The sequence below is a fragment of the Bacillus cereus group sp. MYBKT111-2 genome (assembly GCF_051915205.1).
Lineage (GTDB): Bacteria > Bacillota > Bacilli > Bacillales > Bacillaceae_G > Bacillus_A > Bacillus_A paranthracis.
Genome location: NZ_JBQAEG010000008.1, coordinates 57672 through 171876, shown reverse-complemented (window position 1 = coordinate 171876; position 114205 = coordinate 57672). Strand labels below are relative to the sequence as shown.

Genomic DNA, 114205 nt, shown 5'->3' with positions numbered 1-114205 from the left:
GCGAAGAAGAAAGAATTGATCTATCTCGTTGAAAAGTACGGATTCACTCATCATAAAGTAATTTCTTTCAGCCAAGAATTAGATCGTTTACTTAACTTATTAATAGAAATCAAGACGAAGAAAAAACGTTGCTCTTTATAACCGTTACCTTCTCTTTTTTGATACGATAGAACTAGAATCAGAAAGGAGCCATCTATGTTTATATTAAAAGACGTTACATATAAAGATATACTGCACATTCCTTATTTACAGATTCAAAAAGAAAAAATCACATGTATTATCGGCGAGAGTGGGAGCGGAAAAAGCACATTGCTCCGTATGTTAAATGATCTACAATCTCCAACATCTGGAACAATTGAATATAACGGAAAGCTAATTTCTGATTATCCCCCTATTCAATTACGACGTGACGTAGTCATGCTTGGGCAAACGCCACCTATTTTCGATGGAACCATTAAAGACAATCTATTAATGGGACTTCGTCTTTCTGAAAAGCCATTTCCAAATGATGCTGCCTTGCGAAGTGCATTAACGACTGTTAGCTTGGAAAAAAATTTAGAAGACAACGCTGATTCCTTATCAGGCGGAGAAAAACAACGACTTGCTTTTGCACGTATCGTACTTATGGATCCACCTGTCTATTTATTAGATGAACCAACTTCGGCGTTAGATAGCGATACAGAACGACGCGTTATGAAGCAATTCACTATGCTAGCAAAAGAAAAGAAAAAAACAGTCATCTTCATCACACACTCACAACAGCTTCCAGAAGAAATTGCAGACGATATTATTGAGATTAGTAAAGCAAACGGTGCAACTAGAAAGGAAGTGCTCTCAGTTGAAGGGCGTGATTGAACTCCAAATTTGGCAACTTGCCGCTGCATATATTTTCATTCTTATTTTAATTGGGCTTGTGAAGTTAAAAGGAATACCTCGCGAAAAACAAATCGCGCTCGCAACATTCCGTATGACGATTCAGCTCGTACTTGTTGCCTATGTCCTTACATACGTATTTGAAAACAGTAATCCATTTTATACAATTGCTCTCATTACTTCTATTACTACTTTTGCAATTTTTAATATTTATAAACGAGTGAATATCCCAATGTCTAAAGAATTAAAACGAGTAGCCGCTCTTTCTATGGTAGCCGGATCAATTGGGCCACTTCTACTATTTATCTTTGTTATTATCGGACATGATCCGTGGTATGCGCCGCAATATATCGTTCCGATTACAGGAATGTTAGTTGGGAATGCAATGACTGGTGTTTCTCTCGGTGCAAATACATTCTTAAACAATATGAAATCGCAAAGAGGTCAAATTGAAGGAGCACTTATGCTCGGTGCCACACCGAAAGAAGCAGCTGCTCCGCTCATACGCGACGCTTTTGACTCGGCTATTTTACCAACGATCAATTCTATGGTCGGAATGGGAATTATAAGCTTACCGGGCATGATGACTGGTCAAATCTTATCTGGTGTATCACCATTTACAGCTATTCAATATCAAATCGCAATTATACTCGGTATTTCAGGAAGTACCGCTTTTGCTGTCATTATCTTTTTACAGCTTGGATATAAAACATTCTTTAATAAGAGGTGTCAGTTGAAGGATATTGACTATGGCGGACGGTAATCTAGCTTTTTGCTCGGTAAATGATGCACCTTTCTCGGTGAGTGAAATTATATCGACGATTTTTCGAATATATCTATCATAACTCAAAATATATCAACGATTTTTGAAATATATCGACGATTCGACAAGGAATATCGACTTACCGACAAAAAATGACACAATAAAAAGAAGAGGCCTATACGCCTCCTCTTTTTATTTACTTACGCCTTCTTCACGAATTGTGATTTTAACTTCATAGCTCCGAAACCGTCGATTTTGCAATCAATATCGTGATCGCCATCAACTAGACGGATACTTTTTACTTTCGTACCGATCTTCACAACTGAAGAAGTTCCTTTTACTTTTAAATCTTTAATGACAGTAACAGCATCGCCGTCTTGAAGAACGTTTCCGTTCGCATCTTTTACAACTTTTGCACCATCATTATTTTCAGCTTCTGCTTCTTGGCCCCACTCATGAGCACACTCAGGACATACGAAAAGAACGCCATCCTCATACGTATATTCTGAATTACATTTTGGACAATTTGGTAAAGTAGCCATAAATTCATTTCCTCCGTTCATTATTTATACGTAAAAATCAAAATTGATGTTTACATCTCGATAAATAAAATTTGTATAGCATTTCTATATAGTGCCATAGTCTCACGTTATTGACAAGCCTACCTCAAATTCTCATTTTTTATTGTATTTTACAAAATTTCAATTCGTATGGTGTTTTACAATAAAAAAGAAGAACCTTCACAAGATTCCCCTTTTCAAAATGAACGAGTTCTCACTAGAACCCCCAACCATTTTCTTCAATGTAAAATTGATATTCTTCTAACTCTTCTTCACTTAACTTCTTATTATTTTCATGTACTTCTTGCCATTCAAAATAGTCTTCACTAAAATAAACAGCAAATTTAATTTTCACGTTTTTCTTCTCTGTATAATCATAACCAGTAAATTCTACTACATCATAATCTTGTTCTTTCTTCACAAACTTCCAAGTTGGATTATCCGTCATAATCTCTAAAGTCACACCTTCACTACTTGAACGAACGACATTTTTAATATTCGGCTCAGTTGGTAAAAGTGAGAGTCCGAACATAGCTCCACCAAACATGATTCCAACTATAACCTGGAAACCAACCATACCAGCAAAACTAGCGCCACCCTTTGATTGTAAGTAATACGCCTTCTCATGATCTGGCATATCTTCTCCCTTATGTAATACACGAACAGCATGCTTATAATATAAACGGTTTCCTTGCCATCCAGTAAATATCATCGTTCCTAACTGAAGAACTAAACTACATGTTAAATAAATCCCATCTGGAATATCTATAAAAGGAGTTACAACAATACTAGGTACAGCCAATAACGTAAGTATAATAAACAACTTATACATTTTACGATAAGCTAACCAAAAAGTTGGGAAGAAAAAGGCTACCCAATTCCACGTATTCCCTTGCGCTGGATTTTCTACTTTGCCCCATTTAAAGTCATAATAAGCTGTATTCTTTTGAACAACTTTATGTAACTGTTGCGGAGAAATTTTTTCTTGTAAAACAGTGTCCTTCACGTACATCATCCTTTTCTCATATCTACATACGTGTATTTTATAGAAATAAAAAGAAGGAATCTAACAAAAAGGACATATATTTCATAAAAATGAACAGAAATCGAATATATTCCGACAATTTACCGTTTATTATTCCATTTTTCTTTTTAATATATTAGAATACTTATGAATGATAGGTTTAATACACTAAGTTAATTATTTTATATATTCACTAAAAAGGATGCATCAAAATCATTTTATACATCTTTTTTAGTGAGTATATACTACTATTTTAAAACAAACATCTCGATTTAAGAGAACTCACAAATTAGCTTTCTACTATTTCAAACATATTTCCACTTACGCAGCTAATGAATAATGCATTATTAACTTCCTCAATTGATACAATAAAATCTATTGCTACGACATTTTTAGGCAGTTTAATTATATCTTTTACCTCGCCACATGCAGCATCAAGTATTATCAATTCTAAATTTGAAGTTGCAATATAAATTTCTCGATCTTTATATAACAGAACCTCTGTAATATCATGTAGAATCGTATTGTTCCAAATCACTTTACCTGTTTGAATATTAATACCACAAATTCTGCCTTCTCCTAAGGACAATACCATCATCTCTCCGATAAGAAATGGAGGCAATTCAATTTCAAAAGGCATATTTATTTCATATAACTTTTGAGCGCTCTTATGGTCATAACATTGTATTTGTTTACTTACCTCTTCATAATCATACTCAGTTCTTGTTAATAATATTTTTGATCCCTGTGATGCAATGTAAGAGTACTGTACCTCATCAAAGGCTTTTTCAAAAATTAAGTTACAACCTTCTTTTCCATATTCCCACTTTTGTAATGAATCTATTGCTACACATATAAAATGTTCATTAGTTAAAGTAACTGGTTCATTTGGATTACAATCTTCCATCATTTGTTTCCATCGTGTAGAAGCATCTAATAATTGAATGGCAATTGCAACGTTACTATATGCATCAACTTCCGCATCTTCATCCAAAGGATTTCCTGCTAACACATAGTAATCTGAGCCAAAATGACACTGCAACTTCTCTCCTCCAACTCGGACATTCTTTTCCCATACTTTCACTCCGCTTTCAAGCTCTAATAAAACATTGTAGCCTTCCTGTGTCATAACTAATAAACGTGGTAATTCTTCCCTCGTAGTTTTTACGTCTTGTATAATATGCCCTTCTATTTCTAAATTCCATAGAAACTCCCCAGAACTTGATGAAATAGCGTACAATTTCGCAATATTTTCTCCAAATCTATTCGCATGCCAAATAATTGTGACATCATTCACAGTTATGCAATTACAATCTTCTACTAGTGGAAGATGACACTGCCAAACCTCTTCTTTCGTTTCACTATCGAGTTTACGAATTTCGTGGCTGTTTTCCTCCACATAAAAGATACTCTTCTCATTATGAGATAGTACCGGAGTAAATATCGGTTCAACCTCTACCCCCTTTAAATAATTCCAATTTAATTCATACTTACCACTTGTAGAATGATATGTTCGGTACATAATTGCGTTATTTCTATTTACAAGTTCAGAAAGAAATGGCTCAATTTCTAAAATTCTATGATACGCATCTTTTATTCGGAAAGAATCAACTCCACTTATGTAAATCTGCTCTATCTCCTTTTTAAGAAACGAAAAGATTACTCGTAAAAATTGCTCGCTATCAACACTAGCTAACTTTTTTCCTCTCTGATTAATAATGAGAAAGTTCCCATCCTTCTTCTTAAACTCTACCTTTTTTTCATATCTATCTAAAAAAATCACAGCACCATCATCTTTAAAACATTCACCCCATGCGTCAAACAACTGACAAATCGGGTCGATTATGTCTGTTGTTTCTTGCAACACAATTCTCTCATCTATACTAATTACTATTTCTCCGGCATTTTCTGTCGGCAGTTTATTTAGTTCGATTTGAAACTTTTTCATTATTTCCTCCCTCTATTGCTCGTTATTCAAACTAACTATAATATATGACATAAGATTCTTAAAACTATTATTTGAGGTGACCCAATATGAAGACTACAATTTGGACAGAAGATGATTATTTAAAACTAGCACCCATTAACGACGAACTAATCAAAAAAGCAGAAGAAGTACTGAACGTAAAGCTTCCGGAATCATACATAAACCTTCTAAAAGAACAAAATGGAGGAACACTGCGCCTTGATGCTCATCCTACTTCAGAGCCGAATTCTTGGGCAGACGATCACGTTAATGTTTCTGGCTTATATGGCATTTCTTTTGATGAAAATGAATCTAGTATTTTAGAGAGTCATTATTTCATTCAGGAATGGGAAATGCCTGAGAATCTCGTACTTTTATCTGGGGACGGACATACATGGATTGCATTAGACTATCGAAATGTAGCTGAAAATCCTCCAGTTATATTTATTGATAATGAAGTTGAGCAAATAATTGAATTAGCACCTAACTTTGAAAGTTTCTTACAAAACTTAACTACATATGAATATGACGAAGAGTAAACCTTATTCTAAAGCGGTACAAAATTCCATTGCAAATTTACATGCTGCTTTAAAACTGCTTGGATTTAAGAAAAAAAGACATACATTTTGCAAAGCTGAAAACGGATTTTATAAACTCATTAACATACAAAAAAGTCAATTGGGAGATGACTTCTATATACATATAGGAGTTCATCCTATCGGTCTCCCGCAGCTTATCACGGACCAATTACTAATTAAAGAAAACATCTCAATATTCGATTGCATTCTGCGAACGAGAATAGAGCCTATACATATGAAACAGAACCATTTATTGCATAATGTTTCACATGAAACTATCGACATTCCGAATTATCTTTCTACTATTTTCGACTGGTTTCAAGTGTGGGCATCTTATGAGAATTTAGTAAAAATAAATATACATTCCGTTACTCCAGTACTAGCCGTCGTTCCAATATTACAGGAAAAAGCGTTTTTGCTTCTTACTTGTTTCTCTTTCTACAATTTAAAACAGTACGAGCAAGCTAATCACTACTTACAGCAATATTTGCAATGTGCTGTACATCTGAATACCGAGGAAAAAGAGCCCGTATTCTTTCACGAAGTTGACATGTATATGAAAAAACTAGTAGAAAACGCAATGTAACTTCACATTGTGCTTTCTGCTAGTGCTTTATCACACTTTTATATCCTTCTCCTACAACTCCCAAGTAATATTCATCTCTTTAAAAGATACTTTACTAACTTCTAACCCTTCACTATCATCCGTTCCAATCATTGCTACCTCATCTTTAGACAATATAATTTCCTCATTTTCACTTTGGATTTTTCTCTCATACACGATTTGTAAAAGCTCTATTTGTTCCTCTGTTAGCTCATACTCTTCTTCCAATCTTTCCATCGCTGATTCCTTATCAAGTAATGGCGTTTCTAATAAGAATCCGCCGTGCTCTTCCATCTCTTCAAATGAATCAATTGAATACGCACCGCTATCCTCAATCCAAAATGCAGTTGTAATAAAAGGAACTGTTTCACCTTCTACTTCTTCTAATACGTATTGAAGAGCTTCTTCTTTCGCAATATCTATCACTTCCGAAGGTGCTCCTTCAAAATAATTTGCCGCATCAATCCACTCATCAATTCTCTCACTATTCACATCTTGAAGACATACGATCGTATAATCCGGATGAAACGTAATTGTCCCTCTTCCGCCTTGACTATCTTGCATACTATAGTTACATCCATCCCATGAACTTTCATGTAAAAAGTCCGGAGCATGCGCTACATTAATAGCATGAGCAATCGAATTTAAAACGCACCCTTTCCATAACTGTTCTCTATCTATATGTAATTTATATTTACTCATCGTCTTCCTCCACACACATATTTTTTCTATTATCTTTCCTCTACATAATACTTGTAAAGCCTTTCCCACCTACTACATAATACGAAAGACGCCCTTTCAAAAAGGCGTCTTTTTTACAGTTGAAAATTTACTAATAAATAAAATGAATTGTTTAATACATGAATTCCAATTGGAACGAGTAAATTGTTTGTTTTCTTATAGGTGTAGGCTAAACATATACCGCCACCCAAAATATATAAAACACTCCCTAAAGTAAGTGGATGTCCTAAAGTAAATATAAAAGCACTTATAAACATGCTACTGAACGTAGAAAAGCGCTGAGATAATTTCGTGAAAAACATCCCCCGGAATAGAAGTTCTTCCCAAACTGGTGCAAAAACTGTGAGCACTACTACGTATATAAGGATTTCACTTTTAGTAGGCTCGATTACTCTATTAGGTTCATCCAAACTGACTCCCGTTGGTAGAATTAAATTTAATACCGCAAGATATATAAGCAGTACAATCATCGTCATTACTATCGATACATAATGTTTAAAATTGTTAAATTGCATTGATTTTAATAACTGTACACAGTAATTTCTTGCTGGTGAATATATTAAAATAATAGTAAGAAATGTTAAAGGCGGAATAAGATAATCTACATACCAAGGATATAATGAGAAGTCATATAAAAAGTTCAAAAAACTAATTCCATACATGATCCCAAAAATAATTATTATCATGCTGATTACTTCTAACATACTCATTTTCACATTCTTTTCTTTATATGTAACTAATTCCGTTTCCACCATATCCCCTCCAGTATAATTAAACCTTTTAAACCATTATATACCAAATTAAACATAAAAAAAGACAATACACTCAACTGTATTGTCCATTTTCTTCCCTACCATTTCTCTCTACATGTTTCAATCAAATGCAGTAAGTACCTCTTCGTCATATCTGCCCTTCTCCACCTTGAGAGCATTCGCTTTTCTTTTGGATTTTGCCGTATTCTCGCTACTTCTTTTAATAAAAGCTCCCACTCTTCCGCTGAATGTTCTAATAAGTATTGCAATCCTCTATCTTTTGAAACGATTGTTTTATAATTTAGTGTATATAAAATGCGCCCCATCGTAACGACCGCTGATTCTACCCATTCTTCTATAAAGAATAAATATGGCTGCTTCGCCTTCCCACTCCAGTACTGTTCTACGTTGTATTTCATCGTATTTACTACATCATCCCACCTTATTTGGAACGAAAGGTCTTCTGCTTCTTTCCCGTTCACTGTAATACCTTGATTTTTCAATGTCCACCATGTGACTGCATTAATATCCCAATGTCCTATATTCGCCTTACCATCTGCACAATACACGTACTCATTCATTTCATCATTGTATTTTCCTAAATCAGCAAGCGGAATATACATACCATCCATTCTTTTCCCTAACGTACTACCACTAAGTTTCTTATGAAGCTCTACAAGTTGCTGTTTTTCAGCTTCATTCACGGGATCACTTATTACCGTAACAAAATCAACATCGCTCGTTTCTGCATGAAATGCACCGAGTGCGATGGATCCGTAAATATACACCCCGACTATTTTTTCATCTAAAAAAATTTCTTTCAGTCCTACTATGTACTGCTCCATCAACTGCTCTACTTCTTTCGGTAACGCATGCTTTACTACATTCTCCACATCTATCCCTCCAATAAAAAAAGCCTTTGCAAATTCGCAAAGGCTTCCTGCTTTATAAATATTTCTCGATTTCTTCGTAAACATCCTTCAAACGAGGATTTCCTTCTCCAACAATTTCTCCATTTACAAGAACGACCGGATAAAATAAATCTTCCTCTACTACGCGCTCCGCGAATGCTTTTTTATCTTCATCTTCTTGTTCTTCTTGAAAATCAATATACTCGAAATTAAATTTATTTTCTTGTCCTTCATATTTACGACCAATCGCCGCTTGTAACCACTCAAACGTTTCTGTTGAAGATGGCATTCCAACGCAGCTCGCACAAATTACTTTCGTCCCATACACTTGCACATTAACCATTTCTTCTCCCCCACTTCTTGTTCTAACAGTATATTCAGATGCCTTAGCACATAAGCACATCATTTTACAAACTTATTCCATACCCCTATACTGAAAAAACACGTTGTAAACATGATAAAAAATTTCGGCAATAAAACAAGAACAGAAAAAATAGATTTTCCCCTCTATCTTGATTATAATAAAACTGATGAAAGGAGTCGATAAAAATGGAAAACCCACATATGCAAGAACAAGTACTAGAAGTATTAGATAAATTACGTCCATTCTTACTTCGCGATGGCGGAGACGTTGAATTAGTAGACATTGAAGAAGGTATCGTAAAATTACGCCTTATGGGTGCATGCGGAAGCTGCCCAAGTTCTACAATCACACTAAAAGCTGGTATCGAGCGCGCGTTACTTGAAGAAGTACCAGGCGTTATCGAAGTAGAACAAGTATTTTAATCTAAAAGCGGAAGCGGCTCGTTCAAAGCCACTTGCTAAAAGGAGACCAAATTTGGTCTCCTTTTTTTATACAAATCACATTTATCCGTTAACATCATAAAACAAAATTGGAAATCCTTCTCAAAAAATGCGATAATTGATACTATATAGTGAATCGTTCACACATATAAAGTAAAAAACATAGGGGGACGACACATGCCAAAAATGGGGAACACTTTTTTAACAATGCAAGAACTAGAAAAGAAAAAAGAGTATTTATTAGACCTTTCATCCGTTATACCGACATGGAATGCGAGCTATCAATTTTTATTTAAAGAAATCCAGCAAGAATTATTGAGTAAAGTAAATGAAAAAATCGAACAACATCAATTCATTTTAAATATATGTGCAGATCAACAGGTAGGGGCATAATGTATTACATACAATTGTGGTATATAAAAAAGAGACCTCAATCGGTCTCTTTTTTATATTTTTAAGACAGCCAATCTAATTTTCTAATCCCAAGCTTATCAACTGGTAAACGGAGTGAGCCATAAAAATGCTTCATAAATTGCTCAGAGCGGTTCACATCGTGTAGAATGGCTTCTAAGCGATCTCTATATATGCTTTTTTGTTCTTCGTTTCCTGTTTGGTAGTACCGTTCGACTGTTTCAAAATAGTGAAGTGGGAACAGCAGTCTTGCAAATAATAGGCGCCATCCAAATGAGGATAGCGAATAATTCCGTTCATAATCTGTAACAAATTGAATGATTGTTTGCTCCCAGTCTTTCTTTTTTTCAATCATCATATAGCGGATTAATTCTGCTATATCTCGAGTCGGGTGATCATACACCCAGTCAAAAGGAAGTTTGAGACGCTTCGTTTGATGCCATAATAAAGGTGTGAATCGTTCTTGGCAAATGGTTGCTGCATCCGTTAGTTGCGGTGTGTCATCCATTTCTGTATCAACAACATATTGAATGGCATTTTCCGCAACTCCTAAGTAATACGGGAAGGATTCAATAAACAATTGATCGAATACGTCTGTAGGGTGGTTCATCACTTGTGATTGCCAAAACTTTTCTAATTGATCGAGCCTTTTTTCCCATAATGCTTTCCATTCACCAATGCGGCTTAGTTGCTCAATTTCTTCTGGAAAGAATGCACCTCGTTTATGGAATATAGAAAGCTCACTTCCTAATGACATAGCATGTCGTTCTAACGCGCGCATACCTTTTAATAAGCAGTAATTTTGTTCTTCTATCTCACTTACATAGTAGCCGTGTATAGTCGGAACGAAAGTCGCTACAGTTATATCCCCTTGCTGGTTCATATAGTCACTGAGCTTTTTCATCTCTACAAGTACTTCTTCCTCCATTTCTCCAATTGGAACAAGTACATAAATTTTGTTGCGAATCCAAAAGCTTTTATAGGGGCCAAGGGGGATTAATTCTTTAACATGCATGTGATAATGCTCATAAATATGCTGAATCATCGCAGTCGCCACCTATGGTTTTTCTTTATATATATGAGCTTGTGCTCGCCTTTCATTCCTATGCACATGATAAAGCAACGAAACGTATACAAATACTAAAAAGAAAAAAAGGTGATAAACATGAAAGAATCAAATCAACTACAAGAAAGAGCATTACAACTATTACAAGAACGTGGTGTAACAATTGACGATATTGCTGAACTTGTTCATTTTCTTCAAAAAAAATATCATCCAAATTTAGAGATGTCAGAATGCCGTTATAACGTTGAGCGTGTATTATCAAAACGTGAAGTACAAAACGCACTGATTACAGGTATCGAACTCGATGTCCTTGCTGAAAAAGGAATGTTAAGTGAGCCGTTACAAGATATCGTAAAACGTGATGAAGGCTTATACGGAATTGATGAAGTTATCGCACTTTCTATCGTAAACGTGTACGGCTCTATCGGTTTCACGAACTTTGGATATATTGATAAATTAAAACCTGGTATTTTAGAATACTTAAATGATAAATCAACTGGAAAGGTGCATACATTCCTTGATGATATCGTTGGTGGAATCGCTGCCGCTGCTTCAAGCCGTTTAGCGCACCGAGCTGAGCACTCAGAATAATAATGTTTTCTAGGCCGTCAGTTTCATACTGACGGTCTTTCATATTCCATGAGCATAAATTCTCTTCCGCGGCTCAAAAAAATGGGCCCTTGCTGAAAACCTATGTTTTTATATAGCGTAATCGCTCTTGTATTAAATGTCGCTACACTAAGTCGTAACGTTTTCGGCTTACATTCTTTAACCGCAAACGCTATCCCAGCTTGAAAAAACATTTTCCCTAGCCCTTTCCCCGTTAACTCCGGCTTCATGCCAAGTCCGATATCCATTACATCTTCTCCACCATATAAATGAGCATCTCTTCCCCCTGGCACTTGTGCATTTTCCCCAAAACAAAAATAGCCGATAAACTCTCCCTTATCATCACAACAACCATAATACGTCCCATCTAATAATTCTTCTATTACTTCTTCCTCGCCTGAAAAACTGTATAAATTATAAGGTTCTTCGTACGTCCACGTATTTATCTCATTCGCTTCTTTTACCGTTAACTTATGTATATTCATCCTGCTCTCCCCTTATCAAATATTCTATATATACTCATTCATTTTTCGTGCCTCATTTCCCTCTAATTGAAATATGTACAATTGCATACGCACGCCCACGGAACAAATGGTACAATTCATTTGAATCGCTGTTGCTACACTTCTTGATCAAAGAAAAGGCGTTAAAACGGATATTAGCGCCTTATCAAACTCAAGCAATTGGCACATTTTGTCATCTTGAAAGACACTCGAAAGAGTGTCTTTTTTTCTATCCCTCACAAGGACTTACTCATTTCAAAGCATCAATACATAAACTAATGTAACTCTTTACATGCACGAATCCTTTTCTCAAAGTTTTGAAGTAGACTCAAAATAAAAAAGCACTCTTGGCTAGAGTGCTTTTTACTTTCAAATTAGGAGGTTACATAATATGGATAGTACTCTCGTATTTAACTTCGGCATTGGTATTGTCATTATTTTATTTGTTTTCTTTGTTCTTTGTATGAGTGGTGTGTAGAAAGACGATTTGAGGCGTCTTTTTATACATATGTATTACTTGACTTTCGCAAAAGAAGTAACAATAATGGTTACAGAGAAACCATTCACATATCACAAATAGGAGGAAGAACAATGAAACATGTAATCGTTTATGCACACCCAAATACAGAAAGCTTCAACCATGCGATTTTAGAAACGGTAAAAAGTGAATTAGAAGAAAAAGGTCATGAAGTACGCGTTCGCGATCTATATGAATTAAACTTCAATCCAGTATTAGGCGCTTCCGATTTCATCTCATTTTCTCAAGGAAACACACCAGCAGATATTAAAGAAGAGCAAGAGCATATCTCTTGGGCTGATAGCATTACATTTATTTATCCAGTTTGGTGGGCGGGACTTCCTGCTATTTTAAAAGGATACGTTGAACGTGTATTTAGCCACGGCTTCGCTTATGCTTACGGTGAAAATGGCATCGAGAAGTTATTAAGCGGTAAAAAAGGATTATTATTATCTACAATGGGAAATACGAAAGAGGCATACCTAGCCGGCGGTATGTTTGACGCAATGAAAAAAACAGCTGATGTTGGTATTTTTGAATTTACAGGTATTGAAACAATTGAGCATACATTCTATACGAGTGTTCCTTCTGTGGATGACAGTGTGCGTAAACAATATCTTGAAGAGGTTAAAGATGTTGTGAATCGTGCATTTTAAATAAAATTATATCAGCGATTTTTTTAATATATCAGCACAACTCAGATTATATCGGCGATTTTCTAATTATATCAGCGCAACTTAAATTATATCGGCGATTTTCTAATTATATCAGCGCAACTTAAATTATATCGGCGATTTTCTAATTATATCAGCGCAACTTAAATTATATCGGCGATTTTCTAATTATATCGACTTACAGACAAAAACCGACACTATTCACAACTGAATATTAGCCCGCAAATATTAGAAAAAAAGCTGCTCCAAAGTTTGGAACAGCTTTCTTCATTACATCTTCTCAATCCACTCCGTTAAGTTATGCACAACTTGCGTCGGTTGAACTTCATATTCTGTTAACTTCTCCACAGTTGTTACTCCAGTGTGGACAAGAAGCGTATGCATGCCAGCATTTATTCCTGCTAAAATGTCTGTGTCGTAGTTATCCCCAACCATTAAGGCTTCATTCTTCTCTATGCCAAGCACTTTCAAAGCTTGTTCCATAATGATTGATTCTGGTTTTCCGATAAAGATTGGATCCACACCTGTTGATACTGCTACAACTGATGTTAATGAACCGTTACCTGGTAATAACCCGCGCTCAGTCGGAATGGCAATGTCTCCATTTGTAGAAATAAACGTTGCGCCGTTACGCACAGCAAGACAAGCTTTTGCTAACTTTTCATATGTGATGTCACGATCTAAACCAACAACAACGAAATCAGGATTTTCATCCACAAGTTCAAATCCTTTTTCCACAAGCGCATCATGTAAGCCTTCTTCACCAATCATATATACAGTTGCGTCTTGTTTACGTTCGTAAATGAAGTTTGCTGTTGCCATACTCGTTGTGAATACTTGCTCTGCTTTCGCTGGAATATCGAAACGAACAAGTTTTTCTGCCACTTGTTCTGGTTTACGAGTTGAGTTATTCGTAACGAATAAATATGGAATGCCGCGCTCTCCTAATGCTTTTACGAAGTCGCTCGCTTCTTCAATTTGTTCTTCTCCGCGATACATTGTACCGTCTAAGTCAATTAAGTAACCTTTATACATCGATTATGTCTCTCCTTCTATGCTAACGTTCTCACCTTATCATACCACTCTTATATTACCCGCTTTTCCAAAAGAAAAAAACGCTTTACCTTAAAGCGCCCCATAACGTTCATTTTTTCTCTTTTATTTGGTAAGAACAACTACAATCGCCCTCGCACATATTTGCTAGCGTTTTCACATCTGCGTTCGCAAATAAACGATTATACATCTCTTTTTCATCTTCACATACTTGCGGGAATCTCTCAGCGATTTCCTTTAACGGACAGTTTTGTTTTTCAATTATGAAAGAGTTCTCTCCATCTCTCTTAATTTGAACCATATAACCATTTTTCTCTTGCATAGCTGCTATCTCTTGCACTTTATATGCTAAATTCTTTTGATTACTCACGCGCTTTTGTAACTGTTCTTCCATGCGCTTCGTTCTTTCTTTTAAAACGTAACGAAGTATTTTTTCATCGCCCATTCGCGCTAAATCTTCTAGCATATCAATTGCAAATTGCTTATACTCTTTCGGGAATGTATCTTCTCCCTTTTCGCTTAATCCATACAAATAAGTTGGTCTTCCGACATGTTGCCTTACCATCTTGGAATAGATGAAACCATCCTTCTCAAGATTACTTAAATGTCTTCGAATCGCCATTTCTGTAATCTCTAAAACTTCAGCTAGTTCTGCTACCGTGTGCTCTCCCTTTACTTTCAACAACTGCACAATTTCATCTTTCGTCGTACGTGCTTCCCCCATGCTTCACCCTTCTCCCTCACATACAATATAAGACCCCCAAAAGGCATTCTTTGGGGATCTTATAAGCATAATTATTCTGGTACAAATGCAGATACAGGCCCTAATTCCTTTTCTAAATAACCGCGAATATTTGCTGGGTATTTCTCTACCACTGCAATATGTTTTTGAATCGTCTTATATAATTCATCATGATTCATTTGAATATAATCTTGCGTAAGCATTTTTCGAAGAAGGATAATTTCTTTCATCCCTTGTCCTTCTTCTGCACTTATCACTCGCTCGTCCATCAAAATGTCGACAATATCTTCATAACTTCCTGGATCGCGCATAATAAATCCATCAATCATCGCATTCCCTACATCTAATACACAATCAATAATTAGATGTGCTATGCGTTCTAATGCGTAAAATTCAAACTCGGTTTCATATATCTTTTTCTCTTGAAATGTACTTGTTGCTCGTTCTAAACATACTAGCATTTGTTCTATTTTCTTTCTGTCTACAAAATACATGAATGTCACCTACCTGGAAATTAAAGCATTTACATTTTAATTGTAACGCTTTCTTCTGAAAAAATCGACAATTTTTCGAATTCACCTTTTCTCCGTTATTTGTTATAGTTATATTTGTATGATTTTTGAAATTGGAGGAATGGAATCTTGGAACGTGAACTCGCACTAGAAATTGTCCGTGTAACAGAAGCAGCAGCATTAGCATCCGCACAGTGGATGGGCCGCGGAAAGAAAAATGAAGCAGATGATGCAGCAACTACAGCAATGCGTGATATGTTCGATTCAGTAAACATGGCAGGTACAGTTGTAATTGGTGAAGGAGAACTTGATGAAGCACCGATGTTATATATTGGTGAAGAACTAGGAACAGGTAACGGTCCAGAAGTAGATATCGCCGTTGACCCATTAGAAGGTACAAACATCGTTGCAAAAGGTCTTGCAAATGCAATGGCAGTTATCGCAATCGCAGATAAAGGAAACCTTCTTCATGCTCCTGATATGTACATGGAAAAAATAGCGGTTGGTCCAAAAGCAGCTGGTAAAATTAGCTTAGATGATCCAATTGAAAAAACAATTGAAATTGTAGCGGAAGCTAACAATAAAAAGATTCGCGATCTAACAGTTATCGTTCAAGAACGTGAACGTCATCAAGATATTATCGATCGTGTTCGTGCAAAAGGTGCACGCGTAAAATTATTTGGTGACGGTGATGTTGGTGCGTCAATCGCAACAGCACTACCTGGAACTGGTATCGACTTATTCGTAGGTATTGGCGGAGCTCCAGAAGGCGTTATTTCTGCAGCAGCATTAAAATGCCTTGAAGGTGAAATGCAAGCTCGCTTAGTTCCAATGAACGAAGAAGAAGAAGCTCGTTGTCGTGAAATGGGATTAGAAGACCCTCGTCAACTTCTAATGCTAGAAGACTTAGTATCTGGTGATGATGCAATCTTCTCAGCAACTGGTGTATCTGCTGGTGAGTTATTAGACGGCGTGAAATTCCTAGGCGGAGATTTAGCTGAAACATACTCTATCGTAATGCGTTACAAAACAAGAACAGTACGATTCATTAAAACGCATCACCATTTAGATCATAAGCCACACTTAAACTTAGATATTTAATAAAAGGAGCCATGTATATGGAAGAACGTTTCTTTCTGTACGACGACACTGTCGCTACAAAAACTCGTTTCGTTAGCTTTATGGGAGAAAATGAGCGTCATGATTTAGCGCTACTATACTCCGATCGTCATTACGGTAAAACAATTGTCCTTGATATGCAGCGTAATAAATTTGCAATCATCGGCGCCGACGATTTAAACGAACCAGGCTACTTAGAGCACGCATTTTCTATGACTGAAGAAATTGCAGAAGAACTACGCTCATTTTTATTTGAACTTATATAATTCATCTCAAACACCAGCTTTTTAGCTGGTGTTTTTTCGTCACAAGAGTTTCGAATTTTCAAACCTCTATGTTATAATGAAAAATGAATCTATTTGGATAGAAAGGACGTTATCTACGTATGCCAACATTTACTTTGTAATGGACCAGCAATTGGATAGCATTACTCTCAAAAAAGCACCACGCTTTTTCAAGGGAGTAGTCTGCCCATTCCCATTACAAAGGAGCGTAACTCATCTGTAGTATGATGTTTACGGAGGTTCCTCTTTGGGGAACCTCCTTTTATTTTTGTCTTTTCCTCATGTCTTCATACTACAAGACATCCAAATAGCTGTATTACGTTTCTTTGCCACTACTATAAGAGGTGAAGGAAAATGCAGAAAGTACAACTTTCTTGGAGTTTATATGAAAACGAGCAAAACACAATCGAAAAGTATTGTAAAAATTGCAGACGCACTACCCTATTTACCGACACAAATATTCGTAGGCATAACGCCAACGGAAAAAATATATATCGTTTTGCTATTTATAAATGCCCGAAAGATCATACGTGGAATCAAAAACTTCGTATTTATAAATCATTTACTGATCATGTGGAAACAGTCGATATGCCTCAGCAAGATCAAACGGAAACAACTACTACCATTTCCATTACACAGCATAAAGAAAGTGGCATAGCCGAAATCACAATTGTATTAGACCTCGTTTTCGGTTCCCACCGGATGGATAAAGCTTTATCCACATATATTTCCGACTGGAGCCGTACACTCATTGTGGATAAAATTAAAAACGGGGATATTCAATTGAACGGACAACAAATGAAACCAAATACAATACTTTCTGAAGGCGATCATATCTCGATTTGTTTATGAATGAGAATATGCAAAAAATCCTCTTACAATTGTAAGAGGATTTTTTTATTTCTTCACTTTTCGTAATACGAAGTGTGCACAACCGAAGTTACAGTACTCGTATAAATACTCCGTTAACGTACTAATTTTCGTATCATATGTCGCACGCTGGTTACTGTCATCAAAGAATCCGCGCAATCTAAGTTGCTCATAACCCCAGTCCCCAACGATGTAATCATATTTATTTAAAATTTCTGCATAGCGCTCTTTAAATGCTTCTTCACTAAAACCGTCACGAAAGTTTTTAATTACTTCGTACTGCACATTATTAATGCTCACCGTAGCATGAATCTCCTGCTTTTGCTCCATCATTAACTTCCTCTCTAAGCATTCTTCTTTTTATCGTATCACAAAGCATACCAACCAACAATTTCAAATACAAAAAATTGAAAATTAGTGCATGCTATGGAGAAGGAGGTGATACATCGTGAAAAAACAAATTATACTTTCTCTTCTCACTCTTTCCTTATTTGCAGGCTGCCAATCAACGAATAAAGCCGAAATGGAACGTGAAGAAGGAAGTCGTGTTCTTGTTTCCAACAAAAACGACATGTATCATACGGAAAATACAAATACACGATTAACGAGAGTCGGCTATTCATCTAAACAAAAGCATGAAGTGTCTAATAAACAAGTAGGAGCCATTAACCGTGAGAAAGTTGCTGAAATGATTACAAGTATGACAGTCAAACTTCCTGACGTTACAAACGCTGCTACGCTCGTTACAGACGATGAAGTATTTGTTGTATACCGTGCAAACACAACGGATCCGAAACTCGTAGCGGATCAAGTATATAGAGCTGCTTTGTCCATCGTCCCTCGCTATTATAAAGCATATGTATCAACAGACCAAAAGTTGATTTCTCAAATTCAAGGGCTTCAATCTGGCGCATTAAATGATACAGAATATACGCAAAGCCTCGATATGTTAAAACGTGAAATGAGTAAAAATCCTCATTTGAACAATACGGGGGATCAGACTTTAAATGATATGATAAAAAAATAAAGAAGGCGGAGAAAACCTCCACCTTCTTTATTTTTTACTATTTATTACGATCCGCATAAACCTCCATCGCATCACACATAAACTGTGCTAACCCTTCACCAAACTTATCGATATTTTTCGTGAAGCGCTCATCAGCGACGTACATTTGGCCAAGTCCTTTAAAAGCATCTAATGAATATTCACCGAAGTTTTGCAAGTAATCGTACCACACTCCAATTGCTTCTTGTGCCTCTTTAGAATCTGGTGCTCCGTGTCTAAGCGCCGCTAAGTTTCTGTAAATTGTATTAAACTCTTCTTGGTTTTCTTTAGACATACCTTTCGCATATTCATTCGCTTTATCTACAGCTGCGTCTCCCCATCTTTCACGTGCTTCTTCTTCGTACGGATTATGGCTGAAATCGAATCCTTCAAATTTCTCTTTGTTCGTCATTTCAATCTCTCCTTTTGTATGCTGAATTGTTTTATCAATCGTCGCAATCACTTTATCTAACCTAGCACGCTTTTCAAGAAGCATTTTCTTATGAAGCTGCAATGCCTCTTTCCGGTCAAATGATGGACTCATGATAATTTCTTTAATTTTTTTCAAAGGGAAGCCTAGTTCTTTAAAAAATAAAATTTGCTGCAGCGTCTCTAAATTTCCATTGGAATACAGACGATATCCAGACTCTGTCGTCTCATCTGGGGTCAACAACCCAATTTCATCGTAATGATGCAGTGTGCGCACACTAATTCCAACTAAATTAGCTACTTCTTTTACCTTCATTGCCATGTGTATCTCCCCCTTAGTACATACGATAAAGTATGACGCAACGTTAGAGTCAATAAGTAAATTCATTTTCTTTATAAAATATTTCATGCATAATAGATATGTACATATATTAGAAAGCGGTGAAAGTATGGTTTCAAATACTGTAATTGCCAGCATCATCTTTCAACTCATTGTCTCGATTCTGGTCCCAATTATTGTACTCTTTTATTTCCGTAAAAAATATAATATAAATTGGAAAGTAGTCGGCATTGGTGTTCTTATCTTTATCGGATTTACCCAAATTCTCGAAACACCATTCCACCTATTTATGCGCGGTAATCCAGCAATCGCTCCAATTTTAGAAAATCCATTTGTCTTCGCACTTTATGGCGGACTAACTGCTGGTATTTTTGAAGAATTAGGACGCTTCGTTGCCTTCTTCTTCCTACTAAAAAAATATCAAGAATATAAAGATGGCTTCGCTTACGGAATTGGTCACGGCGGGATAGAATCCATTTTAGTGGGCGGATTCTCTGCATTCCAAGCACTTATATTTGCGAATTCAATTAACAACGGTAGCTTCGCTCAAATGGTCGAAAAAATGCCGGAACTAAGCCGCCTACAGGACATGTTAATTCAGCAACCTGCCTACTTATACTTCCTTGGTAGCTTAGAAAGAATTATGGCACTCGTGCTGCAAATCGCCTTTACAATGCTTGTTTTATACGCAGTAAAACAGAAGAAGTATATCTTCCTTGTGTACGCTATACTATTCCACGCACTTGTAGACTTCTTCGCGGCACTTTACCAAACGAAAACAATTAACATCTTTGTTGCAGAAGGAATCACCCTTCTCTTCACAATTGGCGCTATCATTCTTATTCGTAAAATGAAAGAGAAATTAATGAGTGTGCCAAAGTAAAAATAACCCACCAATTGGTGGGTTATTTTTTATATGGATTATCATAGTGATGATAACTTTTGCCGCTTTGCAGCTCCTTCTTTGTTTCTGCATCTATAACGATGTACTTATGAAACTCTTCTACTTCATTTTGAGAAAAGGAAGCGAAAAAATAAACTTGGCGATCAGGGTGAATAAAAGAATCTTGAAGCACTACTTCCCCCCGACAACCCGCGGCTGTTTTTTGTAAAAAGGAAAATTCTTCGTCGGGTACTTCTTTAAATAAAATCTTTTTTCGAACACTATACGCTGCATTATTGTATTCTTTATACATTTTCTTATCTAACTGTTCGTAAAACACATCTTCGCTCACAAATGACTTATTTCGATTACTTGGATAATCTAACTTTTGATTGGATTGTGCATATGTTGTGGACAGTTGTGAGAGAAAACAAATCACAAATACAATACATAGCATTTTTTTCATCATTGCACCTCGATTTTCTATTATCCACGTTACTTTTCCACATGATCAGATCATTATGTCCTTTCCAATAAAAAGGAATATTTTCCACATTTGTCGAAGTATATAGCGTCAACTTGAAAGATGGGGATGAATTATGAAGAAAATCATTGTAATACGACATTGTTCAGCAACTGGCCAAGAACGTGATGCCGAATTAACGACCGATGGAAAAAAACAAGCAAATACCCTTGCTACATTCCTTTTAGAAAACCAACTACAAATAGACCATATTATTTCAAGCCCATTTGTGCGAGCTATCGATTCTATTCGGCCCTATGCACTCCAAGCTAATTTGTCTATCCAAGAAGATGAACGATTAGCTGAACGCATATTAAGCGACGTTTCAATGGACGATTGGATGCAAAAACTAGAATCTACTTTTACAAATATAGATATTGCCTTTTCAGGCGGAGAGTCAACAAAATAAGCAACGGACCGTGCTATATCGCTTATCGAAGACGTTTTAAAATTAAACCATACTACAATATTACTCGTTACACATGGAAACTTACTTACTCTCATTTTAAAGCACTTTGATCATACGATCGGCTTTCATGAATGGAGAGCTTTAACGAATCCTGATATGTACGAAATTACAATTGATGAACAATGTAGCCTAAAACGATTATGGAAAGCACCGTCCAAGTAATATCTCTTTCCAACACATTCAGTTGACGCCACGAGAAGAAACTGTACCAATAATAGAAAGGGGTATCACTCCATATGTACGAAGATGTACTTGCTTTACTACATAAAACAAATGTTTCTTATGAAAAATTCGAACACGAACCGGTACTCGATTATGAGACAGATCGGATCGTACGCGAGAGGCTTGGCCTACAAGGTACTCCAAGTAAAAGCTTATTTTTAAAATCAAAGGCTGGAGATTATTACGTATTTTTCACGTTAGAGGGCACAAGGCTTAACCGCGGAGAGATGAAAGAACTAACAGGAGAACGCTTATCTCTCTGTTCCGCTGATGAACTGCGAGACAAAACTGGTTGTACGCCAGGATGTGTAGCTCCTTTCGGGTATTCACACGATGTAACAATTATTGTGGATAACGCTATTTATACGTACGATAAAATTTTAATTACACCTGGTGTACCTGAATTTACAATTGAATTATCCACAGAAGAATTAAAAAAGATTTTATTAACATGTTCAAATACTGTTTTAGAGTACAAACAAAAAGAGAGCTAATCATTAGCTCCCTTTTTTCATTATTTTGCTTCTGCTGTGTTTTCTTTTGCAGAACGAACTTGCTCGTCCGCATGGTAAGAAGAACGCACAAGTGGGCCAGCTTCACAGTGGCTAAAGCCTTTGCTAAGTGCAATTTCTTTTAGCTCTGCAAATTCTGCTGGTGGGTAATATTTAAGAACTGGTAAATGCTTTTTAGATGGTTGTAAGTATTGTCCAAGAGTTAAAATATCCACATTGTTTGCACGTAAGTCATCCATTGCTTCAATTAAATCTTCTCTCGTTTCACCTAAGCCCACCATAATGCTCGATTTAGTTGGAATATCAGGCTGCATTTCTTTCGCTCGACGTAAAAACTCTAATGAACGTTCATATTTTGCTCTAGCGCGAACTCGGTCAGATAATCGACGTACTGTTTCAATGTTATGGTTTAAAATATCTGGTTTTGCATCCATTAACATTTTTAAGTTTTCTTCTACTCCACCCATATCAGATGGTAATACTTCAATTGACGTAAATGGATTTTTGCGACGAACAGCGCGTACTGTTTCAGCAAAAACAGCTGCTCCCCCGTCTTTTAAATCATCACGTGCAACCGCTGTTATAACAACGTGCTTTAAGCCCATTTGTACTACAGAATCTGCTACGCGTTCTGGCTCTTGTAAATCAAGCTCTGTTGGTAAGCCTGTTTTAACCGCACAAAAACGACAAGCACGTGTACAAACCGCACCTAAAATCATAAATGTTGCTGTTTTTCTTACAGCCCAGCATTCATGAATATTCGGACATTTTGCTTCCTCACAAACTGTATGAAGATTTTTAGAACGCATCATTTTCTTTAAGCCTGTATAGTTTTCATTCGTGTTTAACTTAATTTTCAACCATTCGGGCTTGCGCTTATATTCTGTTTGTTTTGTCATGGTTATCAACTCCGCACAATATGAAATAGTTTACCGTGTTCGCTTCTTTCAATGTAACATATCTATTCTAACGTATGAAAGCGATTTGCTCAAATGAAGATTCTAAGATTTTTTCCAATCGTTCCCTATAATGAAATACTCCGTATATCCCACACTAAAAAGAGTGATGATGTGAAAGGAGTCTATTTCATGCTTCGAAAAATTTCTCTTTTGCTTTCGATTTGCTTCCTTCTCCACCAAAACATCGCTTACGGTGAAGATAATCAGCAAAGCATATACGAAAAGCGCATGGCACTATATAAAGAAACCGAGCAATCTTCAGGCATTCCGTGGTATTACTTAGCTGCAATGGATCAATACGAAAGAAATATACGGAGCGTAAGAAAAGATATTCCGAAAAAACCAGATGCCATCATTTCCCTTTATTTCAAACGAGAAATATGGGCTGGACCTGTTAATGGTAACGACACTCTCCCCCATACAATTGCTCTATTTGGCGGGTTAGGTTTAGATGGTGACAAAGATGGATTTGCAAATGCAAATAACGACCGTGATCTTTTGCATACAGCAGCAACGATTTTAAAGAAACAAGGAACGTCAGAAGAACGCATTAAAATCATGCTCTGGGAATATTATAGACGTGCAAAAACAGTTGATTTAATTACCGAATACGCCCAAATTTATAAACATTACGGACGTATTAATTTAGAAGGAAATGCGTTCCCTCTTCCGATTCGCAGTGACCATAGCTACCGTAGTACTTTTGGCGCTGGAAGAAGTTTTGGGGGAAGAAGGGTTCATGAAGGAACCGATATATTCGCAGGCTATGGCGTACCAGTAAGATCCACTTGCTATGGCATTATTGAAACAAAAGGCTGGAACCGCCTTGGCGGATGGCGCATCGGTATTCGTGACCTTCATAACAATTATCATTATTACGCTCACTTAGGCGGATTCTCAAAAGAAATACAGCTTGGACAAATTGTCGAGCCTGGAAAAGTAATCGGATTTGTTGGTAGCACCGGTTACGGCCCTCCCGGCACAGCTGGAAAATTCCCGCCCCACCTACATTTCGGCATGTATAAAGACAATGGTTATACAGAATGGGCTTTCGACCCCTACATGCACTTAAGTCTTTGGGAGCGAAAAGAACGCGCAAATACAAAACGATAACCGTAGCACATTGCTACGGTTATTTTTTATTTATGGCTAACTATCCGTTTTCTTTTTATCAGGTACAACAACACTTCCGCTTCCATAATACGTAGGCACTTCCCCTTGAACGATGCGCGTCGCAATTGGAACATTTTGTTTTACTTTTATTTCTTTCGTATGAAATGGAATAATGACTTGCAACGTAACTTCCATCTCCATAATAATTTGAATCGCTGTCGTATTAATCCCGTGTGGTTCAATTTTTTGTTTAATATCCGTATTTACATGACCAATCGTCGTGAAATCAATTGGAATATCGGGTCCGATATTTCCAAGAAGCGCATTATTTGTTACACGACCAAAAGGAACTGCCATCGTTGCCCCGTTTTTTTCAGAAATACCTATCCCATTCAAATTACCTTCTTCTACTTGCTGTAAATATTTTTCTATGTATGTGGTCGTTGACGTTACGATTTCATTTACTTGCTTCGTATTTAAGTTAATTGTGGATACTTTTCCGTTTTTATCATTTTGTACTTTCATTAATGAATCGACATCGAATCCCTCATCAATTCTATCTTTTACCGCCTTCGTCATAACCGCTGTCGCCATTTTATATGTCTCTACTTCTCCATATTTCATTAATGTCGGCTGAATGCTGCTATTCACAATCCATAATCCTTGCACGAGTAATATGACAAAAAGAATAAACGACATAAGCAGTATGTGCCGAAAGGAAATAGGTCCCCTTCGAAACCGCGAATTTTTCGAACGAAATATACTCATAAAAAACCCTCCTTCTTATATCATTTCTATGCAAGAAGGAGGGACGATATATGCTTATCTCATTTTTAATAATGCTTCTTTTCCGATTGTACCAGCCGTAATACCTAAAGCTTCGGCTTCAATCGTTACTGATTCTAGCGGTGCTTCAAGAAGTTGTTCAATCGTTCTTACACCAACCGCACGACCAGCAATAATACCACGATCTCCTAACTTCTCATTTAAAAGACCTACATCTAATGCACCGCACATAATATATCCTCTATCGCTCATTACAGCTAGCAAATTTGTCTTTGGAAGTTTGACGCTAACCGCAATAAACGTATAATTATCGATTATAATCGGCTCTACATTAACCATAGTTCACACTCCTCTCTTTCTTATCTGTATGACAAGAGAAAAATGAGTGTTACAAGTTAACTAGCCTATAGTTTGACAGAAGATGTATAAGTTATTAACATGTCTGTTAACACATCTCTAAGTAGTTCTGGCATATAATATTGTTTGTCAGAAAGTGTGGATAGCTCTGGGTATAAGTAGCCAAATGTAAACATATCAATCGTTCCTACCGTATATATACGTTCTAATTCCAGCGATTCCCCGTTAATTAATACATCTTCCAGTAAAATTTTATTCCCGGGTATCGTATCTGGAATGACTTCTACACCAGCATAAATCATTTTCCCCATCACTTTCCCGCGGAATCCGAATCCTTTTACCTCAAGGTTCTCCATATTCGGGCGACGTGCTTTCAAGATCACTTCTCGTAACGTTTTCCCCGGCACTTTTAATAAACATGGATTAATTGGATGTGGACAAATTCTGTGAATATCTCCGCGCGTCACAACGCCTTCTTCTAATCCTTCAAGAAGTACACCGGCGTTCACCATACCAATTTCTGCATCGCACCACGTCTTCAGCGCATTTGCTAACATGTGCGAAAATGCTGTCTCATGAAACCAATCAACCGGTAATGATTCCTTTAAATGAACCACAGGCTCTTCCATAATATGTTCACTTTCTTCCTGCAGCGCTTCAATTGTGGATAGCGGTTTACTATAAGCACCTAAACGGTCTGTCTTAATCGCTCTACCGTCCTTTTTCAACAGCTTCTTCGTCTCTTTATCCACAGTAAGCTGAACGTGCCCAACGTAACGTCCCCACTTTTCACAACAACAAAGTAACGTATTATTCATAAGAACACCGCGCTCAAATAAATGATGCGTATGTGCCCCTAAAATAACATCTATATCATAATGTTCCGCCATATACTCATCCATACTTTTTCCAAGGTGAGAAAGGACAACCGTTATATGAGCCTCATCTCTCACTTCTTCTAAAATAGACTCTAAATGCTCAATTGAATCTTCAATATGCCAATCTAACATTTGATAAAACTCTGGATACGCAACCGTTAATCCGATAAAAGCAATTGTAATCCCATCTGTCGTTGTATGTAATTTATAAGGCTTTGCCCACTCTGGACGTACCCCTTCTTTTTCAAATAAATTCGCGACAAGCACCTCAAATCCAGCATCATCATATAGACGATTCAAATGCTCCTTCGCTAACGTAATTCCTTCATTATTTCCGATCGTTACATAATCATATAACGCCTCATTTAAAAGCTTCGTATTGCCAAGCCCATTCGTCGCTTCCGAAATACTATGAAAACGATCCACATGATCGCCGATATCTACAGTCAAAACAGTCTCTCCCGCTTCCTGTCTTCGCTTTTTCTCTCCTTGTACAAACCGAGAAATTTGCGGCCAATTTTCAAAATGACTATGTATATCGTTTGTATGATAAAGGTGGATGATTGTTTCTTTATTTATATTCAGAGAAAAAACCTCCTCTCAGTTCCTTACTGCCATTTACGCTATGCGCACGCAATAATCCTGTAAATACTTTTCGTCTTTTCTTGCTATTTTACATTGTACTCGCATTGTGAGAAAAAGCAAAAGATTGTCCTTTTTATATGAGAAACTTTACTTTTTCCAGTCTGGGGATTAGTTGGTAGAGCGGGGATTTGTCAGAAAGTTCAACAGGAGATTCGCAGGTCTTTTTTCAATTGGATTCACCAGTGGATTTGTCAGTATCTTTGCCTTACTTCCAGTCGGTCCCCTTTCATATAAAATGTTGCAGGGTATATGAAGAATTTCTTTTGTCGTAATTTGTTGATAAGTCGATATCCCTTGTCGAATCGTCGATATATTGAAATAATCGCCGATATATTCCGAGTTGTGATCGATATATTTGAAAAATCGCTGATATATTTAGCCAGAAACCCACCTGGGTATCTCGGCTAACCCCACCCCAAGCCCAGCTCACACAATAAAAAAGCGCCCTGCACAGCAGGGCGCTTTCTTCATACATATATTAACCAATAGAACCTTCCATCTCAAACTTGATTAGGCGGTTCATTTCAACTGCGTATTCCATTGGAAGTTCGCGAGTGAATGGCTCGATGAAGCCCATTACGATCATTTCTGTAGCTTCTTGCTCAGAAATACCGCGGCTCATTAGGTAGAATAATTGTTCTTCTGATACTTTCGACACTTTCGCTTCGTGCTCAAGTGAAACGTAATCGTTTTTGATTTCGTTGTAAGGAATTGTATCAGATGTAGATTGGTTATCCATGATTAACGTGTCACACTCGATGTTAGAGCGAGAGTTTTTCGCTTTTGGTCCGAAGTGTACGATACCACGGTAAGTTACTTTACCACCATGCTTCGCAATCGATTTAGAAACGATTGTTGAAGACGTGTTTGGTGCTAAGTGAATCATTTTCGCACCAGCATCTTGGTGTTGGCCTTTACCAGCAATCGCGATAGATAATGTTAAACCACGAGCGCCTTCGCCTTTTAAGATAACTGCTGGGTATTTCATCGTTAATTTAGATCCGATGTTACCGTCAATCCATTCCATCGTTGCGTTTTCTTCACAAACCGCACGTTTTGTAACTAGGTTGTATACGTTGTTCGCCCAGTTTTGGATTGTTGTATAACGGCAATATGCATCTTTCTTAATGATGATTTCTACTACCGCACTGTGAAGTGAGTTAGTCGTGTAAACAGGTGCTGTACAACCTTCTACGTAGTGTACGTGTGCGCCTTCGTCTACGATGATAAGCGTACGCTCGAATTGTCCCATATTTTCAGAGTTAATACGGAAATACGCTTGAAGTGGTGTATCAACTTTAACACCTTTTGGAACGTAGATGAATGATCCACCAGACCAAACTGCAGAGTTTAATGCAGAGAATTTGTTGTCTGTTGGTGGAATTACTTTTCCGAAATGCTCACGGAAAATATCTTCGTTCTCTTTTAATGCGCTATCTGTATCTTTGAAGACGATTCCTAGAGCTTCTAGGTCTTCTTTCATGTTGTGGTATACAACTTCAGATTCGTACTGTGCAGATACACCAGCTAAATACTTTTGCTCAGCTTCTGGAATACCTAATTTATCAAATGTAGCTTTAATTTCATCAGGTACTTCATCCCAAGACTTCTCAGATTTCTCAGATGGTTTTACGTAGTACGTAATTTCATCGAAATCTAAGTCGTTTAAGTCGCCGCCCCATTGTGGCATTGGCATTTCATAGAACTTATCCAGTGATTTTAAACGGAAGTCTAACATCCACTGTGGTTCTTCTTTCATACGTGAAATCTCTTCAACGATCTCTTTTGTTAAACCGCGTCCAGCACGGAAAATCGAAACGTCTTTGTCTTTGAAACCATATTTATAATCGCCGATATCTGGCAGTTGCTTCGCCATGTTGGTGTGTCCCTCCTTAGATAACCTCGTTTTTAGGAACCTTTAACATTACTTATCTTCGTTTAAGCCCTTTTCTAACGCTTTCCACGCTAATGTTGCACATTTAATACGTGCAGGGAACTTGCATACGCCTTGTAATGCTTCAATATCTCCTAAATCGATGCTGTCATCGTACTCTTTTCCTAGCATCATGTCAGAGAAAATTTTAGAAAGCTGAAGTGCCTCTTCAATTTTCTTACCTTTTACTGCTTGTGTCATCATTGAAGCTGAAGACATTGAGATAGAACATCCTTCTCCTTCAAACTTCGCTTCTTGCACAATACCTTCTTCTACTTTCATCGTAAGTTGAATACGATCACCACAAGTTGGATTGTTCAAGTTAACTGTAACACTATCTTCTAACACGCCATGGTTACGAGGATTTTTGTAATGATCCATAATAACTTGGCGATATAACGTATCTAAATTATTAAATGACATTTGTGAAATACTCCTTTGTCTTGATTAGCGATTCAACAAATGTATCAATTTCTTCTTTTGTATTATATAAATAGAAGCTTGCACGTGCTGTTGAAGAAGCTTTCAGCCACTTCATAAGCGGTTGTGCACAGTGGTGTCCTGCGCGAACCGCAATACCTTCTACATCTAATACTGTCGCTACATCGTGAGGATGTACGTCTTCAATATTAAATGTAACAAGACCAGCGCGATGCTTTGGACCATAAATTGTAACGCCATCTACTTCTGATAGTCTTTCTAAAGCGTATTGCGCTAATTCATGCTCATGCTTTTCAATATTATGAAGACCGATTTCTTCTAGGAAATCAATTGCCGCACCAAGTCCGATTGCATTACCGATAATCGGTGTACCCGCTTCGAACTTCCACGGAAGCTCTTTCCAAGTAGATTCTTGTAAATCTACGAAATCAATCATTTCACCGCCAAATTCAATTGGCTCCATATTGTTTAGCAATTCTTTTTTACCATATAATACGCCGATACCTGTAGGTCCACACATCTTATGAGCAGATAGTGCGTAGAAATCACAATTTAAATCTTGTACATCCACTTTCATGTGAGGTGTACTTTGTGCACCGTCAACGATCATAATTGCGCCATTTTCGTGTGCGATTGCTCCGATTTCTTTTACAGGGTTAATCGTTCCAAGTACATTTGATACTTGCATAATAGAAACGATTTTTGTATTCGGTGTAACTGTTTGACGAACATCTTCTAAAGAAATTGTACCGTCTGGTTGAAGCGGAAGATATTTTAAAGTTGCACCAGTTTTCTTCGCAACTTGCTGCCACGGAATGATGTTACTATGGTGCTCCATGTAAGAAATAACGATTTCATCGCCTTCTTTTACATTTTCAAGACCATAGCTAGCCGCTACTGTATTTAATGCAGTTGTCGTTCCGCGCGTGAAAATAATCTCTTCCATTGATTTCGCATTAATAAACTTGCGAACTTTCTCGCGTGCACCTTCATACGCGTCGGTAGCTTTCGTACCGAGCGTATGAACACCGCGATGCACGTTAGAGTTATATTCTTTATAGTAACGTTCTAACGTTTCAATGACTTGAATTGGTTTTTGAGAAGTTGCTGCACTATCGAAATAAACAAGTTGTTTGCCGTTCACTTTTTGATCAAGAATTGGAAACTGTTTGCGTATTTCATGAATATTCATTAGCGAACTTTCCTTTCAATTACCTCAACAAGCTGTGCTTTTACTCCTTCAATTGGAAGCTCATTAACTACAGGTGCTAAGAATCCATGGATGACTAAACGTTCTGCTTCGCGTTTTGGAATACCACGGCTCATTAGGTAGTATAGTTGGACTGGATCTACGCGACCTACTGAAGCTGCGTGACCTGCCATTACATCATCTTCGTCGATTAAAAGAATTGGGTTTGCATCTCCGCGTGCTTTCTCATCTAACATAAGAACGCGAGAAGATTGTTGTGCATTTGATTTAGATGCACCGTGTTCAATCTTACCAATTCCGTTAAAGATAGATGTTGCACTATCTTTTTGTACACCGTGTTTTAAAATCCAACCTTCAGAGTGTTTACCGAAGTGAACAACTTTAGTTGTAAAGTTTTGTGTTTGGTTACCACGGCCAATTGTTACTGTTTTCGTATCAGCATATGAACCGTCGCCCATTAAGTTCGTAACGTTCTCTGAAATTGTGTTTCCGTCATTCATAAGGCCTAGAGCCCAATCAATGCGGCCGTCGCGTCCTACAACGCCGCGGCGGTTAACGTAAGTTGTTACGTCTTTCGCTAATAGATCAACCGCACCGAATTTCACTTGTGCGCCTTGTTCCACGATTACTTCTGCTACGATATTTGCAATACCTTTAGCATTTTCATTTGCAACATAGTTCTCTACATAAGTTGCAGTACTGTTCGCATCAGCTACGAATAATACGTGGTTATATACGTTAGCTTCTTCGCCGTCTACTAAGAATACAGCTTGAAGTGGAGTTTCAAGAACAACGTTTTTCGGAACATATACGAATGCACCGCCGTTGATTAATGCAGCATGAAGTGCAGTTAGACGATGCTCGTCTACCTTCACGCCATCTTTCATTAAGTACTTTTGTACTAGTTCAGCATGCTCAGTCGCAGCTGTTACGATATCTGTAAAAATAACACCTTTTTCTTTTGCTTCGTCTGCTAAAGAAACGAATGCAGTTGTACCAGTACGTTGCACTAATACGCTGTTATTTTCATCGATTAAGTTTTTCACTGCTTCTGGAAGCTCTGTTAAAGAACTTACAGGCTCTTGCTTAGCAGCGTCGCCTTTTCCGATAAAGTCCCATTTTTCAATTTTCGTTTTATCAGGCGTTGGCATTGGAAGTTCAGTTGCTTGTGCAAGAGCTTGTAAGCGGAACTCAGTCAACCAAGCTGCTTCGTTTACTTCGCTTGCGCGTTGACGGATTGTTTCTTGATCGAAAGGTAATGTACCGATTGTCATGTTTATGCTCCTCTCTTACGCTTCTTGCTCTGTTGTTTCGTCTTCAATACCTAATTCTTTTTTAATCCAGTCGTAACCTTCAGCTTCTAGACGTTGTGCAAGCTCAGGGCCACCAGATTTAACGATACGACCGTTCATCATAACGTGAACGAAGTCTGGAGTGATGTAGTTTAATAAACGTTGGTAATGCGTAATCATTAGGCAACCGAATTCTTCGCCACGCATTTCGTTAATACCTTTAGATACAACTTTTAACGCATCGATATCAAGACCTGAGTCGATTTCGTCTAAGATTGCGATTTTTGGCTCGATCATCATTAATTGAAGAATTTCGTTACGTTTTTTCTCTCCACCAGAGAAACCTTCGTTTAAGTAACGTTGTGCCATTTCTGGATCCATTTCTAAGAATTCCATGTTTTTATCTAATGTACGGATAAATTTCATAAGAGAAATTTCATCGCCTTCTTCACGACGTGCGTTAATTGCAGAACGTAAGAAGTCAGCGTTTGTTACTCCGCTAATTTCACTTGGATATTGCATTGCTAGGAATAGACCTGCTTGCGCGCGCTCGTCTACTTCCATTTCTAATACATCTTCACCGTCGATGATGATGCTACCTTCTGTTACTTCATACTTTGGGTGACCCATAATTGCAGAAGATAAAGTTGATTTACCTGTTCCGTTAGGTCCCATAATTGCGTGGATTTCTCCACCTTTTACTTCAAGGTTTACACCTTTTAAAATTTCTTTGCCATCAATTGATACGTGTAAGTCTTTAACCGTTAATGTAGAACCAGCCATCTCAATACCTCCATTAATCCTATATATACATTTTAAAAATTCCTAAAACGTTCATATTCTCATTTTATTCTCATTCTAATTTTATATCAAATAAAATGATATCGCAAACGACGAAAAAAAGTAACAATTTTTTCACAAATGTATATAAGTATTTCCTTTTCACCTTTCTATGATACACCTTTCTTCTTATTTATATAAAGAAAAAAGGACTGGAAAATTACCAGTCCTTTCCTTCATATTTATTCACTTACTGGCAGTACAGCACCCTTATATTCTTTATTAATAAAATCTTGAATTTCTTTTGAATGCAGTACTTCTACTAGCTCTTTAATTTCTTTTTTCTTCTCGTCACCTTTACGAACTGCAATAATATTTGCGTATGAAGAGTCTGATCCTTCAATCGCAATTGCATCCTTTGTTGGATTTAATTTCGCGTCAATTGCATAGTTTGAATTAATAAATAATGCATCACCTTCATTATTTTCATATAACTTCGGTGAAAGACCAGGCTCTACATCTGTTTTAAACTTTAAGTTTTTCGGATTTTCTACAACATCTTTTACTGTTGCTTTAACAACATCTACTCCATCTTTTAATTTAATAACGCCGCCTTTTTGTAACAATGCTAGCATACGGCCACGCTCCGCTACGTTATTACTCATAATCACTGTCCCGCCATCTGGTAAGTCTTTTAAGCTTTTATATTTCTTAGAATAAATACCCATTGGCTCTAAATGGATTTTTCCCGCGTTTACAATTTTATATCCTTTTTCTTGAATTTCTTTATCTAAATAAGGAATGTGTTGGAAATAGTTCGCATCAATTTCCTTATCCGCTAACGCTTTATTTGGCAGCACATAATCTTGGAATTTTTTAATTTCTAATTTAATACCCTTTTTCTCTAATATTGGCTGTGCCTTTTCTAAAATAACAGCGTGCGGCACGTTAGAAGCTCCCACAACAAGCTTATTCTCCTCTTTCCCTCCGCAAGCAGCTAATGTAAATACAGACAGCGCTGTAACAACTGACAATAGAATCTTTTTCATATGATGTCCCCTTCTCCCGTATAATTATGTAGTTATAAAAAGGGCCGGCATACACCAGCCCTTCCCCAGCAATTATTCTTTTACAGGAACAACTGCCCCTTTATATTCTTTGTTAATGAAGTCTTCAATTTCTTTAGAATGTAATACTTCTACAAGAGCTTTAATTTCTTTTTTATCTTTATCGCCTTTACGAACAGCTACTACGTTTGCGTATGGTGAATCATTACTTTCAATTGCAATTGCATCTTTTTCTGGATTTAACTTCGCATCGATTGCATAGTTTGAGTTAATTAGAACAGCATCGCCTTCTTTATTGTTATACACTTGTGGTAATAAACCAGGCTCAATATCCGTTTTGAATTTTAAGTTTTTCGGATTATCCGCGATATCTTTTGGAGTTGCTTTAACTGGATCTACCCCATCTTTAATTTTTAAAATACCTTCTTTTTGTAAAATTGCTAAACCACGTCCATGGTCAGCAACTGAATTACTCATAATAATTGTCGCTCCGTCTGGAAGCTCTTTTAAGCTTTTATATTTTTGAGAATATACACCAATTGGCTCTAAATGAATTTTTCCTGCTACTTCAAAATCATATTTTTTATCTTTAATTTCTTTTTCTAAATACGGAATGTGTTGGAAATAGTTTGCGTCTAAATCCTTATCTGCTAACGATTTATTTGGCAACACGTAATCTTGGAATTTTTTTACTTCTAATTCAATTCCTTTTTTCTCAAGTAACGGTTTTGCCTTTTCTAAAATTTCAGCGTGCGGTACGTTAGAAGCACCAACAACAAGTTTCTTTTCATCTTTATCTTTGCCGCCACAAGCAGCTAACCCAAAAATAGAAGTTGAAATAAGTGCTGTAAGTAATAATTTTTTCATTTGAAACATCCTCCCGTTTTTTATTATCGTTTATCTATTCGAGTCGTTACACGATCACCAATCCATTGAATGAAAAATACAACTAGTAATACACAAATTGTCGCAACGATTGTTACGTCGTTATTTCCTCGTTGGAATCCTTCTAAATAAGCAAGTGTTCCAAGGCCACCAGCACCAACAACTCCCGCCATTGCTGTATAGCCTACTAAAGCAATTGTCGTAACCGTAATACCAGATACTAACGCTGGTAACGATTCTGGAATTAACACCTTCAAAATAATTGTGCTTGTTTTTGCTCCCATCGCTTTTGAAGCTTCAATTACACCTTTATCAATTTCACGAAGGGCGATTTCAACCATTCTCGCGTAAAACGGTGCCGCTCCAATAATTAAAGCTGGAAGTGCAGCGCTCGCTCCAAGAATTGTTCCAAGCAGAATCTTTGTGAATGGGATTAATAAAATGATTAAAATAATGAACGGTATCGAGCGGAAAATGTTTACGAACGCTCCAATCGCCGTGTTAACCGCTTTGTTTTCCCATAAATTATCTTTCGCTGTCATAAAGAGTAACAATCCTAAAATGAGTCCTAAAATAAATGTGGCAAGAGCTGCGATTGCCGTCATATATAACGTTTCACCAGTTGCTTCTAACATTTGATTCCAATCAACATTTGTGAGTAATTTATCCATGTGCAATCACCTCCAGCTCTACTTGATCTTGATGTATTCCCTCTATTGCTTGCTGAATCGCTGTTTCCTCACCATTTAAATGAACAACTAAACTACCGTAAGAGCCGTTATTCGTTTGTGCAATATTTCCTTGCAAAATGCTAACTTCTATATCACTGCGTTGCATTAATCTTTGAAGTACTGGTCTTTCTACCGCTTCACCGATAAACTGCAAACGAATTACTTTTCCATCTGGATATTTTTCAATTAAACTTTCAATCGTTTCATTTGTATCTTCAGAATCCGTTAACTGCTGTACAAATCGTTTCGTAATGTCCTGCTTTGGATTACGGAACACATCAAGTACTGGACCTGTTTCTACAATCTTTCCTTTCTCCATTACCGCAACGCGATTACAAATCTTTCGAATTACGTGCATCTCATGTGTAATAAGTACAATTGTTAAGCCGAGACGCTTATTAATATCTAATAGTAAATCTAAAATTTGATCTGTCGTTTCTGGATCAAGAGCTGACGTTGCTTCATCACATAAAAGTACTTGTGGGTTGTTAGCTAATGCTCTTGCAATCCCAACGCGTTGCTTTTGCCCTCCGCTCAGCTGAGATGGATACGCGTCTCCTCTTCCTTCTAATCCAACAAGATGAATTAGCTCATCAACGCGTTTTCTTCTCTTTGCCTTATCAACACCTGCAATTTCAAGTGGGAACTCAATATTTTCACGTACAGTTCGTGACCAAAGTAAGTTGAAGTGCTGAAAAATCATTCCGATTTCTTGCCTTGCCTTACGAAGTTCGCTTCCTGTAATTGCTGAAATGACGCGATTTGCAATTGTAATTTGGCCAGAAGTTGGTTTCTCCAACTGATTGAATAATCGAATTAAAGAACTTTTTCCAGCGCCACTATATCCGATAACACCAAATATTTCACCTTTCTCTATTTTTAAATTGGCATTATCTACAGCAGTGACATCACCGCTTTTTGCTTTATATATTTTCTTTACATTCTCTAATAGAATCATGGTGTATCACCCCTTTTTTTAATAAAAAGCGTAAGCGGCTCGCTTAGAACAAGAGGGCGCCCAAATCCCAGACGTAGAGGCGCTTTTTGCCTCATAGGAAGGGATGAAACGACCGACTGTTCTAGCCGCTGGAGCTAGATTTTTGATCGACTCCGCAATTTTTTATTTTTGATGCGTATAGCCCACCGTTATCATTACTTTTATTATTTGAATGTCCTCCACATTCAAACAACAAAAAAACCTTTCCGCTTTAGAGAAGCAGAAAGGTTTTTATGCGTATATAACAACATTATCCCTCTCTCTCATCTCTCAAAGCATTTGCTTTGCAGGAATTGGCACCATTTCAACATAAGTTGACGGTTGCCGGGCTTCACAGGGCACAGTCCCTCCACCTCTCTTGATAAGAGAAATCAGATTACATTTTCGTCTGATTTGTAATTTATGAAATTGTCTATATTTTATGAATTGAATTGTATCAATATCCACACACCATGTCAACAGAAATTTTCGTAAAAAACGAAACTTCAGAATTTTAAGCGCCCACTGACATCGGTTTACATATATGAAACATCGATTCAATTAATAACATCGTTCGATACGTTCCCGAATATTGTATACGTCCATCGTCCATTAACGTTTGCAATCGTACATTGCCATTCACCAATTGTTTTACATCTTCTTCATCTACACAAACAATTTGCTCTGTTCCTCTTTCTTCTTTCAACAGCTCTATATAATCTCTTGAAATTTGTAACGAACAACTTTCATCTCCAAAGCGGAAATTAACAGTTTTTTCTCCTTGTCTTAAAAGCGGTTCTAAATGATATTGACCATTAGCGTAATTTACAAATGATTGAAGCAAAGAATATAATTCCACTCTAAATCACATCCTTCATATCACTTTCTATTACATACCATTCCCTCTCACTAAAGAGCAATCCTGTTACTTTCGCTCGACAAATACTGTAACCACCCTGCATCTCGACATATTTCCCAAGAAATATGTCGAGGCGGCAAAAACTTTGCCGCCTACTTTAATTCCGTATATAAATATTCAACCGAATGAAATGCATATATCTTCTTCATGAGTGTCCCATTTTCAAAAACAAGTAAACACGGTACACTTTCAATTCCATACTCTTTCGCGAAATGCGGAGCATAATTTAAATCTAACATTCCAATTTTGAGGTCTTCAATTGTCATCTCAACGACTGTTAACATCTTTTTTGCTAATTGGCATGTTCCACACATTGGAGTATATACATATAACACTGTTTTTTCTTCATTCTCTATTAGGGCTGTAGCTTCGGCTCCTGTCCAGTCAATCACTTCTATCATTCCTTACCGTAAATATTCTGTATAAACGTCAATGTCAGCTCCCCATAATACATTTGCTAAGTGTGAAGATGGCGCTGTTGCCACTTCCCGGTACGAGCGATCAATATAAATATGCTCTGCTTGCGGAAATTCTTTTCGAAACTGTTTCCTTAACTTTTCTCCAGCATCATCAGCATCCACTAGCACATACACTTCCTTATCAAAAAACTGATCAACGAGCTCATCCATTTTCGACAAACCAATTGTACCATTTGTACAAACAATTTCCACCGGTTCCCGAATAATAGATTCAATCTTTCTTCTATCTGATGTACCTTCTACAATAATGACTTTTTCTACATAAATCATATGTCATCACCCGATCACCATATACTATACAACCTTTAACTTAGTATATAGTATATTCGTTATTTTCATGTTGTTTCCTGTTTATTTTTGCAAAAGAAAAGCGCAAGCGGCTCGTTCAGATTGTGAGGGGGATGGAGCTTCTGACGTAAAGGCGCTTTTTGCCTTGCAGGAAGAAGCGAAGCCACCGAACAATCTAGCCGCTGGAGCTGGACAATAAAGAAAAGCGGAACCGACTGCTTAGCCCTGTTGGCTAAGGTTCTTTCGCACAGAAGACGCTTTTTGTCTTCTCGTGCGGAAGGTTCTTAGACATGAAGGGCTAGGAGGTGGAGCTAGAAAATGAAAAGCGCAAGCGGCTCGTTCAGAACAGGAGGGCATTGGAACTCCTGAACTAGAGGCGCCTTTTGCCTCAAGTGAAGGAGTGAAATGACCGACTGTTCTAGCCGCTGGAGCTGGATCATAATAAAAAGCGCAAGCGGCTCGTTCAGATTGTGAGGGGGATGGAGCTTCTGACGTAAAGGCGCCTTTTGCCTTGCAGGAAGAAGCGCAGCCACCGAACAATCTAGCCACTGGAGCTAGACAATAAAAAAACAAAATTTTTTTCAAAAAACGTTCTCCCACACGATAATTAGTATATGATTCTACGTTCATTATTTTACATAAAATAAAAAAGGACAGCACAAAGGCTGTCCTTCAGTCGACTATAATTAGTCTTGGTTTGTCATTTCTGCATATTTTTCAGCAGTTAATAACTTTTCAACTTGGCTTGCATCAGAAAGTTCAACTTTAACCATCCATGCACCCTCGTATGGAGATTCGTTAACAAGTTCTGGTTGGTCACTTAATTCTTCGTTTACTGCTACAACTTTACCGCTTACAGGTGCGTATAACTCAGAAACTGTTTTAACAGATTCTACGCTTCCGAATGGCTCGTCAGCTTCGATTGTTGCACCTACTTCAGGAAGTTCAACGAATACGATATCGCCTAGCTCACCTTGTGCAAAGTGAGTAATACCGATAACAACTTCATTACCTTCAGTTTTTACCCATTCGTGTTCTTCAGAGTAACGTAAATTATTTGGAATGCTCATGACTGTACCTCCAGTGAATGTATTAATTATGTAAAAATACCTTATTGGTACTTTTTCCACACACTTTCAAACTGCTCTTCGTTAAAACCAAGTGTTACCTTCGTTCCATCTGTTACAATTGGACGTTTAATCAACATGCCATCAGATGCTAAAAGCTCGTACATTTCGTCTTCGCTTGCATCTTTCAACTTATCTTTCAGACCAAGTTCACGGTAACGCATTCCACTTGTATTAAAGAATTTTTTTAATGGTAATTCACTTTTTTCATGTAAATTACGTAAATCTTCTTTTGATGGTGGATTTTCAACAATATGAATCATCTCATATGCTACATCGTTTGCCTCAAACCATTTCTTTGCTTTTTGACATGTGCCACACTTTGGATATGAATAAAATGTTACTGTCATAAATTCACCTACTTTTTTACTAACCTTTACCTTTATCATATAGAAAACGTTTTATTATTTCAAACCATTATTCGCTAAACTTTTACTTATTTCGTGATAATTTTTAATAATCCTGCGAATTTTTCTTATTTTTCCGCCATTTGTTAAGAAAAAATAAATATATAAATTTTTTAGATCCTTTCCCAATTCCTCGCCGAACATATATCTTAAACAAACGTTTGATTAACTCACTATTTTTCTTTGTTCACCCTTGAGCTGCATCGTTTTCTTCCTACCGAACATACATCTTAAACAAACGTTTGATTAATTCCCTTTTTTCTTTATTAACCCTTGAGCTGCATCGTTTTCTTCCTGCCGAACATACATCTTAAACAAACGTTTATTTAACCAGTTCAGCCTATAATCACAAAAACCGGAAACACTTTACATGACAAAGGCGTACAGATGAAAGGAACTAACGATTTTGACCGTAGTAGTGAGCCCATAAAAAAGTTATTAAGCCTATCATCAATAAAGCAAAAGTAACTGCTCCTGAGAATATGAAATTCAAATTACTGACTGAAATATAAAAAGAAGTGCCCTTGCTTAGAAACAGGGTACTTCTTTTTTATCATCAATCTAAAGGTAAACGTATCCTTCATTAAAGTAAAAATGTATAGTACTCTACTTTTTCGTAAGTTATTCAAAATCTTTGCGGAACCGCCACTAGCTCATTTACATCATTATCGTTAGCTAAGGTTAATTATATTTTTCTACGTACTACATAAAAAACTAAGGAACCCATAATAATAGGTGCAACTAAACTAGAAGCATATGCACTAGTAATAGTAAAAAGAGAGAGTATAAATATATAGATAAGAGCTAGTCCAATAAATACAGGAATTCCAAATCGAAACTTCCTACATTGTTTTATGTTCCTGTATAACACTTCTCCAATTAGACAAGCTACAAGATCTAATACACTACCAAATATGATGAGAATTACAATAAATCCAACTATATTAGGTAAACCATTCTCGTTAGAATAACTAGGATCAGAAATATACGGTATTAAGAACCATATGATAGTAAAAGTAAGGAGGCTTGCAGCATAACTAATTAAAAATTTCCTCAACGTAATCATCCCTATAAATTTCCAATATTATCTTCATTGTATGGCATAATGCTCTATCATTGATAGCAAGACTACCATCCACGAAATTGCTAATTGCATGAAATAAAAAAGACGCATTTAAATAGATGCGTCTTTTGGCGATGTTTCTTTTGTGAAATCATATAAAGCAATTGCGCCTAAAATAACCAATATACTTTCAGGGGCATCTAACAAAATAGTTCTCCAAGTTTCTGATATTACCCATTTAATACCTGCCGATTCAAGATATGCTTGAAAATAACTGATTGTAAAATCAATTACAAATAAACATACAAGTAATGTTAGACCAAACCGAATTAATTTCTTGTTTTTAAACATGTAACACCTCTCAAAATTCATTGGATATTTCTGTTTTCAGTTCTTTATATACAAAAATCCCTATATTTAATTTTAACATACAAAATATCCAAATAAATACAATATGCACATTTGCATATTTCGTGTATATTGAGGAATTACTGTTAATAAAAAAGCCCTACTAGTGTAGGAAAAAAATTGCTTTAACAATCCCAGCCCTTGAAATAAGGTGAAATCCCTGTTCTTGTCTACTTACCATAATGAATAGCCCGCCGCATAACACTACAACAGATGCGATAGAACCAACAGGTAAGAAATTACTACAAACAAAAAGCCATGAATAAACATGACTTTCATAGCATAATCACTTCTATATTCATTACCAATTAAAGCGAATTATATTTCTTTACTTTTAAAGGAATAGATATTACATATAAATCTATAGCACAAGTAATAATCCAAATCTCTTTTCCTTCATCATCGACTTAAATAATCTGCAATTGTTTGAAATACTATGATATACATATTATGAATATTTTGATCCGAAACAGTATCATTATATAATCCCATACCCCAATATTGTCCCTCAGGATTCCCCATATTTACAAATCCTTGTGTATACATCATAGCTTTGTCCCTTGGGGCATTGTCATAATCTAAATCTTTTTCAGTAAAAATCAAATACGGTCTATCTTGTAAGCCAATAAAAAATACCGGCTTCTTTAATGATAAAAATAAGTCCGTATACTGCTCCTTTGATGCTTCTTGAAAGTATTCTTTCATGACAAGAAAACCATCAACTTTTGCTTCTTTCTCCTTCATCTCTTCTAACTTCACATTTTCAAACTTCACATTCCTAAACGTATCTTTCGGTTTTTCTCCAACAACTCCAATTACGAGTGCTCTTCCGTTATATTCTAATTTCTCTCCTTCTTTATCCTTTGCACACCCAGCACTCGCTAGGCATATCAATATAAAAACTAAGAAATACGATAAACGCTTCATTTAGCACCCTCCCCTTCTTTTCAGTCAAGTGACAAAAACGTAAGGTGAATTCAAGAAAATGTAAGCAAAATCGATAGCCCAAATTGCGTTTCTATATTATAATCAATTGAATTTACTTACATTACTAAACATAGGAGATTATTATGAAGAAATTTAAACTTTCATCTTTTCTTCCGTTAAGTTATATACTTCTACTCGTACTCGTAAGTCCCCTTTACGATGTATTAAATAAATCGGCTGTACACGCAGTAGATGTCACAACTGTAGTAGATGATTGGATTCCATTTGTGAAAGCATTTATTATCCCTTATTTACTTTGGTTTCCTTACTTATACGGCGCACTTATTTATTACTGCTTTGCAGATCGAAAGCAATATTATGTCACTTTAAGTAGTATCATTCTTGGAAAACTTGCTTGTTTTTCCATTTATTATTTTTGGCAGACAACTGTACCACGTCCAACCGTTGTTGGATCAGACGTGTTTTCCGAACTAGTCCGCTATATTTATAGTATCGATCAACCAGTAAATTGTTTCCCAAGCATTCACGTTCTGACTACATTTGTCATTATGCTAGCTGCCTTTAAACGTAGAGAACAACATGCTTTTGAATATTACATCCTTACCTTCTTCGGTACGCTTATTATTTTATCAACGCTATTTACGAAGCAACATGCATTTGTAGACGCCATTTCTGGAATGACTCTTGCAAGCATACTCTACTTCGGCGTTCAGCTTTTATTAGCAAAAGAAACCGTACGTGTTCCAGTAAAACAAAATCATAAAATGTAAAAAGCAGACTGTGGCTTCTCAGTCTGCTTTTCTCTATATAAAAGGAGATTTTCAAGTTAAGATTGCGGTACAGTCATATCACCAGAGTGAATACGACCTGCTTTTTTAAGAGCAATGTAAAGTATATAAGAAACAGCTACTGGAATGACGATATAAGTGATTACCATCGCTGGGACAACTTCCCATCCTTCGCTGGAAATTAAATTAATTGGTGCGATAAGAGAACTTAATCCAAGACCTGCAATTTCTTTTCCTGCTTCCAGTTGGAAAATTAATGCAGATACTGGACCCACTATTGCACTGGCGACGACAGTTGGGACGAGAATCATTGGATTTTTAGTGATATTTGGCAACTGTACTTTCGGAGTACAAAGAGCTTGAGCTAATATACCACCTAAATTATTTTCTTTCGCTGAGATGACAGAGAATCCGATAAACTGAGCAACGCAGCCTGCAAGAGCAGCACCACCTGCAACACCGTCTAAGCTAAGTGCGATCGCTAACGCAGCTGATGAAGCTGGCGAGATAAGTAATAGTCCCCAAACGACTGCAATGACGATAGAAGCGATGAACGGGCTACCAGCTGAACTATCTTTAATGAATGCTCCAACTGCATTTAAAACAGGAGTAATATTATGAGATAACCAAATGCCGACTAAACCAGAACCTAATATTGCCGCAAATGGAACGAGCATCATATCTAACGCAGTTTTTCCACTTAAACGTTTACCAATATATACAGCTAAAGTCGCTGTTAATAATGCACCGATTGGCTCACCTGTTTTAATAATTAAACCTGCTTCAGTAATTGAAATGGATCCGGCACCAATTGCTCCAGCTACCATAGCTGAGAAGATTACAAGTCCATTTGCACCGAGCATAAAAGCAATTCCAGCACCAATGGCTGGTGCCATAAGTGATTTTGCAACAACTCCGATTGTAATAAGCAACGGAATATCAACAATTCTTCCTATATTTTCGATTAGTAAACCAATTCCAAGGGATACGAAAATACCTTGTGCGATTCCAGCTGATGCTTTAAATACACGAGACATTATATATTCCTTCATTTGTTTCACCTTCTTCTATAAGTTAGTAACCAATTGTTTTCATATAATCACGTAAAATGTCGTTTGATTTTGCGAATCGAGATTCTTCATCCTCTGTTAAATTTAGTTCTACAATTTCTCTTATACCATCTCTAGTAATAATAGCTGGCACTCCTGTACAAATATCATATTCACCATACTCACCATCTAAAATAGCTGATACAGCAATGACACGATGATCATCGTTAAAGATTGAGTTTGCAATATATGCTAGAGAGTTTCCGATTCCGTAATAAGTAGTACCTTTTCGTTTATAAATTTCCCATCCGGCTTTCGCAGTCTTCTCAACGATTTCATCTAAATCTATTTCACCAAATCGTTCTTTTTGTTCTTCTAAAATTTGCAGAATTGGTTTTCCACCAACAGTTACGTGTGACCAAGCAACCATTTGAGAATCACCATGTTCCCCTAATGAATACCCGTGAATACTGCGAGGATCTACATGTAACATTTCAGATAAAATTGTTCTTAAGCGAGAAGAATCTAGTGATGTACCAGTACCGATTACACGATTTCTAGGTAATCCAGATAATTTCCAAACTTGATATGTAATAATATCAACTGGGTTCGATGCAAGTAAGAAAATACCATCAAATCCACTTTCCATTACGCCGCCAACAACACTTTCCATAATCTTTGCGCTTGCTCCTAAAGTATCTAAGCGACTTTGCCCTGGTTTTGGCGCTGGTCCTGCTGTAATAATAACAATGTCCATATCTTTGCAGTCTTCATAACTTCCTGCATATACTTTTGTTCTTGTATTTGTAAAGTTAATGCAGTGTGATAAATCCATTGCTTCCCCAACTGCACGTTCATGATTTATATCAATTAATAATAGCTCTTCGCAAATGCCTTGATTGACAATGGAATATGCACAACTTGATCCAACTAATCCAGTACCGATAATTGCAATTTTTCTTGTATGTCTTTTCATAGCAATCTCTCCTAATTGATCATATAATCTATTTCTTTTGTTCTTTACACCCCTAATTATAGAGATTCCCACGATAGAAACCATGGATACTTTGTGAAATGTTGAACAAAGTTTTTGTCCTTTTTGTGAATTGTCATATTCCATTTTCGTCATATTTGTTACAACTGGAAAAATATTTATTATGTATTTATTGACATATACAAAAAGAAAACGAGCGAATAGATTCGCTCGTTTTCTTTTCCCTGTTATTCCGCACTTAATTGGCTTTTTAATTGTTGTACAATCATCGGATTTGCAGGTGCTGCCGGCTTGTAATAACTCTTTTGCTTTGCGTACTCATACATATTACGTTGGCGCATTTCATCTTGATTACGAATTTGAATTAACGTTTGGTGTAACTGTTCATTATCAGACTGAGCAATATAATTTGCATAACTTGTTAAACTTGCATTTAATCCTGCTAAATAATCATTTACCATATCTTTTTCATTCATGTTCTGCTTCCTCCTATCCTAGAAAAGTCATTAATTGTTGCTTCGTATTTCGTGCATCTTGCGCATCTTTTTGTAGCATTTGTTTCAGTTGTGGATCTGTACACGTCTGTGCATACTGCTCCAACTTGTTAATAATTGTTGCGTGTCCACCAATTAAATGACGTAAGTTTTCTACTTCAAGCTCTGTTAAATTTTGCATGGAATACTCCTACCTTTCTTCTTTCATTCTTCTTTAGTATTCTGTTCTTTTTAAATCGTATTCATGAAAAAGCCTTCTTACATTTCACATCTATTTATAAATACAAAAAAATGTTATAATTACATAAAAATACAAATTTTCAAAAAGTCACCTTACACTAACGATAGTATCTCAAAACAAACCATAGTAGGTTGGTGTGCTTATGCAAAAATATTTTAAAATTATCTTCTTAATGGTTTATGCAATTCTGTATATAAAATTGTTGATTGATACATTAACTTTAAAGCCATTACTCACTTCTATTCCTTTACATATGTTATTTCTCATTTGTTTTTTATTCATTGCGCTTAACAACTATAAAAACCGTAATACTACATTTTTCTTAGTATTTATTAGTGCAACTCTATTAGTAAGTATTAGTTTCATTAAACGTATTCTTATATAAAGGAGCAATAAAACATGAAAACACATGACTTCCTTACAGAAATCCAGAAGGGCTCTGAGCCTAGTCCATATCAAGATCCTATCGTATTCAGTTTCGTTTGCTTTTTCTTAGCCATATACACATTTTTCAAACCTGCAAAATAATATCATTTAACAAAAAAGAGCCTCTAAACCACTAGAGGCTCTTTCTCATCTAATATCTTCTTTTCAAAACTACGATAGTTAAAGCATAAGAACAAAGTACTCCTGCTAATAAACATGCATTTGCTAATTTATACTGTTCGCCGGTTAACGAATATAGATTCCCAATTAAAAATCACTTCTAAGGTTTTTGGTTGCCTCGCTTCCTATTCACTCTCTCATTCCACGTAATCCTTTAATAAACGTTTCCAACAATACATGTAAACTTGTATCCAGATCTAACGGCAAACCAAATCCGCCTTGCTGTTCAATCGACGCAAACCCATGACAAATACTTCTAAATCCACGTGTCGCATGAAGTGCATTCTCTCCTTCTAAATCGTACTGTTGTAAGACCTGAAGACAAAGCCTTACAATTCCGTCACCTGCTTTTCTTACTTCTTCATCTCGTAAAAAAGTTGCTTCATACAGTCCAGGATGTTTCCGTACGAATGCTACATACGCTTCTCCTAAAGCATGAATTGCTTCATCCATATGTTTATCCTCGGCCGCTTCTTCCAGCTTGTTATGCAGCTGTCGTATTCCGTAAATACCAAGATGTTTCCGTACATCTTGTAACCCTTTTACATAATTATATAGTGAGGGAGAACGTATCCCTAACCTTTGCGCTAATGAAGCTAACGTTACTTCTTGTATTCCATTTGCATCTGCTATTTCTGCTGCTGTTTCTACAATTTTCGGTAATGTAAGTCCGATTCTCGGTGACATAAATTAACCCTCTTTCCTACTTTCTATATTCCGCTTCGCTTCTTTAATAGCAAGCTCTATGAAAGCCACTGGATCGTTTATCATTTTTCCATGCCCTGCCGCAAGCAAGGAAGGCTCATATTCTCTTAACTTCTCTGCACTTTGTAATGATATTTCTTTACTCCACGTTGCCATCGCAGGAAACGGAAACCAAAATTTCATTTGTCCCGAAACAGCCGTACCTCCTCTTGTTTGAAATGCATCCCCAACAATAAGAGCTTTATTTCTTACATCAAGAAACGACATGGAGCCTGGTGTATGTCCCGGTGTCATAATCGCAAGAAGCGATCCAACTCGGTCGCCATCTTCTAATAAAACATCAGGTACCGTTTTTATCTTTTTAGGTACACCGCCTTTTATTGGCGTATTTGGTTCATCCTTTTGTAACGTCGTATCTCCTTCTAATAGCTTTGCGTCTCGCTTAGAAATGTAGACTGGAACATGAGGAAGTACTTCCTTTAATGCGTCTAATGCACCGATGTGATCATCATGCGCATGTGTTAATACAATATTCGTAATTGGTTTCCCTATTTTCTCAGCCGCCTGTAAAATACCTTTTGCGCTATATGGCAAAGCCGCATCAATTAAAGTTAAACCATCTTCTTCCTCCACAAAGTAACAATTTACAGGAAACACTCTTGGCAAAAATGACAATTGATATACCGTTTTTTCATGTATCATTCTCATATTTCCATCTCCCTTTTCACGAAAACTAACGCTATTAGTTTTATTATACTAATGTCATTAGTTTTATGTCACTAAAAATTTCTTTTTTTCAAAAAAAAAAGAACAGTAGTCGTATAAACGACTACTGTTCTTTAAAGATATTAAACTGTGTAACGCTCATCTTCTAAAATTTTCGCAGCGATTTCACGTTTCTTCGGAATTACGTTAAGTGGTGTGTGGCGAGTTAATTTACGTAATGATGATAACATCATGCGTAGCATGTCGCCGTTTTCAACTGCGATAAGTGTTTCTTTCGCATCTGCTTCGATTTCGTTAAATGCTTCTTGGCAGAATACTTCAGTGTATAACACTTTTTGTTTATTCTTTTCAAGACCAGTTGTTTTGATTGCTTTTTCTGTACGAAGAACAGCTGATTCCATTGCGTATAGATTGCTTACGATGTCAGCGATATTGACAAGAATTTCTTGCTCTTTGTCTAATGCTTTACCGTATTTTTGAGCAGCTAATCCAGCTACCATTAAGCCAATTTTCTTCGCGTTATTTACTAAATATTTTTGAAGTGCTAATGGCTCATCGCCTACTTCTTCTGGCATCATCATCATTAACTCTTCTTGTAATTTTTGTGCTTTTTGAAGAAGTGGTAATTCACCTTTCATCGCTTTACGTAAGAACGTACCTGGTACGATTAGGCGGTTAATTTCGTTCGTCCCTTCAAAAATACGGTTAATACGAGAATCACGATACATTCTTTCAATCTCGTACTCTGCCATAAATCCGTAACCACCGTGAATTTGAACACCTTCATCTACTGTATAGTCTAACACTTCAGAACCGAATACTTTATTTAAAGAGCACTCGATTGCATATTCAGCGATAGAAGCTGCTACTGCTTTACCATCTTTTACTTCTTCTTCAGATAATGTGCTCATGCGGCTTTCGAATAAGCCTACTGTACGATATACAGAACTTTCAGCTGCATATGTTTTTGCTGCCATATTCGCAAGTTTCTCTTGAATTAATGGGAAGCGAGCAATTGGTTGTTTGAACTGTTGACGTTGGTTTGCATATTGTGCTGAAATTTCTACTGCACGTTTCGCAGATCCAACTGTACCAACACCTAATTTATAACGACCGATATTTAAAATGTTAAATGCGATAATATGCCCTTTACCGATTTCACCAAGTAAGTTTTCTTTCGGTACTAACGCATCTTCCAAAATTAACGTACGAGTTGAAGAACATTTAATACCCATTTTCTTTTCTTCTGGGCTTGTAGATACGCCAGCGTAGTCTTTCTCTACGATAAATGCTGAGAAGTGCTCTCCATCGATTTTTGCATATACAATAAATACGTCAGCGAATGCAGAGTTTGTAATCCACTGTTTTTCACCGTTTAATACGTAATGTGTACCTTCTGCATTTAAACGTGCAGTTGTTTTTGCGCCTAATGCATCAGATCCTGAACCCGGCTCTGTTAATGCGTATGCAGCTAATTTTTCACCAGTTGCAAGTAATGGTAAATACTTTTTCTTTTGCTCTTCGTTACCGAATAACACGATTGGTAAAGATCCGATACCTACGTGAGCACCGTGAGTAATTGCAAAGCCACCAGCGCGAGAGAATTTCTCTGCGATTAACGCTGAGCTTACTTTATCAAGACCAATTCCGCCGTACTCTTCTGGTACGTCAGCGCCTAATAAACCAAGTTCCCCAGCTTCTTTTAAAAGACGAACAGAACGATCAAACTCATGTTGCTCTAAATATTCAAGCTCTGGAAGAACTTCATTTACGATAAAGTCCTCTGTCGTTTTTGCAATCATTTTATGCTCAGATGAAAAATCTTCTGGCGTAAACACTTGATCAATCGTAATCTCATCTACTAAAAAGCTACCGCCTTTAACCGCATTTCCTACTGTTTTTTCCATGAAAATTTCCTCCTTCATATTTTCATAAGCCGCTTCTTTCATTTCGAAAGAAGCTGGCTCTCCCGTTTATTTTTTATAAACCTTTGTTGCTTCCATTCTTTGCATTGTCGGCGTCTCGTTTTGAACGAGCCGCTTCCACTTTTTTATATAATCCAGTTCCAGTGGCTAGAACAGTCGGTCGTTTCACCCCTTCCTGTGAGGCAAAAAGCGCCTCTTCGTCAGGGCTTCCAACGCCCTCCTGTTCTGAACGAGCCACCTGCACTTTTTTTATAGTAATTCAAACACTCCCGCAGCTCCCATTCCGCCGCCGATACACATTGTTACGATACCGAATTGTTCGTTGCGGCGTTTCATTTCGTGAATAAGAGATAGTGTTAGTTTTGCTCCTGTACAGCCAAGTGGATGTCCAAGTGCAATTGCACCGCCGTTTACGTTTACTTTTTCTTCATCTAAACCAAGTTCACGAATAACTTGGATCGATTGAGAAGCGAATGCTTCATTTAGTTCGAATAAGCCAATATCGGATAGCTCTAAGCCAGCTAGTTTTAACGCTTTTGGAATTGCTGCGATTGGGCCGATCCCCATTACTTCTGGTGGTACACCCGCTACTGCAAATGAACGGAATTTCGCAAGTGGCTTCATGCCATCGCTCACTGCTTTTTCACGATCCATCAATAGTACAGATGCTGCACCGTCACTCATTTGTGAAGAGTTACCAGCTGTTACAGAACCGCGAACGTTAAATGCTGGACGTAATTTACCTAAAATGTCTAGCGTCGTTTCTGCTCTTACACCTTCGTCTTGTGCGAAAATGATTGTTTCTTCTTGCAGTTTGTTATTTGATCCAACAGTACGTAACGTTACATCTACAGATACTGTTTCATCAGCAAAGTTTCCTGCAGCTAATGCTTTCGCAGCACGTTGATGGCTTCTTACTGCAAATGCATCTTGCTCTTCACGAGAAATTCCATATTTCACAGCAACTTGCTCTGCTGTATGTCCCATACCCATATAATATTCTGGCGCCGCTTCTACAAGGCGACTATTCGGACGAACGACGTGTCCCATCATTGGAACTAAACTCATTGATTCCGCTCCACCTGATAATACTGCTTCCGAGTGACCAAGCATAATGCGCTCTGCTCCGTAAGCGATACTTTGTAAACCTGAAGAACAGTAACGGTTAATTGTAATAGCTGGAACATCGTAAGAAAGTCCTGCTAATCCGCCGATATTACGAGCCATATTTAAACCTTGCTCTGCTTCTGGCATCGCACAACCGAAAATTAAATCATCGATTGGTCCTTCATAATTCGCACGCTTTAACGTTTCCTTTACTACTAACGCCCCTAAATCGTCAGGACGAACTGTTTTTAATGAACCCCTCTTTGCTTTTCCAATTGGTGTTCTTGCTCCCGCAACAATGACAGCTTCTCTCATGAACGATATCTCCCCTCGTTATTAGTTACGTAATGGCTTTCCTTTTACAAGCATGTGCTGCATTCTTGCTTGTGATTTCATCTCACTTACTAAGCTAATAAATGCTTCACGTTCTACATCTAATAAATACTGCTCATCAACTTCTGTTCCATACGGCACTTTTCCGCCCGCAATGACATATGCAAGTTTCTTCGCAATGTGAAGATCGTACTCTGAAATGTAACCAGATAAATGCATTGCTTCTGCACCAAGTGCAAGTGTTGCATATCCTGTTTCACCAACAACCGGTATCTTTTTACGAATCGGTGCTTTATAACCAGCTTCATATAAAGCAAGTGCTTTCTGTTTCGCATCGTATAGTAAGTGATCACCATTCACACTAATACCATCTTTATCACCTAAGAAGTTATGAGAAATCGCTTCTTGTCCTGAAGTTGAAACTTTCGCCATTGCGACTGTTTCAAACACTTTATTTGCAACTTTTTGTAGATCGAACTCTACGCCATTTGCCATTTTATTTAAGTGTTTAATGTATAGCTCTTTATTACCGCCTCCGCCAGGGATTAAGCCAACACCAACTTCTACTAAGCCCATATACGTTTCACTAGAAGCTTGAATGCTCGCTGCTGGTAAGCAAACTTCTGTACCTCCGCCAAGCGTCATACCATATGGCGCTGCTACAACTGGCTTAGAAGAGTACTTAATTTTCGTCATTGCATCTTGGAAGTTTTTCACAACCCACTCAATTTCAAAGTAGTTGTCGTCTTGTGCTTCCATTAAGATCATTGCTAAGTTCGCACCAACGCAGAAGTTCTTCGATTGGTTACCGATAACAAGACCTTTATAATTCTTTTCTACTTCATCAACAGCGTAGTTAATCATTTGCGTAATATCCATACCGATTGCATTGCTCTTCGAATGGAATTCTAAACAAAGGATGCCGTCGCCTAAATCGATTAAGCTCGCTCCGCTATTTTTCTTTAATACGCCATTTTTCGCTTTTAATTGCTTAAGAGAAATTGCCTTTTTATTACGTTCGATTAGCTTATATTCGCCATTATCGTAATAGTAGCTATCTCCGTTATCATGTTTGTAGAAAGTAGTGAAACCTTTCTCTAACATTTCTTTCACCCAAGTCGGAACAACTACGCCGTTTTCTTCCATCTTTTGAACGGACTTTTCAACGCCAATTGCATCCCAAACTTCAAACGGTCCTTGCTCCCAGCCGAAGCCCCACTTCATCGCTTGGTCAATTGCAACGATATCGTCAGCAATTTCTTTATGAAGTTTTGCAGAGTATAAAAGAGTTGGTGTAATGATGTTCCATAACAACTCTCCTGCGCGGTCTTTCGCGTATACAAGCGCTTTCAATTTATTCGATAAACCTTTTTCTTGTTTACTTAACTCGATCGATGCAGCTTTTAATTTTTTGCGAGCTTCGTACTCCATTGTTGCTGGATTTAATTCTAAAATTTCTTTTCCTTGTTTTAAGAAGAAGCCTTGACCTGTTTTGCTTCCAAGCCATTTTTTATCAAGCATGTCATGCATGAAAGCTGGTACTTTAAATACATCGCGCTCTTCTTCTTGTACGTTTTCATATACGTTATTTGCAACGTGTACAAATGTATCTAAACCGACAACATCTAATGTACGGAACGTTGCACTCTTCGGACGACCAATAAGTGGGCCTGTTACAGAATCAACTTCCCCAATGCTATAGCCGCGTTTTACCATCTCTTGAAGAGTTACTAATAAACCGTACGTACCAATGCGGTTTCCAATAAAGTTTGGTGTGTCTTTCGCGATAACAACGCCTTTTCCAAGAACGTCTTCGCCAAATAATTTCATGAAGCTTAATACTTGTGGATCAGTTTCTTTCGTCGGTATTACCTCTAGAAGTTTTAAATATCGTGGTGGGTTAAAAAAGTGTGTGCCTAAGAAGTGTTTCTGGAAGTCGTCTGAACGACCTTCTGCCATTTTTTCAACTGAAATGCCTGACGTATTCGAGCTTACGATAGAACCCGGTTTACGAACAGCATCTACTTTTTCAAATAGTTTCTTTTTAATATCTAAGTTTTCAACTACTACTTCAATAATCCAATCTACATCAGCTAGACGCTCAAGGTCATCTTCTAAGTTACCTGCTTCAATCAGTGCTAAATTTCCTTTCACTGTCAGAGGAGCTGGTTTTTGCTTTAATAGTTTTTGTAGTGCCGTATTACTAAAACGATTTCTCACACTTTTATGTTCTAATGTAAGTCCCTTCGCTTCTTCTTCTTTCGTAAGCGCAGGTGGTACAATATCAAGCAATAATGTCGGAATACCAATATTAGCTAAGTGTGCCGCAATTCCTGAACCCATTACGCCTGACCCTAGAACAGCAGCCTTTTTAATTTGGAACATCCAATTCTCCCCCTATTCTTGAATGAATGCTCATTCAATTTTTCGACATAAGTCGCAATCAATGAGTGAGCCTCTACTAATAAATATATGATACTGTTTAAATTTTCGCAATATATTTATTGATAAAATTTTCTGAAATAAATATTTTTCTTTTATTTGCCCATGCTATATATGTATTTTCTTCACTAAAATACACTTTCCCTTTTTATAATCTGACGAAACTGGAGGAATATATATGGCAAAACTTAAGAAGAACCCTTCAAAGGCTGGAATTAGCGCAGCGAGTGTGACAGGAAACGCTGGACCAACTGATCGAGGCGTGGAAAAAGGACGTCAAGGTAATAACCAACAATATAAGAAGCATAATATGGGCGAAAAATAACGCTATATTTTTGGGCAGAGAACGTGGCATAATGGGTAATGGCTGCTTTTTCTGCCCAATTTATTTGTAACAAATGAGGGAATTATAATGAAACGAACAATAGTTATGATTGTAATGATTGCCACACTATTTACAGGGATGATTTTCTTCTCTTACGCACAAAGACAACAAGCTGTAAGAGCCAATCAACCTAGCATCACTGGGCAATACGGGATTACAATCGATGCAGACACAGGTGAAATTTTGTATGGAAAACGAGAAGACGAACGCTCTTATCCGGCTAGTATAGCCAAAATGATGACAACCCTTCTTTTACTAGAGAATGTAAAAGAGGATGAGGAAATTACAGTTACAGAAAACGCAATTAAAACAGAAAGTCAAAGTAAGAAAATTAAACTTCGTGCTGGGGAAAAGTTAAAACGTGATGAAGCATTAAAACTGATGCTTATCATTAGTGCAGATCCAATAGCTGAATCCATCGCAGAACATATCGCAGGATCAAAAAATGAATTTGTAAAAATGATGAATGCTAGAGCGAAGGAACTTGGTACAAAGCATGCGACTTTCAAAAACGCAAGTGGTGCTGATGCACTAGGAAACAAAGTATCACCATATGACATTGCTATGATTACGAAAGAAGCATTAAAGTACCCAGTTGTTTTAGAATATATGAATTCAACGCGTACAACTCTACATACTTCAGAACGCTCTCCAAACATCGCAAACTATGGACGAGAAGAACTATATGACGATCCATATGCAATTGGGAGTAAAAGCGGTCTATCAGCACTCGGAAAATATACAGTCGTAACAGTGGATGAGAAAGACGGTAAACGCGTCATTACTGTTGTATTATCTTCTACTCGCAAGCAACTGTATCCTGATACGAAGAAAATGGCACATTACGCATTTCAGCAATTAAAATAACCAAGGAGTATTTACTCCTTGGTTATTTTTTAACCATACCTTTTAATACGAACGCAACGTTTGCTGGACGCTCTGCTAGACGACGCATGAAGTAGCCATACCAGTCGTTTCCATAAGGTACGTAAACACGCATTTTGTAACCTTCTTTTACTAGCTCAAGTTGACGCTCATTACGAATACCATATAGCATCTGGAATTCAAATTGATCCCTTGGAATGTTGTGTTCTTCGGCAAGTTTTTTCGTATATTCAATAATCGCTTCGTCATGTGAAGCAATTGCAGTATAATTTCCATTTAATAAGTGCATTTTAATAATCTTTTTATAATTGTCATCTACATCTTTCTTGTCCGGGAACGCCACTTCTTCAGGTTCTTTATAAGCCCCTTTTACAAGACGTAAATTAGGATTATAAGCATTTAAGTCTTCAATATCTTTTTCTGTACGATATAGGTAAGCTTGAATAACAGTACCGATATTATCGTACTCAGACTTTAACTGTTTAAAGATATCAATTGTCTTTCCGCAGCGTGTATAATCTTCCATATCAATTGTAACGAACACACCATTTTCTTTTGCCGCTTCTAAAATGCGGCGCATATTGTTCATTACGATTTCATCAGAGATATCTAATCCCATAGAAGTCATCTTTAAAGAAAGTTGCGAATCAAGACCTTCTCTTCCAATTGCACGGATTGCTTCAATCGATTGGTTAGCCATTTCATTTGCTTCCGCTTCATTATCAACGAATTCTCCTAAATAATCGATTGTTACGCAAAGTCCTTGCTTGTTCAATTGTTTAATAGCTGCTGTCGCTAATTCAATTGTCTCCCCTGCGACAAAGCGACCTGCACCAAAGCGTAAACCGTACTTCTTAGCCAGTTTTGTTAGCGCTTTATTTTTAGATAAGAAAAGAAACGAATTTCGCATTAATTGTTCCATGTAATTCACCCCTATGACTTAATTTATCTGTTTTTTACCCCTCTTCGAAATTATATCATTGTTTAAAATTATTGGATACAAATAATTATTTAGATAATTTATAAAATACTATAAAAACATTTAAAAACCTATATTCTCGCTTATAAATATGCCTGAAATATTTTTCGACATTTAGAAAAATAGAGTTTAATAGGCACAAAATAAGCATGCCGAAAATATTCGACATGCTTATAAAATCCTTTATATTCCATGTAAATTATATGAGGATATTAATACAGAAAACTTGAGATTATATTTATCCCAAGTTTTTTTTATTGTTCATTTCTCTTTTCTTCATTCAGCCTTTTAATATCAGTAATTAACTGCACCATCTCTTCTTTCGCATCGGGATAAGTCTCATTCCAGTGCTTCACTAAAGCTGGCATCGTCTTCGCTATGTAAGAATACAGTGCCCACTTCTGTACCTGTTCTTTTCTCTCTTCATTGCTCTCTCCAAGTAATAGTTCCGTGTATTTCTCTAACAACCCGTCAAACTGTTCGTTAAACTTTTCGCTCATCTTATTACCTCCTATATGAAAAAAGCAGCGAAAATCGCTGCTTTTCTTTATAATTTTGATCGAACAGAGTTTAATTTTTTCTCCATTGTGCTTACTTTATCACGACGATCATCGATACGAATTGTTGTTGCAACGCGCTGTGCACCTTTCGTATATGGAACTTCATGCATTTGTTGAATTACTTCTAGAATGACAGGAAGATCTCCTTCAATAATTGTATTCATTGGTGTTAATTGATACTTCACGCGATCTGCATTTTTCTCTAGCACCTTTTGTACTTCTGCTACATATTCACTAACACTTGGATTACCTGTTCCTACTGGAATAATCGATACGTCAACAATTGCCATAGTAGTCTTCCTCCTATAATTGCTTCTTATATATCCATTATCTATTTTACCGAAATACGCATCATTTTACTAATTTGTTATTCCTCTATTTTAAATTGCTCAACCAATCTTTCCAAGTCTCTCATATGCTCCGTCAAGCTTTCCATCGTATGAGCTACCTTTTCTAGATGATTCACTTGTGATTCAGTTGCAGCATTTACTTCTTCCGAAACAGCTGCACTTTCTTGACTCGTACCAGCAATTGTATGCATGACCGCTGTAATTTCTCCTTGTTCATGACCAATGTTATGTACCTCTTCTACAATTTGTTCCACTGAAGTACTAATTGTATTTACAACTGACATAATGGTACGGAATTCCGCCTCTGCTTCTGTCGTAACATTATTTTGTATATCCGCAATGTCTTTCAATTTACTTACAACTTCTACAACTCGTCTTACCTCTACTTGTACATCACCAATCATCGTCGCAATTTCTACTGTCGCTTCTTTTGATTGTTCCGCTAATTTTCGAACCTCTTCCGCAACAACAGCAAAGCCTTTACCTTGTTCACCCGCACGTGCCGCCTCGATTGAAGCATTTAAAGCAAGTAAATTCGTTTGATCCGAAATACCTTTTATAAGCTCTACAACATTTTGAATCGATCCAACCCTTTGCTCTAGCTTTCCAGATGCTTTCTCTGTATGAACAACAATTGAAGAGGATTGTTCTCTCGTACGAACTAAATTACGCATCGTATGTAATCCTTGCTTAGATGCCTCTTCAGCTTTGCCAGCTACACCTTTTATTTCACCAACAGAGTTATTCATTTGTTCCACTGACTGCGCCATATTCTCGAGCTGCTCTGAAACTTCATCTACACTATTAGCGAGCGTAGAAGCTCCTCCGCTCACGTCATCCATTGCACCTGACACTTCTTTACTAGCTGCTACAGTTTCATTCGTTAAATAATGTAGATTATTTGTTGATTGTTGCACGGTTGATACACTATTTTTAATTTTGCTTACCATTTCATTCATTTGTTCAACCATATGATTAAAATGGTTCGTCAGTTCTCCAACTTCATCCTTACTTGTCACTTTCATTTGCAACGTTAAATCACCTTCTGCTACTTTTTGAACGTGATTCGTTAATAATTGCAGTGGTCTTGCTAATCTTCGTGAAAACAAGTATGAAGCTACGATTCCAACGAATAAGCTAATACATGCCATTATAATGACTGTATTTCTCGTACTATGTAATAGCCCATCAATTGTTTCTTTCGGATAAAAAATTCCTATCTTCCATTTCATCAAATCAAATGACTGACTATATGCAACTACCTCTTCACCTTTTAATGTAGTGACAGCATATTTTGTTACATCTTTATTTAAACTCTGCACAAGTGGCTCTTTCGAAACATCTTTCCCTATCTTTTCCGGGTAAACAAGAGCCATATTTTTATCATTTATAATAAACATTTCTCCGCCGTTATTGTATTGAATATTATGAAGTAATTTCTGAATTGTTCCAAGCGATACATCCATCGCCACAACACCTAATACAGATCCATCTTGAGCTGTAATTGCTTTAGAAACTCCCACGCTTAACTTACCTGTTGCAATTTCATACATAGGTTGTCCCCAGTGAACCGTTTTCACATCAGCTTCTGAGTCTTTATACCAAGGTCTTGTCGTTGGATCATATCCCTCTGGCACTTTTCCACCTTCAGCAAGATTAGCACTTAATGTTTTTTTATCTTTCGTACCAATATATAAGTCTAAAATGCCTGGATGATTCTTTTTATACTCCGAAAACTCTTTCGTCAAAAATGCTTCCTCTTCTGGAGTAACTCCGTCTTGAAGCATATTACGAATCATCTCACTGTTCGCATAATACCCCATATCTTCATCCGTTCTTTGAACAAATGTCGTAAGTTGCTCTGTCACAAGATCCATCGTATTTTGAGAATACTGGTCTAAGGAGCGCACTTCCTTCTCTTTCTGTAATTCATACATAGCTGTACCTAATATTACGAACATCATAGAAATAAGTACCGAAAATACTACCGCAATTTTTAAACGTAAACTTCTTAACATCTTTCCCCAAACATCCCCTTCGCATTGAATTCAAAACTTATTAATCATTATATTAAGTATAATAGATAAAATTAAAAAATTGAAATTAATTCTCACCTTAATACAATTAGAAAACTGACTACCACTTGTGCAAAAACAAATAGTTCATTATCCTTAAACTATAATCTCATTCGTTCGGAGGGAACTATGTTACAAAAATTCGGTTTCTCACAATATGAAAGCCAAGCTTACGAAGTTGTCGTATCAAGCAACGAACCATTAGATGCTACAACGATTGTGAAGCATTCTGGCGTGCCAAAAGCAAAAATATATGAAGTGCTTGCACGTCTAATCGATAAAGGAATGGTAATGGATTCTGTTTCGGAGAAGAAAAAGATGTATACAGCATTACCACTCAAGCTAGCAATTGAAAAATTAACGACAGAATTTCAATCCAATATTAAAGAATTAGAGACAACTATATCGAAAAAATCATTTACAGATGATCGTGTATGGAGCTTAAAAATGCAATCTTCTATTCGTGTTCAAAGTAAAGAACTCATCGAAAATGCAAAAGAATCAATTCGCATTTCAGCTTGGAACGATACTCTTTTAGAATATCTTCCGTTATTAGAAGAAAAAGCAAAACAAGGCGTCAAAACCGAAGCCCTTATAGTTGGAAAAGTAAAAACAGACTTAAAAAACATGCATTTTCTAATCCCAGCCGAAGAGCCTAACGCGCTAGAGCGATACTTACTGCTCATCGTGGACGACCGTGAAATTTTATTTGCTGGTGTAGAGCAAGAGTCATGGCAAGCGATGAAAACAATGTCACAACCTTTCGTAAAGTTCTTTACAGAATTTTTCTATCACGACGTTGCACTTGCAAAGATTACCCAGAAACACCATGACCTCTTTATGGAAGATGAGGAAATTAAGAGTTTGTTGATGAAGTTGAGATATTAATTGCATACAAAAAAGGAGTCTAGCTGTTCACCTAGACTCCTTTTCATTTTGTTCCTTTATCTCCATCAACAGCTCAATAATTTTCTCATTTTGCTCCACTTGTTTCTCTGAATTTTGATAGATGAAACGAACCCATCTAAAAATAAACGCGACCACAAATATTGGTATAAGGCTAAGTATCACTCCGACTAAATCATATGCCATTTTCTATCACCTCACTACATACAACTTTCTCCATACACCTACTAAAACCTGCAATTTTTTACAAATAAAAAAGAACCTATCAAACGATAGATTCTTCCTTCGCAAACTGAGTAGAACGTCCTCTCGTAATCGAGAAAATCGCACAAAGCAACGCTAATATAATAAAGCCGCCGCCTACCCAAGCATTATATATAACAGATGATTTTTCAATAACAACTCCGCCTACTGTTGAACCGAGCGCAATCCCTAAGTGAAGGGCAGAGTTATTTAAACTTTGCTGAATACCAGCTGATTCTGGTGCAATTTCAATTAAATAGTTTTGTTGTGCTGGCGAAATAGCCCAGCTCAGCATACTCCAAATTCCCATCATAATAATGAACAGTGGGAATGAGAATGTCATCATCGGCAATAGGAAAATCGCACACGCAAATACGATAATAATTGAAATAATACTTTTCTTCGATCCCCATTTATCAGCAAGCCAGCCTCCTAAGCCGCCTCCAAGTACCGCTGCGATTCCGAAAATGAAGTAAAATACACTAATCCAATTCGCTTCCACATGCATAACATCTTTTAAAAATGGTGTTAAATATGCATATAGTGTTAAATGACCCGTTAAAAATAAGAATGACGTTAACTGTGCACTGACGATTTTTTTATCTTTTAACGTAGCAATTTGCTCTCTTATTGATAATACCGATGTCGGTGGTACTTTCGTTAAAAATAGAGAAATACAAGCGATTGCCATAACTGTTAAGATTGAAATGAGTACAAATGGTGCACGCCATCCGTATGCATTTCCGAGTACAAGACCAAGCGGTACTCCAAGTACAAGTGATCCACTAATCCCCATGAAAATGATTCCAATTGCACGCGCACGAAAATGCGGTTCTACAACGCTAGAAGCAAGTGTTACTGACAGTGCAATAATAAGCGAACCACTCGCCGCACAAATCACCCTTGAGAACATTAACATCCCGTAATTCACACTAAATGCTGAAATAATATTTCCGATTAAGAAAATTGATAATGCCCCAACATACAATGTTTTTCTCTCAAATTTCCCTGTTAAAGCTAATAAAACAGGACCTGATAAAGCAAATACTACTGAAAATATTGTGATAAGCTGACCAGCTGCACTAATAGATACACCTAAATCGTTGGCAACTAAATCGAGCGTTCCTCCTATAATTAGCTCAACCGTTCCGACTACGAAAGCCGCGATAGCTAAAATATACACACGAAAATTCAAGTCTTTCCCCACGCTTTCTATTTTGGTTACTACGATTATAGTAACCAAAATAGAAGTTGAACACAAGTACAATTTTTTTACAGTAAAAAAGGTAGGCGCATTATACGCCTACCCTTCAGTCATGACACTTCATTTTTATTCTTCTTATTTAAATACCAATATACCGGCAGTCCCGTAAAGACAATTCCAATTGATAAGAAACAACTTAGTGGATCGTTAATAATCGCACTACCGATTACAAAGAGTGAGCCCAAAATCGCAACGATTGGGACGATTGGGAATAACGGTACACTGTATGCACGCTCTTTATTTTTATTACGTTTTCTTAAAATGAAGACACCGATAAACGTCATTACGTAGAAAATATAAATAATGAATACGGAAATCTCAGATAGCTTATTCGGATCACTAATAATCATTAAAATAATTCCTAAAATGATTTCAACAGTAATCGCATTTGCTGGTGTTTTAAATCTTGGGCTTTCCTTCGCAATAAACTTAGCAAATGGAAGTTGTCCACGTTCTGCCATCGACATCGGGATACGTGGGAACGTTAAAATCTTTCCATTTAAACAACCGAAAATAGAAACGATAATACCGATACTAATAATTTTCCCGCCATATTCTCCAAGTAGCATTCCTGCAGCTGTCGCTGTTGCATTTTCTCCAAGTTCTACAATTTGCGTTGCTGGTAATACATTCAATAACGCCAAATTAATTAATACGTAAGCAGCTGTTACAATTAAAATCCCAACTGTCATAGCTTTCGGTAATAACTTTGTTGGATTCTTCATTTCTCCACCAATCGAAGCAAGTAAAATCCAACCGTCATAAGCAAATAACGTTGCTAAGATCGCCATCCCGATACTTTGATTTTCTGATATCGGCACAACTACGTTAAAGATATCGCTATTCCCTTTCCAAAAACCTAACACAACAATTAATACGATTGGAATCATCTTCCCGATTGTCGTGATCGTTTGGACGATACCTCCGTATTTTGTTCCCATACTATTTACAACGCCAAGGAACACAACTGTTCCAATTGCGATTGGTAAATTCCATACTTTATCTAAATAGAAAAAATTAATCATTAAAGAACTAAAGTATAACCCTAATGTTCCAATAATAGCTGGCCCATACACAATCGTTTGCATCCAGCCTGATAAATATCCCCAAAAACTTCCATAAATCTCCTCTAAATACGTATACAACCCACCATTTTTCGGGATTTGCGCTCCAATTTCAGCTACTGTTAAACCACTTGCTAACGTCAACAGACCACCAATTATCCAAGCAAGAATCGCCATATTAGAACTCCCCGAGTAATCTAATACGCTCCCTGGTTTCATAAACACACCAGACCCAATAATTGTTCCTACTACGATAGAAAGTGCTACCGTTAAACCAATTTTGTTCTTCTCATCATGATGCATGCTGCGTATCCTCCTTCCAATTCTAGTGTGATGCAAAAATGAAATAAAAAAACACTCCTCCCTAAAAAAGGGACGAGTGTTATATTCGTGGTTCCACCCTTGTTTCAATTCGCAAAGTAACACACTTCACCAATTTCTCAAGTCTAAAATAACGGTTTTTGCCGGCAAGCAATTACTAAATGTTCGTTCACTGCTGCAGTTCAGAGGTGGTAATCCATTTTTCCGTATTAGGAAGCTCACAGCCAAAGGCTTCCCTCTCTGAGAATCGTAAAAAATTGATCGTGTCCTCATCATCACTTCTTGATGTCGAATTTTGTAGTTATTGTTCATTATATTGAATTGTTAGAAAAAATCAATATTTTTTTTATATAACATACGAAATTTTTCTCTTCTTATATTATAACAGAATTTACGACACTTCTCTAATTCCCTAAAAATGGTATAATTCATATAGGAGGTGCACCAATAATGATTGCTGTTTTTTGTATCATCGCTACGTTTCTCTCTGTTCTATTCGCTATCATGCATCGGCACAAGTATCCTGGTTATAGCATTTTAGCGGTAGCTATTATACCAGCTGTTTCCTTCTACGTATTGGGTAAATATCAATATACAGAAGTATTTATCGGTTTTGCAATCTTCTACTGCGTCTTTGGATACATACTAACTATGAAAAAAATTTTATTAAATCATTAAAAGGGACCGATTTCTGCTGACAGAAATCGGTCCTCGCACGTACCTTCCGGTTGCCCACACGAAAGATACATAATTCGATTATTTATTTTCTTTGTTCATAAAAAACTTATGGTGCGGTAAATCAACATTCAATGCCTCTAATTGTTTCTTTTCATTGTCTAAAATCTCTTTTGCCTTTGTTTTTGTTGCCTCATCTAATCCCGCAAAGATATCTTCATGCTTCTCTTTCTCTGGGAGTTTCACGCCTAACTTCGTTAATTCTTCTTTTGCTTGTTCACGTGTTAATTTGCCGGACTTTTCTTGTTCAAAAATTGACTTCACTTTTTCTTTCGCCTGTTCATCTAAGTTAGCAAGCATGTCTTTACGCTTACCCTTCTCCGGCATTTTCACGCCTAATTTCGTTAATTCTTCTTGCGCTTGTTCACGTGTTAATTTACCGGATTTCTCTTGCTCTAAAATTGATTTTGCTTTTTCTTTCACCTGTTCATCTAATCCCGCGAACATTTCTTTCTGTTTACTCTTTTCCGGCAACTTCACTCCTAGTTTTGTTAATTCTTCTTTTGCTTGTTCTCTTGTTAATTTTCCGGACTTTTCTTGCTCTAAAATCGACTTCGCTTTTTCTTTCGCCTGTTCATCTAATCCCGCAAACATTTCTTTACGTTTTTCTTTCTCTGGAAGCTTTACACCTAGCTCCTCTAACTGTTTCTTTGTATCATTCATAATCGTTTTTACTTTTTGTTTTGTAGCATCATCTAAATCTTTTTTCGCCGTTTTTGTAGATTGCTCAGCTGCTGGAGTATTCGTTGCCGCGAATGCCGGGATGCCGACTCCCCCAATGATTCCGAATGATAAAGCACCTGCAATCGCTAAATACCCAACTGTTTTCTTCTTCATAGGAAATTTCCTCCTTCATATTTCTAATGCATGTATACTCTCGTATACAATGCCTATAGTAATGTTGGTTTCTTAACATTTCCTTAACGACTTAACAAAAAAACACCGCTCATAATGAGCGGCGTTATTCTATGCTTTTTGTAATTGTAATTCTTCACGTTCCATTATTCTTCTTAATACAATTGTTTGTGTCATTGTAAATAAGTTACCTGTTATCCAGTACAACACAAGACCTGATGGTGCCGCAAATCCCATAAATAAAATCATTGCCGGCATCATAATTTGCTGCATCTTTAGCATTTGTACTTGTTCTCCAGGTGTAATATTCGATTGGAAAACCTTCATTTGAATAAATGTCGTTAATGCTGCAATAATCGGTAATATATGATAAGGATCTGCATGTCCTAAGTTCACCCATAAAAACGAAGATGTACGAATCTCTTCTGTTCGGCTAATCGCATAATACAAAGCAGAGAAAATCGGCATTTGTATAAAGATTGGCCAACAACCAGCAAGTGGATTCCAACCGCCTGATTTCATTAGTTCTGACATTTCTTTTTGATACTGTTTTTGTTTTTCTAGATCTTTGCTTACATCACCGTATTTCTGCTTTAACTTCTGCAATTCAGGTTGCATTTTCTTCATTTTCGCTTGGCTACGATATTGCGAAACAGCTAATGGAATCATCGCTGAACGAATAACGAGCGTCATAATAATGATAGCAATCCCAAAGCTAGCTCCCGGTATATGATGAGCAACAAATTGAATCATAAACGAGATTGGATAGACAAAATAATGATCCCAAATTCCCGTACTATGTGCATCAATTGGTGCTGCATTACTGCAACCAGATAAAACAAAAACAAGTAATAATGATAAACTAACGAGCACAGCTCGGTATGATTTTAACATGTTCATTCCTCCAATGTTTCGTAATTATTTAGCGAAACATTGGTGTATACGGACCGACCTCGTCATTCTCTTCACTTGATTCTTGTCTGCGTACAGAACGAATCATTCCATATTTATAAAAAATAGAAAATAGCGGTACATTCCCCGCACTATCTTCACATGTATCAACTAACGCAAATGCTCTTTGTCTACCGCTCGATGCTTGCTGACGCACAAAGCGAGAAACGTTAGCAAGGAAGAAAACTTCTAATAAACAAAGTGCTGTCGTTACAAACGATATATATAGAATTGCATCCTGCAATAAAAATTCCATCGCTTCACATCCTTAATAAGGTCATTTTAGCACATTCGGCAAACATTCTCTATTTCCTTTTATCGTCAAAAAAAGTATTTTGCATATTTTCTCAAGAAAATAATAATTAAGAAACATTGTATTCGCTTTCTTTAGTATATTCACACACACCAATGAATAGGCTTGATTTATTAGAAATTTATAAAATTTTTGCATTATAATAAAACTATTGCCAGTTTTTGAAAAAACCTTTATTCTCTTCTTGTAATCAAAAATGAATATGGAGATGAAACATACTATGGGTCAACTAGGAGACGCCGATTACGTTCCCGACACCGCCTTTTTATCCTTCCCAGCAGCTAAAACATTTCACTTAGAATTTATCATACAGTTGGTTGTTATTTTCGTAGCTTCTATTTTGTATGCAATTTCTATGAATATGTTCTTTATCCCGCATAACATGATTAGCGGTGGATTCGCTGGAGTAGGGATGATTATCGGTTATTTAATGCACTACAATATCGGTGCACTTATCTTTTTACTAAACATTCCTCTTCTTATTTTAAGTCACTTTTACTTAGGCAAGAAGACAACCTTTTTAACAGCGTACTTTGTAGCTGTATCATCGTTAGCGATGAACATTATCCCTGTACACCAAGTTTCAGACGATATTTTACTATCTTCTGTATTCGGCGGTGTAATCTGCGGAGCAGCTTCAGGAATCATATTCCGATTTGCTTCTTCAACAGGTGGTTTTGATGTTGTTGGATTGATTGTAGCGAAATATCGAGATGTTTCAATTGGAGCAATCATATTTGTATTCAACTTAATCTTACTTGTTGTAGCAGGATTTATTTTCGGATGGGATATTACACTTTATACGTTAATTAGTCGATTTGTAGTCAGCAAAGTGATCGATGCTGTGCATACGAAACATATTAAATTAACGATAATGACAATTACAGAAAAAGGCGAGGAAATAAAAAGTGCCCTACTACATCACGGCATACGTGGCGTGACAATGGTAGATGCTGTCGGCGGCTATACAAACCATAAGAAAAAAATGATTTACACTGTCGTGACTCGCTATGAGTTAGGCGAAATGAAACGTATTATCCGTCAAGTGGATAATAAAGCATTTATGAACATTACTGAAACAGTTGAAATTGTCGGCCGTTTCAAACGCATATAAAAAGGTCAATACATGAAAGGGCATCACATATTATATGTGATGCCCTTTGTTATTCAACTCACGCACCTTTTAGCATAATACAATCATTAAGTTTATTACTACAAATCGGAGGGTAGCATTCCATATACAATACTATCTGTCCATTCATCTTTATTCCAGAAATCTTGTATGAAATGTGCTTCCTTTCTCATGCCTATTCGTTCACACAATTTTTGTGAAGCTGTATTTCGTGCATCAAGATTAGCTTGTATACGGTGTACATTACATTCATTAAATAATTTAAATACCAAACGACTTACTGCTTCTGTTGCCAAACCTCTTCCAGTTACTTCATTTGAAAAACTATAACCAATCTCGACAGTGTCTTTCATATTTGTGTACCATACGGATAAATCACCAACTACCTTAGTTTTGTATATAACCGCCAAACTTAATATTGAGTCTTTAGTAAGTGCATTGTTTGCTAGCTTCTTATTAAATCTTTCCTGCATGTCTTCATGAGTCCACTTATTATGTAATAGGAACTTACATGTATCATCACTATTATAAATAGCGAATACATCCTGTAAATCAGTACTCTTAAAAGGTCTAATTATTAATCTTTCTGTTGTGAACTCCAAGTTAACTCTCCTCCCTTACATTACATGCATGCCATAAAACACTTTTTATCGTATTTAAGCCTTCTTAGATCTCACCTTGATTACATATTTCATCAAAATAAATGAAACTCCTTCTTCTACTAAACCGCACCGTTAATGGTATTTCCTTGCGTTTTTTATTTTTTACACTTATTACAAAATCAGATAATTCTATTATTATGTCTCTAAATGTGTTATAATGAAAACAGACTCACAAAAAAAGAGTATATAGACTTGGAAGTTTCTCATATTTTACAAACAAAAAGAAACGAGCAGTCAGGTATATTTCAGACACCATACACGTAACGGTTTAAATAACCGATCATCTTAGTTACTCTTCAATGATCTTTTTATAAAAAGATACGTACAATTAAAACTCACTTCAATATACTATACCTACCTTTTTGACTTCCAAATCATCTTATTACATAAGGAGATGAACATATGAATCAATATATACGATATACAATAGCTGTCCTGTTTGCTATTATCGGCGGAACAATCTGCTTCTGGACAAACACTCAGCTTGGAGAGAATATCATTTTTAATGGAATCGAAACACTTGTAAGCGCTTCAATTTTAGGTGGATACATTTTCTTCCTCTTTAATCCAGAAGAAAATGCGCAAAAAACAATGTTATTAACAATGATCGGAATTGTCGGCGGATGTATTTCCTACTCAATGACTAACTATACATTACCACTTCAATTAAGCTCAGCTTTCTTCCACGGTCTATGGACTTGGTTCATTGCATTCTGTCTAGCAGATGTATTCAACCTATTACAAGACAACGAAGAAGAAAACGGTCGCCAAATTGAAAGTAACTCGTAAGCTGGAAGAGATTCTTCCAGCTTTTTTTATGTTGATTTGCATACCCTGATTGGTATTTACCGGATTATATCAGCGATTTTTCAAATATATCGACGATTTCTCCACTTATATCAGCGATTTTTTCATTATATCGACGATTCGACACAGGATATCGACTTACCGACAATTTTCGGCAATCTATTTATACTCTATACCCCGCCACTACAATAAAAAGAAGTTACCCCCACGGCAACTTCTTTTTCATATACCCCATCCAGTACTTACTGGAATATATCAGCGATTTTTCAAATATATCGACGATTTCTCCACTTATATCAGCGATTTTTTCATTATATCGGCGATTCGACACAAGATATCGACTTACCGACATTCTTCGACAATCAAGACGCTCAACATACCCTATCCCCCAAGCAATTTACTGCCGAACTCTACGATTAAAAAGATAATTAATAGAATCGCGAGTATTTTTAAGGCTACATATGCCACTTTAAAAACAGCATAAATGAGCAAGACGATCAAAATAATCGTTAAAATTTCCATCTAGAATTCCTCCAAGTTTTGCTCTTCTTATCTTATTTTACTCGCCCCACACTTTTTATGGAACGGCATAAGACGACATAGAAAAAAGAGGATACCTCACCCATCGTAAGATACCCTCTTCTTTAGCTGCTCAAACCATTCTCTCTCTAATTGTAAATATCCCATTCCACTCTTCTCAGCGCTCTTCAATTCTTTATCAGCTTTCCTCATATAAATGTGTGACGCTTCCATATCGCCCTCTAAATATTTAATAATTCCTTGTGTGCGATAATATCCGTTTAGGTCCATTTTTGTAATAGCCTTCCCATGTTCCCTCGCTTCTTCTAAAGAAAGACTATCCATCTCATAAAGGGCTTTATATAAAAGGTACCAACTATGAAAACTACTAACGAAAAACTTATTTTCTTTCGTTACAGGTAGTTGAACAATTTGTTTTATATACGGTACAGCTCTTTCCATTCCCTCTTGATCCGCACGAGCCAAAAAGACGAGCATAAGTCTACTCATTATCTCTCTTATCCCTTTATTCTCTTTTATTTTTTCCTCACTCAGTTCTACCAATCTTTCATCCCAATCTCTCGGTCTTTTATAACTAAATAACTCACTCGATATTTGAATCTCATATAAATGATTTCTAGCTCTTTCATCATCTTTAATTAAAATAAGAAATTGCATACCATCACTCATAAGCGTTCCTTTTATCGGCACAATTGTAACCGCAAAGATTGCAAAATGGAAAAAGGAAAAATATAAAAGATATTGATAATAACTCACCATATATATGTAACCTGAAGTAATACCAAATAATAAACTCGTAATCGGTCCACCTAAAGTAAGCCATGCCCACTTTTTCGAAAGGTTCGGTGTCTCTATAGAAGGTGGTACTAGTGTTGCAACGCCTCCAAAGTACGCCCATAATTTATTTTCTCGAATGCGTACTTTCCCCTTCTCTTTTTGAACAGTAATGGGTCCTACTGTCATAAATTTAAAATTCAAACCACCTATTACACCGAATACTATATGCCCTAGCTCATGAATGGCTAATACTAACAATGAAATTCCAACTATTGCCCATAGGTTCAAAATTACTTCTAATTTCCCAGTTCGGATTACTCCGTATAAAATGGACAAAACTAACGCCGCCGTCATAGTACCAGCTGGCCTTCTTAAAATATCCACCTTTTTCTCCCCTTAATAAATCATTTTTCTATGCATTTCGTACATGAACTTTCCGAGATGCAATATCCAAATAAATGAGATTAAGCCAATTAATACAAAGTCGATATCACTAGCCGCCGTATATATAACGGCAGCCCACCATACATATGCCAATATTGTATTCGTAAATTCATACGCTTTATATCCAGCCTCATGCACAATGTGCTTTAATCCTTCATCTGCGTTTTTCGTCCACATTTTCATAGATTCCATATATGTCACACCTTGTTCAGGATATAGCTTGTTATAACGATTTTTTGTTATGAGCCCACTAATCACTACAATAGTTAAACAAACAATAGCAGCTACTAAATTCCACACTGCAAATGAAACATTTGTATCCTGCAACAGTGCACGTCTACATGCAATAACTGCATATACAAACCATGCCTGCGTAACTATATCACCTACACGTAAATATATACTTATAATGCCTAATTTTCTGCCTTGTACACTCTCTTCTTCATCGCGTGCCTCAGCTAACATACGTGTATTCTTCCAAGTGTAGTACATCATTAAGATTCCAAAAATGGTGCATATACCTATAAATGTATTGGATGATAATTTTCTCGGTTCATCCGAGAGTAAATCTAAAGCTATATAAGATGTTAAAAAACCACCCATCATACTTAATGCCATTTTCCCCACAAAATCAAATTGTTTTTTTCGTTTACCCTTCACCATCATCTTCCCCCTCCACTAACGTAAATATTTCCTCCACCGGTACATTGAAAATTTGTGCGATTTTTAACGACAATACGATAGATGGTGCATAATCTCCGCGCTCAATTAAACTAATCGTTTGCCGCGATGATCCAATCGCTTTCCCTAAATCCCCTTGTGATAAACGATGCTTTGCTCGTAGTTCCCTCACCCGATTTTGAAGCTTCATATCTTCCCTCTTTTTCATTTATTTAAATAAAATTGTAAATAATATCCTTATTATTGTCAATTATAATTGTCATTTTGACGTTAATAATTGACAAGATAATCTATAAATTTTTAAACAGGTAAACAAAAACTTATTAAAATAAAAAAGGCAGTGCATCTGCACTGCCTCCCTAATTTTTGACATAGAATGGATTCCATATTAACTTGCGTTTTGTAATAATGCTCGTTTTAACTGTTTACGGAAACGAACTCCTAACGTAATTGCTACAATCGCAATCACTCCAAAAATGATTTTACCGATATGACCTTCTAGCGCTCCAAAAATATCATGTAAATTGCCACCTAGCCAGTAACCACCGATTAAGAAGAATGATACCCAAAATAGAGCACCTGAGTAAATTGTAATTGCAAAACGGCGGAACGGTAAGTTAATAATTCCCGCAAAGTATCCTGTAAAGTGACGTACACCAGGAATAAAGAAACCGATAAAAATCAAGAAGTATCCATACTTATCAAACCACATTCTTGTTAAGTCGATTTTTCTTTGTGTTAAAAATACGTATTTCCCATACTTTTGAACAAAGGGCATTCCTAATTTATTTCCTAAAAAGTATTGGATTGTCATTCCTACACTTGTCCCAATGAAGGATAGGATAATTAAAATCGGTAAACTTAAATCACCCTTATGTGCTAAAAATCCCGCATATGCTAACGTTGGCTCTCCCGGAAACGGAAGTGCAATATATTCTAACAGCAAGCCGACAAGTACAACATAGTACCCGTATTGCTGAAATAATTCATGAATCCATTCCATGTCATCTCTCCTTTCAATCACGTGCAACTTCTTACTAATATTGTATAAAAAAATTGTCGAAATAACTATCACAATAGCTTACATTTTTATTACATTTTTGTAAGGCTCTCACTAAACTTTTACGTTCTTTATTTACTTTCATTTTCAGACAACTTAACAAGTATATAACGTGAGAAACCAGGGCCTTAATATGCATTTTTTATCCATTTTTTAACACTTGAAAATCGTTATATTTTGTTCTTAATAAAAAACCACTGCAAACTCATACGAACTTCATATTAGCTTCATATACGTATTGTAAGATTATATCGGAATTTGTTTAAAAATTTAACCAATATATGACTAAACATTAATTTGAATAAATATTAATCGCTTTTCGAAATTGAAAAAAGGGTGAATATGAAATGGAAGCTTATAAAATGCACGATTTTATTAATACAAATGTTGAATCTCACCAAAATGAAACCGTTTTTAATTTACACATATGTGAAACAAATGAATTTGACGTAAGTTTAACAAAGTCTACAACACTGTCTTTTATCGTTTCAAAAAAGAACATTAAGATTGTTACGAAAAAATGGATTAATTCAAATCAAGAAAGCATGATTGGCAAAAGCTACATCATTCCAACGAAAGCTTTTCACTACTTCTTACCAATTATTTCTGAAACGGAAGATGAATTAAATATTCAAGTTCAAAGTTTTGGACTACATGGTGAACTTTTATTAAATGAAAGATTACTTATTGATAAAAACAACAAACACAATGCCAAAATTACTACCTTCTTTGAAACATTAGATGAAAATGTAAATAAAGTATTACGAGGATTGCAAATTCATTGTATGTAAGACTATTACAATAGTAAAAAGGAGAATAAAATGAAAAAACTATTATTAAGCGCACTATTATCATTAGGAGTTTTAACTATTCCATTCACAACTACTGAGGCAGCTACAACGAAAGATCAACTGATTGTAAACACGCAGTTAAATAAAATGGATTATTATCAAAACGGAAAATTCATAAAAAGTTTTACTGTCGCTACTGGAAAAGCAGCTACTCCTACACCTAAAGGTACTTTCCAAATCGTAAATAAAATTAAAAATCGTCCTTATTACACAGGCAAAATTAAAGGCGGCGATCCACGTAATCCGCTTGGTGACCGTTGGCTCGGACTAAACATGGCAGGAACTTACGGAACAACTTATGCGATTCATGGTACGAACAATAATCAGGCAATTGGTAAGTGGACAACACTAGGTTGTATTCGTATGTATAACAATGATATACACTGGTTATTTGAGCGTATTCCCCAGCAAGCTACTGTCACTGTAAAATAACCTCAAAGCGCGATTTACGTGTAGCCAAGAATTTTATGTCTTGGCTTATTTTATTTCTTCATTTACAGTAGCAAAACAACTGTATTTACATATATAATAGGAATAGATTGTGTTAGGTAACATCCAAACATTGATAAACATGGATATTAAAATTATACAGTTATAATATTTTATAAATTTTATAATACATACTATAATAGAATGACTGTAATTCTTAAATATTCAGTTTCACTAAACAACTCCCCTTGCTACTTTCATGATTATTTTATGGCAGGGGCTTATTATATGTATAAACAATCTGAGTCATCGAAAAAATGATGAATTCGAATATTGCAGTTAAAAGCGTTATTTAGGAGGTGTTACTATGACGCATATACTGGTGATTGAAGACAACCCAGATATACAAGAACTAATTCGTGAATTTCTAATGGCACAAAACTTTACTGTTGATGTCGTTGGTGCTGGGACAGAAGGTATACTTCTTTTCCAAAAAAATTCATACGATCTTGTCCTCCTTGATGTGATGTTACCAGATATAGATGGCTATAGTATTTGTAAAATTATGCGAGGACAATCTGATGTACCAATCATTATGTTAACAGGCTTACATAATGAAGAAAGTGAAATTAAAGGATTTGAATTAGGTATTGATGACTATATTACGAAACCGTTCCATTACACCGTATTTATTAAACGTGTAGAAGCTGTATTAAGAAGGGCAGCAACGAAGGAAGCCGAAGCTGCGACTATACTACAATTCCATGAATTGATGTTAAATTCTACAGCATACGCCGCTTATGTTCATGGTAATCAAATTGAATTGACAACAAAAGAATTTGAAATTATTTATACTTTACTGCAAAATCGAGGAAAAGTATTATCAAGAAGTGATTTGTTGAATAAGGTATGGGGCTATGAACATTATGGTGATGTAAGAGTTATAGATACACATATTAAAAACTTACGAAAAAAATTAGGAATTCCTTATATTAAAACGGTGAAAGGCATTGGCTACAAAATCGAATCGTAGCAAAGACAACATCACCAAAAATATTTTCATCAAAACCTTATTATTTTGTATTCTTTTATCACTTTGTCTTTATCAAGTTATTTACTTCTTAGCTTCAAACTACGATAAAGAACGTTTTGCGAAAGAAAATGGAACGCATACTACAGAACAAGCGGATTCAGATAAACAAAACGACCAAAGTAAAACGAATCAAAATAAAGCTGTATCACAGGGGGACATGTTTAATTTCCAATCTGCTATTATAGATTATAATTCTCTCTCTACAGCTATCAATCACCTTTTGCAGCCTAGCCAAACTGCAAAAGCAAAAGAACATGCTCAAAATATTTCGGGGGAAAATAGCGCTTCTGCTCCATCTATAGAAATGGAAAAGCAAGTCGCTACTAATGATGCCTTACATAAACAAAATGCAGCAAGTAAAGCAAATGATGCACAAGATAATCCAAAATTAACAGATGTACTGCAGCAATTAGCTCCACATATTGGCGCAACAATGCTTGCACTCTCTCTGCTCGGATCTTTAATTTATGCAAAACTAATTGCTAAACCTTTTCAATATATGAGTGATGCTTTAAAAGATATTATGAATCTTGATTTCTCAGATAAAAAGCTACTCAACAAAAATACGGATCAAACAGATTTTAATTTACAAGTAGCTGCTTCACAAATACCAAATATAGTGAAGAATTTACATGCAAGCAATCAAGATTTAAGAAATGAACTCAAAAAGGAACAACAATTAGAACAATCTCGTAAAGAATTTATGTCTATGGTTTCCCATGAATTAAAAACACCAATCGCAGCCGTTATGGGACAACTAGATGGCATGATTCACGGAATTGGAGCTTATAAAGATAGAGATAAATATTTAAAACGTTCCTATGAAATGATGCAAGACATTAACATATTAACGGAAAAAATGTCGGAATTATCCAAAATACAAAATCCTCAATTTAAACCTGATTTAAAAGTTATCTCATTAACTAATATTATTGAGGATGTTATGAAGAAAGTAGATTATTTCGTATCTGTAAAGCAGTTAAATGTTCAATCTAATATTAAACAAGATGTACAAGTTTTAGCTGATCCTAAATTTATTCAAACTGCCATTTTTAACATTATTTCAAATGCAATTCATTATACAATTGACCATCAGCATGTATATATAAAGCTTTATGAAAAGCCAAACGGTTACGCATTAGAAGTATTAAATACAGGTTCACAAATAGATGAGGATAAACTTGCTCATTTATTTGAGCCATTCTATCGCGCAAACCCTGACAAACACGGCTTAGTACAAGGTAGTGGTCTTGGGTTATACATTGTAAAACAAATACTAGATAAACATCAATTTCCTTATGGTATACAAAACACGCCTCAAGGTGTAAAATGTTCTATTGTATTCCCAAAAGCAATGTAAAAACCTACTACAATTTCATATCCCAAATTCATACTTCGTATGAGTGGCGGAATTTTGTAGAGTATATGACTCTGTTTCGTTCGCCCGTTATCCTTATTTGGATAGCGGGCGTTTTTTATTATGTAAAAGGAGGATTTTCATGGAGAAATTTAAGTATTCATTACTCGTTTTATTCGGAGCTTGTAGCTACGGCGTACTTTCAACTATTTTCAAACTCGGATTCATTGATGGATTTTCAGCACATCAACTATTAGGAGGACAATATGTCTTCGGATGGATTGGTCTTCTTCTGCTCGTTCTTTTCGTTTCACGTCATAAAGTAACAAAAAAGCAATTCTTTTCCTTACTAACAGTTGGCACAACGATGAGTATGACCGGTATCTTCTACGCTATTTCTGTAGAAGAACTACCAGCATCTATCGCTGTCGTCCTACTTTTCCAATTCACATGGATTGGTGTAGTCATTGAAGCAATTGCAAACCGAACATTTCCAAGCCGTGAGAAAGTTATATCTATCATTATTTTATTTGCTGGAACATTGTTTGCGGGCGGTGTATTTGAAGGCCTCGGACAAAGTTTTTCTACAAAAGGGATTATCTTTGGACTATTAGCCGCTGTCTCTTTTTCATTCTATGTTTTTGCAAGCGGGCGTGTGGCTACAGAAGTTCCGCCTTATACGAAAAGTTTTCTTATGACAACAAGCGCTACGCTTATCGTATGTCTATTCTTCCCGCCAACCTTTTTAACAGATGGTGCTTTGCAAGCTGGCCTATGGAAATATGCTTTCTTCCTCGGTTTGTTCGGTGTTGTCGTACCTGTCATTTGTTTTTCAATTGGCGTACCGAAAGTAGGAACAGGACTTGGTACAATACTAGGAGCAGCTGAATTACCAACAGCCATTATTGCTTCTATTACACTTGTACATGAAGTCGTAACGTTCATGCAGTGGATTGGGATTATCGTTATATTACTTGGGATTTTCACTCCTCAACTTCTTACAGCTAGGAAAGAAAAAAAACGTAATCGCGTGTATAGTGCTTAAAAATATTAACTTGCGTATAAATGGAAATAAAGTTACAATGTGGTATAATTTCAAATCTATTTGGAGGTATAAATGACTATTTTAAGCGTAGCCTTTTTTGCCATTATGTGTATCTTCTTCCTAATAAGATATATGAAAGAAAAGAAATTTTACGATGTGCTCATCATTCCTATTTGCATATATGCTGGAGCAGTCAAAACCCCTTTGGTGGAGTACTTAAACTTTAATACCACATTCAAAATAACATATGATATTGCAGCTATTATTCTCGTAATCCTTGCTGTGCTGTTCTTCTTAAAGGATAAGAAAGAGAATCCTACTGCATAACAAAAGACCTTTCATGTATTTGAAAGGTCTTTTTCTCTATCTCACTTTACCGCTCCATATAATTTCTCTACCTCATGCTCAATTTGTTTCACATCAATCCGTTCAAATAGTGGCTGCACGCTATCAATTCTACTTGGCAACGTATGTTGAGGCTCCCAATTCCGGTTCACAATCGATAATGTGTTTCTAACTCTTTCACTTGAAAATGGTAAAAATGGTTCAAGAAGATTTACAAAATTAGCGATGAGATACACACAATTATAAATCGTTTCTTCGCATAAAACTGGATCATCCTCCCTTTGTTTCCAAGGCTGCCTCTCATCAAAGTATTTATTTGCAAAACGTACTGCATCAAATATTGATTCTAGCGCTACCTTAAATTTAGTTTGCTCAATCGCCTCTCCTACATGTTTATATAATCCTTCTACTTTATCTTTCAGCTCTACATCAATACTTCCTTTCGGCACGATACCACCATAATATTTTTCAATAAACTTTAATGTCCGGTTCACAAAGTTCCCGTATGCACCTAATAATTCACTATTATGACTGTAAATAAATTCACGCCATGAAAAATCAGTATCGCGATTTTCTGGTGCGTTGACGGTTAAAAAGTAACGAATAGAATCTGGATCATAACGTTCTAATATGTCAGGCACCCATACCGCCCAGTTTTTACTTGTAGATAATTTTCTTTTTTCCACTGTCAAATATTCATTCGAAACGATATGACGCGGGATTGCTCCTTCCCCTATTCCAAGTAATACCGCTGGCCAAATGATGGAATGAAATGGAATATTATCCTTTCCGTGTACATAATATGTTTTCGCTTCTTTATCCCAAAACTCTTGATCATCTTTCCCTGTTTTTTCAGCCCAATGTTTACTCGCTGAATAATACCCAGTCACCGCTTCAATCCATACGTAAATTTTCTTATCTTCATACCCTTCTACTGGAATTGGTACCCCAATTGGTAAATCACGTGATACGGCCCTATCTAGTAATCCTTCTTTTACATATCTCTCTGTTAGCTGAATCGCATTGTCGCGCCATGTTCCTGTTTGTTTGGCGATTTCTACAGCCCTTTTAATTTGCTCCTGAAATGTATGCAACGCGAAATAGAAATGCTCTGTTTCCTGTACGGACGGTGTACTACCACATAACTTACATTTCTTTTCTAACAAATCGAGTGGATCTAAAATAGCTGAACACGCATCGCATTGATCTCCTCTTGCTGCTTCATGGCAATGCGGACATATCCCTTCTACATAACGATCAGGTAAAAACTGCGTACACGTTTCACAATATGCTTGTTCCACTGTTTTTTTATAAATATGTCCCTCTTCTAATAAACGTAAAAAAACATTTTGAACCGTTTCATGATGGTGCTCACTATCTGTACGTGTATAGCAATCATACGTAAAACCAAGGCTACGGAAACATCGCTGGAACTCTTCATGATACTGATCAGCAATTTCCTTCGCTGTCACACCTTCTTGTTTTGCCCGAATTGCAATTGGTGTTCCATTACAATCACTTCCCGAAACATACAACACATTCTCACCTTTTGCCCGGTAATAACGTGCTAAAATATCTCCAGGTAACAAACTCGCAATATGTCCAAGATGTAACGAACCATTTGCATACGGCCAAGCGCCTCCAATAAAAATACTCATCTTACATTCCTCCTTTAAAATATAAAAAGCCCCGCCCTTATCTAAAAAAAAGATAAGGGCGGGGCTGTATAAACAGTCGCGGTACCACCTTATTTCGCCAATTACTCACATAATTAGCCTTAACAAGTACTGAGCTATATGCTCTTATACTGTGGTTTTGATAACGAGTACCAACTCTCGTCGCCGCCTACTATTATCATTTCATAAGTTCAGGACGAAGCTCAAAGGCCATTGTTCAAATGAATATTCTTGCTTCTTCTCAGCTACCGAAGCTCTCTGGAAAGAATGTGTTCATCCTACTTTTCCTTTTCAACGCTTTTACGTATAACAAGTATTTTACGACTTAATAACAGAAAAATCAAACTTTTATCTAGAAAGAAAAGGAAATCCCATCCCCCTGCCGAATACCTATACGTTCACAAAAGGAGTGATATGATTGAATCAAAAACAACTAAGCACACGTAATGAAAAAAGCTGGAATGCAGCTGCTTATGAAGCTTGGACGAATCGCCACGGGGCACCAGCTGATTATGCGAAAAAAATCATAGAAGACCCTATGCGCGAGGTAGATCACTATTTACCTTACATACAATCTCCGAAAGGAAAACGTATTATTAATTTACTCGGGTCAAAAGGAAATAAAGCTGTTGCTCTCGCTCTTTTAGGAGCTGACGTAACAGTTGTTGATATTTCAGCAAGTAATGCAAAATATGCAAATGAACTTGCGGACGCAGCCGGTGTCTCTATCGAGTATGTCGTTTCTGATGTATTACATGTACAGCTCTCACAATCATTTGATATCGTATTGCTGGAACTTGGTGTACTCCATTACTTTCTAGATTTAAAACCACTCTTTCAAAAAATTGCTACTTTACTTAAGCGAGATGGAATGCTTATCCTTCGTGACTATCATCCTGTTTACACGAAATTATTAGGAGTCGACCACCCATCATTTCGAGCAAATGGAAATTATTTTGATGAAGAATTGATTGAAGATGATGTTGCTTATAGCATTCTTCTTACAGAAGCACAGAAAGAATCACTACCTAAAACAACTATCCGCCGCTGGACGCTAGGAGAAATCATTACAACACTTGCCGAAGAACATTTTAAAATTGAAAAATTAGTTGAAGAACATGGGCCCCATCAAAAATGGGTCTTCTCTTCTACCGCAGCGGAAGGAATGGAAGAACGTGTGCCTGGTTTATATACATTAATTGCGACAGCATGCAAAAAAGGATCCCTTCACGGATAGGATCCTTTTTTGCATGCTCACGCATATAAGTTGAGGTTGGAGATTACCATAATTCTGTAGAATAGGACACAAGATATTTCAACATTTCGTCTCTGACTTACGTCGTCAAAAAGGGGTATGACCAACATAACGAAGAGTAATGTTTTTAGTTGATACTGATAATCGTTATCAACTAATTAGAAGTATACATGATGTTATTTTAAATTACAATAGCATTTCTCATTTTTATTTATGAATTTTTTGATATACAAATGTATACATTTTAAGAACATTTACTCATATGAATCTGCCATATTCCATTATCTGCTATAATTTTTATTGAACAGATTAATAACTTCATAATGATGTTTTTATTAATTCTGCTCTAAATATTTATAAATTATAATAAACAGTTTTTAAAAGGCAGGGGTAACGATGAAATATGTTAGTATTCGAAAAAAACTACTGTTCACACTCTTAAGCATTTCTTCTTTATTTAGCATTGCTCTTATTGTTATTCTTTCATTCGCTATGAGCCAAGCGAGCGAAATTGAAACGTTAAAAAATGATGTTTCCAAAAGAGCAACCATTTTAAAAGAACGTGGCGATTGGTTCCAAGCACAAGTTGCTGGTTTACAAGAATATTTACTGTCACATGATCAAAAAGGATTAGATAAATTCAACCGAGAAGGAAAAAAACTAGCTGATACGAGAGAAAAAGTAACAAGTGATAAAAAACTTTCAGAAGGAATGAAAGAAGCGATTTTAATGGGCGGAAAATGGCGAAGCGTCATAGATAATGAAGTCCTCCCTCTCGCTCGCGAAGGAAAATGGGACGAAGCATCCAAAATCGCTTTAGCTCAAACCGATTATGTAAATGACCTTTTAAGTCGTTTTACGAAATATGCAAATGAAGAAAATGATAAGCGTGACGCATTAATTGCTGACGTGGAGTCTTCTTCATCGCTTATTCAATATATTATTTTCTTCTCACTTATTACATGTACAGTAACGTCTATTTTATTAGCATGGTGGTTCTCTGGTAAGCTCGTTAAACCGATACGACAAATTGATGAGAAATTAAAAGAATTAGCTTCGCAAGATGGTGATTTAACTGCTAGATTGCATGTAACGAGTAAAGATGAAATCGGTGATATCGCCAATTCCTTTAATCAAATGCTCGCTAATTTACAGCGTATAATAAAACAAGTGCAACAAACATCAACAAGTGTAAAAGAAGCATCTGAAAATGTGTTTATCGAAACAACTGCTTCTATGGAAAACACCGCAAAAACTGAAGAGACTATGAATGCTCTTGAACATAATATTCGTTCACAAGTTTCCAGCATCGAAGAAAGTTCAACTGCAATGGACGATATGGCAACGAGTGTCCAGCGTATTGCAGAATCCGCCTCTTCTGTTGCTAGCCTAGCTGTTACAACTTCTGAAAAAGCTGATAGCGGGAATAAAGTCATTGAGAAATCTATTACACAAATGCATACCATTAATGAAGCTGTTAACGCTACATCACAAGTAGTAGAACGACTCATTACACATACAAATCATATTGATACTGCACTTCAATCCATTTCTAATATCGCGGAACAAACGAATTTACTCGCTTTAAATGCTTCCATTGAAGCGGCTCGTGCTGGTGAACATGGAAAAGGCTTCGCTGTTGTTGCCGATGAAGTACGAAAGCTTGCTGAACAATCTCAGCTAGCAGCAACTGATATTAACCATTTACTTCATCAAATTCAAGCAGATACAAAAATAGCAAATGAAATGATGACGCAAGGTCAGTCAGAGGCTTCTGAAGGCATTACAGTCATTCGTACTGCTGGATCTTCATTCTCAGAAATTGTTAACCACATTAACAAAGTTTCTACACAAATGCAGGAGGTGTCTGCAACTGCTGAAGAAATGGCCGCAAGTTCTGAAGAAATGAATGCAGCTTTAAATAACATCGCTTCTATTTCAAATGAAGTTGCCGCCGAAACATCACAAACAGCAACTTCAGCTGGTGACCAAGTAAACAAAATGAGTGTCGTTGCTAAAAAAGCATCTGAAATGAAAACGACCGTACAAGAACTTGAAGTTCTCGTTTCTCATTTTAAAACAAATGCTTAAGGTGAAAAAAGAGAGATTTACAATCTCTCTTTTTTCACTTTAAAATATCTCTTTCTATCTCTCATTCCGTCTGCTATAATTCCTAAAGGAAAGAAGAAAGCTTTATTCCAAATGGAGTAAAGCTTTCTTTCAATTTTTTACATTAATTAATTCTAATACTATGATTTCACAAAGGAGGATTTTATTATATGAGTTTTATTAGCATTCGAAAAAAACTAATGTTCATGATGGGAACGATTTGCGCTTTATTTGGAATCGCCTTAGCTTTTATTTTATTTTTTGCCATTGATCAATCTCGTCAAGCTGAAGCATTACAAAAAGAAATTTCTCCTCTAGCAACACAATTAAAAGAGCGCGGGGATGCTTATCAAGTACAGCTCTCTGCTTTAAGAGGTTATTTATTACAACATGATCAAGTTGAATTTGACAAATTTAACGAAATGAGTAAACTTCTTGAAGTTAAGAAGGATGAGCTTCTTTCAAATCCTAATCTTTCTCAATCTGTGAAAAGCACAATGGAATCAGGATTGGCTTGGAGAAAATTTATTGAAGAAAAAGTTTTCCCTCTTGCAAAAGAACAAAAGTGGGAAGAGGCCCTGCAAGTAGCTTATGCAGAAAATGGTACTGTTTATAAAGTAATTGGTGACTTCACAAATTACAGTAATGAACAAGCTAAGTTACGTGATCAATCTATTAAAAAAATTGATCAATCTTCACTACAAATTGAATATGTTGTTTTCTTATCACTTGTTATTTGTATTATTGTAGCTATGATTCTTGCATGGTGGTTCTCTGGTAAACTTGTAAAACCAATTCAACAAATTGATAGTAAACTAAAAGAATTATCATCTCAAGAAGGTGACTTAACAGCCCGCCTACAAGTAAACAGTAATGATGAAATTGGTACGATCGCAACATCATTTAATAAAATGTTAGAAAACCTACAACATATCATTAATCGTGTTCAAAAAACATCTGTAGAAGTACAAAACGCTTCTGAAAACATGCTAGAAAAGACGAATATATCACGCGAGGCAACGATAAAAGTTCAAAGCACAATGTCCAACTTAAATGAGAGTATTCAATCACAAGCCGCTAGCATGGAAGAAAGCTCAACTGCAATGGACGATATGGCAGTAAGTGTTCAGCGCATTGCTGAATCTGCCACATCTGTAACTGAACTTGCTGTAGCTACATCTGAACAAGCTAACGATGGAAATACTGTTATTCAAAAATCCGTTTCACAAATGACAACAATACACGACGCTGTAAATGCTACGTCAGAAGTGGTCGAACGTCTAATCACTCACACGAAATATATTGATACAGCTGTACAATCTATTTCTAATATCGCGGAACAAACAAACTTACTTGCTTTAAATGCATCTATCGAAGCAGCTCGTGCTGGCGAACAAGGAAAAGGTTTCGCTGTCGTAGCTGACGAAGTTAGAAAACTTGCTGAACAATCTAAAACAGCGGCAACAGATATTAACCAATTACTACATCAAATCCAACAAGATACTGAAACTGCTAGCTCTATGATGTCACAAGGGCGTTCTGAAGCATTTGAAGGCATTCATGTCATTCGTGAAGCTGGCAATTCTTTCACAACAATTGTGGAGCAAGTAAATAAAGTATCTACTCAAATGCAAGACATCTCAGCAACTGCTGAAGAAATGGCTGCAAGTGCTGAAGAAATGAACGCTTCACTGAATAACATCGCTTCTATTTCGACTGAAGTATCTAGTGAAACAGCGGCAACAGCACAATCTGCTGAGAAAAAAGTCGTTACGATGAATGAGATGACACAAACAGCTAAACAAATGAAACAAACAGTTGAAGAATTAGATCAACTCGTATCTCATTTTAAAACTGAATAGCCATTCCAAAAATATTCCTCTTCCAAGAGGAATATTTTTTTGAGCTCATTTCCTGCACTTTATGTATATATCCGTTATAATGAGAATCGATATCATTAATATGTAGGGGGTGCTACACATGTCACAACAAGCATTTGAAGAAAAGTTATATGCAAACTTAGAAGCTGTTATTGACCCTGAACTCGGTGTTGATATTATTAATCTTGGATTAGTTTATGACGTTACAGCAGATGAAAATAATAATGCTGTCATTACGATGACTATGACTTCTATCGGTTGTCCAATGGCTGGGCAAATTGTATCAGACGTTAAAAAAGTATTATCAACGAACGTACCTGAAGTCAATGAAATAGAAGTAAATGTCGTATGGAATCCGCCCTGGTCTAAAGAACGCATGTCACGTATGGCGAAAATCGCATTAGGTATTCGCGACTAAATACAGAAAGACCTGACATCCTAGTCAGGTCTTTTTCTCTTATTATTTTACGCCTACTGCATCATAAGCTTTCGTTACAGCTTGTACAGCTTTAGAGTTTTTACCATATAAATCTTCAGCTGACTGAAGTGCTGCTTGACGCATCATCTTAAAGTCAGAGTTTGCAGTTAAATATTTCGTAAGAGCACGGTAATAAATTTTTTCTGTCGCTTCACGGCCTACTCCTGTTACTTTCACGCCGTAATGATCTCCACCTTCAGATACTAAGTATGCAGCTTTATTGTTAATACTGCTGTTAATATGAACGCCGCCATTATCAGCTGTTCCAGTGTAGCGTTTATTGTAATGATCTGGGTAACCTTCACCTGGTTTTAATGGATTTGGAATAGACGCTGGATCTTTCAGAGAACGAAGTGCATCACCAGGTTTTCCAGGTGTATAAATGTCAGCACCTAAATCCCAGCTCTTCTTCTCAACCATGACACCCATAATATCAGATAACGATTCATTTAACGCACCTGACTCATTTTTATAAACAAGATTTGCTGTATGTTCCGTTACAGCATGCGTTAATTCGTGACCGATAACATCTAGTCCAGCAGATAATGGAATAAATGTCGTACCATCGCCATCACCATACATCATTTGTACACCATTCCAAGCTGCGTTATTCCAGCTTTCACCTACGTGAACAGAGGAAATAAGCTTTGCACCTTTATCATCGAAAGAGTTACGATTAAATGTCTTTTTGTAGTAATCATACACTTTTCCTGCATTTACATGCGCATCAACTGCAGCTTTATCTTCGAAGAACTTAGATTTACTTTCAACTTCTTCTCCTGTATATCCAAGCCATTGTGAGAATAAATTAAACAAGTTTTCATCCATATTTTCTGCATCAAATGTATGAATACCTTGTCCTCGTTTACCATCAAACAAGTTGAATTGTCCTGTTTTCTCATCTTGAGCAATTTCAAATGATTGTCTAGCTCCTAGTACTCCGTAACCAAATCCTGTAATGTGATCTACAGCATTATATTTCTCAATCACATTTCCATTCGTTGCATCAACAAAATAATGCCAATATCCTGGAGCTGGCTTTGAAATCGATGCTTTCACTAAATATGCAAGATAGTAATTTCCATCTTTTTCATACACAAATAAATCTTTTTTCACACCGTCATAATTCTTTACTTTACCCACTTCTTTTTCAATATCTGCCTTTGCAATTGTTTCTGCTTGCTCTGCACTAATCTTTGCAAACTCAGGAATATTTTTATCCTCTAAATTCGGAATAACTTGTCCGAAGAATGCTTTTACATTATTTTCTTTATCTAGTGTAACTGTTTGATCTGAACCGTACACAGGAATGTTATTATGTTTCTCAACTAGCTTCACGTGTGTTGTACCGGATTCAGCATCTTTTTCTTCCCCAACGACATTAAAGTGTTTATCAATATTTCCTGCTAATTTGAACATATCTTTCTTACTCTCTAAATATTGAAAGACCGTTTCTTTTTTATCTAGTCCTTCCGGTGCTTTCCATTCTTCACCTATGTATGCAGGCGTTTTAAATTCTTGATGGTATTGAATTTTTTGTTCTTCCGCTTTCGTTGTCGTTGCTCCAAATGTTCCAAATCCCCCGGCGATAACAGTTAACGCTAATGCTGATGAAATGACTTGCTTTTTCACTATAACATTCCCCATTCCCTAAAGATTTTTGACACTTTTATACAGTTCTTGGTTTTCAAGTGGATACCTTCACCTAAAATTTGAGAAAGTTTTTTCTGACAATTCTACTCAAAAAAAGAGGACATCCTATCGGACGTCCTCTTTTTTATAAACATTTTATTGCTTTTTCAATTCAATTGCTAAATAATGAGATTGCTCTTTCGCTACAATATGAATATCTTCTTCTATCGCTTCTGCCGCATCACGCATAACAAGTGTCTCACCATTTATTACACTACTTCCTTCAATTTGTACAAGGTACAATTGACGACCTTCTTTCACTGGAAAATGAATTTCTTTTCCAGCATCTAACGATAAAGAATATAAATTTGCATCTTGGTGAATTTGAATTGGTGCCCCGCCTTCTACTTGAGATACCATATGAAACCATTCGTTTTCACGCTTGCTCCAATCAAATGTAAACTCACCATAGTTTGGTTTATGATCCGCACGATCTGGTAAAATCCAAATTTGTAATAAACGTAGTGTTTCATTTCCTAAATTATGCTCACTATGAAATACACCTGTGCCAGCACTCATATATTGAACATGTCCTCGCTCAATTGTTCCACGATTCCCCATGCTATCTTCATGTGTTAAAGCACCGTCTACAACGTACGAAATGATTTCCATATCGCGGTGTGGATGCATATCAAAACCAGTTTGCGGTGCTACTAAGTCATCATTAATTACACGTAATGCACCAAAGTTCATGTTATTAGGATTATAGTAATTGGCAAAGGAAAAATGAAAATGTGTATTTAACCAACCGTGATTTGCTCTTCCCATATTTTTATGATCAACTTTTCTAAACATACCGTTCACCTCATATTATCTCGAATTCAAGATTTATTTTAAAATTTTTCTCACTGTAACTTTTTTAGTAATTTTAATAATTGATGTTGTTCTTCTACATTTAAATTTTGAAACTGCTCCGCTTGGAATGTTTCTTGAGGCGGGACGATTTCTTCATATAAAGCTCTTCCCTTTTCTGTTAACGAAATATATTTTGTAGTACCTTCTTGTTCACGACGAATCCACTCAAGCTGCTCCATTTTATTTAAAAGCTGCGTAATATTTCCTTTCGTAACAAATAGCTTATTTCCAAGCTCTTGCTGCGTTAAACGATCATGCCCTCCAACTTGAGCTAGTACATCAAACTGAGCGGCAGATACATTCCATTCTTTCAAATGCTGATTCGTCTCACGAATACTTTTGTTATAAAAACGTGATAAACGAAACCATAGGAGTAAACCTAGTCTATCTTCTGTTTTCATTTCATCACCTCGCTCGTTTCATACCATTAGTTTAGAACTAAACTTTATAAAAGTCAATTACTTATTTTTAGTAAGAAACAAAGAAAGCACAGCGTCATTTCTCCACTATGCTTTACATTAACTTTCTATTTTTATATTCATCTAACTTCCTCTCCGCGAACTTTCTCGCATCTTTCTCAATCCATCTATCTTCGTACAATTCACTTCCCACATATAATACTTCGCTCTTATGCTGCATTGCATGACGAAATTCATGCAGTAGTGTTTTAAGGACTTGCTCATACTCTTCCCACATACAAACAAAAATTAATTGTTTTTCTTTATGATAAAAACCACCTACCGGGAATAAAAATTCCTCTTCTTCTTCTCCTAATGATAAAAGGACATGATTCGCATCACACGTATCACAAAAAATAACCGGCGTTTTACATACTTCAATCAGTGAAAATAAATCGTCTCTAAGCCTTTTGACATCCCAAGGAAGCTCCGAATCCAACACATACCAATTCTCCACCTGTTGATATACATTTTGAAACTGGAGTTCCATTTCTCTTTATTCCCCTTTCCAAGCACCCTTTTTCTATATGTATGCCACAATATAGTAAATATTAAACGTATTCTTTCATCCTTGAAAAAATGCCAATCAAAAAGGAATCTATATCGACATAGATTCCTTTTCCGTAATCAATTTTTCATACATATCTTTTACTTTTATTTTTTTAATTTAGTTAGTCTTCGTATCCCACTTAAAGACTTTATTTAAAAATTTATATACATTCTTGGACTCTTTCGTCAGAAGTGGACCTAAGATAGATAGTATAAGCACGTATAGTGCTGAAAATGGCTTCAAGACTGACATTAAACCACCAGCGATACCGATATTGGCCATAATGATGGAGAATTCTCCTCTTGAAACAATTGTTAATCCAATATTTGTTGACGCTTTATGAGATAATCCAGCTTGTCGTCCTGCAATCATCCCTGCTATAAAGTTTCCGATGATTGTAAGAAGGACAGCACCTAACGTTAACCATATCGCTCCGCCCAGTGAGAACGGATCAATGCTTAATCCGAAACTGAAGAAGAAAATAGCTCCGAAAAAGTCTCTAAATGGAACAACAAGATGTTCAATTCTGTCACTATGCTCTGTCTCAGAGAAAACTAACCCTAAAAGAAGTGCTCCAATTGCTTCAGCAACGTGAATTGTTTCCGAGAATCCTGCAATAAAGAATAATGAAGCAAATACTACAATAATGAAAATTTCATCTGAACTAATATTGAGCAATTTATTTAATAACGGCGTCGCCTTTCTAGCTACAATAAAGAATAGAAGCATATATCCTAAAGCAATTCCGATTGAAGTAAGGGCACCTAAGAATGAAGCGTGATCCCCTAGAACTAATCCAGAAACGACTGATAAATATACAGCCAGGAATATATCTTCGAACATGATAATTCCTAAAATTAATTCGGTCTCATTATTACCAGTTCTTCTTAAATCTACTAACACCTTTGCAACGATAGCACTAGAAGAAATCGTAATAATCCCCGCAATAATTAAGATTTCTAGTAAAGGGAATCCCATGATAAATCCGTATAATAACCCAAGTGAAAAGTTAATTAAAATATAGATTGTTCCACCAATCGCAATAGAACGTCCAGATTTAATTAGTTTTTTCATTGAAAACTCTAGTCCTAGATAGAACAGAAGAAACAGAACACCAATCCGTCCAAGAAACGAAATTACATTTGCACTTTCAATAAATTTGAAATCGATCACACCTATTGTCGGCGCATGTGGTCCCACTAGCATCCCAAGAACAATTAGAAACGGAATGACTGAGAATTTAAACTTTCCAGCAATTACTGCCGCAATTGCAACTAATACTAACGCTGTACCAACTTCAAAAATTAACGTATCCATCTAGTCAGTCCCCCTATTCGAAAGTAACTCATTAATAATTTTTTTAATTTCTTCTCTCTCGCCTGAAACTACAAGCATATCGCCTTCTTCAATTACCGTGTCTGGTCCTGGATTAAATAGCTTTTTCATATTCTTTTTCATAACTGCAATAATCGTTACGCTATATGTTTTTCTTATTTCCATATCGCCGATTGTTTTTCCGATTGCTGGCGCAGCATTCTCTACTTTAAACCACTCAATCGCTAAACCTTCAAAGACCATTTCAACATTTTCTAATGCTCTAGGTTTATACACCATTCCACCTAATATTGCTGCAATTTGTCTTGCCTCTGAGTCGCGTAATGAAATACTTGAGATACTTTCTTCATGGTCTGAATCAAAATGATACATTTCTCTACGTCCGTCATCATGAATAACAATTACCATCTTTTCATTACCTTTCGTAACGATTTGAAATTTATAGCCAATACCCGGAAGTTCACTTTCTCTAATATTCATATTTAGCTCCTCCTCGAATTTTATTTAAATTTTCTGTTTTTCTGTCTTTTTTTCATCCAATCCATTTTAGAAATTCTAACCATTCAGGATACCTGTGATTTGGAAATCTTTTATTGTAATAATAAGTGGCTCCTAAAAAGATACTAAAAGATGTAATGATAAAACATATATTACTTCTCATTTTCAAACTCTCAAGGCTTACTTTCCATAAAGATTCTTCTTTCAAATCATCCCCTCTTTCTCGCTTTACATTTAGTTTTTTAAAATGTAAATAATTCTAAAAATATTATTATGTAACATAATCATAACATAAAATATATTTAAGTAACATAATTTTTTAGAAAAATTGATTCTCGTATATTTTTTGCATATAATTTTCTTATTACGGAAAAAAGGAAGTGTATTATATGGTTGATATCTTTAGCAGATTCCTTGAGGTAACGAATAATATTTTATGGTCATATATTCTTATTGCAATGCTAATCGGCTTCGGTCTTTATTTCTCTTTTAAATTGAAGTTTGTCCAAATTACTCATTTCGGTGAGATGGTCGGTTTAATTAGTAAAGGATTTAATCGAAAAGAAAAAAAGAAAGATAGTATCTCCCCGTTCCAAGCATTTTGCTTAAGTGCAGCTGCACGTATCGGTATCGGAAACTTAGCTGGTGTAGCATTAGCTATCTCAATGGGCGGACCTGGAGCAGTATTTTGGATGTGGTTTATCGCTATCCTTGGAGCAGCTACTAGTTTCGTAGAATGTACGCTCGCGCAAATTTATAAAGTAAAAGATGGAAGCAGATTCCGTGGTGGCCCAGCATATTATATGGAAAAAGGATTAAACAAACGCTGGATGGGTGTTTGGTTCTCACTTCTTATTACAGTTGCGTACGGATTAATTTTCAACTCTGTACAAGCAAACACAGTAACAATAGCATTTGAAAATGCTTTTGGACTAGAGCGAACGATCGTAGGAGCTCTATTAGCTTTATTAGTTGCAGTTATTATTTTCGGTGGTATTAAGAGCATTTCACGTATTACGGAAATGATTGTTCCTCCAATGGCAATCATTTATATTGGTGTGGCTATTTTTGTTGTTATTAACAACTTTACTATGTTACCAAGCATTTTTATGGAAATATTTAATGGTGCATTCGGTTTAGACCAAGCCATCGCTGGTGGTATTGGAGCAGCAATCAAGTTCGGAATTCAGCGCGGTTTATTCGCGACAGAAGCAGGTATGGGTAGCTCTCCTAATGCAGCTGCAACATCAGATGTATCTCACCCTGTCAAACAAGGACTTGTTCAAGCGTTAGGTGTTTTCGTAGACACATTCTTAGTATGTACATCAACAGCATTTATCGTATTATGCTCTGGACTTTACAAAGGAACAAATTTACAAGGTATTGAATTAACACAAAGTGCATTAAGTTCACAAATTGGACCATGGGCAAGCACTTTCTTAGCGATTATTATTTTCCTATTCGCGTTCAGTTCTTTACTAGGAAACTACTATTATGGTGAAACAAACATCGCATTCATTAAAGAAAGCAAAACTTGGTTAATGATTTATCGCGTTGCCGTTGTCGGAATGGTATTCTTCGGATCAATCGCTGCCCTTCAGACTGTTTGGAGCTTAGCTGATTTATTCATGGGACTAATGGTATTCACAAACCTAATTGCCATCTCATTCCTAAGCAAGTTCGCCTACGCAGCATTAGTAGACTATATGAAGCAAAAGAAACAAGGAAAAGATCCTGTTTTCGTTGCAAGCTCTATCCCTGGCTTACAAAATACAGAGTGCTGGGATGGACAGGATGTAGAAGAGAATAAAAAAGCTGTATAACAGCTAAAAGCGGAAGCGGCTCGTTCAGAACAAGAGCTATATATCAAACAAAATCCCTATTACTGTACAGTAATAGGGATTTTTATTTACACAGTTCATAATTTGTTCAAATTAATTCCAGCAAAAGGGTTGATTTATATGAATTCCTAGATTATAATAATTATAAATTAGTAATTGATATCACATAACAACTCAAAAGGAGATTGATCATAATGAACAAACAAGTAATCGAAGTATTAAACAAACAAGTAGCAGACTGGAGCGTTTTATTCACAAAATTACACAACTTCCATTGGTACGTAAAAGGACCTCAATTCTTCACATTACATGAGAAATTCGAAGAACTTTACACAGAATCAGCTACTCACATCGATGAAATTGCAGAACGTATTTTAGCAATTGGTGGTAAACCAGTAGCAACAATGAAAGAGTACCTAGAAATATCTTCTATTCAAGAAGCAGCATACGGAGAAACTGCAGAAGGGATGGTCGAAGCAATCATGAAAGACTACGAAATGATGCTAGTCGAACTGAAAAAAGGCATGGAAATCGCTCAAAACTCTGACGACGAAATGACATCTGACCTACTACTAGGCATCTACACAGAACTAGAAAAACACGCTTGGATGCTACGTGCGTTCTTGAATCAATAATAGACTTTAAAGCGGAGGTGACTTGCTCAGAACAGGAGGGCATTGGAGCTCCTGACGAAGAGGCGTTTTTTGCCTCACAGGAAGGCGCGAAATGACCGACTGTTCTAGTCGCCGGAGCTGGATATCATTAAAAGCGGAAGCGGCTCGTTCAGAACAGGAGGGTGTTGGAACTCCTGATTACGAGTCGCTTTTTTCTATGGAATGGTCGCGCGTGCTGGTACATGAAATTTATATCAACGATTTTCTAATTATATCGGCGATTCCATTCAATATATCAGCGATTTTGCAATTATATCGGCGATTCCATCCAATATATCAGCGATTTTCTCAATATATCGACTTACCGACAAATCACGACAATATCAGCACCCCTCTCCCCTACTTTCATCAATATATTACAATCTCTTTTATGTTAAAATATAGTAACATAGATCCAAAAAAGCTTTTCCATATTCATCATTTACTACTTAAATGGCGGGAGTGGTTCAGTTGAAAGACTACTTAATTAGAGCATTTTTTGCGTTAATAACAGTTGGGATTGTCTTACTTATAGCTAATATTTTCAATATACGTATCGAGGTGAAAGACTATGCTTTCCTCGTTGTTGTAGCAATTGGTGGCGGCTGGGGTGGCTGGTACTTGTATAAAAAACAAAGTAATCAAAGTGATAAAGGCATTCCAAAGTAATACGGAATGCCTTCTTTTTATTTCCGCCTATAATAAATAATGAAATTCAAACCACTAATACAAACTATCCCAATAAACATATCAAACGAAACCGAATCTCCACCTAAATTATACTCATCAACAATAAACCCAGACATAAACAACGTGATCGCGGAAACACCGATACATAGTATCGAAATAAACCAAAGCGAAAACGCATTAATCAGCTCTTTCTTCTGTATTGAAACAATTAGCATAACAAGAATAGATGCTGCTAAAATACATTTAAAAACCGGCCTTAAAAATACGAATTCCTCCATCTATTTCTCCTTTTCCCAAAACATTACACCTTAACATTAACATATTTAACCAAATTAAAAACACATGCCTTTTCAAGATAAAATGACATGTGTTTCCAAAATTTTCTATAAAATTGTATTATAATAATTGCTTCCACTTCGTTCCTAAAACAGGACGCTCGTAATTCTGTATTTCATGAATTAATTTATCGGCTGTCTCAGCTGAAACGATTAACTCTTTATTTGATGGATTCATAAATCCTTCTTCTGCTGCACGTTCAACCATTTGCAGAATTGGTCCGTAGAAGCCTTTTATGTTCAATAAACCAACTGGCTTATTATGTATACCAATTTGTGACCAACATACTACTTCAAATAGCTCTTCAAACGTTCCATATCCGCCTGGAAGCGCAATAAAAGCATCCGCAAGCTCTGCCATTTTCGCTTTACGTTCATGCATCGTTTCTACTTCAATTAATTCTGTTAACCCTGTATGAACGATCTCTCCTCGGAATAGACCGCGCGGCATAACACCTGTTACACGGCCACCTAAGCGAAGAACTTCGTTTGCTACTTCTCCCATTAATCCGACGCAAGAACCACCATATACAAGCTCATAATCATTCTCAACAAACATTTTACCTAATTCAATTGCCTGCTCTTTAAATTCTGGTCTCTCCCCTAAGTTGGAACCTGCAAACACACAAATCTTTCTCATCCTTACACCCCAAAACTATATATTGTTATGATACAATGAACATTGTACAACATATTGAGGGGATGAGAAAGAAATGGATATCGTTGCATTTCAAAGATGGGTTGAGGAATTTTACGAAAAACGAAGCTGGTCACAGTATAATGCCTTTATTCGCTTAAATTTCTTAACCGAGGAAGTTGGGGAAGTTTCACGAGTCGTTCGCGCTATTGAAATCGGCCGCGATCGCCCTGATGAAGATACGAAAACAGAAGAAGAGCTAAAACAAGAACTAAAGGAAGAACTTGGTGATGTACTATCTAACCTTATTATTCTTTCACAAAAATATGATTTAGACTTACAAGACATTATGGACGCACACGTCACAAAGCTTTCGAAAAGGTTCGAGACATCCAAATGAGAACATTATCAATTATGGTATAATATTCTTGTCACAATACTAAGGGGGATTTTATGTTATCTAAAAAATTGCACGACGCACTAAACGATCAAATGAACTTTGAATTTTACTCTGCCCACGCTTATATGGCAATGGCTGCTTACTGTACGGCGGAGAGCTATGATGGATTCGCTAACTTTTTCCTTGTACAAGCTGAAGAAGAACGTTTCCACGCAATGAAGCTTTACAACTACATTAATGACCGCGGTGAGCGCGCTATTATTACTGGATTTGATAATCCAAATAACGAATATGACTCTGTACTGAATGCTTTTGAAGTAGCACTTGAGCACGAGCGTGAAGTAACGAAACGTATTTACAACCTATCTGATATCGCCTGGGATGAGCGTGAACACGCAACAATTACATTCTTAAAATGGTTCGTCGATGAGCAAGTAGAAGAAGAAGCTTCATTCGATAGCATCATCCAAAAATTAAAACGTATTACAAGCGATTCAAACGCATTATTTATGCTAGATGCTGAATTAGAGAAACGTACATTTACGCCTCCAGCTGAGTAGTATTTCAATCACCTTAATGAATGGATTAAGGTGATTTTTTTATTTCTTCTCTAAGTTGAATAACCCTCGCCACATCCTTTTTATAGAGCCCAGAAACCTTTTCAACAAAGTCACTATGAGTAAAAGTTCCATCTCCTTCTTCTACTATGCTTAAATACCCATGTATCAATTTCAAAAACGCTCTAGCATCTTCTCCAGTTAAACGATTAATGTTATCTATAACCTCATCAAATTCCTTTAAACTATTCTGTTCTTTCACCCTAATTCCCCCTCTCCACACTATTTATCATACCAAAATAAAAAAGCCGTTCATCCCTCTAGGCGAGAGATAAACGACCTCTTTACTATTTATTAAAGCATAACCCCAACGATAATCGCCGATAATATACTTACTAACGTTGCACCGTATACAAGTTTTAATCCGAATGATGATACAACGTTTGCTTGTTTGCCATCGATACTCTTCGTTGCCCCTGCGATAATTCCGATAGATGAGAAGTTCGCAAATGATACAAGGAAGATAGATAAAATACCTACTGTACGAGCTGATAAATCGCCAGCTACTTTACCAAGGTCAAGCATTGCAACGAATTCGTTCGTTACTAATTTCGTTGCCATAATTTGTCCTGCTGTTAGCATCTCTGATGTTGGAATACCCATTACAAATGCTAATGGTGAGAATACATATCCTAAAATGCTTTGGAATGTGATTCCGAAAATTGAATCGAATACACCGTTAATTGCTGTAATTAATGCTACGAAACCGATTAACATCGCCGCTACTGTTACAGCGATAGAGAACCCAAGCATAATATATTCGCCTAACATTTCAAAGAATGTTTGTTTCTTATCTTCTTGTAATTCTAAAATATCGTCTTCTTCTTTTACTTCATATGGATTAATGATATGAACGATAATGAATCCACTGAATAAGTTTAGTACAAGTGCTGTTACTACATATTTTGGATCAATCATTTTCATGTAAGAACCGACGATTGACATCGATACTGTTGACATAGAAGATGCACAAAGTGTGTATAAACGATTTTTCGGTAATTTGCTTAATTGATCTTTTACTGTAATGAATACTTCACCTTGACCAACAATTGCAGCTGCTACTGCATTATATGATTCTAGTTTTCCTAAGCCGTTAATTTTGCTTAATAGGAAACCGACTGCACGAATGATAATCGGTAAAATTTTAATATGTTGTAAGATCCCAATTAGTACTGCTAAGAAAATAATTGGTAATAATACTGTTAAGAAGAATGGTGCTTGTCCATCATTTGCTAGACCACCAAATACGAAATTAACCCCTGCTTCCGCAAATTTTAAAATAGCGCCAAACCCATCTGCAATCCCTTTTACTAATACAAATCCGACCTTTGTATTTAGTAAGAAATACGCAAGTACCAATTGAATGACAAGCATAAGTGCAATTGGTTTATATTTAATTTTCTTGCGATCTGAACTGATAAGGAACCCTAGTACAAATACTACAAGTAAACCGACTAGAAACATTACTATTTTCATATGTGAATCCTCCACTTCTCCCACGAGTTATTGGTCGTATAACGTATAACGAATGACGTCTGACCATTGATGTTAAAAAAATTTAAAACCCCTAAATACTATTCAACTGTTATCTAAAATCAGTAAGCGTTTACATAAATTGCAATTTATTAAAGGTAGCCTCTTCTCTCCTACCATACTTGAAAGTCTGAAATTGATACCACCTACAAATCAAATTGTAAGCGTTATCTAAACGAAAAGCAATATAAATTTAAAAAGATTTTTATATGTTAATATATTCCTAATTAATTGGTTTTTCTATGCAAATTTACCATAAAAAAATAGCCCTAGCTATGAGCTAGGACCATCTTTTTTATAACATAACACCAACGATAATCGCTGATAAAATACTTACTAATGTCGCACCGTACACAAGGCGTAGACCGAATGATGATACTACATTTGATTGATTTTCATCGATACCTTTCGTTGCACCTGCGATAATTCCGATTGATGAGAAGTTCGCAAATGATACAAGGAATACAGAAAGAATACCAACTGTACGAGCTGATAAATCACCAGCTACTTTTCCAAGATCAAGCATCGCAACAAATTCGTTTGATACTAATTTCGTTGCCATAATTTGTCCCGCTGTTACCATCTCTGCTTGCGGGATACCCATTACAAATGCTAATGGTGAGAAAATATATCCTAAAATAGCTTGGAATGTAATACCGAACATTGAATCAAATAAGCTATTAATTGCTGTAATTAATGCTACGAAACCAAGTAACATCGCTGCTACTGTAATCGCGATTGTGAAACCAAGCATAATATATTCACTTAACATTTCAAAGAATGACTGTTTTTTCTTATTTTCTAATTTCAGTGTATCTTCTTCTTCTGTAATATCGTACGGGTTAATAATATGAATAATAATGAAACCACTAAATAAATTTAATACAAGTGCTGTTACTACATATTTTGGTTCGATCATTTTCATGTAAGAACCGACGATTGACATCGATACTGTCGACATGGAAGATGCACATAATGTATATAAACGATGTTTTGGGATTTTACTTAATTGATCTTTTACTGTAATAAATACTTCCGCTTGCCCAACAATGGCAGCTGCTACTGCGTTATATGATTCTAATTTTCCTAGACCATTTACTTTACTTAACAACGTACCAATAGCACGAATAAATATCGGTAAAATTTTAAAGTGTTGCAGAATTCCAATTAACACCGCAAAGAATACGATTGGTAATAACGCTGTTAAGAAGAATGAAACCTCTCCTTTATTAACAAGACCACCAAATACGAAAACGATTCCAGCTTCCGCATATCCAAGAAGTGCGCCAAATCCATCTGAAATTCCTTTTACTAAAATATAACCAACTTGTGTATTTAATAAGAAATAAGATAACGCTAGCTGAATAACAAGCATAATTACGATTGGTTTATACTTAATCTTCTTTCGATCGGCACTTATAAGAAAACCGAATACAAATACAACGAGTAATCCTACAAGAAACATAACAAACTTCATTAATAAAATCCTCCATTTAACTCTTCATTAACGTTGAACGTCTGACCACTCAAAACGAGAAATAATCCGAACTTTCCATTTCTCCTTCAAAACCTTCAATCGGATAGGAAAAATCATAAAACCTCTTGTTTCAAAGGCATTTTCCATTCTAACATAAATCACATCTCATATCCGCACTTTTCTTAAAAAAATTACATTTTATTATAAAACATCCATTAATGTTCGTCTTTTACTTCTAATAAATAACTAAATAAAACAAAAAAATGAGCATCAAGTTTCACTTGATGCTCACCTCATTATATCGCTTTTTCTTTCTCTGCTACTTGCTCTTCCCAGCATTCTGTATTTTTCAAACCTGGAATTGAATTCGCATAGAAGACTGGATCTTTTCCTTGTTTCTTTTGCTTTACATAATCTGATAATGCCGCAAAAGCGTACTTAGAAAGGAATACGATTGCCACTAAGTTAATAACAGCCATAATACCCATGAATAAATCTGCTAAATCCCAAACGATTTGAATTGTTGCAACAGAACCTAACATAACCATACCAAGTACAGCAATGCGGTATGCATTTAATAGTACTTTACTTCCATTTAAGAACTCAATATTTGTTTCACCATAGTAGTAGTTACCTACTAATGAACTGAATGCAAACAAGAAGATTGCCACTGCTACAAATATAGAAGCCCATGGACCGATATGTTGACTTAACGCCTGCTGCGTTAATTGAATACCATTTAAATCAGCTGCATTGTGCACATCTGATAAAAGAATAATAAATGCTGTACAACTACAAATTAATAATGTATCTGTAAATACCCCTAAAGTTTGAATGAAACCTTGTTTAACTGGGTGCGTTACGTTTGCAGTCGCAGCTGCGTTCGGCGCACTACCCATACCTGCTTCATTTGAGAATAATCCGCGTTTTACCCCTAATAAAATCGCAGCACCTAATCCCCCGCCTACTACTTCTTTAATTCCGAAAGCATGTAAGAAAATTTCTTTAAATACATACGGAATTGCCGTAATGTTTGTTACAACAACGAATAATGCTACTGCTACATAAATAATCGCCATCACTGGAACAATCATTTCAACCGCGCGTGCAATTCGCTTTACTCCGCCAAAAATAATAACTGCAAGTAAACCAGCCATTACAAGACCTACTAATCTACTATCTGTTTTGAATGCCCCATCAAAAGCAGCTGCTACAGTATTAGATTGTACAGCGTTAAAAATTAATCCGAAACTTACTGTTATTAATACAGAGAAAATAGCTCCAAGCCAGCGCTTATTTAAACCCTTTTCCATATAATACGCTGGACCACCACGGAACGTATTCCCATCTTTCACTTTATAAATTTGCGCTAATGTGCTCTCGACAAATGCAGAAGCACCCCCAATTACCGCGATTAACCACATCCAAAATACTGCGCCTGGACCACCTGCTGAAATTGCAATAGCTACACCAGCTAAGTTACCAGTACCTACACGAGAAGCTGTACTCATACAAAAAGCCTGGAATGATGATACACCACTCTTCTCTTTTTGTGCTTTCCTCGTTTTCGAACTCGCCCCATCCCCAAGCAATCGAATCATTTCACCGAAGTAACGAACTTGGACAAATTTCACACGAAATGAAAAGTAAAGTCCTAACCCAATTAACATCGCAATAATGATATATGACCAAAGGACATTATTTATATCCCCAATTACCTTAGCTAAAAAATCCATAATTGCATTGCCCCCTCTTCCTAACAATAAGAAAATTATATTCTAAAAACTTTAAACAATCAACAATTTTCGACAAAAAAATGTTAGGTTTTCTAACATGTAATTGTTACCAAACATAACATCATTATTTTAGAAAAATGAACAAACTAAATTCAACCTTATTTCATTAAACCATTTGACAAACACACCTAACTGTAACTATAATGATTACACCAGGTTGTAACAAACCTAATTACAATACATTCATTCACTTTCAGATATACACGTTAACAAAACACTTTGGAGGGATTTATTATGAAAATCGGAATTATCGGAGCAACTGGTAAAGCAGGAAGTCGCATTTTAAAAGAAGCATTAGATCGCGGACATGAAGTAACTGCAATCGTAAGAAATGCTGCAAAAATTACAGAAGAAAACGTAAAGGTTTTAGAGAAAGATGTATTCGCTCTTACATCTAACGACTTACAAGCATTCGACGTAGTTGTAAATGCATTCGGTGCTCCAGCAGGACAAGAACACCTTCACGTAGATGCAGGAAACGTACTTATTGAAGCGATGAAAGGTGCACCTAACACAAAATTACTTGTAGTCGGCGGCGCTGGAAGCTTATTTGTAGACGAAGAGAAAACAACACGTGTATTTGAGACACCAGGTTTCCCAAAAGAATACCTTGCAACAGCTCAAAACCAAGGTAAAAACTTAGAAATTCTGCAACAAACTAACGATATTACTTGGACATTCATCAGCCCTTCTGCACTATTCGCATTAGGAAAACGCACAGGTTCTTATACAGCTGGCAAAGACAATCTTCTTGTGAACGCAAAAGGTGATAGCTACGTAAGTTACGAAGACTTCGCAGTAGCAGCACTTGATGAAATCGAAAATCCAAAACACGTAAACGAACGCTTCACAGTTGTTTCTGAAGCTGAATAATAAAAAAAGCTCGTAAAACATAGTGTTTTACGAGCTTTTTATTATTGTACTTGTTCTAAACCATTTGGAGTAACCTTGAAGGAAATCTCTTTAAATTTCTTCGCATCTCCTTTTCCAAGTAACTCACCAGTTTTATACCAACTTAAACGATCAGATTCTGCATGATACACTTTTATCGTATCCCCATACTGGAATGGCGTACCGTTTACTTGCTCAGCAAAATTCTTTGAAGTTTCTTGTCCTTCTGCTGTTACATGTTTTTTCTCTTTTCCATTTCTATCATAAAGCGTAAGACCTATATATTGTTCATTTACAAAACGGTAATGGATCGTATCATTTGTAAATGTTGCATGTAATTTCTTTTCATCATGGTTTAATGTAACAATCGAACGCGTTACATTGGACACACCTTGATATACTATACTATCTCCATATGTAACTTCTACAGGAACTTCTGTCACTTTCTTATTTCCAAAGCGATCTTTCGTTTCTACTTTTACTTTTTGTTCACCAATTTTTGTTGTATTTGGCTTTTCTACAAACCCTACTACTTCTCCGTCTTTTATTTCAACAAAGCTTTTCGCATCTAATTTTTCAACATCTGTTCCGATTACTACTTTTTGTGGCACTGCTGTGACTTTTTGTAAAGCTTCTATTCTTTCGAAGCCTCGCTCTGTAATTTTAAAGAATACTTCATTTACACCATACTTTGTATCTACGAACTCATTCTTTTTATATACTTTAAAACGATCAAATTCTCTCTGATAAACCTTTACTATATCGCCGTATTCAAAAGCCATTCCATTAAATCGTTCCGCAAATTCTTTTGTATTTTCAGATGCTTTTACCGATAAAGCTTTCTTCTCTTTTCCATCCTTATCATACACAGTCATTCCCATATACTTCTCATCTGCAAATGAAGTATGCATTGGACCTTCTGAATCTGTTGTACTGAATTTCTTTTCTTCATGATTTAATGTAACAATCGATTTAATATTCGTTCCGTCGTGCCATGTACCGAAGAACATAATGCTATCTCCGTAAATCACTTCTACTGGCACTTCTGTTATTTGCCTATTTCCGAAACGATCTTTCGTCTCTACTTTTACTGTTTGTTTTCCGATTTTCGTTGTATTTGGTTTCTCCGCAAATCCAACTACTTCTCCGCCCTTTACTTCAACAAAGTTTTTCGCATCTAGCTTTTCAATTTCTGTTCCGACTACTACTTGTTGAGGTTTCGCTGTTACTTCTTGCAAACTTTCTTTTAATTCAAACCCCTCAGGAGTAATCTTAAATAGCTTCTCCTCTTGGTAAGTACCTTTTTCCTCAATCAGTTTATTATTTTTATACCATGTCAAAAATTGCGGATACTCATGATATACCTGTAAAATATCTCCGTATTCAAAGGACATATCATCGAATGCTTTCACAAAGTTCCTCAAATTCTCTTGACCTTCAGCTACCACACTCTTCTTTTCTTTTCCATTCCTATCGTATAGTGTAACACCTATATATTTCTCATTCGAATGGCTATAAGCAAGTATTTCGTTTAAGAGAGTTGCACTAAATTTCTTTTCCTCATGGCGCAATGTTAAAACTGCGTTTGTATTCTTCCCTCCATATGACTTAAATACCATACTATCCCCATATATAGCATTCACACGCACAGGAATTGAATTTTTATTTCCTTTTATATCTTCAATTTCTACCAATACAGTTTGCTCTCCACGCTCTTGTTTAAACCAAACAATCTTCCCAGTCACCTTTACATTCTCACCTAAATTTTGTACAAGTTCACTTGCAATCTTTTCATCAGATTCTGTACCTACTAAAAGGTCTCGTACTTTATTTACTGGTTCTCCATAAGGGATATCGTAAAATGCAACTTGCTTTTCACGAATGTCATTACTATCCGTGGCTTTCCAAATTTCTTTTTCTAACTTAGGCAATTGTAATCTTTCAATCTTTTCTCTCGTTTCTGAATCTGGATTTAACCCCCATTCCTCAAAGAAAGGAATTAAATTTTGCTCAGCCACTTTTGATGTCATATAAATAAATAATTGTTTTTTTTCTTCATCAGAAGCGGGCATTTCGATTTGAGGTAATAAACGATAAGCTTGATGTAACCTAGGATAAAAATGTTCCCCATACACTACATTTAATTGCCAAAACATCGTAAGAGGATTAATTTCATCAATGATCCTTTCCGGTTTAGGTTTCTGTAAGTACTCAAATGATTTTTTATAGTGTTCATCCATTTCCAATTCATTTCCTAATGCTTTTTGCACCACTAAAGAATAAATATTAGCTGTTACTTCTCCAACAGCATCCCAATCCCAAGGACTTTGCTGATGTAGATGTCCAACTTCATGCCATGGTCCCCAGCCATTCTTTTCAAGTACTTCTGAATCTAATACTCTATTCATTGCGCTTGGAATATATGCTGTATGGTAATTTTTCGCAAACATAAAGTCGTCTTCAGTATAATTCCGTTTTTCAACAAACTGAACATAATGAGTTGGAGATTTTGTAACCCCAGCACCGTCCTCATATAATCCTGCTACTGCATTTTCTATTCGAATAATCTTATCATGCAATTTCATTAACTCTACCGGATTTGTGTTTTTCATAAACTGTTGTATAGAGCTCAGACTAGCGGTAATTAAACTTCTCTCACCTTTTAATTCAACTGCATAAGGATTTTTATATTTCTTCAACATTTCATCCCAATCTTTTTTCGTATGCTTACCTAAAATAAACAAAGGAAAATGGCTACCACCATTCGTAACTGAAGCAGTTACCTCACCTTCGTTATTCATATTATAAAAATATAAAACACCACCTCTTGGCGATGAAATAACGTTTTTCCCAGGTTTTAAATCAAATTTTTCAGGCGCCTTTTCATCATAAGATCTTGTTCCTATGAAAGCTTGAATAGACTGTGTTCCTTTTATTTCAATTGTAATCTTTTCATCTGGCTCTGCATAAATTCCAGTTGGTTCATTAACAGCAAGGTCAAAAGTTACTCTTAATCTTTCCGTTTCCTTTTCTACATCCCCTTTTCCAGGTACCTGAAACGTCCTTTGCTCAAATTTGCTCTCTTCCAACTTTCCACCTTTAACCTCTTCCAAAGGCGCCGCATATCCTTTTGATGCTTCAAAAGCTACTGGTGATAATAATGTAGATATACATATACCAGCTACCAATACCCTACTCTTTTTCTTCTTTGACATAATCTGTGTCCCCTGTTCCTTTATTTAGAAAAACCATCCTATATATTCATTTAATGAAAAATCCTATTATTTTTATAAAAACATTTAATAAATAGACGAACACTTCGCGCACCTGTATCTATTACTACCGCATTTCCCTCCATGTATTCGCTTTCTTACATTGTAAAATTTTTATGTAATATGCCCTCCTCACTTCTCTCTATTTGTGATGAGTTCTCTTCGTACATAAAAAGAGAATAGCAAAAAGATATCATTTAGTATTGTCATCTATACATCTAAAAATAAAAATAGTAATAAAACCTTACATTTTCTTCATATTTGACCATCTATAGGTAGTTTTTCCAAATGAATTGTACACGCTTTACACTTTGTTTGATAGCCTTTTCAATTAGAATAATGTTACAATTTTGTGAATTTAATCAGTTAATCTTAACGTTCGGATTTTATTATATTTAAATATCTTTCACGACATAAAAACAATGTTTTATTCGGTTAATAATTATCTTAATATAATTTCATGTTTCATAGATAAAAAGCATTGGTGTTAACCAATGCTTTTTATCTTACCTTTTATATTGATTCGGTTTATGCGGTTCGTTTGGAGTATGTGGTTTATTATTATCATGACCATTTCCTTTTTTCCAACTCACTGATAACTCCGGACTTGTTTCTTCTTCACTACGCTCAAGTAATACGACTGCATTTTGAATTGTCGGTGTACCTTTATGCGCAATGCCTTGTAGTTTCGTTAATTTCCCTATTACTTTAAAGCTAAATCCACCAGCTGGTGTTTGTTTCGGAACTAAAATGCGGAACTTTTCTCCTACATTAAATTCTGTTTTTGCTTCGCCTTTTTCATTTACAAATTTGGCTCCCGTTGGTGCACCTGTTGCTTGCACTTTATACGTTCCACTTTTTGCATTTGTTTCTACTGTATATAAGCCTGTTTCAAAGAAATCATTTTTTAATACTGCTTCTTGTTCTTCTGTAGGAGTTACACTCATTGTAATTTCTTGTAACTCTTCACTAGCGCTTGCTTTTGCAACGATATCTTTCGTTACCTTTTCTACATTTTTATTGCGGAAATCTAAATCATTAATATCGATTTGTTTTAACGCATTCCATACTGCAAGCTGCGTTGCATAATGAGCTTCTCTCCAATCAGAAACACCTAATTCTTGCGGGCTCTTTTGTGGATATCCATTTAATAATACACGGTATACGTTAATATCCACTTTCCCCATTTCCGGTAAATCTTGACCGCTTGGAGATTTTAAATCTACATTTAAGCAAAAAGCAATTTTGCCATCTGCCGTTTTAATAAGCTCTGTTCGGATTGGTTTCTTCTTAGACTTACTGTAACTCCAATCCATTTGATACTTTGTATGGTCCATGACTTCTGCGAATGCTTTTTGAAGCGGGAATAACACAAATAAAACACTTAAAAACATAACTAAAAGTTTGAACGATTGCTTTATATTCATGTTTACAGCCCCTTATAACAAACTTGATACTAAGTAGTATTTATTTAGAAACTATTTTTATGCAAAAAAAAAAGAGTGCTTTTACGCACTCTTCTTTCTTACCCTAATCTTAGAAATCGAAGTTATCAGGATCTGGACCCACGCGGTGATTTTGGTTTAACGCATCGATTTTTTCCATATCTTCTTTCGTTAATTCAAAGTTAAATACATCAGCATTTGCAATGATGCGGTGTTCTTTCGTTGATTTTGGAATTGTAATTACTCCATTTTGAAGATCCCAACGTAAAATAACTTGCGCTGTTGTTTTACCGTGTTTCTCAGCAATCTCTTGTAATGTTTCGTTATCTAATAATTGACCTTGCATTAATGGTGACCATGCTTCCATTTGAATACCTTGTTCTTTACAGAAAGCTTGTAGTTCTTTTTGTGTTAAACGAGGGTGGTATTCTACTTGGTTAATCATTGGTTTAATTTCTGCATCTTTCATTACATCTTGTAAGTGATGGATTTGGAAGTTACTTACACCAATTGCACGTACGCGCTTTTCTTTATAAAGTGTTTCTAACGCTCTCCACGTATCTTTATATTTTCCTTCTGAAGGCCAGTGAACAAGATATAAATCTAAATAATCTAGTCCTAATTTTTTTAGACTCTCTTCGTATGCAGCGATTGTTGTTTCATATCCTTGGTCTGCGTTCCACACTTTTGAAGTGATGAATAAATCTTCTCTTGAAATACCAGTTGCTTCGATACCTGCACGAATTCCTTCACCTACAGCTTTTTCATTTCCGTAAATTGCAGCTGTATCGATGCTGCGGTATCCTGCTTTAATCGCTGATTTTACAGCTTCTACAAGTTCTGGTCCTTCTTCTACTTTAAATACACCTAAACCGAACCAAGGCATTTCTACACCATTATTTAATACTGCTTTACTTTGTAAGTTTTTCATTTTATTTTCTCTCCTTTTATTTTACTTGATCTCTTTTTTCTAATGTCATGCTCCACGCTGTTAAAATCACAGCGGCTACTACCATAAGACCGCCTACCCAAGCAGTATGGATTAATCCTAACGAATTCGTTACAAGGCCACCTATATAAGAACCTAAAGCGATTCCTCCGTTAAATGCGGCAATATTAATTGCTGAAGCAACATCAACCGCACTCGGAACAAAGCGCTCTGCCAATATAACTACATATACTTGTAGCCCCGGAACATTCATAAATGCGAATAGTCCCATGAAAATAATTGTGATTAATCCAGCTACCTTAAATGGCGCTGTAAATGTTAAAACAAATAATATAATCGCTTGAATTAAGAACATGTAAAATAGCGCTCGAATCGGATTATGATTCGATAATTTTCCGCCAACCATATTCCCTATCGCAATTGCAATTCCATACACTAATAAAATGATGGTAACGGTACTTGCTTCAAATCCTGTTACTTCTTGTAATAACGGAGATAAATACGTAAATGTTACGAATGTACCGCCGTATCCAAGTGCAGTAATAATGAAAACAAGTAACAGTCTTCCATTTTTAATTAATTTGAATTGATCACGAAACGATACAGGTACACCATTTTTTAAATTAGATGGGACGAGTATGCTGTTTGCGATAAAAGCAATAATTCCAATTACGACAATCGCCATAAATGACGCTCTCCAGCCAAATTGTTGACCGATAAACGTTCCAATTGGTACACCTGTAATAGTCGCAACTGTTAATCCAGTAAACATAATCGCAATGGCGCTAGCACGTTTATTCTCTGGGACGATTGCGGCCGCAATTGTAGATCCTATCGACATAAACACACCATGTGCAAACGCAGATACAATCCTTGCGATAATTAATATAGTGAAACTTGTTGCTACTGCCGCGATCCCATTACCAATAATGAAAATAACCATAATCCACATTAATAATGTCTTTCTCGACATACTAGCCGTTAACGCTGTTAAAACAGGAGCTCCTACTGCCGCACCTAATGCATATAGGGAAACAGTTAAACCAGCTGTTGTAACAGAAACATTTAAATCTTTTGAAATAGATGGTAATAAACCGACACTAATAAACTCGGTCGTACCAATCCCGAACGCACTAATTGCTAGTGCTAATAAAGCAAACATACTTCTTCGATTCGTCTGAACTTCCGAAGATGGTACTGTATATGAACTCAATTGAATTCCTCCTTATTACAAGAAATCCAATCATAATAGTGCGATAAAAAGGCCCTTTTATCTTCTAAAAAAATATTTAATCTCTACAAATGCTATTATGAATGGTTTCATTCTTTTTTTGAAGAACGCACTTTAAAGTACGATAGGCACCAAAAAGTAACATAGTCACTTTTCAGTACCGTACTACTCATTTGCCTCTTACATGTGCTATTATGAAACATATTTAACATAATAAAAAGTACGTACTTTAAAGTGCTATAGGTACTAAAAAGTAACATTTGTATGATTTAACTTATTTTACTCACAATGGGAGGGTTTCATATGAAGCAATACAATATTCCTGTAGAGGCAACTTTAGAAGTTATCGGCGGCAAATGGAAAGTTGTTATCCTTTGTCACTTAACGAAAGGTACAAAGAGAACGAGTGAATTAAAACGCTCAATGCCTGGTATTACACAAAAAATGTTAACACAACAATTACGTGAATTAGAAGACGACGGCGTTATTCAAAGAAAAGTATACAACCAAGTCCCACCAAAAGTAGAATATTCTCTTACTGATTACGGTTGGTCTTTAGAATCCATTCTTGATTCTCTTTGTTCTTGGGGCGAATGCCATCTTGAAAAAGAAGGTAACACATCGATGCTAATTGCGGAAGGTGAATAATAGGAAAAAGGAAAAAACGAACATGAATTTGTTCATTTTTTCCTTTTTTTCTTATTATATATGTACATTTCTAACTGAAACAAAATATTTTATACGCTTTCATACCTTGTCAGTACTACGTTATACGCTCGATATGAAATAATTAGGAATCATTTTTATGTTAACATAGGTGTATATAGTATATAATATAGGATATATATTATATACACTTTCCGGTAACGGAGCTTTTCCATTATGCGGACAAGCCATATATCGGACAGTTCATAAATAATAAGTAAGACGTTATGGTTTTAGATTTATGTTTGCAGCTTACTTGCTGTCATAAATTTAAAGGCATTTTATTGTGTTTTGTGAAACTTTGTATAAAGTTTCGTAACCGTTTACTATCTTACTTATCAAAAATAAGAGTATTGCTATCGTAAAGGAGAATTGGAGATGCCAGAAACTATGACTCAAACAAAGCCAGAACAAGAAACTGTACAAATTTCTGCTAGCCAAGGACAACTTGATGTACTTGATCAGTTGTTAAAACCTGAGGTACAAGAATCATTAACAACACTAGTAGAACAGCTTCCAAAATTAACTGAGCTTGTTAACATTTTAACTAAGTCTTATGACTTCGCTCAAACTGTTGCTACTGATGAAGTATTAAAAAGCGACACTGTTGGTGCAATCACAGAGCTTGTAGAACCTGTAAAAGATACAGTGAAAAGCATGGCTGCAACTGCAATCGAAGCGAAAGATCGTGCTGACGAAAGCAACGAAGTTATCGGCCTATTCGGTCTTTTAAAATTACTAAAAGATCCACAAGCACAAAAAATGTTCCGCTTTGTGAACGCATATCTTCAAATTAGTGCAGAACGTAACAATAAATAAGTTAACTTATAACAACAATTAGTAAAGACGGGGGATATCATACTATGTCAAAACAAATTGTCATCTTAGGCGCTGGTTATGGCGGTCTTCTTGCCGCTTTAAACGTACGTAAATATTACAGCAAATCAGAAGCACAAGTTACAGTGATTAACCAATACCCAACACACCAAATCATCACTGAACTACACCGCCTTGCAGCTGGTAACGTGTCTGAGCAAGCAGTTGCAATGCCACTTACAAAGCTTTTCAAAGGTAAAGATATTGATCTTAAAATCGCAACAGTTGAGTCATTCTCAGTTGATAGCAAAGAAATTAAACTAGCTGGCGGCACTACTTTATCTTACGATGCACTTGTAGTTGCTTTAGGAAGTAAAACTGCTTACTTCGGTATTCCAGGACTAGAAGAAAACAGCATGGTATTAAAATCTGCTGCTGATGCAAACAAAATCTACAAACACGTTGAAGATCGTATTCGTGAATACGCGAAAACGAAAAACGAAGCTGATGCTACAATCGTAATCGGTGGTGGCGGATTAACTGGCGTTGAGCTAGTTGGTGAGCTTGCTGACATTATGCCTAAACTTGCAAAAAGCCACGGCGTAAATCCAAAAGAAGTTAAACTTCTTCTTGTTGAAGCAGGTCCAAAAATCCTTCCAGTATTACCAGATCACTTAATCGAACGTGCAACTACTAGCCTAGAAGCACGCGGCGTTACATTCTTAACTGGTCTTCCTGTAACAAACGTTGCTGGCAATGAAATCGACTTAAAAGACGGTCAAAAACTTGTTGCTAACACATTCGTTTGGACGGGCGGCGTTCAAGGTAACCCACTAATCGGTGAATCAGGTCTTGAAGTAAACCGTGGTCGTGCAACAGTTGATGCATACCTACAATCTACTTCTCACAAAAACGTATTCGTTGCTGGAGACAGCGCTGTTGTCTTCGCTCCAGACGGACGTCCATACCCACCAACTGCACAAATCGCTTGGCAAATGGGTGAGTTAATTGGATACAACTTATACGCAGCACTAGAAGGCAAAGCATTCGAAGAGTTCGCACCTGTAAACTCTGGAACACTTGCTAGTCTAGGACGTAAAGATGCTGTTGCTACAATCGGAGCAAGCAATACTCCACTTAAAGGTTTACCAGCATCATTAATGAAAGAAGCAAGTAACGTTCGTTACTTATCACACATTAAAGGTCTATTCAGCTTAGCTTACTAATTTGAATATAAGCCCGAATCATGCCCTGCATGGTTCGGGCTATTTTTATCCCACTTTAATGGGCAGTAAGACCCCCACCTCAAAATTCAGCGAAAGCAAAGCAGTTAGGTGGGGGATCAACTGCCCATAAAAGTCCGATTGGTGAGGGCTGATAATCAGTGGGGATGAGGAAACCCCCCACTGATTAAAGTTTCACTTTATCCGAAATTTTCTCTAACTTATTTATTCGGCAAAAAAATTATATACCCTTTAAATTTATCTAAATATACTGACTATTTATAATGAAAACTGTCCCGTTCGGAACAGCTCTTATTGTCGCTTTTTGTCGGTAAATCGATATATCGGAGAAATCGCTGATATATTTCGAAAATCGCCGATATGTTTCGAGTTACGGTCGATATATTCAAAAAATCGCCGATATAATTTTTAAACCTTCTTCATTATCCTAACTTCACAAGACTGTAATTCTTCTTCCCTTTACGAATAATAATAAATCTTCCATCAAATGAATTTTCCACCGTAACATCTGTGCCCACATCTGTTACCTTCTCACCATTCATAGAAATAGCTCCATTATTAATATCTTCACGTGCTTGTCGTCTAGATGGCTCAATTCCTAAATCAACTAGCCATTCTACGATATTTTTCGTCTCTTTTGAAGACTGGAATGTTGGCATTTCTTTAAAGCCTTGTTCAATTTCATCGGCTGTTAACGATTTAATATCTCCGCTAAATAACGCTCCTGTAATTTTCACAGCTTGCAGCAATGCTTCCTCTCCATGAACGAATTTCGTCATTTCTTCCGCTAATACTTTTTGCGCTTCACGTTTATGAGGCTCTGTTTCTACCTTCACTGCCAATTCATCGATGCGCTCTTTCGTTAAGAATGTAAAGTATTTCAAGTATTTAACGACATCACGGTCATCTGTATTCACCCAGAACTGGTAAAATTCAAATGGTGTTGTTTTTTCAGAATCAAGCCAAACGGCACCACCTGCTGATTTACCAAACTTCGTACCATCTGATTTCAATAGTAACGGAATCGTCAATCCGAATACTTTTGCTTCGTGCCCTTCTAACTTACGAATTAAATCTAAGCCACTCGTAATATTCCCCCATTGGTCACTACCGCCAATTTGCAGTTGAACATCTTCTTTCGTGTATAAATGATGGAAGTCCATCGCTTGCAAAATTTGGTACGTAAATTCTGTGAAAGAAATTCCTGTATCTAAACGACTTGCTACGATGTCCTTTGCTAACATGCTATTAATGCTAAAGTTTTTCCCGTAATCACGTAAAAACTCAATAATATTTATTTCATGTGTCCAGTCGTAGTTATTTACCATCTTTACTTCGCTATTTCCGCCAAAATCAAATAGCTTTTTCATTTGCGCTGTTAACGCATCCACATTATGTTGAACTACTTCTAACGTTTGAAGTTGGCGCTCTGATTGACGCCCACTCGGATCACCGATTGTTCCTGTTGCTCCGCCAATTAAAATAACTGGATGATGGCCAGCTAACTGGAATCTTTTCATCATCATAAACGGAATCAAATGTCCGATATGCATACTATCACCAGTCGGATCAACTCCGCAGTATAGCGAAATCTTTTTCTCTTCTACTAGCTTACGTAAACCTTCTTCGTCAGTCTGTTGATTAATGGCGCCGCGCCATTCTAATTCATCAATAATGTTCATCTTTTGTCATCCCCTTTATTTTTTAAAAACAAAAAATCCCTATGTCTATGACATAGGGACGATGATTCACCGTGTTACCACCCAGTTTGTATAAATAGCATAGCTACTCATACCACTCTTAGCAATAATATCGCTTGCCAATCCGCTTAGCATTACCTAAGATACTCCAGAGTGTAATTCGCAAATTTGTTTGTGCTAGGTTCCAGCATCCCCTAGCTCTCTCGTTAACAGTGACAAACTGCTACTGGGCTCTTTCAACGTATGTTATTTGTTAAATTATTAGCCATTATATTGAATTGAAAACAAATTGTCAACAATACCCAAATATTATTTTAAAATAATTCGCAGTTTCATACGTATATGTTATTCTTTATCTTCTCCAATAATCCTTACTTCACGCTCTAACTTCACGCCAAATTTCTCTTCAACTGTTTTTTGTACGAAGTGAATTAAATCGATGTAATCTTGTGCTGTTCCGTTATCAACATTCACCATAAATCCAGCATGTTTTAGAGAAACTTCTACTCCACCAATTCGCTTACCTTGTAACCCTGAGTCTTGAATCAATTTACCAGCAAAGTTATTTGGTGGGCGTTTAAATACACTACCACATGAAGGATATTCTAGAGGCTGTTTTGACTCACGTTTAAACGTTAAATCATCCATTTTTGCTTTAATTTCTTCATGTACACCTTCTTCAAGTTCAAATCTCGCTTCAAGAATAATGTAATGGTTGTTCGCAAATACACTCTTACGATATCCAAATTCAAATGCTTCTTTCGTCAAAGTACGTAGCTCTCCATCACCTGTCATTACAACAGCTTCTGTTAATACAAACGAAATCTCACCGCCGTATGCACCTGCATTCATATATAATGCTCCGCCAACTGAACCTGGAATACCACAAGCAAACTCAAGACCCGTTAAGTTATGGTCTAACGCAATACGTGATACGTCAATAATTGCTGCACCGCACTGTGCTACAATTGTCGTTCCTGTTACAGTAACACCTGTAATATGAATTAAACTTACTGTAATCCCGCGAATTCCACCATCTTTAATAATGACATTCGATCCATTTCCTAAAAACGTAACTGGAATATTATATTCGTTAGCATATTTAATAACTTCTTGAATTTCATCATAATTTGTCGGTGCAACGAACACATCTGCTTTTCCACCAACTTTAATATGCGTATGATTCTTTAACATTTCATCTTGTTTCACATGACCTTCAGGCAATACCGTACTTAAATATTCATAAACCTCTTGCATATTCATTTTACGATTCCTCTATTTCTATATTCTTTTTATCCCGTTATACGGGCCCATAATATCCCCACATACATGAACGAACTTAAAGTGGTGGATACAGTGTACCCAAAATCAATTCGAGACACCTATTAACCTCTTAATTTATAAGAGGTGCCACTCATATTAAAATATATATTGCATAATAAAGCAACCCAAATGGGCTACTAAACTTGACATGTCATCAGAAAGACAACAATTTGTAAAATATATTACTTTTTCAAAACACTACCCTTCAGTATCTTACTATACCACACGAAAATAAAGTGGTATTTTTTTGTAATCTTTACTTTATTTTCATCAACAAAAAAGATGCCTTTACCTATGTAAAAGCATCTTTTTTCATTACTTATTTTAAATTACTTTTCGTTCTCTTCTTTTTCTTTATCAAACCATAGCAGTTCATCGTTATCCACTTCACCATTATAATTGATTAAGATTTCTTCTCCCGCTTTTATATCTTTATAAGCATAGAAGTTAAATGTATGATTCTCAAAGACAATATCATACGTCGCATTCGGTGTATATGAATGATTGAATAACATGCCGTATCCTAAAAGGATTGCCGTATGATTAATCCCATACTCAAATGCGTAGTCAGCAAGTAACGTTTTCTCAATGTGTTCATGCTGTTCATTCGGATAAGAGATAACTGGTGCTGCGTGTATCAACTCACCTTTTTTAATATCACGAGTTGCAAATACACCTCTATTAAATTCTCCATCACTAAGTTCAGAAGTCTTAACTTCGATCATATGCGTCACCTATATAATTCTTTCTTTGAAGTATTTTAATTCCGCTATTAGCTGAATTTTATCTCCTTAAGCTTGGCAGAAAACGCGCAGAAAAGCAATTAAATTCCGAGCAAGTCTTCATTTAAATGAAAAAAGAGCACAAACATTGTACTCTTTTTAAGTGATATTACTTTTCTAAAATATCTTCTAACAATTTCACTTGCTCGCTAACAGTATGTAATGTCTTCACCGATGTATCATTTCGATGCTTTTCTTCTTCCACACTTGCTAACACTTCTTCTGTAGCCGCAGAAGTTTGCTGTATTACATTGGAAGCATGTGTAACATCCTTTACGATATTCGTCGTTTTAACTTGGAAACTTTCTTGATGACCAACGATTTCCCTCATTACATCATTAATTTCATCAATAAATTCCCCTAAATCCGTTACATTTGTTAAAACACTTACTAACATTTCATTACATTCTTCTTGTACTCTTTCTGATTTCTCTACCTGCACTTCTACCTTACTTGCTTGATTACTAAAATCCTTCAAAATCCCTTGAATTCTTCCCGCAGAACGATTCGAT

General features: G+C 36.2%; 126 protein-coding genes, 2 pseudogenes, 1 riboswitch and 3 other annotated features (2 of these 132 only partly in view). Of the genes and pseudogenes, 44 read left to right on the top strand and 84 right to left on the bottom strand.

The features are described from left to right. The 3 genes in view from ACTFNE_RS21270 to ACTFNE_RS21260 are tightly spaced (at most 54 nt apart) and all read left to right on the top strand, a layout consistent with a single transcriptional unit that may run on beyond the window. On the top strand, window positions 1-141 hold the 3' portion of the coding sequence (locus ACTFNE_RS21270; protein ID WP_001103328.1) for an aspartyl-phosphate phosphatase Spo0E family protein. It extends 33 nt beyond the left edge of the window; 141 of the gene's 174 nt are visible here — the last part of the coding sequence; the start codon falls outside the window, past its left edge; it ends in the stop codon at window positions 139-141. A 54-nt stretch (window positions 142-195) separates the two neighbouring features. Next, entirely contained in the window at window positions 196-855 is a 660-nt protein-coding gene (locus tag ACTFNE_RS21265) for an ABC transporter ATP-binding protein (protein ID WP_000470273.1), read from the top strand. Continuing rightward, the gene (locus ACTFNE_RS21260) at window positions 839-1636 is read left to right on the top strand and encodes an ABC transporter permease (RefSeq protein WP_000679250.1); all 798 of its coding nucleotides are present in this window, start codon (window positions 839-841) and stop codon (window positions 1634-1636) included. Before ACTFNE_RS21265 ends, ACTFNE_RS21260 begins: the two co-directional genes overlap by 17 nt. 200 nt (window positions 1637-1836) lie before the next feature. Here the strand turns inward: ACTFNE_RS21260 and phnA are convergent, their stop codons facing one another. The 3 genes from phnA to ACTFNE_RS21245 form a co-directional block, all read right to left on the bottom strand. Then, window positions 1837-2178 (bottom strand): alkylphosphonate utilization operon protein PhnA, encoded by a 342-nt coding sequence (phnA, locus tag ACTFNE_RS21255; RefSeq protein ID WP_000212737.1) that lies wholly within the window; start codon window positions 2176-2178, stop codon window positions 1837-1839. Between the two features lie 235 nt (window positions 2179-2413). Continuing rightward, the gene (locus ACTFNE_RS21250) at window positions 2414-3208 is read right to left on the bottom strand and encodes a DUF2628 domain-containing protein (protein ID WP_046198684.1); all 795 of its coding nucleotides are present in this window, start codon (window positions 3206-3208) and stop codon (window positions 2414-2416) included. A gap of 301 nt (window positions 3209-3509) precedes the next feature. After that, window positions 3510-5168, bottom strand: coding sequence for an outer membrane protein assembly factor BamB family protein (locus ACTFNE_RS21245; protein ID WP_046198685.1), 1659 nt, complete (start codon window positions 5166-5168; stop codon window positions 3510-3512). Window positions 5169-5254: 86 nt separating this feature from the next. Here ACTFNE_RS21245 and ACTFNE_RS21240 point away from each other — a divergent pair, with 86 nt between their 5' ends. Further along, entirely contained in the window at window positions 5255-5725 is a 471-nt protein-coding gene (locus ACTFNE_RS21240) for an SMI1/KNR4 family protein (protein ID WP_002028779.1), read from the top strand. Then, a complete protein-coding gene (locus ACTFNE_RS21235; protein WP_046198766.1) occupies window positions 5712-6350 on the top strand; it encodes a DUF4304 domain-containing protein in 639 nt (212 codons plus the stop codon). Before ACTFNE_RS21240 ends, ACTFNE_RS21235 begins: the two co-directional genes overlap by 14 nt. A 51-nt stretch (window positions 6351-6401) precedes the next feature. On the opposite strand, the gene ACTFNE_RS21230 is transcribed toward ACTFNE_RS21235, so the two are convergent. The 4 genes from ACTFNE_RS21230 to ACTFNE_RS21215 form a co-directional block, all read right to left on the bottom strand. Next, window positions 6402-7070, bottom strand: coding sequence for a hypothetical protein (locus tag ACTFNE_RS21230; protein ID WP_046198686.1), 669 nt, complete (start codon window positions 7068-7070; stop codon window positions 6402-6404). 113 nt (window positions 7071-7183) lie between these two features. Further along, window positions 7184-7861 carry a CPBP family intramembrane glutamic endopeptidase gene (locus tag ACTFNE_RS21225; RefSeq protein ID WP_270706277.1) on the bottom strand — a complete coding sequence of 226 codons (678 nt, stop codon included), beginning with the start codon at window positions 7859-7861 and terminating at the stop codon, window positions 7184-7186. 98 nt (window positions 7862-7959) lie between these two features. Continuing rightward, complete coding sequence (locus ACTFNE_RS21220; protein ID WP_002170368.1) at window positions 7960-8754, bottom strand: nucleotidyltransferase domain-containing protein; 795 nt, start codon at window positions 8752-8754, stop codon at window positions 7960-7962. Window positions 8755-8806: 52 nt separating this feature from the next. Beyond that, complete coding sequence (locus ACTFNE_RS21215; protein WP_000248590.1) at window positions 8807-9115, bottom strand: YuzD family protein; 309 nt, start codon at window positions 9113-9115, stop codon at window positions 8807-8809. Between the two features lie 206 nt (window positions 9116-9321). Here ACTFNE_RS21215 and ACTFNE_RS21210 point away from each other — a divergent pair, with 206 nt between their 5' ends. After that, a complete protein-coding gene (locus ACTFNE_RS21210; protein ID WP_000431159.1) occupies window positions 9322-9558 on the top strand; it encodes a NifU family protein in 237 nt (78 codons plus the stop codon). A gap of 195 nt (window positions 9559-9753) precedes the next feature. Beyond that, complete coding sequence (locus ACTFNE_RS21205; RefSeq protein ID WP_001125501.1) at window positions 9754-9969, top strand: hypothetical protein; 216 nt, start codon at window positions 9754-9756, stop codon at window positions 9967-9969. Window positions 9970-10030: 61 nt separating this feature from the next. On the opposite strand, the gene yutH is transcribed toward ACTFNE_RS21205, so the two are convergent. Next, entirely contained in the window at window positions 10031-11032 is a 1002-nt protein-coding gene (gene yutH, locus ACTFNE_RS21200) for a spore coat putative kinase YutH (protein ID WP_046198688.1), read from the bottom strand. 120 nt (window positions 11033-11152) lie between these two features. Between yutH and ACTFNE_RS21195 the strand changes: the two genes are divergently transcribed. Next, the gene (locus ACTFNE_RS21195; RefSeq protein WP_000665103.1) at window positions 11153-11644 is read left to right on the top strand and encodes a phosphatidylglycerophosphatase A family protein; all 492 of its coding nucleotides are present in this window, start codon (window positions 11153-11155) and stop codon (window positions 11642-11644) included. Window positions 11645-11667: 23 nt separating this feature from the next. Here ACTFNE_RS21195 and ACTFNE_RS21190 read toward each other — a convergent pair whose 3' ends face one another. Beyond that, window positions 11668-12147, bottom strand: coding sequence for a GNAT family N-acetyltransferase (locus tag ACTFNE_RS21190; protein ID WP_046198689.1), 480 nt, complete (start codon window positions 12145-12147; stop codon window positions 11668-11670). Window positions 12148-12756: 609 nt separating this feature from the next. On the opposite strand from ACTFNE_RS21190, the gene ACTFNE_RS21185 reads away from it, so the two are divergent. Then, on the top strand, window positions 12757-13338 hold the full coding sequence (locus ACTFNE_RS21185) for an NAD(P)H-dependent oxidoreductase (protein WP_046198690.1): 582 nt from the start codon (window positions 12757-12759) through the stop codon (window positions 13336-13338). A gap of 288 nt (window positions 13339-13626) precedes the next feature. On the opposite strand, the gene ACTFNE_RS21180 is transcribed toward ACTFNE_RS21185, so the two are convergent. From ACTFNE_RS21180 to ACTFNE_RS21170, 3 genes are all read right to left on the bottom strand, one after another. Continuing rightward, window positions 13627-14391 carry a TIGR01457 family HAD-type hydrolase gene (locus ACTFNE_RS21180; RefSeq protein ID WP_000276467.1) on the bottom strand — a complete coding sequence of 255 codons (765 nt, stop codon included), beginning with the start codon at window positions 14389-14391 and terminating at the stop codon, window positions 13627-13629. 109 nt (window positions 14392-14500) lie between these two features. Then, complete coding sequence (locus ACTFNE_RS21175) at window positions 14501-15133, bottom strand: helix-turn-helix transcriptional regulator (protein ID WP_000503355.1); 633 nt, start codon at window positions 15131-15133, stop codon at window positions 14501-14503. A 71-nt stretch (window positions 15134-15204) separates the two neighbouring features. Further along, complete coding sequence (locus ACTFNE_RS21170; protein WP_046198691.1) at window positions 15205-15645, bottom strand: DUF86 domain-containing protein; 441 nt, start codon at window positions 15643-15645, stop codon at window positions 15205-15207. 147 nt (window positions 15646-15792) lie between these two features. Here ACTFNE_RS21170 and glpX point away from each other — a divergent pair, with 147 nt between their 5' ends. From glpX to ACTFNE_RS21155, 3 genes are all read left to right on the top strand, one after another. Then, complete coding sequence (gene glpX, locus ACTFNE_RS21165; protein ID WP_000439091.1) at window positions 15793-16764, top strand: class II fructose-bisphosphatase; 972 nt, start codon at window positions 15793-15795, stop codon at window positions 16762-16764. 17 nt (window positions 16765-16781) lie between these two features. Next, window positions 16782-17048 carry a DUF3055 domain-containing protein gene (locus ACTFNE_RS21160; protein WP_000392606.1) on the top strand — a complete coding sequence of 89 codons (267 nt, stop codon included), beginning with the start codon at window positions 16782-16784 and terminating at the stop codon, window positions 17046-17048. 372 nt (window positions 17049-17420) lie between these two features. Then, entirely contained in the window at window positions 17421-17918 is a 498-nt protein-coding gene (locus ACTFNE_RS21155) for a hypothetical protein (RefSeq protein WP_046198693.1), read from the top strand. A gap of 45 nt (window positions 17919-17963) precedes the next feature. Here the strand turns inward: ACTFNE_RS21155 and ACTFNE_RS21150 are convergent, their stop codons facing one another. Continuing rightward, a complete protein-coding gene (locus ACTFNE_RS21150; RefSeq protein WP_000435943.1) occupies window positions 17964-18266 on the bottom strand; it encodes a YutD family protein in 303 nt (100 codons plus the stop codon). Between the two features lie 118 nt (window positions 18267-18384). Between ACTFNE_RS21150 and ACTFNE_RS21145 the strand changes: the two genes are divergently transcribed. Beyond that, window positions 18385-18963, top strand: a complete 579-nt coding sequence (locus tag ACTFNE_RS21145; RefSeq protein WP_000744038.1) for a YhcN/YlaJ family sporulation lipoprotein — start codon at window positions 18385-18387, stop codon at window positions 18961-18963. 37 nt (window positions 18964-19000) lie between these two features. On the opposite strand, the gene ACTFNE_RS21140 is transcribed toward ACTFNE_RS21145, so the two are convergent. Beyond that, window positions 19001-19732 carry a MerR family transcriptional regulator gene (locus tag ACTFNE_RS21140; RefSeq protein WP_046198694.1) on the bottom strand — a complete coding sequence of 244 codons (732 nt, stop codon included), beginning with the start codon at window positions 19730-19732 and terminating at the stop codon, window positions 19001-19003. Window positions 19733-19817: 85 nt separating this feature from the next. Here ACTFNE_RS21140 and ACTFNE_RS21135 point away from each other — a divergent pair, with 85 nt between their 5' ends. Continuing rightward, entirely contained in the window at window positions 19818-20633 is an 816-nt protein-coding gene (locus ACTFNE_RS21135) for a YhfC family intramembrane metalloprotease (RefSeq protein ID WP_052737353.1), read from the top strand. A 22-nt stretch (window positions 20634-20655) separates the two neighbouring features. On the opposite strand, the gene ACTFNE_RS21130 is transcribed toward ACTFNE_RS21135, so the two are convergent. Further along, window positions 20656-21099 (bottom strand): hypothetical protein, encoded by a 444-nt coding sequence (locus ACTFNE_RS21130; RefSeq protein ID WP_270706251.1) that lies wholly within the window; start codon window positions 21097-21099, stop codon window positions 20656-20658. Between the two features lie 133 nt (window positions 21100-21232). Here ACTFNE_RS21130 and ACTFNE_RS21125 point away from each other — a divergent pair. After that, a pseudogene (locus ACTFNE_RS21125) lies at window positions 21233-21787 on the top strand (histidine phosphatase family protein). A 74-nt stretch (window positions 21788-21861) separates the two neighbouring features. Further along, window positions 21862-22341 (top strand): YbaK/EbsC family protein, encoded by a 480-nt coding sequence (locus ACTFNE_RS21120; protein WP_000272743.1) that lies wholly within the window; start codon window positions 21862-21864, stop codon window positions 22339-22341. Window positions 22342-22361: 20 nt separating this feature from the next. Here ACTFNE_RS21120 and lipA read toward each other — a convergent pair whose 3' ends face one another. Then, window positions 22362-23258, bottom strand: coding sequence for a lipoyl synthase (gene lipA, locus ACTFNE_RS21115; protein ID WP_029440566.1), 897 nt, complete (start codon window positions 23256-23258; stop codon window positions 22362-22364). A 189-nt stretch (window positions 23259-23447) separates the two neighbouring features. Between lipA and ACTFNE_RS21110 the strand changes: the two genes are divergently transcribed. Further along, on the top strand, window positions 23448-24431 hold the full coding sequence (locus ACTFNE_RS21110) for a M23 family metallopeptidase (protein WP_046198697.1): 984 nt from the start codon (window positions 23448-23450) through the stop codon (window positions 24429-24431). A 36-nt stretch (window positions 24432-24467) separates the two neighbouring features. Here the strand turns inward: ACTFNE_RS21110 and yunB are convergent, their stop codons facing one another. From yunB to ACTFNE_RS21035, 15 genes are all read right to left on the bottom strand, one after another. Next, the gene (gene yunB, locus ACTFNE_RS21105) at window positions 24468-25199 is read right to left on the bottom strand and encodes a sporulation protein YunB (RefSeq protein ID WP_046198698.1); all 732 of its coding nucleotides are present in this window, start codon (window positions 25197-25199) and stop codon (window positions 24468-24470) included. Between the two features lie 54 nt (window positions 25200-25253). After that, window positions 25254-25556, bottom strand: coding sequence for a YunC family protein (locus tag ACTFNE_RS21100; RefSeq protein WP_046198699.1), 303 nt, complete (start codon window positions 25554-25556; stop codon window positions 25254-25256). A gap of 65 nt (window positions 25557-25621) precedes the next feature. Then, window positions 25622-27013, bottom strand: coding sequence for a bifunctional metallophosphatase/5'-nucleotidase (locus ACTFNE_RS21095; protein ID WP_270706250.1), 1392 nt, complete (start codon window positions 27011-27013; stop codon window positions 25622-25624). 562 nt (window positions 27014-27575) lie between these two features. Beyond that, window positions 27576-28973 carry a Fe-S cluster assembly protein SufB gene (sufB, locus tag ACTFNE_RS21090; RefSeq protein WP_001118827.1) on the bottom strand — a complete coding sequence of 466 codons (1398 nt, stop codon included), beginning with the start codon at window positions 28971-28973 and terminating at the stop codon, window positions 27576-27578. Between the two features lie 48 nt (window positions 28974-29021). Continuing rightward, window positions 29022-29453, bottom strand: a complete 432-nt coding sequence (gene sufU, locus ACTFNE_RS21085; protein WP_000009523.1) for a Fe-S cluster assembly sulfur transfer protein SufU — start codon at window positions 29451-29453, stop codon at window positions 29022-29024. Continuing rightward, on the bottom strand, window positions 29443-30663 hold the full coding sequence (gene sufS, locus ACTFNE_RS21080) for a cysteine desulfurase SufS (protein ID WP_046198701.1): 1221 nt from the start codon (window positions 30661-30663) through the stop codon (window positions 29443-29445). Before sufS ends, sufU begins: the two co-directional genes overlap by 11 nt. Next, window positions 30663-31955: a Fe-S cluster assembly protein SufD gene (gene sufD, locus ACTFNE_RS21075; RefSeq protein WP_000152184.1), complete on the bottom strand. Its 1293-nt coding sequence runs from the start codon at window positions 31953-31955 to the stop codon at window positions 30663-30665. The genes sufS and sufD overlap by 1 nt, the downstream gene beginning before the upstream one ends. A gap of 15 nt (window positions 31956-31970) precedes the next feature. After that, on the bottom strand, window positions 31971-32756 hold the full coding sequence (gene sufC / locus ACTFNE_RS21070) for a Fe-S cluster assembly ATPase SufC (RefSeq protein WP_000929160.1): 786 nt from the start codon (window positions 32754-32756) through the stop codon (window positions 31971-31973). 239 nt (window positions 32757-32995) lie between these two features. Then, window positions 32996-33802: a methionine ABC transporter substrate-binding lipoprotein MetQ gene (metQ, locus tag ACTFNE_RS21065; RefSeq protein WP_270706249.1), complete on the bottom strand. Its 807-nt coding sequence runs from the start codon at window positions 33800-33802 to the stop codon at window positions 32996-32998. A gap of 72 nt (window positions 33803-33874) precedes the next feature. Then, window positions 33875-34687 carry a methionine ABC transporter substrate-binding lipoprotein MetQ gene (gene metQ / locus ACTFNE_RS21060; RefSeq protein ID WP_044791042.1) on the bottom strand — a complete coding sequence of 271 codons (813 nt, stop codon included), beginning with the start codon at window positions 34685-34687 and terminating at the stop codon, window positions 33875-33877. A gap of 23 nt (window positions 34688-34710) precedes the next feature. Continuing rightward, window positions 34711-35376: a methionine ABC transporter permease gene (locus ACTFNE_RS21055; RefSeq protein WP_000359553.1), complete on the bottom strand. Its 666-nt coding sequence runs from the start codon at window positions 35374-35376 to the stop codon at window positions 34711-34713. Continuing rightward, window positions 35369-36394, bottom strand: a complete 1026-nt coding sequence (locus ACTFNE_RS21050; protein WP_000601775.1) for a methionine ABC transporter ATP-binding protein — start codon at window positions 36392-36394, stop codon at window positions 35369-35371. The genes ACTFNE_RS21055 and ACTFNE_RS21050 overlap by 8 nt, the downstream gene beginning before the upstream one ends. Window positions 36395-36693: 299 nt before the next feature. After that, window positions 36694-36801: riboswitch (SAM riboswitch) on the bottom strand. A 125-nt stretch (window positions 36802-36926) separates the two neighbouring features. Beyond that, window positions 36927-37271 carry a hypothetical protein gene (locus tag ACTFNE_RS21045; protein ID WP_046198702.1) on the bottom strand — a complete coding sequence of 115 codons (345 nt, stop codon included), beginning with the start codon at window positions 37269-37271 and terminating at the stop codon, window positions 36927-36929. A 152-nt stretch (window positions 37272-37423) separates the two neighbouring features. Beyond that, a complete protein-coding gene (locus tag ACTFNE_RS21040; RefSeq protein ID WP_001998544.1) occupies window positions 37424-37732 on the bottom strand; it encodes a thioredoxin family protein in 309 nt (102 codons plus the stop codon). A gap of 3 nt (window positions 37733-37735) precedes the next feature. Next, window positions 37736-38080, bottom strand: a complete 345-nt coding sequence (locus ACTFNE_RS21035) for a toprim domain-containing protein (protein ID WP_000640869.1) — start codon at window positions 38078-38080, stop codon at window positions 37736-37738. 67 nt (window positions 38081-38147) lie between these two features. Between ACTFNE_RS21035 and ACTFNE_RS21030 the strand changes: the two genes are divergently transcribed. Next, window positions 38148-38297, top strand: coding sequence for a hypothetical protein (locus ACTFNE_RS21030; protein ID WP_175543873.1), 150 nt, complete (start codon window positions 38148-38150; stop codon window positions 38295-38297). 487 nt (window positions 38298-38784) lie between these two features. Here the strand turns inward: ACTFNE_RS21030 and gcvH are convergent, their stop codons facing one another. The 5 genes from gcvH to ACTFNE_RS21005 form a co-directional block, all read right to left on the bottom strand. After that, window positions 38785-39168 (bottom strand): glycine cleavage system protein GcvH, encoded by a 384-nt coding sequence (gene gcvH, locus ACTFNE_RS21025; protein ID WP_000026896.1) that lies wholly within the window; start codon window positions 39166-39168, stop codon window positions 38785-38787. 41 nt (window positions 39169-39209) lie between these two features. Then, entirely contained in the window at window positions 39210-39575 is a 366-nt protein-coding gene (locus tag ACTFNE_RS21020; protein ID WP_000218967.1) for an arsenate reductase family protein, read from the bottom strand. A gap of 742 nt (window positions 39576-40317) precedes the next feature. Continuing rightward, window positions 40318-40689: a hypothetical protein gene (locus tag ACTFNE_RS21015; RefSeq protein WP_001224774.1), complete on the bottom strand. Its 372-nt coding sequence runs from the start codon at window positions 40687-40689 to the stop codon at window positions 40318-40320. Between the two features lie 117 nt (window positions 40690-40806). After that, window positions 40807-41046, bottom strand: a complete 240-nt coding sequence (locus tag ACTFNE_RS21010) for a DUF3937 family protein (RefSeq protein WP_046198704.1) — start codon at window positions 41044-41046, stop codon at window positions 40807-40809. A gap of 456 nt (window positions 41047-41502) precedes the next feature. Then, window positions 41503-42030 (bottom strand): hypothetical protein, encoded by a 528-nt coding sequence (locus ACTFNE_RS21005; protein ID WP_046198705.1) that lies wholly within the window; start codon window positions 42028-42030, stop codon window positions 41503-41505. 143 nt (window positions 42031-42173) lie between these two features. Between ACTFNE_RS21005 and ACTFNE_RS21000 the strand changes: the two genes are divergently transcribed. Next, window positions 42174-42821: a phosphatase PAP2 family protein gene (locus ACTFNE_RS21000; protein WP_046198706.1), complete on the top strand. Its 648-nt coding sequence runs from the start codon at window positions 42174-42176 to the stop codon at window positions 42819-42821. A gap of 56 nt (window positions 42822-42877) precedes the next feature. On the opposite strand, the gene ACTFNE_RS20995 is transcribed toward ACTFNE_RS21000, so the two are convergent. The 11 genes and pseudogenes from ACTFNE_RS20995 to ACTFNE_RS20945 all read right to left on the bottom strand — a co-directional run bounded on the left by ACTFNE_RS20995 (window position 42878) and on the right by ACTFNE_RS20945 (window position 53404). Beyond that, window positions 42878-43891: a PTS transporter subunit IIC gene (locus ACTFNE_RS20995; protein WP_000666170.1), complete on the bottom strand. Its 1014-nt coding sequence runs from the start codon at window positions 43889-43891 to the stop codon at window positions 42878-42880. Between the two features lie 22 nt (window positions 43892-43913). Then, window positions 43914-44864 (bottom strand): L-lactate dehydrogenase, encoded by a 951-nt coding sequence (locus ACTFNE_RS20990; protein WP_000820657.1) that lies wholly within the window; start codon window positions 44862-44864, stop codon window positions 43914-43916. A gap of 245 nt (window positions 44865-45109) precedes the next feature. After that, on the bottom strand, window positions 45110-45358 hold the full coding sequence (locus ACTFNE_RS20985) for a spore coat protein (RefSeq protein ID WP_001002987.1): 249 nt from the start codon (window positions 45356-45358) through the stop codon (window positions 45110-45112). A gap of 13 nt (window positions 45359-45371) precedes the next feature. After that, window positions 45372-45557: a hypothetical protein gene (locus ACTFNE_RS20980; RefSeq protein ID WP_001180555.1), complete on the bottom strand. Its 186-nt coding sequence runs from the start codon at window positions 45555-45557 to the stop codon at window positions 45372-45374. 637 nt (window positions 45558-46194) lie between these two features. Next, window positions 46195-46317 (bottom strand): annotated as a pseudogene (locus ACTFNE_RS20975) (DUF2178 domain-containing protein); the annotation flags it as partial. Window positions 46318-46352: 35 nt separating this feature from the next. After that, window positions 46353-46910, bottom strand: a complete 558-nt coding sequence (locus ACTFNE_RS20970) for a TetR/AcrR family transcriptional regulator (protein WP_270706248.1) — start codon at window positions 46908-46910, stop codon at window positions 46353-46355. Window positions 46911-46913: 3 nt separating this feature from the next. Further along, window positions 46914-47636 carry an MBL fold metallo-hydrolase gene (locus tag ACTFNE_RS20965; protein ID WP_270706247.1) on the bottom strand — a complete coding sequence of 241 codons (723 nt, stop codon included), beginning with the start codon at window positions 47634-47636 and terminating at the stop codon, window positions 46914-46916. A 140-nt stretch (window positions 47637-47776) separates the two neighbouring features. Then, window positions 47777-49561: an acyl-CoA dehydrogenase family protein gene (locus ACTFNE_RS20960; protein ID WP_000416278.1), complete on the bottom strand. Its 1785-nt coding sequence runs from the start codon at window positions 49559-49561 to the stop codon at window positions 47777-47779. Between the two features lie 73 nt (window positions 49562-49634). Beyond that, a complete protein-coding gene (locus ACTFNE_RS20955) occupies window positions 49635-49817 on the bottom strand; it encodes a hypothetical protein (protein WP_074565656.1) in 183 nt (60 codons plus the stop codon). 11 nt (window positions 49818-49828) lie between these two features. Continuing rightward, complete coding sequence (locus tag ACTFNE_RS20950) at window positions 49829-51001, bottom strand: acetyl-CoA C-acetyltransferase (protein WP_001206342.1); 1173 nt, start codon at window positions 50999-51001, stop codon at window positions 49829-49831. A 21-nt stretch (window positions 51002-51022) separates the two neighbouring features. Beyond that, window positions 51023-53404: a 3-hydroxyacyl-CoA dehydrogenase/enoyl-CoA hydratase family protein gene (locus ACTFNE_RS20945; protein ID WP_270706246.1), complete on the bottom strand. Its 2382-nt coding sequence runs from the start codon at window positions 53402-53404 to the stop codon at window positions 51023-51025. A gap of 235 nt (window positions 53405-53639) precedes the next feature. Here ACTFNE_RS20945 and ACTFNE_RS20940 point away from each other — a divergent pair, with 235 nt between their 5' ends. Together ACTFNE_RS20940 and ACTFNE_RS20935 are read left to right on the top strand one after the other, a co-directional pair. Continuing rightward, a complete protein-coding gene (locus tag ACTFNE_RS20940; protein ID WP_001096347.1) occupies window positions 53640-53786 on the top strand; it encodes a YuzL family protein in 147 nt (48 codons plus the stop codon). Window positions 53787-53873: 87 nt separating this feature from the next. Continuing rightward, the gene (locus tag ACTFNE_RS20935) at window positions 53874-54713 is read left to right on the top strand and encodes a D-alanyl-D-alanine carboxypeptidase family protein (RefSeq protein ID WP_270706245.1); all 840 of its coding nucleotides are present in this window, start codon (window positions 53874-53876) and stop codon (window positions 54711-54713) included. Window positions 54714-54735: 22 nt separating this feature from the next. Here the strand turns inward: ACTFNE_RS20935 and ACTFNE_RS20930 are convergent, their stop codons facing one another. The 4 genes from ACTFNE_RS20930 to ACTFNE_RS20915 form a co-directional block, all read right to left on the bottom strand. Further along, entirely contained in the window at window positions 54736-55653 is a 918-nt protein-coding gene (locus ACTFNE_RS20930) for a proline dehydrogenase family protein (protein ID WP_000436772.1), read from the bottom strand. Between the two features lie 311 nt (window positions 55654-55964). Beyond that, window positions 55965-56210 (bottom strand): YusU family protein, encoded by a 246-nt coding sequence (locus ACTFNE_RS20925; protein WP_001290594.1) that lies wholly within the window; start codon window positions 56208-56210, stop codon window positions 55965-55967. 47 nt (window positions 56211-56257) lie between these two features. Beyond that, entirely contained in the window at window positions 56258-56560 is a 303-nt protein-coding gene (locus tag ACTFNE_RS20920) for an MTH1187 family thiamine-binding protein (protein ID WP_001018860.1), read from the bottom strand. A gap of 77 nt (window positions 56561-56637) precedes the next feature. Continuing rightward, on the bottom strand, window positions 56638-58638 hold the full coding sequence (locus ACTFNE_RS20915) for a methyl-accepting chemotaxis protein (RefSeq protein ID WP_270706244.1): 2001 nt from the start codon (window positions 58636-58638) through the stop codon (window positions 56638-56640). 186 nt (window positions 58639-58824) lie between these two features. On the opposite strand from ACTFNE_RS20915, the gene ACTFNE_RS20910 reads away from it, so the two are divergent. Then, entirely contained in the window at window positions 58825-59583 is a 759-nt protein-coding gene (locus ACTFNE_RS20910) for a TrmB family transcriptional regulator (protein ID WP_270706243.1), read from the top strand. A gap of 27 nt (window positions 59584-59610) precedes the next feature. On the opposite strand, the gene ACTFNE_RS20905 is transcribed toward ACTFNE_RS20910, so the two are convergent. From ACTFNE_RS20905 to ACTFNE_RS20895, 3 genes are all read right to left on the bottom strand, one after another. Then, the gene (locus tag ACTFNE_RS20905; protein WP_052737355.1) at window positions 59611-59787 is read right to left on the bottom strand and encodes a hypothetical protein; all 177 of its coding nucleotides are present in this window, start codon (window positions 59785-59787) and stop codon (window positions 59611-59613) included. 79 nt (window positions 59788-59866) lie between these two features. Beyond that, window positions 59867-61051, bottom strand: coding sequence for an MFS transporter (locus ACTFNE_RS20900; protein WP_046198713.1), 1185 nt, complete (start codon window positions 61049-61051; stop codon window positions 59867-59869). 107 nt (window positions 61052-61158) lie between these two features. Next, a complete protein-coding gene (locus ACTFNE_RS20895; protein ID WP_046198714.1) occupies window positions 61159-62475 on the bottom strand; it encodes an APC family permease in 1317 nt (438 codons plus the stop codon). A gap of 65 nt (window positions 62476-62540) precedes the next feature. Then, window positions 62541-62778, bottom strand: a binding site (T-box leader). 165 nt (window positions 62779-62943) lie between these two features. On the opposite strand from ACTFNE_RS20895, the gene ACTFNE_RS20890 reads away from it, so the two are divergent. Continuing rightward, complete coding sequence (locus tag ACTFNE_RS20890; protein WP_000562238.1) at window positions 62944-63171, top strand: hypothetical protein; 228 nt, start codon at window positions 62944-62946, stop codon at window positions 63169-63171. A 78-nt stretch (window positions 63172-63249) separates the two neighbouring features. Here the strand turns inward: ACTFNE_RS20890 and ACTFNE_RS20885 are convergent, their stop codons facing one another. The 3 genes from ACTFNE_RS20885 to ACTFNE_RS20875 form a co-directional block, all read right to left on the bottom strand. Then, complete coding sequence (locus tag ACTFNE_RS20885; protein ID WP_046198715.1) at window positions 63250-64065, bottom strand: hypothetical protein; 816 nt, start codon at window positions 64063-64065, stop codon at window positions 63250-63252. A 129-nt stretch (window positions 64066-64194) separates the two neighbouring features. Next, window positions 64195-64977 (bottom strand): membrane protein insertase YidC, encoded by a 783-nt coding sequence (yidC, locus tag ACTFNE_RS20880; RefSeq protein ID WP_000920536.1) that lies wholly within the window; start codon window positions 64975-64977, stop codon window positions 64195-64197. 28 nt (window positions 64978-65005) lie between these two features. Beyond that, the gene (locus ACTFNE_RS20875; RefSeq protein WP_000394930.1) at window positions 65006-65290 is read right to left on the bottom strand and encodes a hypothetical protein; all 285 of its coding nucleotides are present in this window, start codon (window positions 65288-65290) and stop codon (window positions 65006-65008) included. Between the two features lie 277 nt (window positions 65291-65567). Between ACTFNE_RS20875 and ACTFNE_RS20870 the strand changes: the two genes are divergently transcribed. After that, window positions 65568-66461 (top strand): YitT family protein, encoded by an 894-nt coding sequence (locus ACTFNE_RS20870; RefSeq protein WP_000530037.1) that lies wholly within the window; start codon window positions 65568-65570, stop codon window positions 66459-66461. A 98-nt stretch (window positions 66462-66559) separates the two neighbouring features. Here ACTFNE_RS20870 and ACTFNE_RS20865 read toward each other — a convergent pair whose 3' ends face one another. Continuing rightward, on the bottom strand, window positions 66560-67081 hold the full coding sequence (locus tag ACTFNE_RS20865; RefSeq protein ID WP_046198716.1) for a GNAT family N-acetyltransferase: 522 nt from the start codon (window positions 67079-67081) through the stop codon (window positions 66560-66562). 462 nt (window positions 67082-67543) lie between these two features. Between ACTFNE_RS20865 and ACTFNE_RS20860 the strand changes: the two genes are divergently transcribed. Next, window positions 67544-67930, top strand: a complete 387-nt coding sequence (locus ACTFNE_RS20860; RefSeq protein WP_001077770.1) for a DUF3938 domain-containing protein — start codon at window positions 67544-67546, stop codon at window positions 67928-67930. A gap of 399 nt (window positions 67931-68329) precedes the next feature. On the opposite strand, the gene ACTFNE_RS20855 is transcribed toward ACTFNE_RS20860, so the two are convergent. The 5 genes from ACTFNE_RS20855 to ACTFNE_RS20835 form a co-directional block, all read right to left on the bottom strand. Then, window positions 68330-68470, bottom strand: coding sequence for a DUF3985 family protein (locus ACTFNE_RS20855; RefSeq protein ID WP_000404782.1), 141 nt, complete (start codon window positions 68468-68470; stop codon window positions 68330-68332). Between the two features lie 96 nt (window positions 68471-68566). Next, a complete protein-coding gene (locus ACTFNE_RS20850) occupies window positions 68567-69619 on the bottom strand; it encodes a cytochrome c oxidase subunit II (RefSeq protein ID WP_046198768.1) in 1053 nt (350 codons plus the stop codon). A gap of 42 nt (window positions 69620-69661) precedes the next feature. After that, the gene (locus ACTFNE_RS20845) at window positions 69662-70372 is read right to left on the bottom strand and encodes a DUF3169 family protein (protein WP_046198717.1); all 711 of its coding nucleotides are present in this window, start codon (window positions 70370-70372) and stop codon (window positions 69662-69664) included. Beyond that, a complete protein-coding gene (locus tag ACTFNE_RS20840; RefSeq protein ID WP_000776167.1) occupies window positions 70359-70580 on the bottom strand; it encodes a helix-turn-helix transcriptional regulator in 222 nt (73 codons plus the stop codon). Before ACTFNE_RS20840 ends, ACTFNE_RS20845 begins: the two co-directional genes overlap by 14 nt. Window positions 70581-70778: 198 nt before the next feature. Continuing rightward, the gene (locus ACTFNE_RS20835; protein WP_000454757.1) at window positions 70779-71393 is read right to left on the bottom strand and encodes a DedA family protein; all 615 of its coding nucleotides are present in this window, start codon (window positions 71391-71393) and stop codon (window positions 70779-70781) included. 404 nt (window positions 71394-71797) lie between these two features. On the opposite strand from ACTFNE_RS20835, the gene ACTFNE_RS20830 reads away from it, so the two are divergent. The 6 genes from ACTFNE_RS20830 (at window position 71798) to ACTFNE_RS20805 (ending at window position 76552) form a co-directional block, all read left to right on the top strand. Then, a complete protein-coding gene (locus tag ACTFNE_RS20830; protein WP_000388752.1) occupies window positions 71798-72241 on the top strand; it encodes a DUF3978 domain-containing protein in 444 nt (147 codons plus the stop codon). A 30-nt stretch (window positions 72242-72271) separates the two neighbouring features. Then, a complete protein-coding gene (locus ACTFNE_RS20825) occupies window positions 72272-72733 on the top strand; it encodes a L,D-transpeptidase (RefSeq protein ID WP_046198718.1) in 462 nt (153 codons plus the stop codon). Between the two features lie 364 nt (window positions 72734-73097). Continuing rightward, window positions 73098-73763: a response regulator transcription factor gene (locus ACTFNE_RS20820; RefSeq protein ID WP_000148833.1), complete on the top strand. Its 666-nt coding sequence runs from the start codon at window positions 73098-73100 to the stop codon at window positions 73761-73763. After that, complete coding sequence (locus ACTFNE_RS20815; RefSeq protein WP_270706218.1) at window positions 73741-75183, top strand: sensor histidine kinase; 1443 nt, start codon at window positions 73741-73743, stop codon at window positions 75181-75183. Before ACTFNE_RS20820 ends, ACTFNE_RS20815 begins: the two co-directional genes overlap by 23 nt. A 139-nt stretch (window positions 75184-75322) precedes the next feature. Next, window positions 75323-76225: an EamA family transporter gene (locus tag ACTFNE_RS20810; RefSeq protein ID WP_076871007.1), complete on the top strand. Its 903-nt coding sequence runs from the start codon at window positions 75323-75325 to the stop codon at window positions 76223-76225. A gap of 72 nt (window positions 76226-76297) precedes the next feature. Further along, window positions 76298-76552, top strand: a complete 255-nt coding sequence (locus tag ACTFNE_RS20805; RefSeq protein WP_000154152.1) for a hypothetical protein — start codon at window positions 76298-76300, stop codon at window positions 76550-76552. Between the two features lie 41 nt (window positions 76553-76593). Here ACTFNE_RS20805 and metG read toward each other — a convergent pair whose 3' ends face one another. Further along, entirely contained in the window at window positions 76594-78228 is a 1635-nt protein-coding gene (gene metG, locus ACTFNE_RS20800) for a methionine--tRNA ligase (RefSeq protein WP_046198721.1), read from the bottom strand. Window positions 78229-78279: 51 nt separating this feature from the next. Further along, window positions 78280-78550, bottom strand: a binding site (T-box leader). 114 nt (window positions 78551-78664) lie between these two features. Between metG and ACTFNE_RS20795 the strand changes: the two genes are divergently transcribed. From ACTFNE_RS20795 to ACTFNE_RS20780, 4 genes are all read left to right on the top strand, one after another. Beyond that, window positions 78665-79483 carry a class I SAM-dependent methyltransferase gene (locus ACTFNE_RS20795; protein ID WP_046198722.1) on the top strand — a complete coding sequence of 273 codons (819 nt, stop codon included), beginning with the start codon at window positions 78665-78667 and terminating at the stop codon, window positions 79481-79483. A 414-nt stretch (window positions 79484-79897) separates the two neighbouring features. Further along, on the top strand, window positions 79898-81592 hold the full coding sequence (locus ACTFNE_RS20790; protein WP_046198723.1) for a methyl-accepting chemotaxis protein: 1695 nt from the start codon (window positions 79898-79900) through the stop codon (window positions 81590-81592). Window positions 81593-81780: 188 nt separating this feature from the next. Beyond that, window positions 81781-83472, top strand: coding sequence for a methyl-accepting chemotaxis protein (locus ACTFNE_RS20785; RefSeq protein ID WP_270706217.1), 1692 nt, complete (start codon window positions 81781-81783; stop codon window positions 83470-83472). Window positions 83473-83590: 118 nt separating this feature from the next. Beyond that, on the top strand, window positions 83591-83908 hold the full coding sequence (locus tag ACTFNE_RS20780; protein WP_000082521.1) for a metal-sulfur cluster assembly factor: 318 nt from the start codon (window positions 83591-83593) through the stop codon (window positions 83906-83908). A 42-nt stretch (window positions 83909-83950) separates the two neighbouring features. Here ACTFNE_RS20780 and nprB read toward each other — a convergent pair whose 3' ends face one another. The 6 genes from nprB to ACTFNE_RS20750 form a co-directional block, all read right to left on the bottom strand. Beyond that, entirely contained in the window at window positions 83951-85600 is a 1650-nt protein-coding gene (nprB, locus tag ACTFNE_RS20775; RefSeq protein WP_046198725.1) for a neutral protease NprB, read from the bottom strand. Between the two features lie 156 nt (window positions 85601-85756). Beyond that, window positions 85757-86455 (bottom strand): pirin family protein, encoded by a 699-nt coding sequence (locus tag ACTFNE_RS20770; RefSeq protein ID WP_270706215.1) that lies wholly within the window; start codon window positions 86453-86455, stop codon window positions 85757-85759. A gap of 50 nt (window positions 86456-86505) precedes the next feature. Next, window positions 86506-86916 carry a MarR family winged helix-turn-helix transcriptional regulator gene (locus ACTFNE_RS20765; RefSeq protein WP_270706213.1) on the bottom strand — a complete coding sequence of 137 codons (411 nt, stop codon included), beginning with the start codon at window positions 86914-86916 and terminating at the stop codon, window positions 86506-86508. A 112-nt stretch (window positions 86917-87028) separates the two neighbouring features. Continuing rightward, window positions 87029-87463: a DUF3920 family protein gene (locus tag ACTFNE_RS20760; RefSeq protein WP_000422825.1), complete on the bottom strand. Its 435-nt coding sequence runs from the start codon at window positions 87461-87463 to the stop codon at window positions 87029-87031. A 177-nt stretch (window positions 87464-87640) separates the two neighbouring features. Beyond that, entirely contained in the window at window positions 87641-88840 is a 1200-nt protein-coding gene (locus tag ACTFNE_RS20755; protein WP_000380208.1) for a cation:proton antiporter, read from the bottom strand. After that, on the bottom strand, window positions 88841-89338 hold the full coding sequence (locus ACTFNE_RS20750; protein WP_046198727.1) for a cation:proton antiporter regulatory subunit: 498 nt from the start codon (window positions 89336-89338) through the stop codon (window positions 88841-88843). Between the two features lie 407 nt (window positions 89339-89745). Here ACTFNE_RS20750 and ACTFNE_RS20745 point away from each other — a divergent pair, with 407 nt between their 5' ends. From ACTFNE_RS20745 to ACTFNE_RS20735, 3 genes are all read left to right on the top strand, one after another. Next, window positions 89746-91179, top strand: a complete 1434-nt coding sequence (locus ACTFNE_RS20745) for an alanine/glycine:cation symporter family protein (RefSeq protein WP_000227572.1) — start codon at window positions 89746-89748, stop codon at window positions 91177-91179. Window positions 91180-91391: 212 nt separating this feature from the next. Next, on the top strand, window positions 91392-91832 hold the full coding sequence (locus tag ACTFNE_RS20740; protein WP_001041890.1) for a Dps family protein: 441 nt from the start codon (window positions 91392-91394) through the stop codon (window positions 91830-91832). A gap of 489 nt (window positions 91833-92321) precedes the next feature. Further along, on the top strand, window positions 92322-92519 hold the full coding sequence (locus ACTFNE_RS20735) for a hypothetical protein (RefSeq protein ID WP_000656323.1): 198 nt from the start codon (window positions 92322-92324) through the stop codon (window positions 92517-92519). Window positions 92520-92536: 17 nt separating this feature from the next. Here ACTFNE_RS20735 and ACTFNE_RS20730 read toward each other — a convergent pair whose 3' ends face one another. Both ACTFNE_RS20730 and ACTFNE_RS20725 read right to left on the bottom strand, forming a co-directional pair. Then, window positions 92537-92818, bottom strand: a complete 282-nt coding sequence (locus tag ACTFNE_RS20730) for a hypothetical protein (protein WP_000390889.1) — start codon at window positions 92816-92818, stop codon at window positions 92537-92539. A gap of 118 nt (window positions 92819-92936) precedes the next feature. Next, the gene (locus ACTFNE_RS20725; protein ID WP_175543874.1) at window positions 92937-93500 is read right to left on the bottom strand and encodes a TIGR00730 family Rossman fold protein; all 564 of its coding nucleotides are present in this window, start codon (window positions 93498-93500) and stop codon (window positions 92937-92939) included. A gap of 88 nt (window positions 93501-93588) precedes the next feature. Between ACTFNE_RS20725 and ACTFNE_RS20720 the strand changes: the two genes are divergently transcribed. After that, window positions 93589-93912 (top strand): MazG nucleotide pyrophosphohydrolase domain-containing protein, encoded by a 324-nt coding sequence (locus ACTFNE_RS20720; RefSeq protein WP_000355754.1) that lies wholly within the window; start codon window positions 93589-93591, stop codon window positions 93910-93912. Between the two features lie 53 nt (window positions 93913-93965). Continuing rightward, the gene (locus ACTFNE_RS20715; protein ID WP_000949389.1) at window positions 93966-94472 is read left to right on the top strand and encodes a ferritin; all 507 of its coding nucleotides are present in this window, start codon (window positions 93966-93968) and stop codon (window positions 94470-94472) included. Between the two features lie 25 nt (window positions 94473-94497). Here ACTFNE_RS20715 and ACTFNE_RS20710 read toward each other — a convergent pair whose 3' ends face one another. From ACTFNE_RS20710 to ACTFNE_RS20695, 4 genes are all read right to left on the bottom strand, one after another. Further along, a complete protein-coding gene (locus tag ACTFNE_RS20710; protein WP_000664136.1) occupies window positions 94498-94731 on the bottom strand; it encodes a hypothetical protein in 234 nt (77 codons plus the stop codon). A gap of 92 nt (window positions 94732-94823) precedes the next feature. After that, the gene (locus tag ACTFNE_RS20705; protein WP_046198730.1) at window positions 94824-96005 is read right to left on the bottom strand and encodes a NupC/NupG family nucleoside CNT transporter; all 1182 of its coding nucleotides are present in this window, start codon (window positions 96003-96005) and stop codon (window positions 94824-94826) included. A 352-nt stretch (window positions 96006-96357) separates the two neighbouring features. Then, window positions 96358-97539: a NupC/NupG family nucleoside CNT transporter gene (locus tag ACTFNE_RS20700; protein WP_270706211.1), complete on the bottom strand. Its 1182-nt coding sequence runs from the start codon at window positions 97537-97539 to the stop codon at window positions 96358-96360. A 296-nt stretch (window positions 97540-97835) separates the two neighbouring features. Continuing rightward, on the bottom strand, window positions 97836-99275 hold the full coding sequence (locus ACTFNE_RS20695) for an alanine/glycine:cation symporter family protein (RefSeq protein WP_000346384.1): 1440 nt from the start codon (window positions 99273-99275) through the stop codon (window positions 97836-97838). A 294-nt stretch (window positions 99276-99569) separates the two neighbouring features. Between ACTFNE_RS20695 and ACTFNE_RS20690 the strand changes: the two genes are divergently transcribed. Next, window positions 99570-100208 carry an NAD(P)-dependent oxidoreductase gene (locus ACTFNE_RS20690; RefSeq protein WP_046198732.1) on the top strand — a complete coding sequence of 213 codons (639 nt, stop codon included), beginning with the start codon at window positions 99570-99572 and terminating at the stop codon, window positions 100206-100208. Between the two features lie 41 nt (window positions 100209-100249). Here the strand turns inward: ACTFNE_RS20690 and ACTFNE_RS20685 are convergent, their stop codons facing one another. The 4 genes from ACTFNE_RS20685 to ACTFNE_RS20670 form a co-directional block, all read right to left on the bottom strand. Further along, complete coding sequence (locus ACTFNE_RS20685) at window positions 100250-103441, bottom strand: M60 family metallopeptidase (protein WP_046198733.1); 3192 nt, start codon at window positions 103439-103441, stop codon at window positions 100250-100252. A 563-nt stretch (window positions 103442-104004) separates the two neighbouring features. Further along, complete coding sequence (locus ACTFNE_RS20680; RefSeq protein ID WP_046198734.1) at window positions 104005-104925, bottom strand: thioester domain-containing protein; 921 nt, start codon at window positions 104923-104925, stop codon at window positions 104005-104007. A 109-nt stretch (window positions 104926-105034) separates the two neighbouring features. Beyond that, window positions 105035-105874 carry an aldo/keto reductase gene (locus ACTFNE_RS20675; RefSeq protein WP_000793541.1) on the bottom strand — a complete coding sequence of 280 codons (840 nt, stop codon included), beginning with the start codon at window positions 105872-105874 and terminating at the stop codon, window positions 105035-105037. Window positions 105875-105890: 16 nt separating this feature from the next. Next, on the bottom strand, window positions 105891-107054 hold the full coding sequence (locus ACTFNE_RS20670) for an MFS transporter (RefSeq protein WP_002037401.1): 1164 nt from the start codon (window positions 107052-107054) through the stop codon (window positions 105891-105893). A gap of 372 nt (window positions 107055-107426) precedes the next feature. Between ACTFNE_RS20670 and ACTFNE_RS20665 the strand changes: the two genes are divergently transcribed. The 3 genes from ACTFNE_RS20665 to ACTFNE_RS20655 all read left to right on the top strand — a co-directional run bounded on the left by ACTFNE_RS20665 (window position 107427) and on the right by ACTFNE_RS20655 (window position 109870). Further along, window positions 107427-107771 carry a winged helix-turn-helix transcriptional regulator gene (locus tag ACTFNE_RS20665; RefSeq protein ID WP_046198736.1) on the top strand — a complete coding sequence of 115 codons (345 nt, stop codon included), beginning with the start codon at window positions 107427-107429 and terminating at the stop codon, window positions 107769-107771. Between the two features lie 435 nt (window positions 107772-108206). Next, window positions 108207-108647, top strand: a complete 441-nt coding sequence (locus ACTFNE_RS20660) for a DUF1641 domain-containing protein (protein WP_001115309.1) — start codon at window positions 108207-108209, stop codon at window positions 108645-108647. Between the two features lie 44 nt (window positions 108648-108691). Then, a complete protein-coding gene (locus tag ACTFNE_RS20655) occupies window positions 108692-109870 on the top strand; it encodes an NAD(P)/FAD-dependent oxidoreductase (RefSeq protein WP_000043204.1) in 1179 nt (392 codons plus the stop codon). A 440-nt stretch (window positions 109871-110310) separates the two neighbouring features. Here ACTFNE_RS20655 and tyrS read toward each other — a convergent pair whose 3' ends face one another. The 4 genes from tyrS to ACTFNE_RS20635 all read right to left on the bottom strand — a co-directional run. Further along, window positions 110311-111570: a tyrosine--tRNA ligase gene (tyrS, locus tag ACTFNE_RS20650; RefSeq protein WP_270706209.1), complete on the bottom strand. Its 1260-nt coding sequence runs from the start codon at window positions 111568-111570 to the stop codon at window positions 110311-110313. Window positions 111571-111621: 51 nt separating this feature from the next. Beyond that, window positions 111622-111837 (bottom strand) — a binding site (T-box leader). Between the two features lie 96 nt (window positions 111838-111933). Beyond that, the gene (gene murB, locus ACTFNE_RS20645) at window positions 111934-112851 is read right to left on the bottom strand and encodes a UDP-N-acetylmuramate dehydrogenase (RefSeq protein ID WP_046198738.1); all 918 of its coding nucleotides are present in this window, start codon (window positions 112849-112851) and stop codon (window positions 111934-111936) included. A 389-nt stretch (window positions 112852-113240) separates the two neighbouring features. Continuing rightward, on the bottom strand, window positions 113241-113636 hold the full coding sequence (locus tag ACTFNE_RS20640) for an SET domain-containing protein (protein WP_000573649.1): 396 nt from the start codon (window positions 113634-113636) through the stop codon (window positions 113241-113243). A 166-nt stretch (window positions 113637-113802) separates the two neighbouring features. Next, window positions 113803-114205 carry the 3' end of a DUF4077 domain-containing protein gene (locus tag ACTFNE_RS20635; RefSeq protein ID WP_046198739.1) on the bottom strand. It continues 1100 nt past the right edge of the window, so only the last 403 of its 1503 coding nucleotides appear in the window; the start codon falls outside the window, past its right edge; its stop codon occupies window positions 113803-113805.

Excerpts from the sequence above, each read along its gene's own strand:
- ACTFNE_RS21135 (WP_052737353.1), top strand. The coding sequence starts at position 19,818 with ATGCATAATAGATATGTACATATATTAGAAAGCGGTGAAAGTATGGTT.
- ACTFNE_RS20925 (WP_001290594.1), bottom strand. The coding sequence starts at position 56,210 with ATGAGCGAAAAGTTTAACGAACAGTTTGACGGGTTGTTAGAGAAATAC.
- ACTFNE_RS21215 (WP_000248590.1), bottom strand. The coding sequence starts at position 9,115 with ATGGTTAATGTGCAAGTGTATGGGACGAAAGTAATTTGTGCGAGCTGC.
- sufD (WP_000152184.1), bottom strand. The coding sequence starts at position 31,955 with ATGACAATCGGTACATTACCTTTCGATCAAGAAACAATCCGTCAACGC.
- ACTFNE_RS20840 (WP_000776167.1), bottom strand. The coding sequence starts at position 70,580 with ATGAAGCTTCAAAATCGGGTGAGGGAACTACGAGCAAAGCATCGTTTA.
- tyrS (WP_270706209.1), bottom strand. The coding sequence starts at position 111,570 with ATGAACATTATTGATGAATTAGAATGGCGCGGCGCCATTAATCAACAG.
- ACTFNE_RS20765 (WP_270706213.1), bottom strand. The coding sequence starts at position 86,916 with ATGAAAACAGAAGATAGACTAGGTTTACTCCTATGGTTTCGTTTATCA.
- ACTFNE_RS20945 (WP_270706246.1), bottom strand. The coding sequence starts at position 53,404 with ATGTTCCAAATTAAAAAGGCTGCTGTTCTAGGGTCAGGCGTAATGGGT.
- ACTFNE_RS21230 (WP_046198686.1), bottom strand. The coding sequence starts at position 7,070 with ATGAGTAAATATAAATTACATATAGATAGAGAACAGTTATGGAAAGGG.
- murB (WP_046198738.1), bottom strand. The coding sequence starts at position 112,851 with ATGAATATGCAAGAGGTTTATGAATATTTAAGTACGGTATTGCCTGAA.
- sufC (WP_000929160.1), bottom strand. The coding sequence starts at position 32,756 with ATGGCTGGTTCTACATTAACGGTTAAAGACTTACACGTATCAATTGAT.
- ACTFNE_RS21055 (WP_000359553.1), bottom strand. The coding sequence starts at position 35,376 with ATGGATAAATTACTCACAAATGTTGATTGGAATCAAATGTTAGAAGCA.
- ACTFNE_RS20655 (WP_000043204.1), top strand. The coding sequence starts at position 108,692 with ATGTCAAAACAAATTGTCATCTTAGGCGCTGGTTATGGCGGTCTTCTT.
- ACTFNE_RS21175 (WP_000503355.1), bottom strand. The coding sequence starts at position 15,133 with ATGGGGGAAGCACGTACGACGAAAGATGAAATTGTGCAGTTGTTGAAA.
- ACTFNE_RS21120 (WP_000272743.1), top strand. The coding sequence starts at position 21,862 with ATGTACGAAGATGTACTTGCTTTACTACATAAAACAAATGTTTCTTAT.
- ACTFNE_RS20830 (WP_000388752.1), top strand. The coding sequence starts at position 71,798 with ATGGAAGCTTATAAAATGCACGATTTTATTAATACAAATGTTGAATCT.
- ACTFNE_RS20990 (WP_000820657.1), bottom strand. The coding sequence starts at position 44,864 with ATGAAAAGACATACAAGAAAAATTGCAATTATCGGTACTGGATTAGTT.
- metQ (WP_270706249.1), bottom strand. The coding sequence starts at position 33,802 with ATGAAAAAGATTCTATTGTCAGTTGTTACAGCGCTGTCTGTATTTACA.
- ACTFNE_RS21005 (WP_046198705.1), bottom strand. The coding sequence starts at position 42,030 with ATGAAGCGTTTATCGTATTTCTTAGTTTTTATATTGATATGCCTAGCG.
- ACTFNE_RS20820 (WP_000148833.1), top strand. The coding sequence starts at position 73,098 with ATGACGCATATACTGGTGATTGAAGACAACCCAGATATACAAGAACTA.
- ACTFNE_RS20875 (WP_000394930.1), bottom strand. The coding sequence starts at position 65,290 with ATGGAATTTTTATTGCAGGATGCAATTCTATATATATCGTTTGTAACG.
- ACTFNE_RS20670 (WP_002037401.1), bottom strand. The coding sequence starts at position 107,054 with ATGTTTGCTTTATTAGCACTAGCAATTAGTGCGTTCGGGATTGGTACG.
- ACTFNE_RS20915 (WP_270706244.1), bottom strand. The coding sequence starts at position 58,638 with ATGTTAAGAAGTTTACGTTTAAAAATTGCGGTAGTATTTTCGGTACTT.
- ACTFNE_RS21030 (WP_175543873.1), top strand. The coding sequence starts at position 38,148 with ATGTTGTTTCCTGTTTATTTTTGCAAAAGAAAAGCGCAAGCGGCTCGT.
- ACTFNE_RS20695 (WP_000346384.1), bottom strand. The coding sequence starts at position 99,275 with ATGGATTTTTTAGCTAAGGTAATTGGGGATATAAATAATGTCCTTTGG.
- ACTFNE_RS20870 (WP_000530037.1), top strand. The coding sequence starts at position 65,568 with ATGGGTCAACTAGGAGACGCCGATTACGTTCCCGACACCGCCTTTTTA.
- ACTFNE_RS21020 (WP_000218967.1), bottom strand. The coding sequence starts at position 39,575 with ATGACAGTAACATTTTATTCATATCCAAAGTGTGGCACATGTCAAAAA.
- ACTFNE_RS21170 (WP_046198691.1), bottom strand. The coding sequence starts at position 15,645 with ATGTATTTTGTAGACAGAAAGAAAATAGAACAAATGCTAGTATGTTTA.
- ACTFNE_RS20985 (WP_001002987.1), bottom strand. The coding sequence starts at position 45,358 with ATGAATGAAAAAGATATGGTAAATGATTATTTAGCAGGATTAAATGCA.
- ACTFNE_RS20845 (WP_046198717.1), bottom strand. The coding sequence starts at position 70,372 with ATGGTGAAGGGTAAACGAAAAAAACAATTTGATTTTGTGGGGAAAATG.
- ACTFNE_RS20980 (WP_001180555.1), bottom strand. The coding sequence starts at position 45,557 with ATGCAAAATTTAACAGAGCTTGAAGTAGAAAACTTACGTCATTTAATT.
- ACTFNE_RS20770 (WP_270706215.1), bottom strand. The coding sequence starts at position 86,455 with ATGTTTAGAAAAGTTGATCATAAAAATATGGGAAGAGCAAATCACGGT.
- ACTFNE_RS20930 (WP_000436772.1), bottom strand. The coding sequence starts at position 55,653 with ATGGAACAATTAATGCGAAATTCGTTTCTTTTCTTATCTAAAAATAAA.
- ACTFNE_RS20720 (WP_000355754.1), top strand. The coding sequence starts at position 93,589 with ATGGATATCGTTGCATTTCAAAGATGGGTTGAGGAATTTTACGAAAAA.
- metQ (WP_044791042.1), bottom strand. The coding sequence starts at position 34,687 with ATGAAAAAATTATTACTTACAGCACTTATTTCAACTTCTATTTTTGGG.
- ACTFNE_RS21190 (WP_046198689.1), bottom strand. The coding sequence starts at position 12,147 with ATGAATATACATAAGTTAACGGTAAAAGAAGCGAATGAGATAAATACG.
- lipA (WP_029440566.1), bottom strand. The coding sequence starts at position 23,258 with ATGACAAAACAAACAGAATATAAGCGCAAGCCCGAATGGTTGAAAATT.
- ACTFNE_RS20785 (WP_270706217.1), top strand. The coding sequence starts at position 81,781 with ATGAGTTTTATTAGCATTCGAAAAAAACTAATGTTCATGATGGGAACG.
- ACTFNE_RS20660 (WP_001115309.1), top strand. The coding sequence starts at position 108,207 with ATGCCAGAAACTATGACTCAAACAAAGCCAGAACAAGAAACTGTACAA.
- ACTFNE_RS20730 (WP_000390889.1), bottom strand. The coding sequence starts at position 92,818 with ATGGAGGAATTCGTATTTTTAAGGCCGGTTTTTAAATGTATTTTAGCA.
- ACTFNE_RS20690 (WP_046198732.1), top strand. The coding sequence starts at position 99,570 with ATGAAAATCGGAATTATCGGAGCAACTGGTAAAGCAGGAAGTCGCATT.
- ACTFNE_RS21160 (WP_000392606.1), top strand. The coding sequence starts at position 16,782 with ATGGAAGAACGTTTCTTTCTGTACGACGACACTGTCGCTACAAAAACT.
- yunB (WP_046198698.1), bottom strand. The coding sequence starts at position 25,199 with ATGAGTATATTTCGTTCGAAAAATTCGCGGTTTCGAAGGGGACCTATT.
- ACTFNE_RS20895 (WP_046198714.1), bottom strand. The coding sequence starts at position 62,475 with ATGCATCATGATGAGAAGAACAAAATTGGTTTAACGGTAGCACTTTCT.
- yidC (WP_000920536.1), bottom strand. The coding sequence starts at position 64,977 with ATGTTAAAATCATACCGAGCTGTGCTCGTTAGTTTATCATTATTACTT.
- sufB (WP_001118827.1), bottom strand. The coding sequence starts at position 28,973 with ATGGCGAAGCAACTGCCAGATATCGGCGATTATAAATATGGTTTCAAA.
- ACTFNE_RS21210 (WP_000431159.1), top strand. The coding sequence starts at position 9,322 with ATGGAAAACCCACATATGCAAGAACAAGTACTAGAAGTATTAGATAAA.
- ACTFNE_RS20805 (WP_000154152.1), top strand. The coding sequence starts at position 76,298 with ATGACTATTTTAAGCGTAGCCTTTTTTGCCATTATGTGTATCTTCTTC.
- ACTFNE_RS20950 (WP_001206342.1), bottom strand. The coding sequence starts at position 51,001 with ATGAGAGAAGCTGTCATTGTTGCGGGAGCAAGAACACCAATTGGAAAA.
- ACTFNE_RS21150 (WP_000435943.1), bottom strand. The coding sequence starts at position 18,266 with ATGGAGCAAAAGCAGGAGATTCATGCTACGGTGAGCATTAATAATGTG.
- ACTFNE_RS21155 (WP_046198693.1), top strand. The coding sequence starts at position 17,421 with ATGCAGAAAGTACAACTTTCTTGGAGTTTATATGAAAACGAGCAAAAC.
- ACTFNE_RS20760 (WP_000422825.1), bottom strand. The coding sequence starts at position 87,463 with ATGGAACTCCAGTTTCAAAATGTATATCAACAGGTGGAGAATTGGTAT.
- ACTFNE_RS20680 (WP_046198734.1), bottom strand. The coding sequence starts at position 104,925 with ATGAATATAAAGCAATCGTTCAAACTTTTAGTTATGTTTTTAAGTGTT.
- ACTFNE_RS20940 (WP_001096347.1), top strand. The coding sequence starts at position 53,640 with ATGGCAAAACTTAAGAAGAACCCTTCAAAGGCTGGAATTAGCGCAGCG.
- ACTFNE_RS20780 (WP_000082521.1), top strand. The coding sequence starts at position 83,591 with ATGTCACAACAAGCATTTGAAGAAAAGTTATATGCAAACTTAGAAGCT.
- ACTFNE_RS21205 (WP_001125501.1), top strand. The coding sequence starts at position 9,754 with ATGCCAAAAATGGGGAACACTTTTTTAACAATGCAAGAACTAGAAAAG.
- ACTFNE_RS21265 (WP_000470273.1), top strand. The coding sequence starts at position 196 with ATGTTTATATTAAAAGACGTTACATATAAAGATATACTGCACATTCCT.
- ACTFNE_RS21250 (WP_046198684.1), bottom strand. The coding sequence starts at position 3,208 with ATGTACGTGAAGGACACTGTTTTACAAGAAAAAATTTCTCCGCAACAG.
- ACTFNE_RS20705 (WP_046198730.1), bottom strand. The coding sequence starts at position 96,005 with ATGAAAATAGTAATGTTTCTAGTCGGTTTACTTGTAGTATTTGTACTA.
- ACTFNE_RS20665 (WP_046198736.1), top strand. The coding sequence starts at position 107,427 with ATGAAGCAATACAATATTCCTGTAGAGGCAACTTTAGAAGTTATCGGC.
- ACTFNE_RS21245 (WP_046198685.1), bottom strand. The coding sequence starts at position 5,168 with ATGAAAAAGTTTCAAATCGAACTAAATAAACTGCCGACAGAAAATGCC.
- ACTFNE_RS20745 (WP_000227572.1), top strand. The coding sequence starts at position 89,746 with ATGGTTGATATCTTTAGCAGATTCCTTGAGGTAACGAATAATATTTTA.
- ACTFNE_RS20890 (WP_000562238.1), top strand. The coding sequence starts at position 62,944 with ATGATTGCTGTTTTTTGTATCATCGCTACGTTTCTCTCTGTTCTATTC.
- ACTFNE_RS20905 (WP_052737355.1), bottom strand. The coding sequence starts at position 59,787 with ATGGCATATGATTTAGTCGGAGTGATACTTAGCCTTATACCAATATTT.
- ACTFNE_RS20640 (WP_000573649.1), bottom strand. The coding sequence starts at position 113,636 with ATGATCGAAGTTAAGACTTCTGAACTTAGTGATGGAGAATTTAATAGA.
- ACTFNE_RS21140 (WP_046198694.1), bottom strand. The coding sequence starts at position 19,732 with ATGGCAATGAAGGTAAAAGAAGTAGCTAATTTAGTTGGAATTAGTGTG.
- ACTFNE_RS21195 (WP_000665103.1), top strand. The coding sequence starts at position 11,153 with ATGAAAGAATCAAATCAACTACAAGAAAGAGCATTACAACTATTACAA.
- sufU (WP_000009523.1), bottom strand. The coding sequence starts at position 29,453 with ATGTCATTTAATAATTTAGATACGTTATATCGCCAAGTTATTATGGAT.
- yutH (WP_046198688.1), bottom strand. The coding sequence starts at position 11,032 with ATGATTCAGCATATTTATGAGCATTATCACATGCATGTTAAAGAATTA.
- ACTFNE_RS20970 (WP_270706248.1), bottom strand. The coding sequence starts at position 46,910 with ATGTCACCGAGAATCGGACTTACATTACCGAAAATTGTAGAAACAGCA.
- ACTFNE_RS21235 (WP_046198766.1), top strand. The coding sequence starts at position 5,712 with ATGACGAAGAGTAAACCTTATTCTAAAGCGGTACAAAATTCCATTGCA.
- ACTFNE_RS21110 (WP_046198697.1), top strand. The coding sequence starts at position 23,448 with ATGCTTCGAAAAATTTCTCTTTTGCTTTCGATTTGCTTCCTTCTCCAC.
- ACTFNE_RS21010 (WP_046198704.1), bottom strand. The coding sequence starts at position 41,046 with ATGTTTAAAAACAAGAAATTAATTCGGTTTGGTCTAACATTACTTGTA.
- ACTFNE_RS20755 (WP_000380208.1), bottom strand. The coding sequence starts at position 88,840 with ATGGATACGTTAATTTTTGAAGTTGGTACAGCGTTAGTATTAGTTGCA.
- ACTFNE_RS20995 (WP_000666170.1), bottom strand. The coding sequence starts at position 43,891 with ATGAAGGAATATATAATGTCTCGTGTATTTAAAGCATCAGCTGGAATC.
- gcvH (WP_000026896.1), bottom strand. The coding sequence starts at position 39,168 with ATGAGCATTCCAAATAATTTACGTTACTCTGAAGAACACGAATGGGTA.
- ACTFNE_RS20825 (WP_046198718.1), top strand. The coding sequence starts at position 72,272 with ATGAAAAAACTATTATTAAGCGCACTATTATCATTAGGAGTTTTAACT.
- ACTFNE_RS20965 (WP_270706247.1), bottom strand. The coding sequence starts at position 47,636 with ATGAGAATGATACATGAAAAAACGGTATATCAATTGTCATTTTTGCCA.
- ACTFNE_RS20935 (WP_270706245.1), top strand. The coding sequence starts at position 53,874 with ATGAAACGAACAATAGTTATGATTGTAATGATTGCCACACTATTTACA.
- ACTFNE_RS20675 (WP_000793541.1), bottom strand. The coding sequence starts at position 105,874 with ATGAAAAACTTACAAAGTAAAGCAGTATTAAATAATGGTGTAGAAATG.
- ACTFNE_RS20750 (WP_046198727.1), bottom strand. The coding sequence starts at position 89,338 with ATGAATATTAGAGAAAGTGAACTTCCGGGTATTGGCTATAAATTTCAA.
- ACTFNE_RS21040 (WP_001998544.1), bottom strand. The coding sequence starts at position 37,732 with ATGATAGAAGTGATTGACTGGACAGGAGCCGAAGCTACAGCCCTAATA.
- ACTFNE_RS20715 (WP_000949389.1), top strand. The coding sequence starts at position 93,966 with ATGTTATCTAAAAAATTGCACGACGCACTAAACGATCAAATGAACTTT.
- ACTFNE_RS20960 (WP_000416278.1), bottom strand. The coding sequence starts at position 49,561 with ATGGAAAAAACAGTAGGAAATGCGGTTAAAGGCGGTAGCTTTTTAGTA.
- ACTFNE_RS21000 (WP_046198706.1), top strand. The coding sequence starts at position 42,174 with ATGAAGAAATTTAAACTTTCATCTTTTCTTCCGTTAAGTTATATACTT.
- ACTFNE_RS20790 (WP_046198723.1), top strand. The coding sequence starts at position 79,898 with ATGAAATATGTTAGTATTCGAAAAAAACTACTGTTCACACTCTTAAGC.
- ACTFNE_RS20835 (WP_000454757.1), bottom strand. The coding sequence starts at position 71,393 with ATGGAATGGATTCATGAATTATTTCAGCAATACGGGTACTATGTTGTA.
- ACTFNE_RS21130 (WP_270706251.1), bottom strand. The coding sequence starts at position 21,099 with ATGAAAAAAATGCTATGTATTGTATTTGTGATTTGTTTTCTCTCACAA.
- ACTFNE_RS20920 (WP_001018860.1), bottom strand. The coding sequence starts at position 56,560 with ATGGCAATTGTTGACGTATCGATTATTCCAGTAGGAACAGGTAATCCA.
- ACTFNE_RS21240 (WP_002028779.1), top strand. The coding sequence starts at position 5,255 with ATGAAGACTACAATTTGGACAGAAGATGATTATTTAAAACTAGCACCC.
- sufS (WP_046198701.1), bottom strand. The coding sequence starts at position 30,663 with ATGAATATTCATGAAATACGCAAACAGTTTCCAATTCTTGATCAAAAA.
- ACTFNE_RS20885 (WP_046198715.1), bottom strand. The coding sequence starts at position 64,065 with ATGAAGAAGAAAACAGTTGGGTATTTAGCGATTGCAGGTGCTTTATCA.
- ACTFNE_RS20685 (WP_046198733.1), bottom strand. The coding sequence starts at position 103,441 with ATGTCAAAGAAGAAAAAGAGTAGGGTATTGGTAGCTGGTATATGTATA.
- ACTFNE_RS20740 (WP_001041890.1), top strand. The coding sequence starts at position 91,392 with ATGAACAAACAAGTAATCGAAGTATTAAACAAACAAGTAGCAGACTGG.
- ACTFNE_RS20855 (WP_000404782.1), bottom strand. The coding sequence starts at position 68,470 with ATGGAAATTTTAACGATTATTTTGATCGTCTTGCTCATTTATGCTGTT.
- phnA (WP_000212737.1), bottom strand. The coding sequence starts at position 2,178 with ATGGCTACTTTACCAAATTGTCCAAAATGTAATTCAGAATATACGTAT.
- ACTFNE_RS21180 (WP_000276467.1), bottom strand. The coding sequence starts at position 14,391 with ATGTATAAAGGTTACTTAATTGACTTAGACGGTACAATGTATCGCGGA.
- ACTFNE_RS21100 (WP_046198699.1), bottom strand. The coding sequence starts at position 25,556 with ATGGTTAATGTAGAGCCGATTATAATCGATAATTATACGTTTATTGCG.
- ACTFNE_RS20850 (WP_046198768.1), bottom strand. The coding sequence starts at position 69,619 with ATGACGGCGGCGTTAGTTTTGTCCATTTTATACGGAGTAATCCGAACT.
- ACTFNE_RS20910 (WP_270706243.1), top strand. The coding sequence starts at position 58,825 with ATGTTACAAAAATTCGGTTTCTCACAATATGAAAGCCAAGCTTACGAA.
- ACTFNE_RS20700 (WP_270706211.1), bottom strand. The coding sequence starts at position 97,539 with ATGAAGTTTGTTATGTTTCTTGTAGGATTACTCGTTGTATTTGTATTC.
- ACTFNE_RS21035 (WP_000640869.1), bottom strand. The coding sequence starts at position 38,080 with ATGATTTATGTAGAAAAAGTCATTATTGTAGAAGGTACATCAGATAGA.
- ACTFNE_RS20810 (WP_076871007.1), top strand. The coding sequence starts at position 75,323 with ATGGAGAAATTTAAGTATTCATTACTCGTTTTATTCGGAGCTTGTAGC.
- ACTFNE_RS21185 (WP_046198690.1), top strand. The coding sequence starts at position 12,757 with ATGAAACATGTAATCGTTTATGCACACCCAAATACAGAAAGCTTCAAC.
- ACTFNE_RS20860 (WP_001077770.1), top strand. The coding sequence starts at position 67,544 with ATGAATCAATATATACGATATACAATAGCTGTCCTGTTTGCTATTATC.
- ACTFNE_RS21050 (WP_000601775.1), bottom strand. The coding sequence starts at position 36,394 with ATGATTCTATTAGAGAATGTAAAGAAAATATATAAAGCAAAAAGCGGT.
- metG (WP_046198721.1), bottom strand. The coding sequence starts at position 78,228 with ATGAGTATTTTTATTGGAGGCGCTTGGCCGTATGCAAATGGTTCGTTA.